Below are 114,181 nucleotides of genomic sequence, written 5' to 3'. Positions count from 1 at the left end.
GCCAGGTATAGCCCCAGACGCCTTCAATACCCTGCGCCGCGCTCACCCAGTTTGCGCCCCCATCAATGCTCAGTTGCACAGAATTCACATCCGCCGGCACCGTGATCTCAAACTGCGGACGGGTGCTGTTAGTTAGATTGTCATCAGGCACGCCATGATCATTGACCAATGTAATATCAGTAATGCTGGTTTGCGTATCTACCGTCACTATCAGCGGCGTGGACTGACGAACGTTTCCTGCGTTATCCGTTACCTCTACCGTCAGTGTATAGCTACCGTCCGCCCAGTCAGCATCTGGCGTAAAGCGCCACTGTCCTCCAACCTGGGTTAGTGTCACTTCCTGGCTATTGCCGCCCTGTGTGATCCGCAAAATGACCGATTGCGCATCGGAGTCAATATTGCCAATGGTAAAGCCCGGTCTTTTGACGCTCGTAATATGATCGCCAATGGCACCTGTATCGTCCCTGCTATCCATAGTGATGGTAGGCGTTGACAGCCGGGTATCAATGGTAAAATCGAGCGTCTGCGTCGTCTTATTTCCCGCCTTATCGGTCGCTTCTACCGTCAGGGTATGTAGCCCGTCGGTCACATCTTTCGGCCAGGTGTAATCCCAGATCCCTGCCGTGCCCTGTGTTGCACGAACCCACGTATTACCGCCGTCGATACTCAGACGTACCTCGTTGACATCCCCTGGCACCGTGACGCGGAAGTGTGGACGAACGTCATTGGTCAGGTTGTCGCCGGGAATACCGTTATCATTAACCAGTTCAATAACATCAATGGTGATTTGGGTATCAACCGTGACCGTCAGCGGCGCTGAGTATTTTACGTTCCCCGCATCATCCTCCACCCTCACCGTCAGCATATAGTCGCCATCTGCCCATGTGCCGGTCGGTGTCACGCTCCAGATGCCGGTCGCGCCTTTGGTGGCCGTCAGCACTTCTTTCGTGCCGCCATACTGCACCTCAACCGTGACATACCGCGCGTCTGCGTCAATATTGCCCAGTATAAACGTCGGCTTATTCGCGTTGGTCAGGTTATCGCCTTTTGTTCCGCTGTCGTCCGTGCTGTCCAGCACGATAGTCGGTTCTGACAGCATGGTATCGATGATGAAGTCCAGTTTCTGCGTCGTCTGGTTTCCCGCCTTGTCGGTCGCCTCCACTGTCAGGGTATGCTTCCCCTCTCCCACATCAGCCAGCCAGGTATAATCCCAGACGCCCGGCGTCGCGCTCTGGGTAGCGTTGAACCACGTCTTGCCGCCGTCAATGCTCAGGCGTACCTCGTTAACATCCGTCGGTACCTTCACCTGGAAGTGCGGACGCACGTTATTAGTCAGATTATCGTCGGGAATACCGCTGTCATTGACCAGTTCAATGTTATTAATGGCGATTTGCGTGTCCACCGTCACCGTCAACGATGCAGAATGGCTGGTGTTCCCCGCTTTATCTTCGACTGACACACTCAGGGTATAATCACCATCCGCCCACGCCCCTGTCGGCGTAAAGCTCCATCCGCCTACGCCTTTCGTGGCGTCAAATGTGGTGGTGACGCCGCCATGCTCCACACTGACCGTAACGCGAACGGCATCATCATCAATATGCTGCAGGGCAAATGTCGGCTGGGAGCTATTCGTCATGTTATCGCCCTGGACACCGGTATCGTCCGCGCTATTCAGTACGATGACCGGCACTGACAGCGTGGTATCAATAGTGAAGTGGAGTGTCTCCGTCACGGTATTACCCGCATTGTCAGTCGCTTTCACATTCAGCGTATAGTCGCCATCCGGCACGGTGCCCGGCCAGGTATAATTCCAGACGCCCGGCGTCGCGCTCTGTGTCGCCTTAACCCAGGTCACGCCACCGTCAATGCTCAGACTAACTTCGTTAACGTCCCCCGGTACCGTCACGCGGAACTGCGGATGGGCGTCGTTAGTCATATTGTCGCCGGGAATACCGTTATCATTAACCAGTTCAATAGCATCAATGGTGATTTGGGTATCAACAGTGACCGTCAGCGACGCTGAGTGTTTTTCGTTCCCCGCCTCATCTTCCACCCTCACTGTCAGCGTATAGTCGCCATCTGCCCATGTACCGGTCGGTGTCACGCTCCAGTTGCCGGTCGCGTCTTTGGTGGCCGTCAGCACCTCTTTCGTGCCGCCATGCTGCACCTCAACCGTGACATACCGCGCGTCTGCGTCAATATTGCCCAGTAAAAACGTCGGCTTATTTACGTTGGTCAGGTTATCGCCTTTTGTTCCGCTGTCGTCCGTGTTGTCCAGCACGATAGTCGGTTCTGACAGCATGGTATCGATGATGAAGTCCAGTTGCTGCGTCGTTTTGTTTCCCGCCTTGTCGGTCGCCTCCACTGTCAGGGTATGCTTACCCTCTCCCACATCAGCCAGCCAGGTATAATCCCAGACGCCCGGCGTCGCGCTCTGGGTAGCGTTGAACCACGTCTTGCCGCCGTCAATGCTCAGGCGCACCACGTTGACATCCGTCGGTACCGTCACCTGGAAGTGCGGGCGCGCTTCATTGGTCAGATTATCGTCGGGAATACCGCTGTCATTGACCAGTTCAATATGGTCAATGGCGATTTGCGTATCGATGGTGACCGTCAACGGCGCTGAGTGGCGAATATTACCCGCCTCATCTTTCACCGTTACCGTCAGCGTATAGTCGCCATCAGTCCACGCGCTGCCGGGTACAAAACGCCACTGCCCGTTAGTCTGCGTCAGCTCCACCTCCTCGCTGTGACCATCGCGCATCACCTGCACGACGACCTGAGTCACGTCAGAATCAATACCGCCGATAATAAAACCCGGCGTTTTAACGTTAGTCTTATTATCGTTGGCGGTGCCGCTATCATCTGCGCTATCCAGCGTGATGGTCGGTGTCGACAATGTGGTATCAATGATAAAATTGAGCGTTTCCGTCGCCGTGTTGCCTGCAACATCGGTTGCTTTCACTGTCAGGGTATACGTATTTTCGACCAGATCTGTCGGCCATATATACTCCCAAACGCCGTCAGACGTCAGCGTTGCGTTAACCCAGTTGATGCCGCCATCAAGACTCAGTTGCACAGAGTTCACGTCCGTCGGTACCGTAATATGAAACTGTGGACGTGCTTCATTGGTCAGGTTATCCCCGACAATACCCGTGTCATTAAGAAGCTCAATGCGATCAATAGACGTTTGCGTATCGATAGTCACCGTCAGCGGCGCAGAATAATTTGTATTACCCGCCTTATCTTCTACCTTTACCGTCAGCGTATAGTCGCCATCGGTCCAGGCTGCGCCCGGCGTAAAGCGCCACACACCGCCGTTCTTAATCAACTCTATCTGTTGGTTCTTACCATCATGCGCCACCGTCACCACCACTTTGGTCACGTCGGCGTCGATATTACCGAGGGTAAAGCCTGGCATCTTAACGTTGGTGATGTTATCGCCAGCGGCGCTATCATCCGCGCTGTCCAGGGTAATCGTCGGTTCTGACAGAATGGTATCGATGGTGAAGTCCAGTTTCTGCGTCGTTTTGTTTCCCGCCTTGTCGGACGCTTCCACCATCAGGGTGTGAGGGCCGTTAGCCACATTCGTCAGCCAGGTGTAATCCCAGACGCCCGACGTCGCGCTCTGCGTGGCGTCAAACCACGTTTTGCCGCCATCAATACTCAGTCTTACACCGTTAACATCCGCCGGTACTGTCACCTGAAAGTGCGGGCGCGCTTCATTGGTCAGATTATCGCCGGGGATACCGCTGTCGTTAACCAGTTCAATACGGTCAATGGCGATATGCGTGTCTACTGTCACCGTCAACGGCGCGGACTGCTTCACATTTCCGGCCCTATCTTCTACCTTCACCGTCAGGATATAGTCGCCGTCCGCCCAGTCGCTGGTCGGCGCAAAGCGCCACTGTCCGCCGGTCTGAACCAGTGGCACCTCCTGTTTAATGCCATTGTGCATTACCTCCACTATCACCCGGCTGACATCGGTATCAATATTGTTGAGGGTAAAGCCCGGCGTTTTAACATTGGTGATATTATCGCCCGCGATGCCGCTGTCATCTGCGCTGTCCAGCGAGAGGGTCGGCACAGACAGAGTGGTATCGATGGTGAAATCAAGTTCCTGCGTCGTCTTGTTTCCCGCCTTGTCGGTCGCCTCTACCGTCAGGGTATAGCCTCCGTCGGCCACATCATCCGGCCAGATATAATCCCAGGCGCCCGGCGTCGCGCTCTGGGTAGCGTTGAACCACGTCTTGCCGCCGTCAATGCTCAGGCGCACCACGTTGACATCCGTCGGTACCGTCACCTGGAAGTGCGGACGCACGTTATTAGTCAGATTATCGTTGGGAATACCGCTGTCATTGACCAGTTCAATGTTATTAATGGCGATTTGCGTGTCCACCGTCACCGTCAACGATGCAGAATGGCTGGTGTTCCCCGCTTTATCTTCGACTGACACACTCAGGGTATAATCACCATCCGCCCACGCCCCTGTCGGCGTAAAGCTCCATCCGCCTGTGCCTTTCGTGGCGTCAAATGTGGTGGTGACGCCGCCATGCTCCACGCTGACCGTAACGCGAACGGCATCATCATCAATATGCTGCAGGGCAAATGTCGGCTGGGTGCTATTCGTCATGTTATCGCCCTGGATGCCGGTGTCGTCCGCGCTATCCAGTACGATGACCGGCACTGACAGCGTGGTATCCACCGCGAAATCGATGGTCTTCGTCACTGTATTGCCTGCTTTATCAGTCGCTTCCACCGTTAGCGTGTATTGACCATCTGCCAGGTCTGTCGGCCAGATATACTCCCAGCTTCCTGCCACGCCCGGAGTTGCCTGAACCCACGAATTACCACCGTCAATGCTCAGACGGACTTCATTGACATCCGTAGGTACCGTCACACGAAAGTGGGGACGGTCGTCGTTGGTCATATTATCGCCTTTCACGCCGCTATCGTTGACCAGTTCCACCCCATCAATAGCGATTTGGGTATCGATAACGACCGTCAGCGGCGCTGAGTAGTTGGTATTTCCTGCCTTATCTTCTACTTTCACCGTTAACGTGTAGCTGCCATCCGCCCACGTATTCCCTGGTATAAATAACCAACTACCATTGAGGTGGGAAAGTTCGATCTCTTCGCTCACGCCATTGTGCATCACCTGTACGACGACCCGATGCGCATCAGCATCAACACCGGAAATAGCAAAACCTGGCTTATTGATATTGGTCAGGTTATCGCCTGTAACCCCCGTATCATCCTTAGAAAGCAGGGAAATCACCGGCGTTGATACTGTGGTATCGATAGTAAAATCGAATACCGCGCTGTTCGCTTTATTACCCGCAATGTCCTCAACCTTGACATAAACCTGATGCAAGCCTTCCGTTAAATCTGAAGTAAAGGTATAGGCCCATGAACCATCAGGTTGTTGCGTGGCAACACCGATCTGCGTATCAGACGCGGCATCCCATACCTGAACACTGATAATGTCCGGATCAATATCTTTTAGGTGCAAGGTAGGTTTAACGATATTCGTTAAATTATCATCTGAAATTCCCGAATCTGAATCCGGGCTCAATGAAACTATCGGTATTGAAATAGCAGTATCGACGCTAATTAAGAAAGGATCCGAATGAGCAATGTTGCCAGCGATATCTTCAACTGAAGCGGTTATTCTATGATCGCCATCAACCAAACCTTGATCGGCTTTCAGGGTATACTCCCATCTGCCATCTTTATTTGTTCTGACCTCAGCGATCAGTGCACCATCAATATAGAGTTTAACCGTTGAATAGGGTGCAGCGGTTCCTGTCAGTGCAGGATTCTTTTCATTAATAATATGGTCTGTATTATCAACCCCCGTATCGTTGACCAACTCTATTGTTGGTTTTTGCGTTTGCGTTACGATTTGGAAATTATACGCTGATGAGGAGGCAGTATTACCGGCAATATCTTCTACCTTTACCGTTACGTCATGCGAGCCATCAGATAACGCTGTGGTAAATTGAAAATTCCATACACCATCATCGCCAGCAATAGCCTCACCACTTAACACACCGTCAACATAGATGGAAACCTTAGCATTAGCTTCAGCCATCCCGGTAAACAACGGCGTATTAATTTTAGTAATCATATCGCCTTTAACGCCAGAGTCAGCGCTATCATGCAACATAACAGTAGGGATCGGCGTAAAGCTATCAATGGTAAGCTGATAATCTACAGATGACGTTCTTCCTAAAGGATCGATGGATTCAACCGTAATCTTATAAACATTGTCAGACAGATTTCGGGAAATATCAAAATTCCAGTTACCGTCTGCATCCGCAGTCGTCACGCCTATCGTTTTACCATCAATAAGGATATTTACGGTAGCAAACCTATCCGCTGTTCCCAGTAATGTCAGAGCATTATGTTTATTGGTAATCCAGTCGCCTTTTGCACCGGAATCATCACTGGCATCGAGTTCCGCTTTTGGAGGTACAACTTCAGTTTGAATAGTAAAAGAATATTTAACAGTAGAGGATTTATTGCCGGCGGCATCCTGAGAAATGATTTCAATATCATAGGCGCCCTGAAGAAATTTATTACTAAACTGATAATTCCAGGTCCCGTTTGAGTCAACCTCAATGCTGTCATATAATTTACCATCTCGCATCAATAAGATGGTAGACTTTGGCTCTGCCGTACCGACTAAAGCCGGTAAATCATTCCCTGATAAAATTATACCATTCGGCAAAACAACATAATCCTCCAAAGAAACCGTCGGAGGTACAGGGGCAATAGTATCAATAACGTAACTAAAGGAAAAATCCTTTTTGTTGCCAGCGACATCTTCAACAGTGAACGTAAGATTGTTAATCCCTTCCACTGAGTCGGAAGTGAAATTGAACGTCCATTCGCCCTTGTCATTCGCTTTAAAAATAACCTCTTCGCCAGTCTCACTATTTATGACACTGATAATAGCATTTGGCTCAGTTTTACCTGTAAAGGTTGGGCGAGTATTGTTAGTAACGTTATCTCCGACAATACCGCTATCATTCGTCGTTTCAATCTCAGCGCTGAAATAGCTGATACGTGTATCAATAGTAAAAGGCAGATTTGCCGTCGCTGAGGTATGCCCGGCAATATCAGTAGCTGTTGCTGTTATATTGTATTCGCCATCCTTGAGCGGCGTAGTAAGCGTATAGCTCCATGTCCCATCTTTAGCAACAATGACCTCACCAAGATGTTTAAGTCCAAGATAAATAGAGACTGTAGAACCGGGTTCCGCCACACCAATAAATGTTGGCAGGGTGCTATTTGTAATGTTGTCATTTTTAATGCCGGAATCACTACTATCATCCAGCTCAATCGTCGGCTTTTCCGGAGGAATGGTGTCGGTTATGATACTATCCGTCGTTTCGTTTTTATTACCTGCTTTATCTACAGCAACGACTTTTATACTATTTTCGCCCTCAGATAATTCATTATCCTTAAATTCATAACTCCAGTTTCCATCTTTATCGACATCAACGCTGGCAACCAGTTTATTATCTACATAAATGTCAACCTTAGCATTCTCTTCCGCCGTACCAACAATTGAAGGCGTCAAGGTCGGCGTTAAGCCCTTATGACCGGACACACTACTTTCAGGCGAAAGCTCAAATGTTGGCTTATCGGTAACGGAATCGATAGTAATGACAAGTTTGGCGCTACCGCTCCCATCAGCAGTCTTGGCCTCTGCCTCCAGATTATATGTTCCATCAGTCAATGTTTCAGGCGCAGTGAAGGTGAAGTTACCCAAACTATCCGCTACAGCCTGACCGACAGCAATACCATTAATTTTAATAATGACCGTGGCATTGGGAGCAGTGCTACCTACAAACTGAGGTTTGGTAAAATTAGTTATACTATCATCTTTGCTACCGCTGTTACTTTCGGCCGCAAGCGCTAATGTGACTTTAAGCGGCTCTTTAACAGACTCAGCATCGAGCTTATTTTCCTCATTTTTACTGCTATTACTTTTGCCAGTACTGGTATTTTTATTAATAGGCTGAGGAAGAACTTTTTCAGCATCGTTCTGTTTAGAAGCCTGCGTTGCTTTAGCCTGTGTATTTTGCTGGGAAGCATCGCTTTGCTGAGCCAAATTGTCTTTTGCTACATTGTCAGCCAAAAAGTTCTGCAGCATTTCTTCAATTTGCTTTGACGAGTTCTGTACTTCAAACGCTTCATTGAGCGCTTTTTCTGCTGCCTCCTTAGCTTTCTCTGCTTCTTCCTTCGCCTTATCAGCTTCTTTCTTTGCGTTTTCAGCATCGTCAAGCTGCTTTTTTAATTCCTCTTCTTCCTTCTTATTTCGTCGTTTGCCATTACCTTTCTTTTCTACCTGAGCAGAATCAACCAATGAGCTGTCAATTCTCTCCAGTTGAATATCTTTTAAATCTACGCTGCCCAGAATTTTAGCGCCGGTAATAGTCTTATCTTTAAATTTAACAGCGAGGTTATTGCCTTTGATACTTGAATAAAGAGCGCCATTGACAATGATCACTGAACCACGCGGCGTGGTAATGTTCATGTCTGGCCCGGAAAGAGAAACTTTTGCGCCTTTGGCATTACCCAAAGAAGATAAATCAATTACAGAATTTTGATCGGCAAAAAACTTTTGTATGCTTTTATTTCCCATAATATTATATTCACTCTCAAGGTGTATCTAATCGTTTAGTATTAACTGGTTCTGAAAAGGCTTTGTCCACGCCTTTCATCAAGGGAGATAACAGGTATTCCATAATGCTGTGTTTTCCGGTAATTACACTGGCGTCAACAGTCATACCTGGTTTTAACCACCGTAAATCATCTTCATTAACATCGAATGCAATAATTACTTTATAATAACGCTGAATTGTTCCTCCGGTATTTTCCTCATAGGAATCAGGGCTAATATTATCGATAGTCGCATTATACGATTTTATCTTTGGTTGGATAATTGACTGCACATCCAGTTTAACGGCTTCATCTACATATATTTGGTCACGGTATTTGGGTAATATTTTCACATCGGCCAGCATAGTCCTTACTTTTGGTTTTATTTCAAAAAGTAAGTCCGCCGCCTGAATCACACCACCATGAGTAGTGGCACTTTTATTGATTTTATAAATTACACCGTCAACCGGTGAATAGATATCCTCCTCATTTATCTGCTTCTCTATTACTTTTAATGTAGAGTTAACAACCTCAAGTTCCTGAAGATTTTTAGATATTATTTTAGATAAAGATAGTCGCAATTCATTATTAAGCGCCTCAATATCATTAACAACCAACTCAATATCATCTTTTTTTAAAGTGATGCTACTTTCAATATCATTAATTTCAGACTTAACTTTTATATACGTCTGTTTCTTGTTAAGAAAATTGGTATATGGGCTAATTCCTTTTTTTACCAGTGGGGAAAGAATATTTATTTCTTCGGCAAGCAATGCGAGTTCTTTTTCTTTCGAACTCAGCTTCTCTTGTAATCCGCTAATCTCAGAATCAAGAGAGGTTTTTTTTAACTCTTTAGCTCTTATCTGACTATGCACTAATTCAATATTCGCTTTTACCTCTTTATTGCTTAAAGAACGGGTGCCATCCAGGGTAATCAACCCACTCTCATTTTCTTTATCAAGAATGAAAGATATTTCGTTAACATCTTTATCCAGATACCCTTTTTGAGTTCTATACCTTTGATATTCTTTTTGCAGATCAAGGTTAACGACCTTTGCAAGGAGTTCTCCTTTTTTTACAGTATCACCCTCGGCTACATAAATATCTTGTATCGTCCCTCCTTTAGAAAGAGATATTAACTGAGCATTATCTTTAGTAGTGATAACGCCCTGACCATGAACCACTGAATTAATTTCTATAAAGTAGGTAAGGATAATAATTAAGATCGTCAAAGAAATAATTATCATCATGAGATGATCGCTTTGTCTTCTATTCATTTCATTACATTTAACTCACTTTCAGTATTTCCTTTTAAATAATCCATTAAATGAAAAATCAATGAGAGTTGCTGTAGCTTTAAAATATACAGGCTATATTTGCTGTCGATCATGCTTACATATGCCTGAAATGCTTCATTACGGCTTGAAATTAAATCAAGCAAACTTTTTTGCCCTAACTGAAACTCCTGCTCATATAATTCAGTAAGCTGTAACGCGTTTGTATGTGAACGTTCCGCCACTGAGTAAGTCTCTTTTGCAGCGGCGTATCTTGAAAGTTGTGAATCAATGTTATAACGCGTTTTAATCAAAAAATCGTCAATTTGCAGCTTAGCCTGCGAGTAACTTGCCACCATTTTTCTTTCCTGGGCTGAATTTCTGAACCCATTAAAAATGTTGAAACTGACATTGATACCCGTTTTAAATTCATCTTCATAATCACTTTTTTTGGCACTACCGCTCGGGTTATTCTGTACATAGCTGGAAACAAGATCTACAGTCGGAAAATAGGATGATTTTGCGGCATTAATATCTTCGGTCGCGGCTTTTCGGGTATTGACAAGCATCTTATAGTCATCGTTGTATTTCATCACCATGTCCATAAGTTTTTCAGGGCTTTCGACAAAGATATATTTTTTGAAGAGGTTGAATTTTTCATCGCTTTGAATCTGAACTGGCGATAAATTCAGACCAGTCATATTCTGCATTTTATACATTTCATCATCCAACATCGACTGATACATAATGCTTCTGGTATTTAATGCATCGATAGATACTTGTACTTTACGCATATCAGATTGCATCGCTACACCGGAAGATACCAGCAACGAAAAAGTTTCCAGCATCTTTTTATAAAACTCTTTCTCCAGATTTACGCCATCAATCATTTCACGATATTTACTGATGTTGTAATAGGTTGTCACAACCTCCTGAGACACTATATTCTTTGTTTTTTCATAGTCAGTTTTACTATTATCTCTTTCATATTCAGATTTCCTGATATTAGCCCCCCTCACTCCAAAATCCGTTATTCGGTATGATAAAGACACCTTATTTTCAACGTTCCTCTCGGTACCTGATGACTCTTTCCTGTTATTATTAAGGCCAGATGTTAGATCCAGGGTAGGATAAAGTGCTGCCCGTGAAAGATCTAAGTCACTGTTTTTCTTTTCAGTCTCATAATATGAAACAGCAACAGAGGGCTGATGCGTTAATGCGGCATTAACTAAATCTCTTAGAGGAATGACCGGAAGCTCGCTGGCGTATGTGCTTTGTGTAATAAAAGCAGTCGTCAGAAAAAACATCTTAATCTTCATTTTTTTCCTCCTTGTTTAACAAACGTTGCTTTACTATTTCCTGATGCATAGATGTTATTTTTTCCATTAATGGCATATAGGTATCACGGTAGCTAACCATTTCAGCACTAATCTCTTTAGTATTGGCAATAATCTTTTTATCAGTAGCCGATAGATCGGATAGCGCTAAATGAACATTATTCATATCCTCATCCATTTCTTTTCTCAGCCCATCGAGAGTATGAGAAATATCGGCACTGCCAGCGGCAATATCGTTTATGGTCTTACCATGTGAAAGAGATTCCTGATAACATTTATCAACTGATGTCATTATTGAATCATTCTTTTTATCTATAATATTTTGTATTGTACTCATTGCCTCCAGTCGTGCATTATTATCCGCAAGCAGGATATTACCTTCAGATAAACGCGAGGTAATTGTTATTACACCGTCAGATAATTTTTTGAGATTTTCGTTACTGCTTACCAGATAACCATCAATCAGCGTAGAAAGTTGCTCTAGTTTTGCTGAGTTATCCAATAGTCGGTTTTGCAAAGTGACAAAGCTATCTGATAGCATCTCTCGTTTCTTTTCTTCATCCTGCGTCCGTAAATTTTCAACTGACAGATAGTTATCAAAAAACGCTTTAAACAACTCTTTAAATTCTACAAGCGTCTCTGATTCAACCCGCAGGCTTCGTTGTTTATTATTGGATCTGTTGCTTATGATTTTTAATTTTTTGATTTCCGTAGAAACAAGGGAATAGGAGCTGCGAACAAAAACACTTTGTGAGGTCAGGAGTATGGCGCAAACAACACCATAGATAGAAGATACAAATGCGGTATTCATCCCTTTCAATGGTTCAGAAAGCGACGCTACCATTGTCACGATCATATTGAGTGTATTACTTGCATTATCACCGCCAACATCTGATGGCGAGCTCAATAAGTTCCCGATTGAACCAATCGTAATAGACAGACCCGCAAACGTCCCCAACAGGCCAACAAGCGTCGACACATTGCTACAGCTCATAATAAATGACAATCGTTGATTACGGGCGGTAGACACATTGTCATCTAATTCCATCAGCAAATTGAAATCACACTGTTTGGGTTCCCCGGCAAACAAAACCTGATTGAGGTTAGAAAGAATGCTATTTTTTCTACTGGCGTCCTGAGCTATTAATATGTCTTTTGCTGAAATATTTTTAAGAATAGTGAATAATGCACACAAAGAACCTGTAATATAAATGGCAATAATGACTCCATTGTAAATTGCAGAAACCATAAAGTTATCAAAAACATACTCTCTTATACCGGGAAAAGATAAAGCGAAAAAAGGGAGTATGGCAAGGAAAAAACAGACAAACAAATAGCGGTAATGATTTATATATTTCACTCTGACACCTTTTTATTAATAGTCGTGATAATAGCTTTACTCGTTGTACTTGATGCTGCGGAGTTAACACTCATGTCAATAACTACATCAGGATATATCTTCTTAATCTCTTTCATTAAAATAATTCCCCGTTCATATCCCAGTCGTAAAGAGTCAGAGAAAGAGATGTCTGCCTGAGGAATAACCATTTCTATCAATAAATTACTATTAGTTTTGTCTTCTAACCAAGCCTCTATTTTATGAGTATCCTCTTCTGAAAAGCTTCTCAGCCTGCCATGATACGTAATAACAAGCTCATTTTTTGTAGACGTTATATCAGTTTTCTGACCATCGGCGATATCGTATACTCCAACCTCTTTACCTGACATTGTAGTAATTCCGTCCGACACATCTTGAGTATTCACTTCCTTATTAACTATTTCATTAGGATTTGAATCGTCATTGGCTCCGCTATTTTGAGCAGTAGATTTAGTCTTATTCTCTATATTTGCTTTATAAACTTTAATTGAGTTGTCATACATAATAATCATATTATTAAGTGCAAACACCAACATAAGAAATATAAAAATACACAATACCGTAGAGAATGTATCAACAAAACTAGGCCACGGATTACTTTCGTCTTCCATGTTGTCTCCTGATATTACATTGTGAATAAAATGTTTTTGTGGATTAGAAAGGATAAAGGATGCTCAACTTATTCAGAAAGTGAACGCTACCGCCCTTGGCTTCCTGCTACCAATACGCTTTATAGATTTCAGTTTTCTTACATCTCGTAATCAGAAAAATAAAAACAACGACGCCATTTTTATGCGCCCACAACAAAGATGAGTGCTTTAATTAAAAACACTCTTCATTTTTTTAATTAGGTAGACATCAATTATTGCACTAACTATATCCTCCCCAATAATAGGTATCGCATAAGCTCTCAGCTCATAAATAAAAAATAGTCATCAGCAAATTAAAACCACCCGCCGATAAATAGATTTGTTAGCTAATCATTGAAACTCTAAATCATTTTAAGGACATATTTCTTTTTAATACGCGTTATAACCATACGTATTTAATAAATTTACCTCCAGAGGATAAAATGAATTTTCACAATTAAAACATAGGGTCATAGGGACTTCAATATAACTTAAATCATTGAAAATATAATAAGTGGGGAGTAAAAAATCAGAATTGTGTAAAAAAAATACACAAATAAAACCATTTTTTATATAAAGCCAGCTATAAGTAACAATTTTATCTTCAGCAATTAAAAATAAAGCAAGATACACATATCATATTTGAGCTCATCACAAGCTAAAGCAAACATTTAATTAACCATTGATAATACCGACCATTCTCTACCGTTATTTTATAATATCTTTTTGTTGTCAAAAAATGGCTATAAATTATATATTTTGCAGATGAGTTTTCTCTTTCATATTTAAGACAATCCGGGTTATTGCAGTACATTTATGAACTTCGGCTGGATAATGATGTGCCGAGCCGAGTCGGCCAGAGGCGATAAGCGACATTTTTCCGTGAGATATGCGCTTCTCTTTTTTGAAAGGGATACAAAGACAATAATACCAGGTAAGAAAATGCCTGGTTTACACCAGGCATTTCAGCAGACGAGAGCTATAGCGAAAATGCAAATAACGCTTTGACTTTTTTACCAAAAATCAGAACGGAATGTCGTCGTCAAAATCCATTGGCGGTTCGTTAGACGGCGCTGGCGCGGATTGCTGTGGACGCGACTGCGCGCCGCCGCTGAACTGGTTGCCGCCCTGCGGCTGCTGAGGTTGTTGTGGCTGACCCCAACCCCCCTGCTGCTGCCCGCCTGCCGGCGCGCCGCCGCCCTGGCGACCACCCAGCATCTGCATCACGCCGCCGATCTGCGGAACGTTAATTTCAGTCGTATAGCGTTCCTGGCCACTCTGATCGGTCCACTTGCGGGTACGCAATTGACCTTCGATATACACCTGAGAACCTTTACGCAGATATTCGCCGGCCACTTCCGCCAGTTTGCCGAACATCACCACCCGGTGCCATTCAGTCTGCTCTTTCATTTCGCCGGTCTGCTTATCGCGCCAGGATTCAGAAGTAGCCAGCGTTAAGTTGGCGACAGCGCCGCCACTCGGCATATAGCGTACTTCCGGGTCCTGGCCCAGATTACCAACGAGAATCACCTTGTTTACGCCTCTGCTGGCCATAATTGAGTCTCCTGAATACGTTTCATAAATAGTGTAAACGCGTGAGTGTACCATTTCCACGTAGCATTTTAATAGCTGCGATGCAGGTTCCAGGTCACTCGCGCGAACCTCATATTGTTGCATACTTTAGCTGAAGATGCATTCCAATACTGTATATTCAAACAGGTTAAATTGTGTCATAATTAGCCGTTTCTGCCGTTTGTCCTTCAAACAAACCAGGCATCCGAGTCTCTACCGGGAAAGGTGAATGGATAAGATCGAAGTTCGGGGCGCCCGCACCCATAATCTCAAAAATATTAACCTCGTCATCCCCCGCGACAAACTGATTGTCGTGACCGGGCTTTCGGGTTCAGGCAAATCCTCACTGGCTTTCGACACTCTGTATGCCGAAGGGCAGCGTCGTTACGTTGAATCGCTCTCCGCTTACGCGCGGCAGTTTTTGTCGCTCATGGAAAAACCGGATGTCGACCATATTGAGGGGCTATCGCCCGCGATCTCAATTGAACAGAAATCGACATCGCACAACCCGCGCTCTACGGTGGGTACTATTACCGAGATCCACGACTACCTGCGCCTGCTGTTTGCCCGCGTGGGCGAGCCGCGTTGTCCGGACCATGACGTGCCGCTGGCGGCGCAAACCGTTAGCCAGATGGTCGATAACGTGCTGTCACAGCCGGAAGGCAAACGTCTGATGCTGCTGGCGCCGATTATTAAAGAGCGTAAAGGCGAACACACCAAAACGCTGGAAAATCTGGCAAGCCAGGGTTACATTCGCGCCCGTATTGACGGCGAAGTCTGCGATCTCTCCGATCCGCCGAAGCTGGAGCTACAAAAGAAACATACCATTGAGGTGGTAATCGATCGCTTCAAAGTCCGTAACGATCTTTCCCAACGCCTGGCGGAGTCGTTCGAAACGGCGCTGGAATTATCCGGCGGCACGGCGGTTGTTGCCGATATGGACGATGAGAAAGCGGAGGAGCTTCTGTTCTCCGCTAATTTTGCCTGTCCGATTTGCGGCTACAGTATGCGCGAGCTGGAACCGCGTCTGTTCTCGTTCAACAACCCGGCAGGCGCCTGCCCGACCTGTGACGGCCTCGGCGTTCAGCAATATTTCGATCCGGACCGCGTGATCCAGAATCCCGACCTGTCGCTGGCAGGCGGCGCGATTCGTGGTTGGGATCGTCGCAATTTTTACTACTTTCAAATGCTCAAGTCGCTGGCGGAACACTATAAGTTCGACGTAGATGCGCCGTGGGCAAGCCTCAGCGCCAACGTACATAAAGTCGTGCTGTACGGTTCCGGCAAAGAGAACATTGAATTTAAATATATGAACGATCGCGGCGATACCTCCGTGCGCCGCCATCCGTTCGAAGGCGTGCTGCATAATATGGAGCGCCGTTATAAAGAGACGGAATCCAGCGCGGTGCGCGAAGAGCTGGCGAAGTTCATCAGTAATCGCCCCTGCGCCAGCTGTGAAGGCACGCGACTGAATCGCGAAGCGCGCCATGTATTTGTGGAAAATACGCCGCTGCCTGCTATTTCCGATATGAGCATTGGCCATGCGATGGATTTTTTCACTAATCTCAAGCTTTCCGGGCAACGAGCGAAAATCGCCGAAAAAGTGCTAAAAGAGATCGGCGATCGCCTCAAGTTTCTGGTGAACGTCGGCCTGAACTATCTCACGCTCTCCCGCTCGGCAGAGACGCTTTCCGGCGGCGAAGCCCAGCGTATTCGTCTGGCGAGCCAGATAGGCGCCGGGTTAGTCGGCGTGATGTATGTGCTGGATGAGCCGTCCATCGGTCTGCACCAGCGCGATAACGAACGGCTGCTGGGTACGCTGATTCATCTGCGCAATCTTGGCAATACCGTGATTGTGGTGGAACACGATGAAGACGCCATTCGCGCCGCCGACCATGTGATCGATATTGGCCCTGGCGCGGGCGTTCACGGCGGCGAGGTGGTGGCGGAAGGCCCGCTGGAAGCCATTATGGCGGTACCGGAATCGCTGACCGGCCAGTACATGAGCGGTAAACGCAAAATTGAAGTGCCGAAACAACGCGTGCCGGCAAATCCAGAAAAAGTGCTCAAACTCACCGGCGCGCGCGGCAACAACCTGAAAGATGTGACCCTTACGCTACCGGTAGGGCTGTTTACCTGTATCACCGGCGTCTCGGGTTCCGGTAAATCGACGCTGATTAACGACACGCTGTTCCCCATCGCCCAGCGTCAGTTAAACGGGGCGACTATCGCCGAACCGGCGCCGTATCGGGATATTCAGGGGCTGGAACATTTCGATAAAGTGATCGATATCGACCAGAGCCCAATCGGGCGCACCCCGCGTTCCAACCCGGCGACCTATACGGGCGTCTTTACCCCGGTTCGCGAGCTTTTTGCTGGCGTGCCGGAGTCTCGCTCGCGCGGCTACACGCCAGGGCGATTCAGCTTCAACGTGCGCGGCGGTCGCTGCGAAGCGTGCCAGGGCGATGGCGTCATTAAAGTCGAAATGCACTTTCTGCCGGATATTTACGTGCCGTGCGACCAGTGCAAAGGCAAGCGCTATAACCGGGAAACGCTGGAGATTAAGTACAAAGGCAAGACCATCCACGAAGTGCTGGATATGACCATTGAAGAAGCGCGTGAGTTCTTTGATGCGGTTCCGGCGCTGGCGCGTAAGCTGCAGACGCTGATGGACGTGGGGCTGACCTATATCCGTCTTGGTCAGTCGGCGACGACGCTTTCCGGCGGCGAGGCCCAGCGCGTGAAGCTGGCGCGCGAACTGTCGAAGCGCGGCACCGGGCAGACGCTGTATATTCTCGACGAGCCGACCACCGGCCTGCACTTTGCCGATATTCAGCAGTTGCTTGACGTTCTGCATCAGTTGCGCGATCAGGGCAACACCATCGTGGTGATCGAACACAACCTGGACGTCATTAAAACGGCGGACTGGATTGTCGACCTCGGCCCGGAAGGCGGCAGCGGCGGCGGCGAAATTCTCGTCTCCGGTACGCCGGAAACCGTGGCGGAGTGCGAGGCGTCGCATACCGCCCGCTTCCTTAAACCTATGCTCAAATAACCTTCACGCCGCTTTCCGATTCGCCGGGAAGCGGCATCATTTTTCCTCATCCCACCTCATTGTATCCGTGTTGAGCATTTGTGATTTGCGTGCCGCCTCGCTCTGACATGTGATAGCGCAAACGGTCTGTTATGGAAAACACCATGAAGTTGCCCTACGCAATCACACTACTGCTGTGCCTGTTTTTAGCCGCCTGTACGCTGCCTGACCGCTTTAGCGCCGTGGCTTTTCAACAACTGACGCTATTACAAACGCGCTCAACCCGCTTCCTGCAGGACGCGGCGCGAATACCGTGGCAAAAAGAGACACTGCTCAAGGATGATCGCGATATCCGCCAGACATTTTTTCAGGCTGAGCGGGTCGCCCGTCAAGGTGGGGATAAACACCGACTCGATAATCTGGCGCTGCTGAAAAATCACTATTTGCGTCTTTATGCGCGGGTTATGCAACGTAAGCAACCACTTACTCACATCCAGGCAGAGAGATACCAACAGCAAAATAATCAGGTCTGGAAATTAGCTATACAGGGTGAGTGTCTGCATTGGGGCGCCCACTGCACTCAAGGAGATGAAAATGGCGTCTATTAACGAAATACATAACCTGATGACCACCGCCCGGGCCGAACACCCTGTAGCGTCCTCGGCGATTGCCGAGTTTATCCAGACGTATAAGCAGGCAAGAGAAGACAGCGACGACGCTATCCGCGAGTCCGCCGCGTTTATCGCCCGCGCGCTTCAGGAACATGCTCGCGGCTGGCTGGACGACGACGATATGATTATTCTGCTGGAAGGACAGCGGGACCTCGCCAGGCTACGCGCCAATAATGCGCAAATCGCCCTCGGCAGCCGTATCCGGTCTACGGTCATCCGCCTCATTGATATCGCCCTGGCGTTGTTGGTCGGCGCGCTATAATCAGGACTGCGGCAACTGCTTGCGTTTATCTTCCGACAGCGCATTTACCGCCTGTTGATAAGAGGCATCGACCAGATAATAGAGTTGTGAATCCGGCAGCGAGCCGTCCAGATAGACCGTGCTCCAGTGCGCTTTATTAAGGTGCCGACTCGGTCGTACATCGCTGTGCTGCTGACGTAACAACTCTGCCAGTTCCGGGCTGGTTTTGAGAGAGGCTGCCGGGCGTCCTTCAACTTCTTTTACCATCGCGAAAAGTACATCTTCCACTTTAATTTGCGTCGCTTTCCAGTCGCTGTGGACGCTCTGCTCTGCGCCAGGTTTTGCCATGCAGTATTGCAGTAATTCCGAAATGGTCATTATCATTCCCCTTGTAGTGTCGCGATGATTTTACGTGGACCGCCGTGAATACGGTGCTCTCCCAACCAGATACCTTGCCATGTTCCTAACTGTAAACGCCCCTGGCGTACAGGCAGCAGCAACGAGACGCCCAATACTGACGACTTAATATGCGAAGGCATGTCATCCGCGCCTTCGTAGTCATGTTCATACGCCGCATTATCGGGAACGGTTTTCAGGAAATGGCGCTCCATATCAGCGCGCACGGTGGGATCGCAGTTTTCGTTTAGCGTCAGCGAGGCCGAGGTATGTAGCAACAACAGATGCAGCAAACCCGTTTCGACAGGCGGTAAGCCAGACAATTTATCGATAATTTCATCTGTTATCAGATGAAACCCGCGCGGCTTCTCGCTCAGTGTAATGGTGCGCTGATACCACATAGGCTGCTCCTTCCTAAAAACAAACGTCTCCTGAATAGTGTGCAGCAAGTCTGGAAAAGGTAAAAGCCAGCGGGGCAAGTTTGTGCAAAAATCATGCAAAAAAGGAGAGCCTGACGCTCTCCTGATTTTTAGTACTCCGAGTTGACAATGACTTCCTCGCCAAACGCTCCTGCCTGCGGCAGCGGTTTGTAGGTGGAGTTAGCCGCGCGCAGGATGCGAATACCGCGGATACCACAATCACGAGCTGCGGTAATATCGTTATCCGAATCGCCGTAGAAGATACGCATGTTCTTCTCCTGCAGCCACTGTACTTTCGTATTTTGTTCCGGTTTATCGCCGGCGAAAATCACCGGATTCATATTCGCCGCCGGAATATGGAAGTTATCCGCCAGCGTTTTCGACACGGTTTCCGTTTTCGTCTGACTACGACCAGTGACAAAGTAAATACTGTCGCCACGACGAACATGCATATCAATGAGCTGTCGGGCCACTTCTTTTGGAATACTGAACTCATCCCAGCCGTTGTTCATTTTTTCCCAAAAGGCCGGATTTTTCAGATAATCGTCGCTGTCCGGGGAGTAGGTTTTCTTTCCGCGCCAGAATCCGGGGCTGGAAAATAACACGGTGTCGTCAATATCAAAGCCGACCGCCATCGGCGGGCGTCCGGTGAGGCTGTTTTCAATCTGGGCGACAGAGACCCAATGGACAGGCGCTTGTTCCGCGAGTTTTGCAACATTAGTGCCCGGATTGAGCGTCGAAGGGGAAGATACTAAAGCATTCGCGGAATGGTTTAGCGTAAACAATAAACAGATGGCACTTAGCGCCAGGGTTATTTTTTTCATGCTTTTCCCTTAAAATTCAAAATATTATAATTATTAAGATGAGTCTTTGCTCAAAAAACTATCTGACCATAACGCCAGTAACGGTCAAAAGGAAGGATTATCTGCGGTTTTGTTACGAAAAAAGAGGATGATCACAACAGCTATTGTCAGGCCGGAGAGCATTGTTATCGCCGTCCGGCCTGAGTATTACATGACAGCGGCAAATGCCTTCGCCACGTGGTGTACATTTGAAGCATTAAGCCCGGCGACACACATGCGGCCACTGGCAATCAGGTAAACGCCAAACTCATCGCGCAACCGATCGACCTGCTCCGCGCTTAACCCGGTATAGCTGAACATACCGCGCTGCTGTAACAAGTAATCAAAGTTGCGGTCAGGCATCTCCGCCTTCAGCTCCTTCACCAGCGTCTGGCGCATCGATATAATGCGGTTACGCATCGCGTCGACTTCCGCCAGCCAGCCCGCTTTTAACGCCTCATCGCCCAGGACCGTAGCGACCACCTGAGCGCCGAAACACGGCGGACTGGAGTAAATTCGGCGCACCGTCGCTTTTAGCTGTCCCAGAACCCGCGCGGCAATTTCAGCATCTTCACACACCACCGACAGGCCGCCGACGCGCTCGCCGTACAGCGAGAAAATCTTCGAAAAAGAATTACTGACTAACGCAGGTAACCCAGCGCTGGCAATGGCGCGAATAGCGTAAGCATCCTCGTCCATGCCTGCGCCAAACCCCTGATAGGCAATATCAAGGAACGGAATCAGATCGCGCGCTTTCACTATTTCAATCACCGCATCCCATTGCGAAGGCGTTAAATCCGCCCCGGTCGGGTTGTGACAACAGGGGTGCAGCAACACGATACTGCGCGCAGGTAACGTATTCAGCGTGGCCAGCAGATCGTTAAAACGGATGCCGTTAGTCGCGTCGTCATACCAGGGGTAAGTACTCACTTCGAATCCTGCCCCGGCAAATATCGCAATATGGTTTTCCCAGGTGGGGTCGCTCACCCATACGCCTGCGTCGGGGAAATAACGCTTAAGGAAATCCGCGCCCACTTTCAGCGCGCCGGAACCGCCTAATGTCTGGATAGTAGCCACGCGCTGTTGCTGAAGAACCGGGTGATCGGCGCCAAAGAGCAAAGGCGCGATAGTATGGCGATAAGTATTGAGTCCTTCCATCGGCAGGTACAGCGAAGCGCCATGCGGCTGCGCGTTAAGCCGGGCTTCGGCTTCGGCCACCGTTTTAAGCTGTGGGATAATCCCGTCTTCGTTGTAATACAGGCCAATGCTCAGATTTACTTTGTCGTGACGGGAGTCGTCTTTAAAACGCTCCATCAGTGAAAGAATCGGATCGCCGGCATAGGCGTCAACTTTTTGAAACACGCGATGGTTCTCCAGGTTTACAGAGGGCAGGAAATAACACAATAAACCGGAAGGACGAGAAGATCGAGAGGATGTTGTGGTGGATGCGCATATTACCGGATGACGGCGTGAACGTCTTATCCGGCCTGCAGCCCATGCGCGATACAAGCCGGATAAGCGCAAGCGCCACCCGGCCCGCCGCGCATTTAATCAATATACTTCATTGCCACCCTTGAGGTCAGGCGCGTGATAAGTTCGTAAGCACTTACTTTTGTCATTTCAGCGATACGTTCAACCGGCAGACCTTCACCCCATAAGACCACCGGATCGCCCGCGTTATCCTGCGCGTTTGGCCCCAAATCTACGCAAATCATATCCATCGCCACCCGCCCGACAATCGGAACTTCACGACCATTGACCAGTACTGGCGTACCGGAAGGCGCCGCTCGTGGGTAGCCATCGCCATAACCCATCGCCACCACGCCCAGGCGCGTGTCGCGCTCACTCACCCATGTCCCGCCGTAGCCCACCGGTTCGCCCGCTTTGTGGTCACGCACCGCGATCAAACTGGAGGTTAAGGACATCACCGGCTGAAAACCAAAATCCGGCCCCCAGGGTTTGTGCTCCAGCGGCGATACGCCATACAAAATGATGCCCGGACGCGCCCAGTCAAAGTGAGACTGCGGCCACAGCAGAATACCGCCAGACGCGGCAATAGAGCGCTGACCGGGTTTACCCTGACAGAAGGCATTAAAAATGTCGAGCTGATGTTCGGTAGCGCCGCATTCCGGCTCATCCGCACGGGCAAAATGGCTGACGATATTCACCGGCTGGCGTACATTTTTACAGTGCGTCAGACGCTGGTAGAACGCCTCCGCCTCTTCGGGGCGCACGCCGAGACGATGCATACCGGTATCCAGCTTCATCCAGACCGTTACCGGCTCCGCCAGCTCCACCGCCTCCAGGGCGGCAAGCTGCTCTTGATTATGTACGGCGGTATGCAGACATTGCGCGGAAATGGTCGGCAGATCGGCGGCGTCGAAAAAACCCTCCAGCAGCAGGATAGGCTGCGTGATCCCGCCCGCTCGCAGACGTAGAGCCTCTTCAAGACGCGCCACGCCAAAAGCGTCAGCATCAGGGAGCGTTCGCGCGGTCTCCAGAAGACCGTGTCCATAAGCGTTCGCTTTCACCACCGCAACCAGCTTACTGGCAGGCGCCAGTTCACGCAGACGTTGCAGGTTGTGTCGCAGAGCGCGGCGGTTAATGACGACTGTTGCCGCTTGCATTTGAATTCCTTGTTAAAAGAATGACGGAGAGTTACTCATCATCGTATTGCGGTCCCGCATAGTTATCGAAGCGCGACCACTGACCATTGAACGTCAGACGAACCGTACCGATAGGACCGTTACGTTGCTTACCAATAATAATTTCAGCAATGCCTTTTAAGTCGCTGTTCTCGTGATAAACCTCATCACGGTAGATAAACATAATTAAGTCGGCATCCTGTTCAATAGAGCCGGATTCACGCAGGTCGGAGTTCACCGGACGTTTATCCGCGCGTTGTTCCAGGGAGCGGTTAAGCTGCGATAGCGCCACGACCGGCACCTGAAGTTCCTTCGCCAGCGCTTTCAACGAGCGAGAAATTTCGGCGATTTCCAGAGTACGGTTATCAGAAAGCGACGGCACGCGCATCAATTGCAGGTAGTCGATCATAATCAGACTTAACCCGCCATGTTCGCGGAAAATACGCCGCGCGCGCGAACGGACTTCTGTCGGCGTAAGACCTGAGGAGTCGTCAATATACATATTGCGTTTCTCCAGCAGAATGCCCATCGTGCCGGAGATTCGCGCCCAGTCTTCATCATCGAGTTGACCGGTACGAATACGTGTCTGATCGACGCGGGACAGCGAGGCCAGCATACGCATCATGATCTGTTCGCCGGGCATCTCCAGGCTGAAGATCAGTACCGGTTTATCCTGCAACATCGCCGCATTTTCGCAGAGGTTCATCGCAAAAGTGGTTTTACCCATGGAGGGACGCGCCGCGACGATAATCAAATCCGAACGCTGTAACCCTGCCGTCTTTTTATTGAGATCCTGATAGCCGGTATCCACGCCTGTAACGCCATCGTGCGGTTGCTGGAACAACTGCTCAATACGCGCCACGGTAGCGTCGAGGATCTGGTCGATGCTTTTCGGACCTTCGTCTTTGTTGGCCCGGTTTTCCGCGATCTGGAAGACGCGCGACTCCGCCAGATCCAGCAGTTCGTCGCTATTGCGCCCCTGTGGATCGTAACCGGCGTCCGCAATTTCATGCGCCACCGCGATCATATCGCGGACCACGGCGCGTTCGCGCACAATGTCCGCATAAGCACTGATATTCGCCGCGCTTGGCGTGTTTTTAGACAGCTCCGCCAGATAGGCGAAACCGCCGACGCTGTCCAGTTGGCCCTGCCGCTCCAGCGATTCCGCGAGCGTAATCAGGTCGATAGGACTGCCGCTTTCCTGCAAGCGCCCCATCTCCGTAAAGATATGGCGATGCGGGCGGGTATAGAAATCTTCCGCCACCACGCGCTCGGCCACATCGTCCCAGCGCTCGTTATCCAGCATTAAACCGCCCAACACCGACTGTTCCGCTTCAATCGAGTGCGGCGGCACTTTTATCCCGGCAACCTGCGGATCGCGGTCGCGGGCATCAGTCTGTGGTTTGTTGAAGGGTTTATTTCCTGCCATAGTGAATGGAGTTACCGAGATAGTGATTGGGTCGAAAGATTACCACATTTCTTTTGGAGGAAGCATGGCAACGCGTATTGAATTTCACAAGCATGGTGGTCCGGAAGTGCTTCAGACCGTGGAGTTTACGCCAACGGAACCGGCGGAACACGAAATCCAGGTTGAGAACAAAGCCATTGGTATCAACTTCATCGACACCTATATCCGTAGCGGACTCTATCCGCCCCCGTCGTTGCCTGCGGGCCTGGGAACCGAAGCTGCGGGTGTGGTCAGTAAAGTCGGCAACGGCGTGGAGCACATTCGCGTGGGCGATCGCGTCGTCTACGCGCAGTCAACGCTCGGCGCTTACAGTTCCGTCCATAACGTCCCCGCAGATAAAGCCGCGATTTTACCTGACGCCATTTCCTTCGAACAGGCGGCAGCCTCTTTTCTCAAGGGGTTGACCGTTTTTTACCTGTTGCGCAAAACCTATGAAGTGAAACCCGACGAACCCTTCCTGTTTCATGCCGCTGCGGGCGGCGTCGGTCTGATCGCCTGCCAATGGGCAAAAGCGCTGGGCGCGAAGCTTATCGGTACCGTCGGTAGCGCGCAAAAAGCGCAGCGGGCGCTGGACGCCGGTGCCTGGCAGGTAATTAATTACCGTGAGGAGAGCATTGTCGAACGGGTAAAAGAGATCACCGGCGGCAAAAAAGTCCGCGTGGTCTATGACTCCGTGGGGAAAGATACCTGGGAAGCCTCACTGGACTGCCTGCAACGACGGGGACTGATGGTCAGTTTCGGCAATGCGTCCGGCCCCGTCACTGGCGTGAATTTAGGTATTCTGAATCAGAAAGGTTCCCTGTATGCCACGCGACCTTCACTACAGGGGTATATTACGACACGTGAAGAACTGACCGAAGCCAGCAATGAATTGTTCTCATTGATCGCCAGCGGCGTGATTAAAGTTGATGTGGCTGAAAATCAACGCTATGCGTTAAAAGATGCCCGTCGCGCGCATGAGGTACTGGAAAGCCGGGCCACACAGGGCTCAAGCCTGCTGATTCCGTAATAGCTCTGCAAAGAAATTGGGCTTCCACCCGGGAAGCCCTTTCTTTTTTGTTCGGCTGTATGTAGGGTACAGCGCGATGAATTCGTTACCTGCGCAATCATGACAGATTTAATAATCGATTCCTATTTGCTTGTGAGGGCAAAGTTCCAGGTTGTGACGAACCGCTCAATACCTTAGTAAAACCGACGGTTATTGCGCTGATACTGTGGGATTTTTGGCGTTTTTACTGCTTTGATCACCCACACCACAGCCACCGCCAGCAGTAGCCACGGTAACAGCTTGATCATCAGGGCGAACATTCCACCCAGGAACATGACGGCAGTCGCTACAACCAGCGCGGCCAGAATGCCCAGCAAGGAGACGCCCGTCACCATTAACATCAGAAAAAAGCCAAGCACAAAAAGTAGTTCCAGCATAGTCGCTCCCCATAAAGATGGCATTGCCCGGCGGCACGGCGCTTACCGGGTTTGGTCAGGTAAGCTATTACAAAAATCATGCCAATATTTATGTTTTTGATATATAAAGAAAACGCCCTGCAAGACTGCACAGAGCGTGGTGAGATTGACTAATTTTTGGCGAACTTTTAACGCTTGTCTGCTACCAGTTTTAGCGCCTGCTCCAGTACAGCAACATCCGCGCCAGCTTTATGGGCGTTTTCGCTCAGATAGCGACGCCACTGCCGCGCGCCGGGGATGCCCTGGAACAACCCCAGCATATGGCGAGTGATATGCCCCAGATACGCTCCCTGGCTCAATTCACGCTCAATATAGGGATACATCGCGCGAACCACCGTAACCGGGTCGGCATCGGTGGTATCGGCGCCGAAAATCTCCCGATCTACCGCGGCCAGTATACCCGGATTCTGATAAGCTTCGCGGCCAACCATGACGCCATCCATATGGCGCAGGTGTTCCTTCGCCTCTTCCAGCGATTTGATGCCGCCGTTAATGGACATGGTCAGGTGCGGAAAATCCCGCTTTAGCTGGTATACGCGCGGGTAATCCAGCGGCGGGATCTCACGATTTTCTTTCGGGCTTAAGCCAGAAAGCCAGGCTTTGCGCGCATGGATAATAAACATCTCGCATTCGCCCCGACCGGAAACCGTATCGATGAAATCACACAGAAACGCATAACTGTCCTGATCGTCAATACCAATGCGGGTTTTTACCGTTACCGGAATCGAGACGACATCACGCATGGCTTTAACACAATCGGCGACCAGTTGCGCATTGCCCATCAAACAGGCGCCAAACATACCATTTTGCACACGATCGGAGGGGCACCCCACGTTGAGGTTAATTTCATCGTAGCCACGCGCTTCCGCCAGCTTTGCACAATGCGCAAGCTGAGCCGGATCGCTTCCACCAAGCTGTAGAGCAACCGGATGCTCTTCTTCGCTGTAAGCCAGATAGTCACCCTTACCGTGAATAATCGCGCCCGTGGTCACCATTTCGGTGTAGAGCAGCGTCTGGCGAGACAGCAAACGCAGGAAATAGCGGCAATGTCTGTCCGTCCAGTCGAGCATAGGAGCAATGCTAAACCGAGAATTCCAGTAAACACCAGTTTTTTCAGGCATCACGCTGGTTTGATTAATTTTTTTTGTTTCATGATTATCGTGCATTTTTGAACATTTCAGGCTATTTTTCTCGCGTTAGGTTCCCGCACAGGTTCCCACGTTTTATGGGAACCCGAAATAACGAGGTCGTGTAATGGCGTACTATAACATAGAGAAACGACTAAAATCCGATGGCACACCACGCTATCGCTGTAATGTGATTATCAAAGAAAAAGGTGTTATCACTTACAGGGAAAGCAAAACATTCCCTAAACATGCTCATGCCAAAACATGGGGCACACAGAAAGTGATGGAATTAGATCTATATGGCATTCCATCATCAAATGCAGTTGACGGACTTACAGTCCGTGACTTACTACACAAATATTTAAATGACCCAAATGCCGGAGGTAAAGCAGGCCGTACTAAAAGATATGTGCTGGAACTGCTTATGGATAGTGACATCTCCGCGATCAAACTATCTGAACTGACAGAAAATGACGTAATTGAACATTGCAGGCTAAGAAACAACGCTGGTGCAGGTCCAGCTACAGTTAGCCACGATGTTAGTTATCTTGGCAGTGTTCTGGATGCTGCCAAACCTGTATATGGAATTAATTACACATCAAACCCAGCAAAAGCCGCTCGTCCATATCTACTTAAACTTGGTTTAATTGGTAAATCAAATCGTCGTAATCGTAGACCGGCATCTGATGAACTGGACATGCTCATTGAAGGTCTTCAACAACGATCTACACATAAATGCTCAAAAATTCCGTTCGTTGATATCCTCAAATTTTCTGTGTGGTCATGTATGCGAATCGGTGAAGTATGCCGATTACGATGGGAGGATCTCGATCAGGAACAAAAATCCATACTCGTAAGAGACAGGAAAGATCCACGTAAAAAGGAAGGCAACCATATGAAAGTAGCCTTGCTTGGGGAAGCCTGGGATATCGTCCAACGACAACCCAAAAAATCAGAATTCATTTTTCCATATAACAGCACTTCTGTTACTGCGGGATTCCAGAGGGTAAGAAGCAAATTAGGTATTAAAGATCTGCGATACCATGATTTGCGTAGAGAAGGGGCAAGTCGCTTATTTGAGGCTGGTTTTAGTATTGAGGAAGTCGCCCAGGTTACAGGGCATCGTTCATTAAACGTGCTATGGCAGGTATATACCGAACTGTATCCGAAATCTTTACATAATCGTTTTGAAGAGCTCCAAAGGAGCAGAAATAAGACCTCTTGACACTGTTTATCCATACAGTTAAAAATAATGCTGTATACAAACACAGTATAGAGGGACTTTTATGCGTATTGAAATCTGCATAGCCAAAGAAAAAATGACTAAAATGCCAACCGGTGCTGTGGATGCGTTAAAGGAAGAATTAACCCGACGCATCAGTAAACGTTATGACGATGTAGAGGTGATCGTAAAAGCCACCAGCAACGATGGCCTTTCTGTTACACGCACCGCAGATAAGGATTCTGCAAAAACTTTTGTTCAGGAGACTCTGAAAGATACCTGGGAATCTGCTGACGAGTGGTTTGTTCACTAATTAACACGTAAAATCGGTAACGGCTGGAAATCATTCAATACTCGCACTATCGAAAGTTCGCCAGCCAGCCGCAGCACGTTCTTGCATACGACGTGGCTGCGGCTTCCAACATTAGACAAATAACTCTTTAAATTGCTTTTAAATTATTTCGTTTGAATGCCAGTAACAGGAAATCGTTTATATAGGGTTGATAGCCCAACGTTATAGATACGTGCAACATAACGCCGTGATTTCCCTGCCGCTATGAGCGCTCCCATCTGTTGCCACTGCTCGTCGCTAAACTTCGGTCTACGCCCACCAATCCGGCCTTTGGATCTGGCAATAGCCAAACCAGCTAAAGTTCGCTCGCTATTCAAATCAGATTCATACTGCGCAGCAGAAAGAATATTACGGAAATTATAGCGACCACTTGCTGTTTTCAGGTCTACGCCATCTGTAATACTCCGAAAATTAACACCTTTTTCGTGCAGATTTTGAAACATCAATAGCGCATGCAGCACATTTCTCCCTATCCGATCTAACTTCCAGACAATCAACTCATCTCCACTTTTCATCACCGTAATTAATTCCTTTAACACAGGGCGATTAGCTGTTCTGCCACTGGCATATTCTTCATAAATTCGCTCACAGCCAGCTGACTCAAGTGCAAGACGTTGCAACTCTGTATCCTGATGATTTGTTGATACACGAACATACCCGTAAATCATGAGTGCTTCTCCTGTTGTAAAAACAGGAGAAGAGGCGAAATATCACCTGATTCAGAAAAATATTTGAAAGGTTGGTTTAGGCGAAACGATAAATCTGGCTGCGGGCGCAGTCCAGAAAACTGGCGATGAGATGAACGGGAAGTTAACCCTGCCACAGACATCTTCCTTCGGCGTGAATACTAATAACACACTGGGCGGTAGTTCCATCGCTATCGGTGATTGAGCTTTGGACGCCTGCCACCAATACGACCTTTTGAACGCACCACTTCCAACCCGGCTCTGGTACGCTCAACGATCAGCTCACACTCCATTTCAATGCCAGAACGGCAAGGCTCCTCCTGAGCGAAAAGGACTTTTTTTGAAAGTTTCTGGAAAATAAAAATAGTACTATTTGTAGCATTAATTGAATCAGCCGATTTTTTCTAATTCATCAATCAGATGGACATAGCATTTGCTATAAAAAATAAAAGTATTCCTGCTATCTATATATAAATGAGTTATGTACATATAAAAGGATCATTACCGTGACAAAAATAACTTTATCTCCCCAAAATTTTAGAATCCAAAAACAGGAAACCACACTACTAAAAGAAAAATCAACCGAGAAAAATTCTTTAGCAAAAAGTATTCTCGCAGTAAAAAATCACTTCATCGAATTAAGGTCAAAATTATCGGAACGTTTTATTTCGCATAAGAACACTGAGTCTTCTGCAACACACTTTCACCGAGGAAGCGCATCTGAGGGCCGGGCAGTGTTGACAAATAAAGTCGTTAAAGATTTTATGCTTCAAACGCTCAATGATATAGATATTAGAGGTAGTGCGAGTAAAGACCCCGCATACGCCAGCCAGACCCGTGAAGCTATACTATCGGCAGTTTACAGCAAGAATAAAGATCAGTGTTGTAATTTGCTCATCAGCAAAGGGATCAACATAGCGCCTTTTCTTCAGGAAATTGGCGAAGCAGCGAAAAATGCAGGTCTGCCCGGAACAACCAAAAATGACGTTTTTACGCCAAGCGGCGCAGGGGCCAATCCTTTTATAACTCCGTTGATTTCATCAGCAAACAGTAAGTATCCACGTATGTTTATCAATCAACATCAGCAGGCATCCTTTAAAATCTATGCGGAGAAGATCATTATGACAGAAGTTGCACCACTGTTTAATGAGTGTGCTATGCCGACTCCACAGCAATTCCAACTGATACTAGAAAACATTGCTAATAAATATATACAAAACACTCCCTGAACACTGAAAAACCAAAAAATATGCGGAGCCTCTTCCTGATTAATATGAACCAATAGTATCCATAATTTTCCCCAGGAACTAACTCCGGAGCTAAACCGTCATTTACCAGTGCTAAAATTATACACTCAACCATCAAAAAAATAGCCATTGCTGCTATATAACATATAGCAGCAGTCTCTACTACATATCTATATTTTTATATCTGAGCTGGTTTCTCCGGCCAGTCTGGGTTAGCTGTATCCACCCGGTTTACCATTACGCTATAAAGTTCCCATGCTTCCAGCCGTTTAATCTCTTCATCTGTGGCAATTTTCAGTTTTACCGCCCGCGCCAGTGGCGCAATAACTGACTCAGCCTCAGCAAGAAGTTCCGCTTTTCTGGCTTCAGCCTGTGCAACCAGCTCTTCAGGTGTATATTCGCGATGCTCAACCAGTACCGGGCCTCCTTTCCTGTGCTCAATATATTTTCCGTCCACCTGGCCCTGCATCAGCTCGCGATAATACTCATCTGTCAGGGGAATTAAATCGTCAGGGGAATTATCGGATTCGGTATCCGGTTGCCAGAAAAAACCTTTTTCTTTAAAGCTGTAATAATATTCGCTCATTGATATTTATCTCCCAAGTGCAAGCCAGGCTACAGGAAAATTATTGACCAGATTGGCCATTCCTGATGACTTGGTGGCGGCAAAAAACTGACTGTTGCTCACCGGGTATCCGAATGCGTTATCCACCTGGGTGCCCTGAGCGTTGGTATTGGTTACAAAAACGGCAAAGCAACCAACAGGGAAAGCGCGCGGGAAATTGTAGGTTCCGTTTGAGTTACCAAGTGTTCCCCACTGCATTATAAATCCGGTGCTGTCGTCCAGAATCCAGCCCCAGTCCTGAATGCTGCCGGTATTTTTACGGGCGAAAGTCTGGTTAACATAATCCCATGTGGCGCGGGTGTTGATGTTGTTGTCACGAACTGCCAGTTCACTATTGATCCAGTCAATCGTTCCACGGGTATTTAGCTGATTAGTAATCCAGATACTCAGCCAGTTATTCCCCCACACTGAACCAAAAATGTCACCATTAGTGGTCATGCGCGCATTATCGAAATGAATATCGGTGAGCATGTGTAATCCGTTGCCATCGATATAACCCACTTTGGCAGCGTTACAGTAAATATCCAGTACGCCATCCGCGCTGCCGATAAATCCACTGTCACTGTCACCGATATTTATACACGGTGTGCTGCCGTCAAAAACGCCGGTTCCGATATTGCCGATACTCACGCGTTTTGTTGGATTGAGGGTTTCTTTTAAACCGATATTTTGTACAAACCGCGGCTTGTCAGGAATGTCTGCACCGTTCTGTGATTTTTGTAACGCATCGGCGGCACGATTTATCGTTTCTTCTAAACCAAGGTTTTCGAGAGCCGTTTTCACCGTGCCGTCCGATTTGATATCGCCAAACGGATTCTTGCGGCTTAACAGCAGCGCACGAAGCGCGGTAAGCAGCTGGTCGTGCCGCCCCTTCTCCAGGCTGGCACCGGATGCCTCCACCACGCTGCAAAGCTCCTCCTGCAACATGTCAAAGTAGTCATCATCCAGATCGGTGGCAGGCGTTCCGGTCTGGGGGTTACCACGGGTAAAACCGTTCTTACCCGCGCCGAACTTATCCTTCTGCGCGGTTTTCGTGTCTATACGATGCATGGATTACTCCGGATATTTAAAAATTACGTAGGTATGCGAAGGGCAGAGTTTGTTAAGCACGCACTCGACAACGGTGTCGCCCCAGATACGCAGTGCGGAATCACAGGGATCGCCACATGTCATCCAGGTGGTGTTGGTGGCGGCTGGCATGTTGACCTGCCAGTAATACCGCCATTCCGGCGCATTCACCGCGTCAGTACAGGCCGATGAGCAGGTGAACGTACTTTTATCGTATCGCGTGATAGTGGCGTCTGGTCTGCCCAGGGCAGCAAGCTGTGCAAGGTAAAAATCCTCATTGATGCCGCCCGCCAGATTAACCTTCGCATCCAGCCGTTGCTGACGCTGGCGAAGGGTCTGTGTCCCTGCGGGAATACATTCATCCGGCAGACCGCACAGACGCTCCCAGCGGTTTATCAGTTCAGTGGTGGTGCGCGGATCCAACTCCCGCATCAGGGCATCCGCACGCTGATGAACACGGGTTAATGACGGTGCCGCACCTGCAATCGCCGGATCGCTGGCTGACCACGCCGGACCGGGCGGCAGCAGTGCCGACAACAGACGGATGTAATCATCGTTTGTCACGTCCATGAAATCGTCCCCAGAACCGCCAGTTCATTTTTTGCAATGGAGATATTGTCTGCCGGTGCAAGCAACTGATGGCTGTATTCCCCGTTCGCACCGGAAATCGCCTCACTGATACGCGATACCTTCAGTTCTCCCTGCGGATAACCATCACGCAGCAGGAACGAACGCAACTCCGCGGTGATGACAGCCCGTATTTCCGGTGTGTCCGGCGTCACACGGATATGAAAATCCACCGTATGTGCCACCGGCCTGAACACATACAAATCAGAGCCTGCCACCGGGGCCAGTGGCTCGATATGTTGTCTTGCCGCCGTTTCCGTTGATTCTTCCGGAATGGGATTAATCAGGTCACTGCTGGCAATCATCACACCGACAGTTCCCGTTCCCATCCAGTGACGGTATGTCCATGCGCGGGTAATGCCGGGCACTTCTTTAGCCCAGACGACATAGTCCCCGTCAGCCCCGCCCTGAGGCGTCCAGTAATACCGCTCAATGACGCGGGCGCGCCACGTTTCCAGCTCTTCAGTATCAAATCCGCCTGTCAGGGTGTCAGCCACACCGGAAGACGGCAGACCATTCACCGGCGTGACCAGGATTAATGCCGTACCGTCGTCAGCGTTACCGACCGCACCTGCACTTGAGCAGGCGATCGGCACGCGCAGGACACCACCAGAGCTGGTTGCATCGGCAGTTGCCGTGTACTGAACCAGGTCATCGCGCTGAATAACACTCCCGGCAGTCACCTTCAGGCCATCGCTGACACCTTCCCAGCGCATATACCCGCTGGCAGCCGTGGCCTCCTTGCGCGGACACCGTTTCATCGCAGCATGTCGCGCCAGCCAGGACTCATCGCACAGGTCAGGCAGCATGTTCATTGCCAGATAATCGATGTAACCGTAAACCGTATGCAGCGCCGCCGCATACACCTTTGCCCGCACGTCTTCATCCATGCGCCGGAGCGTGTCGCTGACGTCCAGCCTGGCGAATAAATCGTTACGGAGCATACTGATATTTTCTGCCAGCGTCGGGCGCTGAAATTCACTGTCCGCCATGCGTTATCGCACTCCACAGATCATCAAAAGAAATCATTACCGGTCCGTCACGACGCCAGAGAGTGATACTGTTACCCAGTTCATTAATCCCGGTGCGGCGGATATCCAGATCAATACGGGACACCACGCCGTCATCAATCATCCATTGCAGGCATTCGCGGATATACCCCCTTACCGTCTGCACCAGCTGATTGGTCAGTTTGCTGCGCTGAAGCAGCCACAGTCGGGAGCCGTAACGGTCATTCTGTACCGCAGGCCAGGTATCCCCCCACCATCCCATCGGGACGTCGGCATTATCATCAGGCTCCGCCCGCCGCCAGGTGAACAGGGAAATCACCACGGCGCGGGTCAGCGGATCCAGCGGTGCGCTGGCGCAGGTGCGTTTACCGTTCACCGTCAGCCACAGTTCCATCATGCCTCCATCGCTTTATCCGGTTTGTCGGTGTTACTGCCCTGACCGTTCTCTCTGTGACGATGGCCGTTATAGGCAAGCCGCATCGCTGACATGGTGGTGCCGCCGGAATCGCACAGGTCTTTCACCTGTCCGGTCACTTCCAGGTCCATTTCAAAACGCGCTTTAGGTGAATTGCGAAACGTGATCGTTTTACCTGCACCGTCCACCACGAGCCCCTCCCGGGTCAGCGTCACGGACTGCCCCTGATCGTCATAGACAGCCACCTCACCCGTCTGCAGCCCTTTCAGGCGGTAGCGCCGGTCCGACACCGTAACAACCACCGCATGAGAACGGTCGCCATCCGGAAACAACACCACCGCTTCCGCACCGCTGTTTGCCCTTGAGGTAAAACCGTAGGGTTCAAGATGTTCAACCCCGGCTTTGGGTTCACCGGCAATCAGGGACACATCCACGGTCTGACATTTCGTGGCGGCACTGATGCTTTTCACCACGGCCCGCCCAATCAGGCCGAGGAGTTGTCGCTGCATGGCTTCAATCGTCCTCATCAGAACGGGTCCTCCTGTACTCTGGCTTTTTTCTTTTTCCGCGCGCCGGGGGCTTCGGGTTCAGGCAGATAAGCATCAGGTGGGCCGACACGGATTTCCGTCAGGGTGCCGTTCTGGTCCTGAGTAAACGTGACTTCCGAAACAAGCAGTTCGGTATTGTCGAAACCACAGACCGGATCAAAGACAATCACCCGCTGGTTGGGCTGCCACAGCGTACCGTTACCCTGTCGCCAGCCCTGCACCACATAGGTGGTTTCATCCGTCCGCGCCGCCCGTTGTCGGGCTTCAAAGTCCGCACGGGCAATACAGCCTGCCCCCGTAGCCTGCCCTGTCTGCCTGATATACATCGGACGGTAACGGGCAATAAATGCGTCCTCTGTGCGGGCCCGCAGCGCGGTGGTGGTGGCCTCACCGAAATCATCGTCGTTTCCGGCACGCTGCCCCGCCACCTGGTAAACAGAAAACCGCTCCCGGATACTCTTCTCCGTATCGCAGGAAAGGATGTTTTCCCCGAGTACCAGCGCAGTATGTGCCCGCGTTGAGCCAATACCGCCAATCACCAGCCTGCCGTGCGGGTCGTCGTAAGCCAGTGCCTGCTGCTGACCGAGTATTTTGTTGATTACCTCAATCACCGTTTCACCGTGATCAGGCTGGACATCAGGAATAACACCCGACGGCGCACCGTTGTTCACCACCTCAATGCCGAAAGGCGCAGCAAGCGCCTGCGCAATCTGTACCAGCGATCGTCCATTAAACTGTGTCGGTTCGGCTGCACAGTCAATCAGGTCAGCGGTCAGACTGCGTCCGGCAATACCGGTGCTGACCGAACGGGCATCGTAACGAACGGGCGTCGCCTCCACCCAGCCGGTGATCACCAGCTCATCACCAATCAGCACCTCCACTTTTGAACCGTTTTTAATGCGCGGCTGAAGCGTGGTGATACCCTCATCTCCCGGCCACTGGCGGGTGATCTCCACACTGAAATCCCGCGCCAGCCGTTCAATACCGGCACCGATGCGCACCGATGTCCAGCCATTCCACTCCCGGCCATTTACCCGTAGCGTGACATTGTCGTTCATTGCACTGGCACCTTCAGAGGGATCACCGGCACAAAGCCGGGATGCGTAATGGCATTACGCCGGATAATGTCCGCGTCACGCGCCGCGTTATCAAACCAGGTCGCCGCCAGCACCAGCGCGGGTAAAACCTCATCCGGTGTGCGCTGAATGATCCGTGCAGACTGTTCAAGGCGCGTGTTGATATCCGCATTCAGATCTGCTTTCACCCGGCGCAGCGCCAGAAACAGCGCATCGCTGGTTGTACGGGACAACTCCTTATCAATTGCCGTATTCAGTGTGTCGCGAATGTCAGTCAGTTCTTCCCACGTCGGCAGGTCAACCGTGTTTTTCACCGCCGGTGCATTGTTCAGTGCCGGATGCGTGACGGAAGGCCAGCCAGTGCTCTGCGCGGGTGTTGTTGCCTGCCCCACTGCGGAATTCTGCATCACCGCGGAAGTTGTTGGCGCAGGCAATCGGGTGACGGCATACGCCGCTTCGCTGATTGCGGTCGTACGAAGGGTGCTGGCAACCACGTTACGCTGCTGCGTCGCCGTGGCGGTGGTTTTACTGTCCGTTTTCCAGACGCCGCGCGGTTGCAGATCGCTGCCGAGGCTGACACCGGAAAGCGTTTTGATCATGGTGACCAGGTCGCTGGCGTTACCATAAAGGCGTTTCCCGGTACGCCACATTTTCTGCACCTGCTCAACGAAATTTTTGCCTGACGATGGCGGCGGCAGAAGTACCGAGATATCCCCCTGCAACAGCCTGGCGGCATCCGATACGGCAGAATCCACCACTTTCATCGCATCAGAAACATACCCCAGCATTATGCTGGCATTACCGATAACGTCGTTCTGCACGAAATCCGCCACACCATCGATACTGAAACCGCTGAAGCTGTCACTGATGCAGTCATCCAGTGCAGAACAGGATGACATCAGCGTCTGCGCCGTCGCCGCACCTGATGTGGGGTAAGAGAGTTCTCCTGCTTCGACAAACTTCAGGTCAAAGCGGACAATACGCCCTTCACTTTTCGATGTGCTGACCCGAACTTCCCCGTCAACACAGACTTTCAGCTCACCATATGTCGGGTGGACAAGCGTGCCGGGACCGGGTTTATTCAGCGCGTCAATCAGGCGATCGCGCTGGTCAAAGCAGTCATCTCCCACCACATAAGCTGTGATGGACGGGCGGAAAGTGACTTTTCCCAGATCTTCGGTATAGGGCTTGTCGCGGTTCGGATATTCGTGTGTTTCCACACGGCGACCGGTTCCCGCACTTTCTTCTTCAACCTTAAACGGTACGCCGCGAAATGACGCATCCTGAAGCCTGTCTTTCCACGTCATATAAACTCCGGATACAAAAAACCCGCCAAATCTGCTTTGTCAGTTATTTACATCGCAGAAGATGTGGCGGGAACCTAATATTTTTAATTACTATCTGAGTTGAACATCAATGGAATAAATATCACCACTCTTTATAAATTTAGAATCTGTCCTTTCATCAAAAGATTCAAATGACTGTACCTTTAAAAACTTTTTCATTTTATTTTCAAAAATACTTTCATTAACACCAGTTAAATACTTGAACGCTCTACCAGCAAGGACCTCATTACTTAAATCCATTGTGTTTTTATTGTCTTTGAAAAACCAAACAATAACCTTTTGTGGGCATGATGGATTATAAACAGATATATAAAACTGCGGCTCATATTTTTCATCAGCGTCATCACTAAGCATTTCTTCAGAAGATAATTCTCTTCTGAATTCATATTGCCGCTTAGTTATTCCTTCGTCCTTTATTATCTCTTGCTTAACTGGTGCAATACCTATAGAAGAGATTAATTCTGACTCATTAAAGCTGAACTTACACTCTTCCGCAGCCAAGTTAAAAGATAAAAGTGCAGATATAAAAAAAACAAAGATACGCATAATCATCCCTTCAATCATTTGTAAGGAATGATTATATTAACTACTTAAAGCTGAAAACCCAAATTATGCCAGACAAAAACACATTAATCATTTTGTACACTACCTGAACCGCGTATAGCCAACATCATGGCTGACATCAAAACCGCTGGATCGCGTTTCCATAACCCGCATACCCGGAGGCGAATTCACAAAAGATACCTTGATCTCACCATCAACTTTTGGCACAGAAGCTTTGTTAATCATGAAGGGATTCGAGCCTGTGGCATCGGAGGCGTTGTTTGACTGAGCCGGATCCACCGCCGGATAAGGTGTGTATCCCCGCGCCGGTATTCCCGTCCCATAAGCATCATAAGCACCCGCGCCCCACTGCGCAGAGTTAATGGCATCGACCGTGTCACCGAAACTGTCGGTAAACCACTCAATAATTGGCTTCAGCTTGTCCCACATATCCTGAAACCACTTAACAACCGGTCCCCAGTTATTGATCACCATCCCCAGCGGCGACCAGGCAAAAACCTTCTTCAGAAGTTCCCAACCTGCCTCAAAATAAGGACCAATGGTTTCCCAGAGCTTCTTGAAATAAGGTCCGACAACATCCCAGTTAGTGATAATTAATCCCGCAGCCAGAGCAATCGCCGTCGCAATCATGCCAATCGGCGTCATCGACATAATCCTGCTGACAATACTGATGGCACTGCCCACGCCCATCAATCCCAGTTTCAGAATCGCAAGACCGGCAGCAAGCCCGACGACGCCGCGAATAACCCGGGGATTTTCATCCGCAAACTTCGTGAATTTCTCCCCCAACTCCCCCAGCCATTGTGTGATATTTTTAGCGTCACCAGAAAATGCGCCGCCAATAGCCGCAAGGCCGTTAGTTGCGGTCCCTGTCATTGCCTCCCACAGGTTGGACAGCGTACCAAGCTGTGCCTGAACACGTTTATTCAGGCTGGCCTGTTTATTCATCTTCTGCTGGATCTGATCGTAGCCATCCTTTCCTTTATCGATTAGTGCATTGACCACCTGAATGGTTTCGGCATCATCACCAAATATTGCCTTAAGTACATCTGTTCGCTTAACGTCGGTCAGTTTTCGCAGCTTTGCCAGTTGCCTGAACATGTTATCAAGACCGCCAAAACTTCCTTTGCCGTCAGTAAAATCGAGCTGTACCCCGAGTTTCTGGCGGGCCATAACTTTATTAACGTCCCTGATTTTCTTAACGCTTAATCCGGACTGGATAACTTTTCGCAGGGCATTACCTGCCGACTCCCCGTTCATCCCCATCTGATCCATCATGACGCTGATGGGGGCAAGGCTCTGTGCAGCCTGAAGACCATCCTTGTTCACCATCTTCAGAACAGAACTGGTTTTAGTGAAGAAGGACAACATGTTGGTATCGTCAACGCCCAGATAAAACGCCTTCTGGATAGTGTCGAACAGCCCCATCATGTCTTCTGACGCCGTTCCGGTAGCATCCTGCATCTTTGCAGCAAACTCAGCAGCCGCTTCCGGTGTTTTTTTCAGTTGTACCGCAAGATAAGCTGTCGCTTTACCCACACCACCCAGAATGTTTTCTGCCGGGATCCCCTGACGCACCAGCATCTGCATCATGTTCTGGAAATCAGCCGTTGTACCAGGTAGCTGGTTACCCAGGCCAATAGCCAGTTTATTGATGTCCTGAAAGCTCTTTCCAACCTCGCCGTTCGCATCCATCATGGCGACTTTCAGCCCGGTGGCGGCGTTTTCCTGATCGGCATAAGATTTCAGGGAAAGCGTCAGACCCGCTGCCAATCCGCCCCCAAGCGCCAGCCCACCCTGTGACGCTTCTTCCGCCTGGCGTTTAAATCCCCGGATTTTCTTTTGCATTTTCGACAGCGCGGGAGAAAGCCTGTCGACACCGGTGATCAACGCCTTAAGCTCAAATTCAGCCATGTGTGCGTTTCTCCTGCTCTATCCTGTTTGCCTGACTGACCAGCAAGGGAATTTCACTGATCGGCATACTCAGCAATTCGAAGGGATTAATGCGCCAGTAGCTGGCGCAGTCAAAGAAGCGATCAGTGAGGTATTCAGCCGTCAGGCCTGGAGGAAAAAACCAGCCACAAGCCACGCCGCTGCATTCAGGTCTGCCGGAGACATCTGGTCGACAGAGCTTTGCGGCACTTTCGCCAGCCGCACAATGTATTTCGACACCACATGCGCCAGAAGTCTGACGGACTCATCCTGATTCATCTGGTAGGGATACCCCAGCTCGCGGACATCCTTCCCGGTGGGTTCATCAAACTCCAGTACGGAGAGTGTCTCACCATGAGCGATAATCGGTTTCTTTAACTCAAGCTCTTTCATTACTGGTAATCCCCTTCTTCACCGTGGAACTCAAGATCAACCGTGCCTTCTTCGGCATTATGGTTCGCTTCTCCGTGCAGCCAGGCGGACGACAATACATAGACCTGACCGTTCGCCAGCTCGGCAGTGATGGTCATCTCATCAGACGAGGTGATTTTGCTCACCGGAAAATTCTTCGGCACCTTGAAGGTCCCTTTGACATAAGGCGCACGGTGAGTTTCCTTGCGGTCCACTGAACCGTCCAGGCCGATGATGTCATCATTGACCGTCCTGTTCATGGGCACCTCAATGCCGCCGGTCAGCGATAGCTGCTGACCGTCAATTTTGAAATAACAGGTTCCCCCGATACGGGCCATTATGCAGACTCCTCTGAATACTGAAGACGGAACTGGTTAACCACGGCAAAAACACGCAACTGGTTAACATAGTCAGGCGGGAACAGCGTGTTCAGGCGGTTCGGATCGCTGGCATCACGCTCCACAACCAGGTACTGCTTAAACAGTTCGTAGTTTTCCACGATCCCCGCACGCTCAAGCTGACGGTAGGTTGCCAGCAGTTCCCCTTTGATTACCGCCGGGGTGACAATCGCCTGACCGGGACCAAAGCGGGTACCGTCGCTGGCAAGCTTGTGACGCCCGTACTTACTGGTAATGACGGATTTCAGTTTGCGCAGTACATACGCACTGGTATGCAGCGTCTCGCTGTCGAGGTAGCTGTTATCCGCAACCCCGTAAGCATTTTTCCTGTACGTGGTGACATCACGCTGAATGCGCAGCACCCCGCTTTCGACATACGCCGTTGCCACGCCATGAGACAGCAGGGTCTGCTGCTCGGTCATCGTGAACCGTTTCCCCTTCGGCGCAGGCAGCATACCCACCAGCTCACCGGTCTGCGTGGGACGTGCCGGATCGTTGCGGATAAACACCGCTGCGCGGGCGGTACGGCTTGCCGCCAGCTCGTCGGCAGGCGTCTGGGTGTCTTTTTCGTACCCCGCCAGGGTAATGTGCTGCTGGTTAAACTGGTCACCTGCGGTCACCAGTTCTGACAGCGTGCCGGTCTTTGCCGTATACACATGACCATACAGCTGACGCGCATAGCTCCAGCGACCGCTGGTATCGTTCATCTCGGTCACCAGCGTGTTAACGGAGGCCGTGTCGTTGAACGGCAGGCCAATATAATCAAACGGCTCATCCGCCATTGCAGCCACCGCGCCGGTGAGAACCGGAGCACCCGTTCCGGCGGTACCCGTCGCCACGGCAATCTGTACGCCCGCTGGCAGCACTTCGCCCCCACCAAAGCCGTAGTAATTGAGGCTGACAGGAATTTCATTCCCGCAAAGCCCCTTATGACGCGCGGTCAGTGTGACCACGCCTGCCGAAGATGAAGCCGTAAACGGCAGGGTCGGAACGGCATTGATGGCATCCTGGATACTGCTGGCAATCATCGTGACGTTATCGCCGTTAGTCACCGGTGCCTGCACGCGGGTACGTCCCACATACACATTCACCGTGCCGGTTTCGGTTGCCGCCCCGGTCACCGTCAGCGTAACCGTTGCCGCCGCGCCTGTGGATTCAGGAACGGCAATCACATACAGCTCGCCAAACGGGTCAGTCTGGCGATAAGCCTCGACCATACGCGCCAGCTGACTTCCCGCACCACAAATCTGGCGTGCATAGTCTGCCGACGGCATCAGTACCAGACTGTTGGCAACAATCTCTGCACCGTTATTGGCATGACCAATCAGCAGCGATGCTCCGCTGTCCTGTGCAGTATTCGCCGCCTGGTTATCCATTTCCGCATAAAACAACGGAACCAGCGTATTCGACGGAATGGTGTTAAAGCTTATCGTCATCGGTATTCACCTTTTTATTCACGCGCCGGATATCACCAGCTGCTTCACGGCGCAGCCAGTAGTTGTTCTCGTCAACATTTCGCCCTTCGGCGGGCAAAAGGTCGCCGCGGGCAGGATCAGGAACTGACCGCCCTTTAACAGGTTTGACAAACATGAGGATCCTCAGGAAGGAAGAGTTATTTCGGTGTGATGTTCGATATCGCCGTCAGGCCCGTTACCGGGCTCGAGATAATCAACATCAATCGCCAGCGTTTGCAGTTCATCCAGACTGTTCAGATCATCCTGCTGGCGGGTATCGTCTTCAGTCAGCTCGCTGATGACCGAAAAATCGAACTGATAAATCAGCTCATGACGATTCAGATCCAGCAGCGTGCCGCCGTCATAGGTAATCGGGTTACCGCACGCCTCCGGGTTCCAGCCCAGCAGAGCCTTAAAGAGCATCTGCCGGACATCGTCCACCACATCATACGAGGCAAACTGACCGCGCTCATCACGCCCGTTACTCAGTATGACAACCACGGAGAAACCCTCTTTCAGCTCCTGCCAGTAGTCGGTCTGGCTTTTGTTTTCTCCCGGAGAATCATCACCCGGTACCACATATGCCGCCGGGAGCTTCAGCTTTCCGACCTCCGGCAGATTTTTGAACTGGGCCGCGCCTGCAACCCGGTTTTCAAAATACGGACAGCGGGCACGCAGTGCAGCAATAACAGGCGTCAGTTTCATCTGTGTCGTCGCTCCGGCTTCAGTGATTTACGCAATTCCCGCGCCAGAAAATAGCGTGTCCAGCTGCGGTTCTTTTCAAGCGTTTCCACCATGAAGTTATTACGTGGAGCAAGTCGCCAGCCGCTGCCACCGGATGCACCACGATGATGGCTGCGACGACGCTTTTCCCCTCGCCTCACGCCATAGAACAAAAAAGCCGGATAAAAATCACCGGTGATACGGCGGTTTCCCTCTCCATTACGCTGGTTAGGGGCTATACGTGCCATAAAACCAGGGCGATGTTTACTGGCTCTGGGTACCATGTAACCAATCGAACGAGCCAGGCGTCCGGTCTGATAACCGGGGTTTTCACCCGGTGCCGACCGCGCACGGCGCATCACCAGCCGACGGGCATCACGCATATGACGCTGACCAATCGTGACAAACGCCCGCCGGACACGGGCGCGGTTAAAGCGCATCTCCGCGGGCTGCTGAAAATCAACGTGCAAAAAGGAAGTCGTCATTGTTGCCTCCGTGACTCTGCCTACATTCGCCCAGCTCCGTACACTCCAGCAGCAGAAAGCGCCGCGCCCCGTTCAGATCGCGCTGACGTTTCACCCGGTACACACTGTCACCGCAGACCACCTCATAATCAGCGGTGATCCCCCGGCGGTAACGAATGGTGATGTAATGGGTGATGGCGTCCCCGGTCTGCGCGGTTTCCTGCCAGGTGGTGGCACTGGTCTGGATAACCTTCGCCCATGTCCGGAACGTAACCGGGTATTGAGGCTCCACGCCAAAGTTATCCGCGGGCATATCCACCCGCAGGCGGATCAGGACGCGTTTATTCAGTTCACCGGGGTCCGGCAGAATGTAGGTTGCGCTGGTCTGCGCCTGACGAATTTTCATTGCGGAAAGTACCTGTACGGGCCGACAAGCCAGCCAAAACTCTGCGGCATGTCGAGTTTCTCCACTTCCGTAACCGACGAGCGGTTTTCGTAAAAATGGCTGATAAGCATCAGCATCCCCAGACGAATATCATCCGGCAGGTGCAGCCCGTCCGGATCGCTGTCCGGAATGGTTTCATCCGGTGCATAGAGCTTCCGGTTCAGATACGTTTCCGTCCGCTTTTGTGCCGCACATGCCAGCAGTTGCAGATGGCGGTCATCAGTATCGAAATCCTCATCCAGCCGGAGTTGGGCTTTAATCTCTTCCATTGTCAGAAGCATACTCAGCCCTCTTTACTGGTCGTGGCTTTTTCTCTTTTGCCGCTTTACTGCTTTTTGCACTGATTCCGCGCTCTGCTAACCCGGCCTGAAGTGCAATCTCCTGCACCCGGGCAGGAAGCGCCCCGTCGTCATACTCACCGGCCTGAATGACCTCAACACGCATACCGTCCGGTGACCATTTCAGATCTTGTTTCAGGATCATGATTCTTCACCCGTCAGAACAGGGGGCGCGGTTCCGCGCCCCTGAGTGATTACGCCGCTGCAATCTTCAGCAGTTTGATGGCCTGCGAATCGACCAGCATCCCGCCGGTGCGCTTGGTGGTATAAAAACCGACAAACGGTTTATTGGTGTACGGGTCACGCAGAATGCGGGTGCCGATACGGTCAACGATGGTGTAACCCCGTTTGAAGTTACCAAATGCAATGGCTTTCGCATCAGCGGCGATATCCGGCATCTGTTCGTTTTCAGCGATACCGTAACCCGCCAGAGAGGACGGCTGCCCCAGTTCCAGCCCCGGACGCCACAGATAGTTACCCTCGGTGTCTTTCAGCAGACGGATGGCAAACAGGCTGTTGTTGTTCATCATGAACTTCGCGCCAGTGCGGTGTGCCTTACGCAGCGTGTAAATCAGTTTGATAATGGCGTCTGCGGTCACCGCGGTCGCTTCGCCGGATACAATATGCTGAAGTTTGCCGAACGCCCGGACCTTGTCGGTTTCATCAGTGGATTCATACGCCAGGAACCCTTTCGGCTTCTTGGTGCCATCGCCTGAGGTAAAGGCAATTTCTTCCTGTTCGGCAAATTCGGTTGCCAGCTCGCTGTTGATCCAGGCCTCCACGTTGAAGAAGGCATCGTCCAGCATTTTCTGGGTAGCCTGCGGGTTGCCGTAGATTTCCCCCATGAGAGGTTCAATCAGCTCCAGTCTGGAGGTGGCAGTCTGGGATCGCGTATCCGTTTCCCCCACCCATCCGGAAGCCGTACCGCCCAGATTCACCAGTTTTTTGTAGTCGGAACCGCCAACGGTGATCACCGTGGCTTCCTGACGCATCACCACTTCATCTTTCAGCAGGTTAAGAATGTTGCGATCCAGTTCTTCCGGCACGGCGTAGCCACCGTCTTCATCGGTACCCACCTGCAATGCCTTACGCTCCAGATCGCGCAGACCGTCTTCACGGCCTTTACGTAGAAAGCCCACAAACGCCTCTTTATGCTCGGTGGCCAGTTTATTTTGCGCTCCACCTGCCGGACGTTTCAGCTCAAGCAGCTCTTTTTCAAGGTCGCTTTTGAGATTTTCCAGCTCGCTGAGTTTCCCGTTCAGGGTTTCCACCTGCCCGGCAAGCTTGCCTTTTTCCTGCTCAATCGCATCCACGCGCTTGTCGTTCTTTGCTTTGAAGTCGTCAAACTTCTGCTGCAGCTCCTGCGCGACCTGTTCGACATCTTTAATATCAACCGCCATCGTATTTCTCCTGATTAGAAGTTCAGATTTTTCAGTGCATTCAGTGCATTCAGTGCAGAGCCCACATCCTCAGCGTCGCGCAGGGACAGTGCGCCATAGCCCCCGGCCATGAATGCTTTGGCCTGGGTACGGGAGAGTCCGACATCACGCAGGACTCTTTCGATTTTTTTCTGTTCGGGGATTTCCCCGCGGGCCAGTGCGTTCTTGACGTCGCTGATCCGCGCCTCGTCGTTAGACGGGAACGTCACCAGGCTGACTTCCCAGAGGTCGATTTCTTTCAGCAGAAAGGCTTCTTTGCTCCGGTCGTATTCCCAGTCTTTCAGGACGTACCCAATAGAAAGGCCGGTTAACGAACCGGCCTTCATGTGTGCATGTGCGCGTTTTGCGAGGGGATCATCATCAATAAGCAACCGTCCCCTGACGTAAAGCCCGACATCGTCTTCCTTCATTTCGGTGTAAACACCGATGGGTTCATCCATGCGGTGCTGCCAGAGCAGCGCAGGTAACGCTTTTCTGTCACTCCACGCCCGCAGGGAAGCAGCAAATGCCCCGGACATCACCACATCATCGTGGCTGTCCTTTACACCAAAGACGGAGCCATACCCTTCAAACTCACCGGAGTCACTGACAGATTTCAGACTCAGCGGTACATCAAGACGTTGTTTCGTCTGCATTGGCGTTATCCTTCTGCTTACCGGCTTTACTGCCATCGGAGGGTTTCGTGGTCATGTTCATCGGTGTGAGATAGACATCACCACCGGGACGCGGATTCATATCTTCCAGGTCGCGGCAGTCATTGGGAGAGTAAATTCCCCAGTTGATCCCGGTGGCGTAGGCTTCAAAACGGGACTTCATATCCCCGCGCAGTAACGCCCCGGCGTTAAATTTGGCGTAATAAACGCCCTGCTTACTTTTTCGTACCAGTCCGGTGTTGATCCGCTGTTCGATGCGGGTCAGATACGGCACCAGTGAATAGTTGATAAATCCCAGCCCCAGCTCTTCGATATTATTGAAGGTGGCGCGATCGGTGTTCTGCACCATGTGCAACGGCACCCGGAACAGACGACAGATTTCTTCAAGCTGAAACTTGCGGGTTTCCAGGAACTGGCTGTCCTCGGCGTTCAGCGCCATCGACTTCCAGTCCAGCCCCATCTCAAGGATCATCGGGCGGTGAGCATTGCCAAGCCCGGTGTGACGCTCCTCAAAATCTTTCTTCAGGCGCTCATAAGCCTGATCCGACAGCGTCTGCTCTGTACGCAAAACACCCGATGTCACCGCGCCATTGCTGAACAGTCTGGCCCCGTGCTCTTCGGTCGCTGCCGCCAGCGATATTGCCTCGCGGGCATAGGCGATGGGATTCAGCCCCACCAGTCCGTCCAGCGTCAGCGTACGCACATGCCAGATATCCTCCTGGCTCAGTACATCCGTGGAGCCATCCGGGAATGTGACCTGATAGACCGGTTCCCAGCTACTGTTAAGCTTCGGTACCACACTGCCGGGATCGACGGGCAGCAGTTCAGCCACTTCGCCAAATGCTTTCACTTTGTAGGCGTAAAAGTTTCCCCTCAGGCACAGACAGGTGACCACCAGCTCCCAGAACTCCTGCGGCGTCATATAGCCATTGGGATGCGTGGAGATCAGTTTATGCAGACGTTCGCCGGTGGCTCTCTGCTTCAGGCTGCCGTTCAGGTGATACAGATTGCAGGGCAACATCCCGACCGACTCTGCCAGCACTCTGACGCAGGAAAAAACCGCCGTCAGTCGCATGGCCCGCTGACTGCTGATCTGCTTTCCGGTATAGGTGTCATACGACAGCCCGATGGCATCCGCCAGCTCTGCTGGCGTGGTCACCGGTGCGTCACTTTTTCGTTGAAATAATCCCGAAAAGAACACTATTTACCTCCGCCGACAGACGACTGTGTACGGTCGAGATATCGCGCCACCAGCCACGACCAGAACAGGCACAGCGCCCCGGCAACAACAAAACCCGCCGGGGGATAAATCAGCCAGGCACCATACGCCAGCAAAAGCGCACCCAGCACGCCCACCAGAGGCGCGAGAATCAGCATGATCATAATTACCTCAGTTAAAGCGAGCGGATCCCATAGGACTCAATGTGGTCAGACAGCGTGTCTTCTTTCTCGTACAGCATGGCTCTGCCAACCGCCATAATCAGCGCAACTGCACCATCGATTTTGTTTTCCGCCTGCTCTTTGACGGGCTTCACTAAATCATCGTTACCTGGCATGTTTTTGCCGACCACATTGCCGATACACCAGGTCATGATGGGATTGCCGTCATGATGAAAGCGTCCCGATTCAATCGCTGCCTCCAGCTCTTTCATCGGGTCGGACATATTGGCGAAGTTCTGGACGATAGTAACGGGATTCAGGTCTTCATCAGCAAGGTCATGTGACAGCCCGGTCGCTCCAAAAGGGTCGATGGGTGACTCACTGACCGGGCTGATTTTGTTCGCCGCTTTGGCCTCTTCGAGGATGTAGCGATAATCCACCTCTGCACCATCGGTAACGGTCAGAACGCCCATTTCCACCCATTTCTGAAAGCGTTCGGCTGTCCGGCGATCTTCATTTTTCTCGACGCTGTACACCGTGTCATACGGTACCCAGAAACGCGGGGCCACACTGTAGTAATGCGTTTTACCGTCAATCTCGCGGGTATAAAGTCGCGCCATGCTGTTCATATCCAGCTTACGCGCCAGGTCAAAGGCCAGAATGCACGGCTGCCCCTCGAACTGCTCAAGAGTCAGTGATTTATCCTCGCAGCTCTGCCAGCTCACCAGGTTGAAATACGCCGAACGCGCCGACACCCAGATATTGAGGTGTTTTGTTTTAAAGACGTTTGCCAGACGGGCATTATTTTTCGCACGCTGCTGCTGACTTAACAAAAATTCGCGATAAACCGACACGCCAATATTTGGATTGGCTTTTTCCAGCACCTGCGGGTCGGTCCAGTCGTCACCTTCATCAACGGTATAGATGATCCCGAACAGTTCATCGTTAGGCACCGAGCCGTTGAGCATCTCGATGACTTCCCGCCGTTTGTCGTAGCACGGCCCCTCAATGTTGTACCCGGCGGTGGTGATGGCCCACATCAGTGGCTGACGTCGCGCCCCCATCCCGGTAAGCATTGTGGTATAAAGCGCATCGGTGGCATGCTCGTGATATTCATCCACCACGGCACAGTGGGGTGATGAACCATCACCTGGGTTGCCGATCAGCGGTTCAAACCGCGCGCCATCCTCCGGACGGTTCATGTTTGAGGCGTTAACCTCAATCCCGAACGCTTCTGTCAGCATGGGTGTGCGTTTACACATCAGTCGCGCCGGGCGAAAGACTTCCCACGCCTGTTTCTCTGTCGTGGCACCGGAATACACTTCCGCGCCAAACTCGTTATCACAGGCAAAACAATACAGGGCAACACCGGCAGAGATTGCTGATTTGCCGTTCTTACGGGGGATTTCGGTGTACACCTCCCGGAAGCGGCGCAACCGGGTGCCTTTATTGACCCAGCCAAACGCACAGCAGATCACAAATAGCTGCCACGGCTCCAGCGTGATGGGCATCCGTTTGAATGCCCACTCCCCCTTGGTGTGCGGCAACAGCTGAATAAATTTCGCGGCCCGTTCAGCCAGGTCCTTGTCGAAGCGGTAACGAAACGACTTACTTTTTTCCGCCATCAGGTCATCAAGATGGCGCTGGCAGGCCTGAATCACAAACTGGCAGGCAACAATCTTTCCGCGCACGACATCCCGGGCATACTGATTGGCTGCATTTACGTTGGGGTAAGATTTCCGGCTCATGATTCGATGATTTTCAGATTGTCAGAAACGGGTTAGTGGCTTTCTTCTTCCCCGCCAGGCCAATCAGACGCTGGCGGCTGCTGGGGTCGAGTCCGAGCATTGCCCCCGTGCTGCTCATCTCGGACTCCTGTTCTTTTTTGGCGGTCAGCTCCGGATTTTTGACCATGCCGCCCATTGCACCGGTGATGGTGTTGCCCTGTCTGGCAATATTTTTCACGGCACGTCGCCAGAATTCATAGGCCACACACCACCGCTCAAGTACCGCCAGGTCAGTCACGCACAGCAGGCCCTGACCGCAGAGTTCTTTGGTTGTCAGTTGCCACATGATCGTGGCGAGAGGGAGATCTTCTTCAGCGAACCACTCCGGTGGCTCAACACCTTTGATGGGCGTAAAAACAGGTTCATCTTTATTCAGGGCTCGCTTGCCGGGGTTTCCGGCCAGCGCCTTGCGCGCCGTTGGCTTGGGGCGACGCCCGGAACGCCCCGCCGTTCCAGCCATATGCGGCACTCCTGGTTAAATTTCATTTTTCGCGGGTATAAAAAAACGATGGGGCGGGCAGTCCGGAAGACGTCAGGTCACAGGGATTTGACCCGCCCCTCCCCTCAGACAGTTGAGAATTATTATCACTTTAACCGTTCACGGGCCGTCTTCGCCTTATGGCAGGGCCAGCACAGACTCTGCAGATTACTGTCGGCATCAGTGCCGCCATGCGCTTTAGGAACGATGTGGTCAACGGTTTTCGCCTCACGCACCACACCAGCATGCAGACATGACTGACATAAACCTTTGTCACGCTTCAGGACGCGCTCGCGGATACCGTCCCACTTCGAACCATAACCGCGCTGATGACGGGACTGGCCCGGCTTGTATTGCTTCCAGCCTTCGCTTTTGTGGCTTTCGCAATAGCCTGACGGGTCTGTGGTTGTAGAGCGGCAGCCGCGAACACGGCAGGCTTTTGGGATTCGTGGGGGCATATGCACTCCAATGAAGAAGCCACCGACATAGCCTCCTCCATTCATAGTGAAACTATTTTCATCTACCCAGTAATGAATTCTTTGAAGAGTCGAGATCAATACAACTCACTAATGGGAGAGGTTTGTCCAACACGTTGGACAAGCCTCCCGTTTGATTTACTTGACACTATAGAAGGACAGAATGCCTTCCTCACTCGAATAACATCAATTAAGGAGGTTCAACATGTTTCATTCCACAAGTCATCAGTCTGTAATTATGGTAGCATCAGTTTGTGCCACATACCTTTTCCGCTTCACTTTGAGTCTGATTCATTTCTACCTGACCGGCTCGCCTCTATCTTTCTAATCCCCGCTTTGTCAATATTGCATTGACCCAACGCTGACAACAGACTCACATTCAACTCCAGACTGGCACCATACGTCAGCGGATTGGGTATAAACGGTACAGAAGTATCAGAAGTCAGGCTGGCTGGCAGTGGTGCCACCGGAGCGCTCACGTAAACCGTTCGCGAATTTCCGCAACCGGTCAGCAGCGGCAGCAGGCACAGGACGTGAAGCACAATCATCATCCGCAACAGCCACTTTGATATCTTCCTGGGTTCTCTGTGACTCCAGTGTGATCTGCTGTTTTGCATGCTGGTTAGCCTCCAGAACTGTATTGACGATTTGCAGTGATTGCAGGACGTTATTGGTAATGACAGTTGCCGATTTGGCATTTTGTACAGCCTCATCAGCACGTTTCTTTTCGTGCTGATATTTGCTGTAGTAGTGGTTGGCAGACCAGATGAAAGAACCGATGACAGTAAAGAAGAATGCAGCGATAACCAACTTATAGCTCAACTTCATTTACCACCCCACCAGCCTCTTTAAACCGGGCAATCAGATCACCGATTTTATGTTCATACTGACCGTAACCAGCACCCGGCAATGAAGCCCAGATATTGCTGCAACGGTCGATTGCCTGACGGATATCACCGCGATCAATCATCGGCAAAGCGCCACGCTCTTTAATCTGTTGCAATGCCACAGCGTCCTGACTTTTGGGAGAGAAGTCTTTCAGGCCAAGCTGATTACGGTAGGCATCCCACCAACGGGAAAGAAGCTGGTAACGTCCGGCGGCTGTTGATTTGAGTTTGGGGTTTAGCGTGACAAGTTTGCGAGGGTGATCGGAGTAATCAGTAAACAGTTCACCACCGACAATAACATCATAACCGTGGTTACGTGTCGGTTGTCGCCCGTTATCCGTTCCTTCTGACCATGCAACCATATCCAGGAAAGCTTTACGCTGGGAATTTAGTACCTGCATAAATTACTCCTTCGAGCTACCAAACTTGTTACCGATTACTCTCATTGCAGCCCCACGAATAGCATCGACACCGATCAGCCCCACTCCACCACCAATGGCAACAGAAAGTGATTTAGGCCATCCGACATACTCAAGAGCGGATGCAAAGGTCAGCGTCAGAGCACCACAGAGTAAAATCTCGAGCGTTTTTCGCTTCCAGCCACCACCGCCACCAAAATAGGCAATACGTAAACCAGCCATAACGATCGACATAATTACTGCGCCCAGCGGTGTGTCTCCACGCCACCAGCTCTGTAACAATTCAAGTAAGTCAGACCAGGAATGAGGATCGTTATGCATTTTTATAATTCCCACCTCCGGTTATCGGAAGTGCAACGAGTGAAGGGAAAGAAGCTGGTTATAGCGCTGAGTCGCAAAAGTTGCGTAGTGCACAAAAAAGGCCGCCTACAGGCAGCCTCTTTTTATAATTCATTGAGTTAACAACATTTAAATGCTGGTGGTATAGAAGGTTTTTCACCAGAACGACAAGCCGGACACCATGACTGAACGATATGCCTTCCGTCTCCCATATCCCTATAACCAAAGTCTATTGTTTTATAAAAAACGTGCACTCCGGCATCAGCAGAACATTTTGGGCAAGATTTATATTCAACGCCATCTTGTTCAACTTCTCGTGAATAACTTAATGACTGCTCACAAACAGAACAACGCTCCACCATATATGCTCTCCTGTTTTTGATAGAGATTTATGGGTAGCAATTCCATTCAAAAGAAACATTGAAGGGTGTCACTTTTTCAAAATGAGCGTAGCTGGCTGCCAGTTTTTTGTACAACACACTTTAAGGAAGGAGAGCCTTAAAAACACAATTGACATCAATAAAAAACCGCTCGGTGGCGGTTTCTTGAAGATTATCAACGGTAGACACACAAAACCCATCGTTAGGAGAATCCTAACCAGATTTTTTGAAAAATGCAAGAATCATGTCGCTATCTTCGGCGAAAATCATTTATCTCGTCACTTTTCTTAATTGCGCCTCAGCATATGCTTCTTCCTGCCAGCACTTTGTCACCAGTTTATCAATGACATCTGCATATCCTTTGTACCACTCATAATCCGTCAGGTCTGGTACCAGCTTCTGGACATGATGCCGCGCCAGTGTGGTTGGTAAACGGCTAAACCGGTTTCCATTGCAACGCCCACAAATCTTATAAACAGGCGTGCCATGAAGCCGGGTTCTTTTTTCATCCAGGACAATACCTTTACCCTTACACCCTCTGCACGCTGTGCTGACTTCTCCCTTACCATGGCAATGCTGACATAGTTCCTTCACCCACTCTTCCTTGACAACAGATTCCCCGCTTCTGGAGTGTTTCACCACTTCGCGCAATACATTATGAAATCCAGTACCAGCACAATGCTCACAGCGAGCCTTACTTGCCGCAGACCTGGAATAATCAGCAAAGGCAAAATTCACAAGGTAAGGGATGATCTGTAACCGGGTTTCTTCACTCAATTTATTCAATGTCGGGTTATCCAGTGCCATCGCGTAATTGAGCAGACCTTCAATCGCAAACTGAGGATCCTGAACACCAACTTTTGCCAGGAATAAGGCAAAACCCAGTGGTGCTTTCGACTGCACCATCCCCTGCGCAGCCATCACATCTGTAATTGTTAAACCACCCGAGCCTGTCGCCGGTGCGTCATCACTCAATTTTGGAGATTTTGGGGAGTAATATTTTGGTAAGGCTTCAAGGTTCATGCTCGTTCTCCACTTACGCCAGTACGCCTATTGCCAGCGCACGATCGATAAAACGAAATATCAGCTCCAGCTGGGAGCCATACTTCTCTTCAAATGCCACGGTATCCGCATGCAGCTCGTCGTGATGCTTTCTGCACAAAGGCAACACAAAGAGGTCATGCGCTTTTGTACCCATTCCACCCTGACCGTGACCTATCAGGTGGTGGGGATCATCAGCAGGCTTTCCACAACATGCACACGGCTGCGTCTTAACCCAGCGCGTGTACTTTTCATTAACCCAGCGGCGACGTTTTGGACGTAACATAAAAGACTCCGGCGACTCCGGATCCACTTTCAGCGCCAGCACCTTTTTCGCTTTATCCTGGATGATGCTGGTGGCAGGAACCGAATGTACAAGGTCACTTTCCCGGGTGGCCGCCTGCACAACAGGCTTCGGTAATCTCAGTGCCTTACGGGCTGCGCTTTCCGGTAAGGCATCCGCCAGATCATTACGAACCAGCCACCAGCACAGTTCCGGCATTGTCACAACGTGACTGTCATCAAAACCGAGATCCCGACGCACAACAGACAACACCCAGCGGGCACAGTTATCCGTTGCCATTGATTCCAGCCGTTCCGTGAACTGATCGCGCAGCTGGTTATCGCAGTGCCAGCACAGACGGATTGCGCCCGGAGCGTGTCGCATTGTGGTCATGTTCTCGCTGTGCCAGTCGGAATGAGGCCACTGGCAGCCTTTTTCACGAAGTAACCAGCTTTCAAGACATTCCACGCCACCAGCACGACGGATCACCGCCTCATTGCGGAACACAGCCCGAACGGCAGGATCATCCGCCAGTGGTTGTGATGCCGCCGGAACGGCACCACTGGCAAAAGATGAATAACGTTCCGGCTCAGGCTCCAGCAGGACACGCCCCTGCATAAACAGGGGCATCAGCTCTGAACCGGGTCTGAACAATACGATCCCCATACGCGGGGCAATCTCAGGGGTCAGTAGCGCTCTCACGGTCACCTCAATGAACGGTATCGAGCAGCTTTAACAGCTCAGGGAATCGGGATTCGAAGAAATGCGGCTGCGTCTCACGCGGATTTGCCGGACTGGTGATGTTCTTGCCGAACATGCAGCCTTTCGCCGTCAGCGACCAGAATTTTTTGATGTTATTAATCGCGGTACGGCTGTATCGTTCGCGCTGTTCGACGATCCCCAGTTTCACCATCTGGTGATATGCCTGATTAGCCGTAAGGCGGATACCATACTGTTTCAGCAGTGCACTCAGTGATAGTGTCGGGCGACTTGAGCCATCGTGTGCATCAGCAGGGGCATCAATGGCATAGCGCGGTGCCAGATTCGGTAAGCCAACAGCCTCCTGGAGTTTCTGACAGGCACCAAGCACAGATGAGTTAGACAGATTTAACTCCCGACGCATAAAGTCCAGCAGAATCACGCCAGCCTGCATCTTGTCAGCAGCCTGCCCGGATAATTTTTCCGGTGCGCTGGTTACCATATCGAAAGTACGGATCACCTTCAGATGAAATGACGGGCTGATCCACATTGCATAGGCATACACCAGTTCTTTGCAGACATACGTCCCCTGGTTATTTCCGCCACGAATAACGTTAACTGGCTCTATATTGACCGAGTTGCAAATCTGCAACTCGCTTATTAAACGTTCAGTTTGCTCATTGCGGAGCCAGAATGCAGGCTTATGCTTATCCAGAGAACCAGCAGCCCTGTGCAGATCGTTCAGGCTGTAACGCCCAAAAGCATCACGACGAACTTCAATACCATCAATGACCATCAGATTATTCATACTTCGTTTCTCCTCTCAATCAGGCGGCTGCACCCGCCGTTTTCTCGTACTTACTGATAGTGATCTCGACCTTCCCTTCCGGGATAACCGGTCCCCACTCCACCAGCATTCTTTTCACCTGACTGTCGTCTTCCCACACACCCGCGTGGGTCAGGGCGTCAAACAGCGCCTTGTTATAGTTGTCCAGATCGCGGATCCGGTTATCCGGAGGAAACAACACGATCTCCACTGAAGCAGGTGCCGACGTTGGTTTTGGCAGACGACGTAACTGCTCAACTATTGCTGCACACGCCGTGCTCTGGAATTTGCGCCCCGCCGCGCTTATCAGGCTCTTACCTGCAAACGCTCCTTTGTTGGGGTGTCGCCAGTACGTGTTCACGCTGGGCGGAAAAGGCAGGATCAGCTTCATACTTTCAGGCCCCTCTCATGTAACCAGTGGGCTGCACGCAACCTGGCGTTTTCCTCACCGGCAAGCAGTGCGCGGATAATCCCGGCCGCCTCGCTGTCGTCGTCCTTCACCGCGGTATGAAGCGTTATCCCCCGGGCCACGCCACGCTTTATCGTGATGACGCCTTTTTTCTCCAGTGCGCGAAGATGCTCCACCGCTGCATTCACCGAACGGTATCCCAGCATGGTTGCCACCTCCTGATTGGTTGGCGGGAAGCCACGTTCTTTCTGATAAGAAATCAGCATATCCAGCACCTGCTGCTGGCATTGAGTTAACGTCGTCATGCCGCCATCTCCCTGACCAGTTTTTCTGCCTGCTGGCGAACCTGCGCCAGAAAGGCCTCACCACATGCCTCAAGTTCGTCGCGCCCGATGTAGCTGATTGCCGGTCCCTTCCAGGTCTTGTCGAAAACAGCAATAGCACCAGCGAAGAAAGCTCCTGTCGGCACCTGCTTCTCATCCTTCGGGATAAACCAGGCAGGCAGTTCAAAACCAATACGCCCGCGAATAAAAGCAATATGGTCCGCATCTTCCGGCCACCACACTTCGCTGGTGGCAGCTTTGATCAGGAAAACATAGCGCCCGCCCTTATCACGCATGGCACTGGCATGTTTCATGATGTAACGCATGCCGGTGATGTATTGCCCCTCATGCTGACTGGCGCGGCTGTATGGGGGATTACCAAAGGCAGCACCTTTAAGCTCCGCAAGACGTTCTGACCAGTCATGCGCCAGCGCGTTGTCTTCCGCCGTGTAATACGCGGCACATTTGGCGTTATCACCGTCAGTGAACAGATCCAGAACAAACGGACCAAACAAGGTGTTAATTCCCCAGAAAATGTTGTCCGGCGTGCGCCACTGATCGCCCACTTCCTTCAGTTCATGGGCTGGTTTGTTCCGCAGTTCTACCAGCGCCTGGCAATATTTATTACTCATTAAGCCCCCACGTAAAAAGCATCCGCAATGTCTCCGGAAGTACAGCCCGGATGGGCTTCAATGAATTTCTGAACGTCATTTAACAGACTCATGATCACCCCCTGAATCCTGCCGGGATCTGGCTGTAGTCCACGTTGTCGTAACTGGCTTTGAAGTACGGGTCTTCGCGTTTTTCTGTGTACGTGCTGACGGACGGCGATAAGCGCAGGGAAAGCTCATCCCATTTTTCCCGCAGCTTCGACGGGCTGAGCACGTTACGGCACCAGAACGGATCGCGGCTGACGCGGCTGTACATCTCGCAGATTTGTTTGTGAGTACGACCATCCTGCACACACATCAGGCGAATTTCGTTTGCCCAGGCTGTCCAGTTCGGTTCTTTGGGACGAACCACCTCGCCGTCACATTCGGCGGCCTGCTCGTACAGGGCGATGATTTTTTTCCAGAGCCACTGTGCGCAGGTCAAATCATCCTGCGTTCCCCACTGGCGCTTTTTAGGGCTGAATACAACCGCATCAGGATGGCGAGTTAAAAACTCCTGTTCAGCCGTCTGCGTGTCCGGTTGCGAAGCGTCCGGACGAGAAGTTTTTTTATCTGACGGATCATGTTTTGATTTTACTGACGGATCCCCGCCAGATTCTGACGGGTGAAAACCCGCTTTTTTGCCAGATTTCGACGCATCAAATTTTGACGGGTCAGATTTTGATGCGTCAGATTTTGACGGGTCAGAATCTGACAGTTGAGAAAATGCCGCTGCCTGAAGCTTCGCAACGTTAAGCTGATAAACATTCGACGCATTGCGGTTACCCTGGCGACGCGCCTTACGCGTTAACCAGCCTTCTGCTTCCAGCCGTGCGATAGCCGTTCTGACGGTACTCATTCCCGCGCCAATCTGGCGGGCAATGGTTTCAATTGATGGCCAGCACACACCTTCGTCATTACTGAAATCAGCCAGGCGGGCCATAATTGCCACGCTGGATAATTTCATGCCTGATGCAGCGCAACCATCCCATACATAGCCGGTTAATTTAGTGCTCATGACCGACCTCTATTTCCCTGAATTTACGACGAAACTGTTCGAGCGGGCTGAAGCACTCATGCTCATAGCCTTCGCGGAGGTAGATAACTCGTTGTGTTTCCGGCTCCCAACGAATGACTCTGACGGGCACTCCGTAGTGATCTTTGAACCAGCGGTTAACTTGTCGCAAAGGACTGTCTCCTTCTGCCGGTTGAAATCACCCACAGCCCACTCAGCAAAGCTGTGGGTTACAATTTCCCTGTCACCTGGTACATTAACTGCATAGCAATACTCCACCTTCGCTTTTCCACCCGGTACAGGAAGCGCAATCAGTTGCGAGCGACGGTAGTGTGTTGTTAAACTGTTCATGCGTTAGTTTCTCCACAGTCACGACACGCCACGGCGCCCGGAGCTGCACACTCGCGGGCGTCATTACTTTCTGAAATGCAAAAGATTTTGTAGACCAGTGCTGCATGCTCCTGCAGCTTCGAAATTGAGAGATACAGCTCGTCGTTAATTGCTGTCTTCTCATGCGGTTCCACCACACCGTCTTCGATTGCCGAACGAATCTGTCTGGAATAACTGCCAATCTGTTCAATGACTTCCAGCAGGCGCTGGTTAATATCGGCGTTGTCCACATCCTCGACGTCAGGAAGAGACACAAAGACGCCATTTGCAGACTGCGCCACAGCGTCAGCAATGAAGTGAGTTCCACCAGCACGTTGCAAAATCATTGCCCATCCCAGCGGGAAAATCTGATCGCCATCGGCACGAAGGCGGTTAAATAATGCGTTTTCTGTTACATCCAGCCAGTCAGCTGCTTCAGCGTAACCACCCGGCAACGCTGCGATAGTTTTTCTGACAGCTTTCACGTACCACTCAGGCTGTTTTTCTACTTTCCAGTGATGCTTACCCACGGTTAGCCTCATCGTTCTGTGGTTTCTGTTAATCGATTTATCCATTAGATTTTTCATAAAGCTCAGGTTTAAATGGCAACCGTCCGCAAGTTCTATATGCAGCTTCTGCTGCACGTCCTTTTGGAATTAACTGGCCCGGACGGTTTCGCCACTGATAAACGGCTTCAGTTGTTATGCCGAAAAAAGCAGCAACTTTCTCAATACTGCCGAAGTAGCTTTCGATATCGTCAGTTGTCATACGCCCTCCAAACTAAGTTTTATTAGATGCTAATTACAAATCTATCTTTGGTCAATAAAAACTAAGATTACTTAGCAATTCAAGAAATGGTGCTCCTATGGAAACGGTTGGTCAGCGTATAAAAGCTCTGAGAAGAGTTACCGGAACGTCCCAGAAAGAATTGGGTAAATTTTGTGGAGTAAGCGACGTTGCTGTGGGGTACTGGGAGAAAGACATCAATACCCCTGGTGGGGAGGCACTTTCGAAATTAGCGAAGTTCTTCAATACGTCAATAGATTACATTCTTTATGGTGCTGAGTTTGAAGGCAAACTCGTCACAAACATGCGCAGAGTTCCTGTAATATCGTGGGTTCAGGCTGGGCAGTTTACTGAGTGCAGGGCAGCAGAAGTGTTTAGTGAAGTGGACAAGTGGGTAGATACATCATTAAAGATTGGTGATAACTCATTTGCATTAGAGGTTAAAGGTGACTCCATGACTAACCCTAATGGCCTCCCAACAATACCAGAAGGCGCAACAGTGATTGTAGATCCAGATGCAGAACCTCGTCATGGAAAAATAGTCATCGCTCGACTTGATGGAACAAACGAAGCTACAGTAAAAAAATTAGTCATCGATGGCCCTCAAAAGTTTTTAGTGCCATTAAATCCTCGGTATCCCAACATCCCTATCAATGGTAATTGCCTTATCATTGGTGTAGTCAAAGGAGTTCAATACGAACTCTAAGACCTCTCTTCTCTAACTAAGGCACCGAACTAAGAAAAGTTTGGTGTTTTCTCTTGCCATAATAACTAAGTTAAGTTAGATTTTATATCAAAGATAACGAACAGGCAGGACGCCCACGAAGTAGCCGCCGGTGGCGTATGAATGACCGGATGATTCGTTAAATACTATGTGTAAGAGAGCGCAAATGAACCGTTATTTCACATGCTCGTTTTGTGGCGCAAACGAGCTGCAGGCAAAAAAAATCATCGCCAAAGGCGGAAAAGATGAAGTTGCTATCTGCTCTGAGTGCGTAGTCTTGTGTGTCGGGGCATTAATCAATATCAGCACAACTATTCAGTTCACACCAAATGAGAATGCGCCTTTAGATGCGCGGAAATCTGGAGGTTAAAGAACAAAATGAAAGTCCAGATTTTAAACAATAGTGGTGAAGTCGTTTGGTCATACGACATAGCCGCTCCTGTAGATCAGAGCGGCGATAGCTGGACCAATGGGAAACATCAGATTATGGCTGGAGTTGTATTCTCTTTACGCCGTGCTTTGGAACAGGCTGAAGTATTTCCATCAGACCCTGAATGGAAATGGCCTTTTTCTATTTGTCCAAATTCGGAGAGTACATTTCAGAAAATTGGTCAGAAAGTCGCACTCGAAGAGCATCAGCCAACTGTTTCCTGATTTTTTCAGGTAGCTCGTCGGCATCGCAGAAACAACAACGCTCGATCATGTTGAAAGCCGATTCGTAGAACTGTTTCTGCTGAGTGTCGCTGAGACAGGAAAAGAGCGACGTTACGATGATTTTATTAATTGCATTATCAAGTTCTTTTTCATCAAAAGTCATTTGATTTTCCTTTTATGTATACGGACTTAAAAGGATACCACCGAGCCTGAAGTGGTGAAAAGACAGGCACATAACAGCTAAGTATTTTCAACCAGAGAGAATCCTTAGCGTTGTGGTGAATGCGGCTCAGCGCACGCGGGTTAAGGTTGAGGCTGACAGTCGACCTTCTGTGGATACCCACCCGCCTGGTGTGCAACCTTCGCCAGGCACCGGGAGGCACCCGGCACCACAACTTTATGCTGTGTGTAGTCCTGGCGGTACCAGCTTGTACCATTGCTTCCGGCTGGTACCGTCCTTTTTACAAAACAGAGAAGAGCATCACCGGACGACGGGCTCATAACCCAATCCATCCGGGCGGCAGCCACCGCAGGTGTTCTTCTCTGTTTTGTGGAGAAACCAACCGACCTTGCAGGGTCGATATGATGAGGAGCAGCAAAATGGCTAGCGAACGCAGTACTGATGTGCAGGCATTTATCGGGGAGCTGGACGGCGGCGTATTTGAAACCAAAATCGGCGCAGTTCTCAGTGAAGTCGCTTCAGGTGTGATGAACACGAAAACCAAAGGTAAGGTCTCACTCAACCTGGAAATCGAACCATTTGATGAGAACCGTGTGAAAATCAAACACAAACTCTCATATGTTCGCCCGACTAACCGCGGGAAAATTTCCGAAGAAGACACCACCGAAACGCCGATGTATGTCAATCGCGGTGGTCGCCTGACTATTCTGCAGGAAGACCAGGGACAATTACTGACTCTTGCCGGTGAACCTGACGGAAAACTCCGCGCAGCAGGTCATTAATATCGTTCTTAATTAACCGATTATTTATCTCATCACTGAATATCTTTATATAGTGAGGACTTATTATGTCTCAGAACTTAGACGCAACCGCAATTAATCAAATCCATGCCCTTATTTCTGCTCAGGGTGTTAATGAAATTATCAGTAAGATTGGTGCCGATGCTGTGGCATTGCCTGAGAATTTCCGCATTCATGATCTGGAAAAATTTAATTTAAATCGCTTCCGTTTCCGTGGTGCGCTTTCCACTGCCAGCATCGATGACTTTACCCGTTATTCTAAAGATCTTGCAGATGAAGGCACCCGCTGCTTTATCGATGCTGATAATATGCGTGCCGTCAGTGTGCTTAACCTGGGTACTATTGATGAACCAGGTCACGCAGATAACACCGCCACTCTCAAACTGAAAAAGACAGCACCGTTCTCTGCTCTGTTGTCTGTTAACGGTGAGCGTAACTCCCAGAAGTCACTGGCAGAATGGATTGAAGACTGGGCCGACTACCTTGTGGGCTTTGATGCTAATGGTGACGCCATTCAGGCAACAAAAGCGGCTGCGGCAGTCCGTAAAATCACAATTGAAGCGAACCAGACTGCTGATTTTGAAGACAATGACTTCAGCGGCAAACGCTCCCTGATGGAGTCTGTCGAAGCGAGGACCAAAGACATTATGCCAGTGGCATTTGAATTTAAATGCGTTCCGTTTGAAGGCCTGAAAGAACGACCATTTAAATTACGACTCAGCATTATCACTGGTGATCGCCCTGTACTGGTTCTGCGCATTATTCAGCTGGAAGCAGTGCAGGAAGAAATGGCTAACGAATTTCGTGATCTGCTTGTTGAAAAATTCAAAGACAGCAAAGTAGAAACCTTTATTGGTACTTTCACCGCCTGATTTCATTACTGCAAATGCCCCTGCGGGGGCGTTTACGGAAGCGATAATTTTAACTATTGCCGCCCCTATAAAGAACCATTAAACGATAACGTGATGTAGCTATTGATAGTAAATGAAGCACTTGCAAAATAATTGCATTGCGTATATATACGCACATGTGTTGTATTACAGCGATAATGGTAAAGCAAATGATTAACTCTGAAGCAATTGAGCAACTAATGTGGTTATGGTCCTTATTTGACATTAAATTCTTATCTATTTTTGCCGCAGGCTTCACTATATATTTTGGCGTACAAAAAATATCAAAAAAGGTGACAGTGTCGTATTCAGCAAATGTAAGTAAAATATATGACATGCATATATCAACCATAATCCTGACTAATAAAAGAGATAATGCAATTGCTATATCTTCAATCAATATGGAGATTGAAGGGAAAGGGATACTACGAGTTATTAAATTTGACTCCCCTCTTCTTCTAAAGAACTATGATTCTTTAAAAGTTGAACTACCAAAATTTAGCAGCCTTTATAATAATGATGGCGTAGTTAAGTTAGATATTTCTGATAAGTTTCATTTTTATATAATCACGACATCTGGAGATGAAATCAAATGTATTTCTGAAAATAAACATGTGGCACCAAATATGAAAAACAAAATAATTCCAGACATAATAAAATTTAATGGCATTGTCTTAACAAACAGAATGTCTTATATTTTTTTCTATGCAAATGACAACGGAGAGAAATACTGCATAATAGATGCTTCATTGTCCATAAATGGCGACAACCCATTTCATTTTCATGTTCTTAAAGAAGATGAATTAAGAGATTTTTCTAGCATCCTTATTGGTTACGGATATCACCAACGGTTTAAAAGTTATGCATTATTTAAAATAGACAACCATCTTGCTCCTTCTTTGGTTTTAAATAAATCAATGATAGAAAATAATATTATTGAAATGAATAAGTAACTCGCCGGGTGCAGCCGGTTATGATGGAGAAATGATATGAATACCTTGTTTTTACTGATGGCTGAATTCAATACCCTAAACATTGAACTCTCAGCAGTTAGTCAAAAATACTTTGGTATGAGTCCAGCCACAGCAGAAGCAAAAGCAAACGCTTGTAAGTTGCCTGTACCTACATATCGCATCGGTACATCACAAAAAGCAAAACGCTGCATCAACATTCAGGATCTTGCGGAATATATTGACAAAAGACGGGAAGAAGGGCGAGCTGAGTGGGAAAAAGTCAGAACGGAAAAACAAAAATATAACTAAACTAAAACTATGGATAACCCGTATATGTACGGGTTATTTTTCTTTATCACTATCTTTTCTTGATTTGAACAATCCACTAACAACGAAACCAACCAAACCAACAATACTAATTGTACTTGTACCTAGTAATGCAACGATCGCTTCAACTGGAGGCTTTCCTTCATGTGCAATAAGAAACGATGTAAACATTGCGACAACGAATAAGCACCAACACGACATAAACCAAACCGTGAATGAGGCCATTTTTGTCCGAAGCTCATTGTCTATTTCTTTACCAGTTGCGTCAGCTATCTTATCCCGTACTTGTGATTTGAGCATATCAAGCTGAGCTTGAAGACTGTCCATTCTGTTCTGCTGCATAAACTCATGCAATGCACCAGTATTAGAACCAAACTCTTCTGCCTCCAGAATAGCTTTATTTTCTGAAGAAGAATCATCGTCGCTCTCATGATTAGACGGCTCAAATGCAGATTTAAAAACCTGTTCTTGACTGTCAGTAGAGTTTAAGGATGCTTCAGAGCGACCATTTTCAACACCTGCGGCCGCTCCGATAAGTTTATAGATATCTGAATTGTGAGACATGTCATCCCTGAATATTACTTTTCAGAGGCCCTGACATTGCTGTCGGTTATTCAATAAATCATGATAATAAGCCTTGATCGCATCATTTGAGATGATTGACGAGCCAATACCATTATAAGCTTGTGACCAAGGCGTACCTGGCATATGAGTTAGAGTTGATAACTCAATTCCATTTTTCGAGCCGTAAAACTTATAAACAGCCCCGATAATGCTCTCTGCTTGCGGATCCATAGTAACGATGCCACCAAAAGGAGCTACTGCTACATTCGTAACAGGTTTATTCCCATAGTCTTTGAAAGCATCGTACATTCCAGGAATAACTGGACCGTACTTCCACGCGGAGACACATTCATTGAGCAAAGGCTTACCTGTTAATGCTAAATAGTAACCATGGGCAATATAAGTAAGCTTCTGCAGTTGCATGTGGGTCAGAGGATTATGATGTTGGTTTCCCAACGTTATGAATTTATTGGCTATTTGTACCGGACTGTACATAACCACCCTCCTCATTACACTGAATGTGCAAACAGTATCATCACTGTTATCTCAACCTAACACGAACAAAAAAGTTTTGGAAGATTGCAAGAGCAATTCACTGTGTTTATAACCAGCAAATGACTGTACATATACACAGGTTACAAATTGGTGGCGAATTATACCTGCAGAAGTTGCGATGTCAACAAAGCGACCATCACAGTGTTTTGCATCTGACACTGTTATGACAAAAAATCTTTTGATAGGTTCCCAATAGGCTCCCACAAAACACATAACCAATTGTTTTTCAAAAACGATACATCCCATCGAGCATAGGCGCGATGGAGAAGCGATAAGCAGGAAAAGCGGAGGACTGGGTTTCAGGCTGCATGGCGAATAAATAAGCATCCGGTTAAAAAAGGGGCGTCACTATAGCATAACGCTAAACCGGAGGCGTAGCGCCTCCGGTGAAAACGCCTCAGAATGTCATCGTAAGCTGCGCGCCAGCCCCCCAGGTTTCATCTTCGCCGTACAGTCCCATTAAGTCGAGATGCACACGGTTAAAGGGCGCAAAGCCAAGACCGCCGGTAACCACATTGCTATCGTTATTTTTCACATCCGCACGATACCCTGCGCGCACCGCCAGCCATGACAACGGTCGAACTTCAGCGCCGACGCCAACGTACTGTGAATTGTCTTCGCTCTTAAAGCCTTTCGTTTCCGTCAGATCACCATCGGCGCTTACGGTCAGCAAATCGTTATGCCATGCGACGCCCGCGGTAACCAGAGGGCGGATTTGGTATGTATCTTTGTAGTTGGTGGTTTCTCCCGTCATACCATTAGTGATGTAAATATCTTTCGTATCGATATCGCGAGATACCAGATTTTGCCCGCTCAGCCCCAACGTCCAGTTTTCACCGATATCGGCAGCAAGCCCCGCATCAATGTTAAAACCCGTATCGTCATTGCGATAACGGCTGCTATTCCAGTCGCTACTGTCGTAGTTATAAATTGAGGTGGTGTAGTTATAGAGCCAGGTTTTTTGCAGTTTTGGCGTAACGCCAATGGAAACAGGCACCTCGCCCACCACAAACTGCTTCGCCAGCGCAATACCGTAGTCAGATACAATCGCTACCCGCCCCGACGCGGTAGAGTTTAAATGCTTTGTAATTTCGTCAGACCCCAGCAAAGCAGCGCGTCCTGCTTCACGAAGCGCGACACGTTCATCATGCTGGATATCGCGCAAATACTGAATATCGTTCTGATCAATGGACGAACTCACGCGCCCATGCGCATAACCTTTGGCGATAAACGCCACGGAAAGCGTTTGCCCTGGAATACTTACCGCCAACCCGGCGCCGGCATTGGCGCGGGCGGTTTTTCCGTTGAGATATTCCAGCTCATCGGCCAGGTCGCGCGCGGCGCCCTGAAATTGATTCAGCACGCCTCGCGGATTGAGCAGAATTTGCCCCAGCGTAAGGTTATCGACGACCTCATCGTAGTAATCCACTTTATCGCTGATATCGTCAATTTCATCCTGGAGATTGTCTTTATCCGTAATCTGGACGCCGACCGCAGGAAGGACAACAGTGATATTGTCTTCCGGTTTGGCTTTTGCCAGTAACGCCGGATTTAATAGTACTCCGCTGCCATAATTCGCGGACGCGACGCCCGTCCCGCCCATTGCGTCATTACGCGCTTCCGTCCAGGTATTGGCGGCGCTCGCCTGCTTTGCCATAAAAAGCGAGACCGCGATAGCAATCAGTGAAAGTTTGACGTTTTTGTTCACAGTTAGCCCATCTTATTATCAGGTGAAGTAATCCCTCCGCCACGCCTTACCGGACAGAGGCGAACTATTGCTGTGAAATAGTGATGTTAAATCCTGTTGTTATAATATCGACCCTCATTATGTATAGATGAGAATACTGGCGCGGAAAAGCTTAGCAGGCGATATATTGTCGCGGGGTAATTTCAGAGTTTTAAGCAGCTCGTGGTAAAGTAGCGGATTAGACTTTCATGCCATTCGAGGTGCTACATGGAAAAGACCACAACGCAAGAGTTACTGGCGCAAGCTGAAAAACTCTGCGCGCAGCGCAACGTGCGCCTGACGCCTCAGCGCCTCGAAGTGCTGCGCCTGATGAGTCTGCAACAGGGTGCCATCAGCGCATACGATTTGCTCGATTTGCTGCGCGAAACGGAACCACAGGCCAAACCGCCCACCATTTACCGCGCGCTGGATTTTTTGCTCGAACAGGGTTTTGTCCATAAAGTGGAATCCACCAATAGTTATGTGGTTTGCCACCTGTTCGACCAGCCGACGCACAGCTCGGCCATGTTTATCTGCGATCGTTGCGGCGTGGTGAAGGAAGAGTGTGCCGAGGGCGTGGAAGACATCATGCATACGCTGGCGGCTAAAATGGGCTTTGCGCTACGACATAACGTTATTGAGGCGCACGGTCTGTGCCCTGCGTGCGTAGAAGTAGAAGCGTGTCGCCATCCGGGAAACTGTGGTCACGATCACTCGGTGCTGGTGAAGAAAAAACCACGTTAGCCTGAACGGAAAAACGGGCGGCAGTAGAGAGGGGCACGCCCGCATTCACAGGCAAACAGGGGGAAGCACATCCATGTACTCCTGGTAGGGGAAAACATATTACCAGCGATAGTTGTTACGGGTTTCCCAGTCAACAACCTCTTTTTCCGCCTGATCTTTCTGGTAACCGTAACGCTCCTGGATTTTACCTACCAGTTGGTCGCGTTTACCTTCTATAACGGTCATATCGTCATCGGTCAGTTTGCCCCATTGTTCTTTCATTTTACCTTTAAACTGTTTCCAGTTACCGCCGGCTTCGTCTTTATTCATCATCTTGTCCTCATCATTCGGTTAGGAATAGCAGGTGTTATTCGCCCAAATGCACTGCAATTTCTGCTGGACGTGATAATAATTGTAGGCAGGAATTCGGCCTTCGGTTTTATATTCAGAATTTTTAACCGTCACGATCTGGCAAACCATGTACCCTCGCGCCAGTGACGACGCCAGATAAGGCTCAACGACAGACCGCGAAGCGCCAGGAACACGGTTAATGCCAGCCATAAACCATGATTTCCTAATACCGGCAGGGCGAAGAGCGTCAGCGCGAATCCTCCCGCGGCGACTGCCATGCTATTGCGCATTTCGGCAGCGCGCGTCGCGCCAATAAACATACCGTCGAGCAGATAGCACCATACGCCCACCAGCGGTAATACCACCTGCCAGATAAGATACCGATCCGCCAGTAGCTGTATTTGCGGCAATGAGGTCAGTAACGCGACAATATGTTCGCCTGCCAGGGCATAGACTGTGGAAAACAACAAGGCCACAATTCCTGACTGACGACACGCCGCTCGCCAGACGTCCAGTAGCTTGCTACCGTCACGCGCGCCGTAAGCCTGACCGGAGTGCGCCTCCACCGCATAAGCAAAACCGTCCAGCGCATAGGCCGTAAAGGTGAGTAAGGTCATCAGGACTGCATTTACCGCGATAATATCGCTGCCCAGCCGCGCGCCTGACACCGTGATTGCGCCAAAACAAAGCTGAAGGAGCAATGAGCGCAGCATGATATCGCGATTGAGCGCCAAAAGGCGGCGCACGTTGCCGCGCCAGGCCTGTTTTAGCATATCCAGCGACACACCGCGGAGATGGAGAACTTTACGTACCATCATGAGGCCGATCAGTAACGTGACATATTCTGCGATGACCGTCGCCAGGGCAGCACCCTGCACGTTCATATGAAGCCCCATCACCAGCCACAGGTCGAGCGCGATATTGAGGATATTGCCCACGACCAACAAGATAACCGGCGCCCGCGCATACTGAACGCCTAACAGCCACCCGAGCAGCACCAGATTCGCCAGTGACGCGGGAGCGCTTAGCCAACGAATTTCAAGGAAGCGTCTCGCCTGCACCAGGACAGCGTCGTTCCCGCCGACAATATGTAAAGCCAGCTCGATAAGCGGCGTGCGAAATAGCACAATCATCACGCCAGCGCCCAGCGCCAGCAATAACGGTTGAATGAGCGCCCGGGCTAACGCCTGCGGATTTTTGGCGCCAAATGCCTGCGCCGTTAGGCCGGTGGTGCTCATACGTAGAAATAGCAGCAGCATGAAAAGAAAGCTGGTGGCAGTCGCGCCCACCGCCACGCCGCCCAGGAAAACCGGGCTGTCCAGATGACCAATCACCGCCGTATCGACCAGCCCCAGTAAGGGGACGGTGATGTTAGAAAAAATCATCGGCAGCGCGAGACGCCAGAGAGCTTTATCAGAGGAGGTAAAAAGCGGCATGGAGAAAAGCCTGACAAGGAGTTAAACGAAACGAGCGCATTGCCGGATGGCGACGTAACGCCTTATCCGGCCTACAAATTAATCATCTCAGGAACTGCATTCCCGTAGGCCTGATAAGCGCAGCGCCATCAGGCTGCACGATTGCCGGATGACGGCTTACAAGGAGATTAAAACGAGATTACAACCATTCCCCGTTGCGAATGACGCCTACCGCCAGCCCTTCAATCGTAAAGCTTTGTTCGCGCAGATCCACCACTATCGGTGTAAACTCGCTGTTTTCCGGCAGCAGCTCCACTTTATTGCCCTGCTTTTTCAGGCGTTTTACTGTCACTTCATCGTCAATGCGAGCGACAACCACCTGGCCATTACGGACGTCCTGCGTTTTATGTACCGCCAGCAAATCCCCATCCATAATACCGATGTCTTTCATCGACATACCGCTCACGCGCAGCAGGAAATCGGCGCTGGGTTTGAACAGTGAAGGATCGACCTGGTAATGGCCTTCAATATGCTGCTGCGCCAGAAGCGGTTCACCCGCCGCGACACGCCCGACAAGCGGTAATCCGTCCTCTTCTTCCTGTAACAGACGGATACCTCGCGATGCGCCGGAAACGATTTCAAGCACCCCTTTGCGCGCCAGCGCCTTAAGGTGTTCTTCCGCCGCGTTTGGGGAACGGAACCCCAAACGCTGCGCGATTTCCGCACGCGTCGGTGGCATACCTGTCTGGCTGATGTGATCCCGGATGAGATCAAACACCTCTTGTTGCCTGGCCGTTAACGCTTTCATTCCGCCCCCTGGGTGTATATACAATCATGCTGTGAGTATATACAGTTAAAGGTGATTTTGGAACCACAAACGGCGCAAAAAACAAGAGATTTATAAAATTTGGAACCTTTATCGAAAATGTGACCATAACAGGATGCCCCAGGTCATCAGGGCAACGAAAATAGACAGTAGCACCGCAGCCGATCCCATATCTTTCGCACGGCCGGAAAGCTCATGGTATTCAGAACCGATGCGGTCCACGACCGCTTCAATAGCGCTGTTGAGGATTTCAACAATCATGATAAGTAAAACAGAACCTATCAATAACACACGGGTAATCGCATCCACATCCAGCCAGCAGGCGATGATGACGCCCAGCAGTACCGCGAGGCTTTCCTGGCGAAACGCCGCTTCGTGAGTCCATGCGGCGCGAAATCCTTTCCAGGAATATCCTGCCGCTTTGATAATTCTGGTGAATCCAGTGGTATTATTGGCCATCAAAAGAACCTTTTTACATTATTAACGTCAATGACATTATACGGTTGCCCTGCACGATTCGGACTGCCGTAACGCAGCGCGAAGTATGACGGGATACAACAGAAATTCGCTAAACTTTCTGATATCCTTGCACCGCATTTGCATTATTAACCAGAGGCTTTACATCGTTTATGTCCGGCTGGCCACGAATTTACTACAAATTACTGAATTTACCATTAAGCATACTGGTAAAAAGCAAGTCTATTCCGGCGGAACCCGCCCAGGAATTGGGGCTCGATACTTCTCGCCCCATTATGTATGTCTTGCCATACAACTCAAAAGCGGACTTACTGACGCTGCGGGCGCAATGTCTGGCGCACGATCTCCCGGATCCGCTGGAGCCGCTGGAGATCGACGGCGCGCTGCTGCCACGCTATGTATTTATTCACGGCGGACCGCGTGTCTTTACCTATTACACGCCAAAAGAAGAGTCGGTGAAACTTTTTCACGATTATCTCGATCTGCATCGGAGTAATCAGGCTTTGGACGTGCAGATGGTGCCCGTTTCCGTGATGTTTGGCCGCGCGCCGGGTCGTGAAAAGGGAGAAGATAACCCGCCTTTACGTATGCTGAACGGCGTACAGAAATTCTTTGCCATCTCCTGGCTGGGTCGCGATAGCTTTGTCCGATTCTCGCCGTCCGTCTCATTGCGTCGCATGGCTGATGAACACGGCACCGATAAAATCATCGCGCAGAAGCTGGCTCGCGTGGCGCGTATGCACTTTGCTCGCCAGCGCCTGGCGGCGGTTGGCCCACGCCTGCCCGCCCGTCAGGATCTGTTTAACAAACTGCTGGCCTCGAAAGCGATCGCCCGCGCGGTAGAAGACGAAGCGCGCAGTAAGAAAATCTCTCATGAAAAAGCGCAGCAAAACGCCATTGCGCTGATGGAAGAGATCGCGGCGAACTTCTCTTACGAGATGATTCGTTTGACCGACAGGATTTTGGGGTTTACCTGGAACCGTCTTTACCAGGGAATTAACGTGCATAACGCCGAGCGCGTACGCCAACTGGCGCACGACGGGCATGAAATCGTCTATGTACCCTGTCACCGCAGCCATATGGACTACTTGCTCCTTTCTTATGTGCTGTACCATCAGGGACTGGTTCCGCCGCATATTGCCGCCGGTATTAACCTTAATTTCTGGCCCGCTGGCCCGATTTTCCGTCGTCTGGGCGCGTTCTTTATTCGTCGCACCTTTAAGGGGAATAAACTCTATTCCACCGTCTTTCGCGAATACCTGGGCGAACTGTTCAGCCGCGGTTACTCGGTTGAGTATTTTGTCGAAGGAGGACGTTCGCGTACCGGACGTTTGTTAGACCCGAAAACCGGCACCCTGTCGATGACTATCCAGGCGATGCTGCGCGGTGGTACCCGTCCAATTACGTTAGTGCCTATTTACATCGGCTATGAGCACGTCATGGAAGTGGGCACCTATGCGAAAGAGCTGCGCGGCGCGACAAAAGAGAAAGAGAGCCTGCCGCAGATGCTGAAAGGCTTGAGCAAGCTGCGCAATCTGGGTCAGGGCTACGTTAACTTTGGCGAACCGATGCCGCTCATGACGTACCTGAACCAGCATGTGCCGGAGTGGCGCGAATCTATAGACCCTATAGAGGCCATACGCCCAGCCTGGCTGACGCCGACGGTAAATAGTATCGCCGCCGATCTGATGGTGCGTATTAACAACGCTGGCGCGGCAAACGCGATGAACCTGTGTTGTACCGCGCTGTTAGCGTCGCGTCAGCGCTCGCTCACCCGCGAGCAGCTCACCGAGCAGCTTGATTGCTATCTCGATCTGATGCGCAATGTCCCTTATTCCACAGACTCAACCGTTCCTGCCGCCAGCGCTGGCGAGCTCATCGCTCACGCGCTGCAGATGAATAAGTTTGAGGTCGAGAAAGACACCATTGGCGATATCATCATTCTGCCGCGCGAGCAGGCGGTGTTGATGACCTATTATCGTAATAATATCGCGCATATGTTGATTATGCCTTCGCTGATGGCGGCGATTATCACCCAACATCGTCGCATTTCGCGTGATGCGTTGCAGCAGCATGTTGAAGCGCTCTATCCGATGTTAAAAGCGGAGCTGTTCCTGCGCTGGGAGCGCGAGGAGTTAGCCTCAGTCATTGACGCGCTGGCCAGTGAAATGCAGCGTCAGGGGCTAATTACCCTGCAGGATGATGAACTGCATATCAACCCGACGCATTCCCGTACGCTGCAACTGCTGGCGGCAGGCGCGCGTGAAACGCTACAGCGTTATGCCATTACGTTCTGGCTGTTGAGCGCCAATCCGTCCATCAACCGCAGTACGCTGGAGAAAGAAAGCCGTACCGTGGCGCAACGTCTGTCTGTCCTGCACGGTATTAACGCGCCGGAGTTTTTCGACAAAGCGGTGTTCAGTTCACTCGTGTTGACGCTACGGGATGAGGGTTATATCAGTGATACGGGCGATGCCGAACCGGCAGAAACGATGAAGATATATCAGATGCTTGCCGATCTAATTACCTCTGATGTCCGTCTGACGATTGAAAGCGCGACGCAGGGCGAGTAAGCCAGTGCCTGAAATGCCCGATGGCGTAAGCTTATCGGGCAACTGATATGACGTATTGAATATTTTGGCTTTGTAGGCCGGGTCCGCCCGGCATGACATCAGAAGTGCCAGTAACTCATCGCCAGCCCTAAAAATAGCACCAGGCCAACGTAGTTATTGTTCATAAAGGCTTTAAAGCAGGCTTCACGCTCACGGTTCGCAATCAGTTTTTGCTGGTAGACAAACAGCGCGCCCGCCACCAGCACAGCCCAGTAATATCCCCATCCCAGACCATTCAACCAGCCGATCAGCGCCATTAACGCCATGACGCCAAGCTGCAGAATCCCGATAATCAATGTGTCATAACGACCAAACAGGATCGCAGTCGATTTAATGCCTATCTTGATATCATCATCTCTGTCGACCATCGCATATTGCGTATCGTAAGCCACCGCCCAGAGAATATTGGCGAGGAACATCAGCCAGCAGCTCAACGGCAGGGATTCGCTCACCGCGGCGAACGCCATGGGGATTGACCAGCCGAAAGCGGCCCCCAGCACGACCTGCGGCAGGTGGGTGTAGCGTTTCATAAAGGGATAAACCCAGGCCAACGCCAGCGCCGCCACGGAAAGCAGAATCGTCATGGCGTTCAGCGTCAGCACCAACAGAAACGCCAGCAGCACCAGCACCACAAACAGGTTGCGCGCCTCTTTCTCTGTCACGGCGCCGCTGGGTAAAGGCCGGTTGACCGTACGTTTTACATGTCCGTCAAATTTACGATCGGCATAATCATTTACCACGCAGCCCGCCGCGCGCATTAACCACACGCCAGCGACAAAAACCGCCAAAATCCACAGCTGAGGCATACCCGGCGTCGCCACCCATAGTGCCCAAAGCGTCGGCCAGAGCAGCAGCAACGCGCCAATAGGCTTATCTGTACGCATCAAACGGTGAAACGCCAGCAGCTTACTCTGCGTCAGACTCCACTCCATCTTTATCTTCCTCTCAGTACAGCGGCGATGCAGGTAAAAAAAGCTCGGTAAGCAACAGCGGTTTTCCGCTCAACCGCAGTCGAGAGCGGCGCCCCCACAGCGTTGCATCGCGTCCAATTTCAATAAAATCGCGGGTCAGTGTCGATGATGTAAATAGATAACGTCCAAGCGGGGTTTTACCCAGATGTTGTAAGACCTGTTCAGGTCCGCACAGCGTGGATTCCGGTACCACGGTACGTCCGGCAAGCCAGGGCTCGCCGTCAGCGCAAAGCAGTATCTCACGTAACCAGTAGCGGGATTCTGATGGCAGTAAACCTGATGCTTCCTCGACCTCACTTTGGCCGACAAACGCTTCCCGAATCAGCGTCACGCTTACCCGCTTTCCCTGCTGCTCAAAACGTTTAGTCATAGAATCTTCCAGCAACAGCCAGTCCAGCAAATGGGGTTCAAGCGCAGGAATCGCATCAAAATAGCGCAGCGCACGCAGTCGCGTTAACGCAGGGTGTGACATGCCTTACTCTCCGATTCATAACCTAAAGTCATTGTATCTCAGAAAAGACATTACGGGGGGCGCAATCACAATTAAGTGATCTGTTGCGCAACAAAAAAATAACAATTCGCATGAAATGACAAAAAAAGGTGCGCCAGGAGACGCACCAGTTGCTGCAAAATCAGCACTGTGGGGAAACAATTACCCCTTGCCTTTTACACTGCTGATAAAGGTGGAACGGGCAGATGTCGATCCCAGACGTTCGGCCTCATCAAGCAGTTTCAGCGCTTTATCGACGTCGCCTTTCGCTACGGCATCCTTAATCGCTTTATTAAAGTAGCTTTCCGTATCGTTCAACATCGGTTCGCTTTTCTTCGGCGCGACTGGCGCTGGCGCAGCGACCGGCGCGGCGGTATTGCCTACCGTTACCGGCCCGGTACCGGACGAGCCAAACAACGGCCCGACCAATACGCTGGAGCTACTGTTGGTTTTCACCTTCAGTTTCACCACGCCGTCAGTGGTATGGCGAGCAACTGGATCGGGAATATCCGGGATAGAGTTGCCGACGCCTTTGGCATAGGCTTTTGCCGGATCGAGCAGCGTAGTGGTTTGCTGAAGATCTTTTTCGGTCGTAAACACCAGAACATAGAGTTTCTGCTGCCCCAACGCAGGCGTCAGGCGCATCACGCCTTCCAGCCGGTCTGCGCTCATGACGCCCGGCTGCTGATAAGTAAAGTAACTGCTGGGGAAGAACGCCGAAGGCGTCATATTTTGGTCAAGAATCAACACGTTTGGCGCAAAAACGCTGGCTTGCTTATTGACCTCGCTGGTCAGAGTTAATGTCAGCTCGCCGATATTCGCCGGAACGCTATAAGCGGCGACCGGGCCGGTAATGCCGGCGACGTCAAGGCGCTGGCCGCCAGTCGCCAGTTGGGTAGACTGCGTTTTTGACTGATCTACAGGCGTCCAGGTTAATTGCTGTAGCGCAGCAGCAGGAATAGCGGGCGCGGCGCTGGTATTTTGCGGTACATAGTTCACTTCCGCCAGGCTGATACCCGGCACGCTGGCGAACAGCCCTGCGGTTAAACAGAGGGCGACGAGACTTTTCTTCATTTTCATTATTCTCACCTCAATAAGGCGGGTTCAGCGGTAGCCAGGCAATAGCGCGCCAACCCAAACATATCGCCGAATGGCGGCTGGCGCCTTATTCGGCTTACAAGCATCATCAGACCTGATGTTTCAGAGGGGCTTGCGCCCCTCGTTACGTCAGATGACCATCGTATTACCACCAGATTTCCATCTGGGCGCCGAAGGTCCACTCATCGCTATCGCCACGGCTGTTGGTGGAAATGCCGGAGTTAGTCGCTGCGGCATAACGGGAAATGTTATCGCCGTCTTTGATATAGCCCCATTTCTCATCCCATTTCGCGTAGGTGGCGAAAATACGGATAGCCGGACGCGACCAGATGCTGTCGCCCGCCTGCCACTGTTGCGCCAGGGTGATTTTATATTGATTGTTACGATCGCCGGTCTGCTGAGATTTCACGTTGTCGTAGCCGACTTCCAGCAGGGTACTCATGATTGGCGTCCACTTGTACATTGGACGTACGCCCACGGTCCACCACTCAGTACCCAGGTTATTATCCCAATCGATATTCTGGTACATACCGACGTACATCAAATCCCATTTATCACCAAGCGAGATGGCGCCATGGTCCAAAATACGCCACATATCGCCATTATTATTGATGACCTTATTGGCATAATTAATTTTGGTTCCATCAGGCAATTCTTCAGTGAAAGATGAAGAACCGTCGGAACCGCGCGCCTGGCCTTTACCCTGCGTGGTCATGGCATCGGTGGCATATTGCACGACAAACTTGTTATAGCCTTTCAACATGCTTTGCGTGTGTTCGGCGGTGAACATCCAGCCGTCTTTCGATGCCCCATCAGCCAGCTTATAACCATCGGTCGTATTGGCGCGGCCGTAATCAACGCCCAGCTCCAGTACGCCGTCCGGGTTCGTTTGCAGACCAGCCAGACGTACGTCAAAGACGTCGTTAGCGGTATCTTTCACTTCATCATAAATATTCTGGCTGCTGAAGGTGTAAGAGCCGCCCGCTTCAGTAGACCGGGTCGCCGCCAGTGAAAGCTTACCGAAGCCCAGATCGATATTTTCGATACCTGCGCCAGGACCTGAAATATCCCAGTAGTAGAAGTCGATCATGTGTACGTCATGACGCTGATAGAAGCGCTTACCGGCCCAGATGGTAGAGCCCGGCAGCCATTCAATCAGGTTTTTACCCTGCACGTTCGCTTCGCGGAAGGCGGGATCGGTCGATTCCCAGTCGTTCTGCTGGTTAACCGAATAGGCGACGTTGGTGTCGAAATAGAAGCTCTTATCGCCCTCTTTCCACACTTCCTGGCCCAGTTTCAGTTCCGCATAGGTTTCACATTCGTTACCGAGACGGTATTTACTTTGTGCACCGGTCACCTGGAAACACTGTTGTTCGCCGCCGCTTCCCGTCCAGCCAATACCGGAACGGGCGTAACCGTGGAAATCGACAGCCATTGCCTGAGCGGACATTACGCCCGCTGCGACAGCAACCGCCAGTGGGAGTTTGCGCAGAGTAATCATCATTCTATCTCCTGAGATCATTGCTTTTCTTTAAACGCTGCCACCTTCTAAAACTGCGAATGGTTTTGCGTTTCGTTTTTTTATGGAGGCCTTAAACACCCGGCTCTTGATGCAGACGACGACATGCGCTGCCATCCTCGCGGAACAGATGACAGCGCTCTGGCGGCAGGCCGATAGCGAATGTGGCGCCCTCTTCTACCAACACCACGTCATTCTGGCGATAAACCAGGTTTTGACGGATGGCGGGGATCTGGATATGAATTTGTGTTTCGTGCCCTAACTGCTCGACCACCTGGACTTCGCCTTCCAGGGTGACATCGGCGATATCGCTCGGCAGCAGGTGTTCCGGCCGAATGCCTAAAGACATATTGGCGCCGACCTGCACGCCGCGACTTTCGACCGGCAGCCAGATTTGCTGGCGATTCGGCAGTTCGACCTGGACTTGTTCAATCGCGGTGGCGGTCACTTTCACCGGCAGGAAGTTCATCTTCGGCGAGCCGATGAAGCCCGCGACAAAGCGGTCCGCCGGATAGTGGTACAGCTCCAGCGGCTTACCGACCTGAGCGACGCGACCGGCGTCCAGCACCACGATTTTGTCGGCCAGCGTCATCGCCTCGACCTGATCGTGGGTGACGTAAATCATCGTGCGGCCCAGACGTTTATGCAGGCGAGAAATTTCAATACGCATCTGCACGCGCAGCGCGGCGTCCAGGTTAGAGAGCGGTTCATCCAGCAAAAACACACGCGGCTCCGCCACCAGCGTGCGGCCAATCGCTACGCGCTGACGCTGCCCGCCGGAAAGCGCTTTTGGCTTACGTTCCAGCAGATGCGCCAGTTGCAGCACTTCCGCCACCTGGTTGACGCGTTGATTCATTACCTCTTTTTTGGCGCCCGCCAGCTTGAGGCCGAAAGACATGTTTTCTGCAACGGAGAGATGGGGATAGAGCGCATAAGACTGGAATACCATGCCCACGCCGCGCTCGGCAGGCGGAATATCATTCATACGGGTTTCCCCGATAAACAGGTCGCCACTGGTGATGGTTTCAAGCCCGGCGATCATACGCAGCAAGGTCGATTTACCACAGCCTGACGGTCCGACAAACACCACGAACTCCCCGTCATGGATATCGAGGTTAATATCTTTCGATACCACCACGTCACCCCAGGCTTTCGTTACATTTCGTAGCTGTACGCTCGCCATGCCCTTCTCCCTTCGTTACAACCTGTCATTGACAGCAACATTCATGATGGCCTGACTATGCGCGATCCCTGACTGGGGTAAATCCTCCACCCCCGGCTTTTTTATGGGGGAGGAGGCGGGAGGATGAGGACACAGCGCCTGAGACCACGGGCGCGAACAGAAAAGGAATTTCGTGATGCCACCCGCAAAAATCGGCGTGTTTTTGTGTGCGCCAGCACGCATTACTCACATTTATGCAACACAGATCACATAAAGTCGGGGTGGGGCGTAGGGGTAGGGAGGATGGAAAGAGGTTGTCGTATAAAGAAACTAGAGACCGTTAAACCACCTCTGTGTACATCACCAAAAAGGATGGGAGATATGAAGATTAAAACTGGCGTAGGCATCCTCGCATTATCCGCACTTACGACGATGATGATTTCCGCCCCGGCTCTCGCCAAAATTGAAGAAGGTAAACTGGTTATCTGGATCAACGGCGACAAGGGTTATAACGGTCTGGCCGAGGTCGGTAAAAAATTTGAGCAAGACACCGGCATTAAAGTGACCGTTGAGCACCCGGATAAGCTGGAAGAGAAATTCCCGCAGGTGGCAGCCACCGGCGACGGTCCTGACATTATCTTCTGGGCGCACGACCGTTTTGGCGGCTACGCGCAGTCTGGTCTGCTGGCGGAGGTCACTCCGGATAAAGCGTTTCAGGACAAACTCTATCCGTTCACCTGGGATGCGGTACGTTATAACGGCAAGCTGATCGCCTACCCCATCGCCGTTGAAGCCCTCTCCCTGATTTATAACAAAGACCTCGTCCCGAACCCGCCGAAAACCTGGGAAGAGATCCCGGCGCTGGATAAAGAGCTAAAAGCGAAAGGGAAGTCGGCGATAATGTTCAACCTGCAAGAGCCGTATTTCACCTGGCCTTTGATCGCCGCTGACGGCGGTTACGCGTTCAAATTTGAAAACGGCAAGTATGACGTGAAAGACGTTGGCGTCGACAACGCCGGCGCGAAAGCGGGCCTGACTTTCCTGATCGATATGATCAAGAACAAAAATATGAGCGCCGATACCGATTACTCCATCGCCGAAGCAGCCTTCAATAAAGGCGAAACGGCAATGACCATCAACGGTCCGTGGGCATGGTCGAACATCGACAAGAGCAAAGTCAACTACGGTGTCACCCTGCTGCCGACCTTCAAAGGTAAACTCTCGAAACCGTTCGTCGGCGTGCTGAGCGCGGGAATTAACGCTGCCAGCCCGAATAAAGAGCTGGCGAAAGAGTTCCTCGAAAACTACCTGCTGACCGATCAGGGTCTGGAAGCGGTGAACAAAGATAAACCGCTGGGCGCCGTGGCGCTGAAATCTTTCCAGGAGCAGTTAGCGAAAGACCCCCGTATCGCCGCCACCATGGATAACGCCCAGAAAGGCGAGATCATGCCGAATATTCCGCAGATGTCCGCCTTCTGGTATGCGGTACGTACGGCTGTGATTAACGCCGCCAGCGGCCGTCAAACCGTGGATGCCGCGCTGAAAGATGCACAAAGCCGTATCACTAAGTAATGCCGCGAGCCTGTGCCGGATGGCGGCATAAATGCCTTATCCGGCCTACAACACACCGTAGGCCTGATAAGCGCAACGCCATCAGGCACATCTCCGGCCAGGAAGTTTCAACGCTGTAGAGGAAAATCCCCATGGATGTCATTAAAAAGAAACACTGGTGGCAAAGTGACCAGCTTAAATGGTCAGTAATTGGTCTGCTGGGCCTGCTGGTGGGTTACCTTGTAGTTTTAATGTACGTACAAGGGGAGTATCTGTTCGCCATCATGACGCTGATTTTAAGCTCTGCTGGCCTGTATATTTTCGCAAATCGTAAAACCTATGCCTGGCGCTACGTTTACCCTGGCCTCGCCGGCATGGGGCTATTTGTGCTATTCCCGCTGGTGTGCACCATCGCTATCGCCTTTACTAACTACAGCAGCACCAACCAGCTCACCTTTGAACGCGCCCAGCAAGTGCTGATGGACCGTTCTTATCAGGCAGGAAAAACCTATAACTTCGGTCTTTACCCGAGCGGCGACGAGTGGCAACTGGCCCTCACCGACGGAGAAACGGGCAAACATTACCTGTCTGACGCATTTTCCTTCGGCGGCGAACAAAAATTACAGCTGAAAGAGACCGATGCCCTGCCGGGCGGCGAACGCGCCAATCTGCGAATAATCACCCAGAACCGTCTGGCGCTGAACCAGATAACCGCCGTCCTGCCGGATGAAAGCAAAGTGATTATGAGCTCGCTGCGTCAGTTTTCCGGTACCCGTCCGCTGTACACACTGGCTGATGACGGCCTGCTGACCAATAACCAGAGCGGCGTAAAATACCGGCCAAACAACGATAGCGGTTATTATCAGTCGATCAACGCCGACGGAAGCTGGGGTGATGAAAAACTCAGTCCTGGTTATACCGTTACTATCGGCGCGAAAAACTTTACGCGCGTCTTTACCGACGAAGGGATCCAGAAGCCCTTTTTCGCTATCTTCGTCTGGACCGTGGTCTTTTCGGTCCTCACTGTGGTGTTAACCGTGGCGGTTGGGATGGTATTGGCCTGCCTCGTACAGTGGGAAGCGCTGAAAGGTAAAGCTATCTACCGCGTCCTGCTGATTCTGCCCTACGCCGTACCGTCGTTTATTTCAATTTTGATTTTCAAAGGGTTATTCAACCAAAGCTTTGGTGAAATCAATATGATGCTGAGCGCGCTGTTCGGCATTAAACCTGCCTGGTTCAGCGACCCCAACACCGCGCGGGCAATGGTGATTATCGTGAATACCTGGCTGGGCTATCCCTACATGATGATCCTGTGCATGGGACTGCTGAAAGCGATTCCGGATGACCTGTACGAAGCCTCCGCAATGGACGGCGCCGGTCCATTTCAGAATTTCTTTAAGATCACCTTACCGCTGCTGATTAAGCCGCTAACGCCGCTGATGATCGCCAGCTTCGCCTTTAACTTTAATAACTTTGTCCTGATTCAGTTATTGACCAACGGCGGGCCAGACCGTCTCGGCACCACCACGCCTGCCGGTTATACCGATCTACTCGTCAGCTACACCTACCGTATCGCCTTTGAAGGCGGCGGCGGTCAGGACTTCGGTCTGGCGGCGGCCATTGCCACGCTGATCTTCCTGCTGGTAGGCGCGCTGGCAATAGTGAACCTGAAAGCCACGCGTATGAAGTTTGATTAAGGGAGATAATAACAATGGCTATGGTCCAACCCAAATCTCAGAAACTGCGTCTCTTCATCACGCACCTGGGGCTGCTGATTTTCATCGCGGCGATTATGTTCCCGCTGCTGATGGTCATCGCTATCTCGCTACGTGAAGGGAACTTCGCCACCGGAAGCCTGATCCCGGACAAAATCTCCTGGGAACACTGGCGGCTGGCGCTGGGTTTCAGCGTGGAACATGCGGATGGTCGGGTAACGCCGCCTCCCTTCCCGGTCCTGCTGTGGCTGTGGAACTCGGTGAAAATCGCCGGTATTACCGCCATCGGCATCGTGGCGCTCTCCACCACCTGCGCCTACGCTTTCGCACGAATGCGTTTTCCAGGTAAAGCAACACTGCTCAAAGGGATGCTGATTTTCCAGATGTTTCCGGCGGTTTTGTCTCTGGTAGCGCTGTATGCGTTATTTGATCGCCTGGGACAATACATTCCATTTATCGGTCTGAATACGCATGGCGGCGTGATCTTCGCCTATCTTGGCGGCATCGCGCTGCATGTCTGGACGATTAAAGGCTACTTCGAAACTATCGACAGTTCGCTGGAAGAGGCCGCCGCGCTGGATGGCGCAACCCCGTGGCAGGCGTTTCGCCTGGTGCTGCTGCCGCTTTCCGTACCGATTCTGGCGGTGGTGTTTATTCTGTCGTTCATCGCAGCGATTACCGAAGTTCCGGTCGCCTCGTTGTTACTGCGCGATGTGGACAGCTATACGCTGGCCGTGGGTATGCAGCAATATCTCAACCCGCAAAACTATTTGTGGGGCGACTTTGCCGCCGCCGCCGTCCTTTCAGCTATTCCTATCACCCTGGTGTTCCTGTTGGCGCAACGTTGGCTGGTCAACGGCCTGACGGCTGGGGGTGTGAAAGGTTAAGTTTTATCGAAGTACCTGCCCGGCAACGGGCAATGCCACTGCCCTCAAGTTATGTTATCCCCACTTATGGTCGTATTTTGGCGCTCTTCGGAGCGCTTTTTTTATGCGTTATAGACAGCAGCTGATTTATTGCCACGCCATACGTCCGTTACGGTGTGGCGACGCCTATTCTCGCCGTAGTCGGTTCGAATTACATAACCACAACGTGATAACCAACAGGAGGATCGCCGCCGAATAGAGTAATACATCCATTGGCGTTTTATGATCGACAATGATCAGGCGCACAATCGCCGTGATCCCAATGTACACGAAATAGCGCAGCGGAAAGTGAAAGCCAGACTTAAAGTACTTCACAATCAGCGCAATAAATTCGAAATAAAGAAAGTAGATCACCAGCCCTTCCACCAGTTCATATTTGCTGGCTTGCTCAGGCACGAATAATGCATCCGCCAGATGAACCGTCTCTTTACCGAGAAAAACGACCAGGATCAGGCCGAGGGTAAGCAGCCCCAAATTTAGTACGTTTTGTAAAATCGTGGCGATAAACTCAAGACGTGAGCGCGATAATGGCATCATAACAGCCCCCTCTTTCTCTGCGGCGAGGTTTCTGTATAACGCACAAATGTGACGGGCATCTATATTTTTTATTTATGTTTATATTTTGTTCAATAAGATAATTTGCCGGATAGCGCCGTGAACGCCTTATCCGGCCTGAGTATTAACGGAAATTTACGCTCCTGTCACTGGTCATATCATACAGGCCAAACTTACGGCCAAGCTGTTGACCACCGTCACGCGTCAGCGGCGTCCAGCCAATTGCCGCACGACTTCGGGTTGGGCCGGACGAGAAGATATCCAGCGGCACGGAAACATATACGCCTTTGGTAAAATCCCCTTCCCCATATTCATCCGGCGACGCATCGGTAATCGTCGCGTAACCGCCGACAACGACGCCGCTATCGAAGCGTTTGGCGATCTCCAGCGTACCGCCTTTATCGCCCGCCAGATACTGACCAACGCTGGCTTTCACCAGCACATCCTGGGCGAACGACGGCGTCCAGTATGCGGTCAAATGTCCGGTCTTCACGCTGTAATCGGTAAACTTCATCATATCCTGCGCGCTACGCCAGTCACGCTGTTTCACGTAGTTGGCATCCAGGCCAAACGCCCAATTGCTGTCTACCGGGCGATACAGGACTTCCGCCCCGGCACCGCCAAACATGGTCTCCAGATAACCGCCATAGACCTGCCCATAGAAACCATTGCCAAAATACTGGAAGTAGTTGGCCTGTAGGTTATTCACATAAACATCGTTCTGCACATACTCACGGACATGCGTACGCACCCGCGGCAGATGCGAGTCCTTCGGCGGATTGGTGTAGTTAAATTTGTCGTAGTTGTTGGCGATATTGGCAAACACGCTGCCCGTGGTGAGCAGATGATCCGTGACCCACAGATCCGCAGTTCCCATTACGCCCAGCTGATACATATAGAAGTTTTCCGGGCCGCCTACCGACTGATTCAGCACGGGATCAAGATGAAAATCAACGCGCGACTTGTCGATATACCAACCCTGTTCAGTACTCTCTGGCACGATCGGCTCCACGCGTTTTTGCGCCAGCGGAGTTTCATGTCCCAGCGGTTCGCCTTCCAGATGGCGTTTCAGGCTGGCGACATCGGTTTCAGTGGTGACCTGCGGCAGATTAAGGCGGTTTTCCGTCACGCGGATCGTGCGGATCCCCTCCGGCAGATCGTTCATGACGATCCGGTTAGCGCGCACGATCCCTTCACGGGAGTCGCGGTACTTCACCTGTTCGCCGGTAACGTACAGCGTATCGCCTTTGACCTGGATTTTCGGGTCCGCCAGACCGGCATTATATTTCAATAACGTTAATTGATTAGCCACTACCGAATGTTGCAGGATGGCATCCTGCGGCTGTGGTCGGTATTGCGGGCGTGAATTGTCATGATACGCGGGACGTAAATCGTTGAAATTGGTGCGCAGCGTAACGCCAAACATAAAGGTGTTGCCGCGCTCGTAGCTGAGGTTAACGTCGGCCCAATCGGTGACGCGGTAAATGGCGCCGACGTTAAACTTGCTCTTCTGTTCCAGTTTACCCGCAAAATCCTGCTGATAGTTATTGCCTTCATACTCCAGCTTCAGGCGTAGCGGTTGCCACGGGGTCTGGTATTCCACGCCGCCAAACAGCGAAGCCGGGCCGTGAAACATATCGCTACCGTCGACGGAACCTGCCTCTTTATAACTGTTATCACGCGAACAGAATTTATCACTATACGAACAGAAAGGATTAGACACATTGCCGCTGGTGCCAAGATAGCCCCAGCCGAGACCTAATGAAAAATCAAATGGCCCCCAGGCCTTACTCGCTACAATATATTCCGCATCAAACAGCCCCGTCCCGCCGATATCGCGCGCGCCAACCGCCACCTGCGGCATCCAGTAACTCTCTTCCCACAACCGCAGTTTCACATCAAACGCTTTATCTTTGTAAGTCTGGTCACCGGAGAATGATTCCACGCTGCTGTACTTTTTCGTACGGACATCGGTATAGCGCAACGTGGTTTCCAGCCACGGGAAAAGCTGAACCGAAGCCGAGTAGTAGCGGTACTGATCGTTATCGCGATAGTTCAGACTCATCTCCCCTTCACGCGCCATACGCGCTGTCGGCGTTTGCAGCAGGCCCACGCCGCCAAAGTCAGATTGTGAAGGTCCAACAGGGGCTGGATATGTTTCGGCATGGCAGGCCGCGCTAATACCCAGCGCCAGCACGCTGAGCAGATGTGTTTTTTTCATTATTCCGGTATCCGCTGCGTCAGGGTATGAAGAATGTCGGCATTTATCGCCTCCGGCGTGCCGCGCCAAAGGGAATCGGCAAAACCGACAAAAATAATGCTGCCGGGCATCGGCTCGATATGACGCTTATTCCAGTAAGCCACCGGCGCTTTTTGGCTGCGTCCATCAGGGTAAACCACCCAGGCATAGCTACGATCCGCGCCGCTGAGTAAGCGCTGATCCTCAAGATAACTGGCGACGTCCCGCCCAGGGACGAACGGCTGGCTGCCCGGCTGGCTAATCAAGCCAAAGAGCGTCACCTGCGTGGGTTGCGGCCCGACCCAGAGCGTGTAGTGACCTTGCAGCGGCGGGTTACCACGTTCGCTCACCCGCACCACGTCAGGATCAAGATTCACGAATTGTCTGCCCGTCACCTTCACCGCCTGAATCTGTCGGCGCAGTGTGTTTATCGCCGCCGCCGCATCGCCGTCTTCCTCAGCGCCGAGCGCCGCCAGTCGCCCGAGAAGTTCCTGCTGCTGCTGACGCGCCGTCACGGTCGCCTGTTCTTCGCCTATCACCGCCGCAGGCCACCAGCTCGTTGCCAGGCGCGGCTGTCCGACTAAATCGAGCAGACGCTCAGCGTCTGTCAGCGTTTTAGGCTCGCTATTACCCTGGGTAAAAACGGTAACAGTGCCGCTGGCAAAGGCGGATGACGCGACAAAGGCCAGCGCCAGCGCGCTTATCGTCCTTTTCATCATGATTTTGCCGCCTTAATCAGCGTGGTTTTCACCGGAAAGTAATTCGCGCCCAGATACTGTTCCGTCTGGCGAATTTGGCCTTCGCTATCAACCCAGTAGCGATTACGCCAGCGCGTTTGATCGGTCGTCACTTCTTCATCCAGCACCCGCACGGCGGTCTCTTCACTGCCGACGCTAACGCTATCGGTCCCTCGCCATGTAAAAACGGAACGGGCGGTGGCGTAACGCACCTGGCGATGTTCGGTCCAGCCCAGGGTGCGAGTCCAGGTCGCGCCATCGATAATCTGTCCTGGTTTCGCCAGCGGGTCGGTCGCCAGATTATTCACATCGATCAGGTTGTCGCCGCCGAGCAGAGTTTTGACCAGACGGCCATGCTGCGTCACGATCGTCGCGCCATCCTGCGTCACCCATTTCTGCTGCCCGTTTTCCGAGAAAGCGAGCACCACAAACAGTTGAGGACCGCCGTTAAGCTGCATGTACTGGCTGGCATACGGCATGTTTTGAATATCGTTATCCGTTAGCTGTACGCCTGGCGTACCGAACAAACTGTCCCACAGTGAATCGCCCAGGCCTTTAGTGGTGGCCGAACACGCCTGTAATAGCAGGCAAATCAGGATAAGTGCGAGTCGCTTCACGACGCTTCTCCAGAGGGGCAAAATAACCACACCGGAGTGTGGTTATGGTTAAACGTACCGATACTACTGGGTACTGGTGGTCGTGGTGGTCGTGGTCCCGGTATTGGAACCATCGCCGCCGCCGGTTGCCGCTAACGCGACGCCCACCGCCGAACTTACGGTGCTAACGCTGGTGGCGGAGGAGCTTCCCGCCGATACCGACGTCGCTGCCGACCCTGCCGCTTCACCCACCTGAACGGGGGCTGCCGAGACAGATGTCGCCGCAAGCGCGGTTATGGCAAAAATGCCATACAGTACTTTTTTCATCATAATTTCCCTTCATTGAATGAATGGAGATTTACCCAAAAGAATTTCGGGCGCTACCGAGTATACACAACCAAAGCAGGCGGATTATGTCCGGGAGAAATAACATCGAAGTTTTAGGATAATTAAACTTTAAAGAAGTAACGCCTACATTATTTAATTAACAAACAAATAAAATCAATAAGTTAAAATTAAACTAAAAGACATCAGCATCCGTATAATCTGAAAATAACGCAGAGTGATTTTCTGGTTATTGCTTATTTTAGGATTAAGCTCAATATAAAACTGTGGGGATAAAGACGGACAAGCGGAATTATCTTATAAAAAAAGCCGATGTGAATATCGGCCTTTTTATTATCTTATTCTCTTTTTGCCGGATGGCGGCGAAACGCCTTACCCGGCCTACAGACGCTATGCATTACGTAGACCGGATAAGCGCAGTGCCATCAGGCGCGCCAGGCTTTATAACGGTTAATCAGACCGTTAGTAGAGCTATCATGGGACGAAATAGCTTTATCATCGCCCAACTCCGGCAGAATACGGTTAGCCAACTGTTTACCCAACTCAACGCCCCACTGGTCGAAAGTAAAGATGTTCAGGATGACGCCCTGCGTAAAGATTTTATGCTCATACAACGCAATCAGTGCGCCCAGGCTGAACGGCGTAATTTCGCGCAGCAGGATAGAGTTGGTCGGGCGGTTGCCTTCAAACACTTTGAATGGCACAACGTGTTCAAGCTGCGCCGGATCTTTACCCTGATCGCGATATTCCTGCTCAACCACCTCGCGGGATTTACCAAACGCCAGCGCTTCGGTCTGCGCGAAGAAGTTAGACAGCAGCTTCTGATGATGATCGGATAGCGGGTTATGGGTGATAGCCGGGGCGATAAAATCACACGGCACCATTTTAGTACCCTGGTGAATCAATTGATAAAACGCGTGCTGACCGTTGGTGCCTGGTTCGCCCCAGATAATTGGGCCTGTCTGGTAATCCACGGCGTTGCCGTTACGGTCAACGTATTTACCGTTGGATTCCATGTTACCCTGCTGGAAGTAGGCGGCGAAACGGTGCATATACTGGTCATACGGCAGAATGGCTTCGGTTTCCGCGCCGAAGAAATTGTTGTACCAGATGCCAATCAACGCCAGCAGAATGGGTAGGTTTTTCTCCGCCGGAGTGGTGGAGAAATGCTTGTCCATCGCGTGCGCGCCGGAAAGCAGCTCGACAAAGTTGTCGAAACCGACGGACAGAATAATGGACAGCCCGATGGCAGACCACAGCGAGTAACGACCACCGACCCAGTCCCAGAACTCGAACATATTGGCCGTGTCGATACCAAATTCGCCGACCGCTTTGGCGTTGGTGGAGAGCGCAGCAAAGTGTTTCGCCACGTGTTTTTCATCGCCTGCAGTTTTCAGGAACCAGTCGCGCGCGCTGTGGGCGTTGGTCATGGTTTCCTGGGTGGTGAAAGTTTTCGACGCGACCAGGAACAGCGTGGTTTCAGGGTTCACTTTCTTCAGCACTTCAGCGATGTGGGTACCATCGACGTTAGAGACGAAGTGCATAGTCAGATGATTTTTATACGGACGCAGCGCTTCGGTCACCATGAACGGGCCGAGGTCGGAACCGCCGATACCGATGTTCACCACGTCGGTGATGGCCTTACCGGTGTAGCCTTTCCACTGACCGGAGATAATTGCTTGCGAGAAAGTTTTCATCTTCTCAAGTACGGCGTTCACTTCCGGCATCACATCTTTGCCGTCCACAATGATCGGCGTATTGCTACGGTTACGCAGCGCCACGTGCAGCACGGCGCGGTCTTCGGTGCGGTTGATCTTCTCGCCGGAGAACATGGATTTAATCGCGCCGGCCAGATCGGTCTCTTTCGCCAGATCCTGTAATTTTGCCAGCGTCTCTTCGGTGATGCGGTTTTTGGAGAAATCCACCAGCATCAGATCGTCAAACGTCGCGGAAAATTTAGCGAAACGGTCGCTATCGTTCGCGAAAAGCTCAGCGATCGTAACGTCTTTCATTTCATCGTAGTGTTTCTGGAGCGCCTGCCAGGCAGAAGTCTGCGTTGGATTGATGTTTTTCATTAGCAATACTCTTCTGATTTGAGAATTGTGACTGGGATCGATTGTAACGCCAGTCACAGAAAAGTGTGATTGTTTTAGTGCCGTTGCCCCAGGCACTGTCGAATGAGGATAAAAAGTATATACCCTAAATAATTCGAGGTGCAGAAAGGCGGCAAATGGGTATCGGGGTTATAAGCGCTGTTACTGAGCCTAAACTCAGCATAAAAAATCCGCATAATCCCAACGTTGACAGTCCAGGCCACAACTTTTATTTATAAATACGTTACTTGCATTTGCGCCTGCACCGGTTTCTGTTCTGCCCTTGTGCCATGGTCGCGTTTTTCATTTCCTGACACGAGGTTGATATGACAGAGATCGTTGTTTCCAAATTTGGCGGTACCAGCGTCGCTGATTTTGACGCCATGAACCGTAGCGCGGATATCGTACTTTCCGACGCCAATGTTCGTTTAGTCGTGCTTTCCGCGTCTGCCGGCATCACTAATCTGCTGGTGGCGCTGGCCGAAGGGATGGAGCCCGGCGAACGTTTCGCTACGCTCGACGCCATCCGTAAAATCCAGTTCGATATCCTTGATCGTCTGCGTCATCCGAATGCCATTCGCGAAGAGATTGAACGCCTGCTGGAAAACATCACTATTCTGGCGGAGGCGGCATCGCTGGCGACATCGGCAGCCCTGACCGATGAACTGGTCAGCCACGGCGAGCTGATGTCTACCCTGCTATTTGTTGAGATCCTGCGTGAACGCGACGTACAGGCCCACTGGTTCGACGTGCGCAAAGTGATGCGTACCAGCGATCGCTTTGGTCGTGCGGAACCGGACGTCGCAGCGCTTGCGGAACTGGCCGCGCAGCAGTTGCTCCCGCGCCTGAGCGAAACGTTGGTCATTACTCAGGGCTTTATCGGCAGTGAAAGCAAAGGCCGCACCACGACGTTAGGCCGCGGCGGCAGCGACTATACGGCAGCGTTGCTGGCTGAAGCGCTCCATGCCGCGCGAGTTGATATCTGGACAGATGTGCCCGGTATTTACACCACCGACCCGCGCGTAGTGCCCGTCGCGCAGCGAATTGATGAGATCGACTTTGAAGAAGCGGCGGAGATGGCAACCTTCGGCGCAAAAGTACTGCATCCAGCCACCTTGCTCCCGGCCGTACGCAGCGATATCCCGGTCTTCGTTGGCTCCAGTAAAGATCCGCAAGCGGGCGGTACGCTGGTGTGCAATAAAACCCAAAACCCGCCGCTGTTCCGCGCGCTGGCGCTGCGCCGCAATCAAACGCTATTGACGCTGCACAGCCTGAATATGCTGCACTCACGAGGTTTCCTGGCAGAGGTGTTCGGCATTCTGGCACGGCATAATATTTCGGTAGATCTGATTACCACTTCGGAGGTGAGCGTCGCGCTGACGCTGGATACTACCGGCTCCACCTCCACGGGCGATACGTTACTGACCCAATCCTTATTGATGGAGCTTTCCGCGCTGTGTCGGGTAGAAGTCGAAGAAGGACTGGCGCTGGTCGCGCTGATTGGCAACAACCTGTCAAAAGCCTGCGGTGTTGGTAAAGAAGTGTTTGGCGTCCTGGAACCGTTCAACATTCGCATGATTTGTTACGGCGCCTCCAGCCACAATCTGTGCTTCCTCGTGCCGGGAGACGATGCCGAGAAAGTGGTGCAAAAGCTACATCAGAACTTATTTGAATAATCGCCCTGACACGACAGCGGGTGAGCGCTATCAGGCAATACGCTGCCGGATGGCGACGCAAGCGCCTTATCCGGCCTGTCGCAGCTCCCGGCGTATAGCGCTTGTCGCTATACGCCATACCCGATATCGCTTACAGCATACGCCGCTGGTGCTGTTTTTCCGTGTGGACCCGCTTAACGATTTTATAGATCCACTGCAGTGTTAAATTGTACTTTTTGGCCAGCTCCGCATAATTACGCCCATCGCACTCGCTGTAAATCTGATAATCCCGTTCCGAGGCCCGGCCAGAGATACCTTTGGGGAAATAAATGCTTTGCCCGCCCCAGTTGCGCATCATTCTGTCAGCAATTGCCTGACCGGCATTTTCGGCTGACGCGCTATCAATATTCATGCTTTCAATAAGCACCTGCGACGCATGAAACGCCAGATCGTTAATAATCTCCGGAAGCCGAACCATTTCTTTTGATTTCTGAATCATATTTTATCTCCATATCCAGCACCATGCTCCCCGTGACGGCACCAAAAAGGGAAGCGTAAAAAACGGTGCAATAACTACTTATCAATACATTCAAAATATATATAAATATTTACTATCAACGGCATTTAATTATAAATTAAAAGAATGTTCAGTTTGCATAGCAAATGAAGTATTATAAAAAACCATCTTATAGTATTTTTACCAATTGATACGTGAACCTCCTACGATAATAACATTTATTTAACAAGTTAGCTTTCTTCATTGGAGGAAGAAAAAATCAAACTCTTACATTGCTTATTATTTTCCATATCTAAAAAAGGAAGTGGATTACGGGAATACTGGCGGCATGAGATTATTCGCAGGAATGAATTTTCATTATGTCGATTACTTATGCAGGCCAATAACAATCGCCGACGTAATTTTTTATTTTGGTGGCGTCTGGCAAATGAGATGTATATCTATGGTTCAAAAAAACAGAAAAAAACTGGATTATGGATTAATCGCAAACTAAATTCCAAATTTGGAATTGATATAGAGCTGGGAGCAGTAATCGGCTATGGTTTGGATATTCCGCATCACATGGGGATCGTCATCACGAAAAAGGCTCGTATCGGTTGTAATTTATCGCTTAAGCAAAATACAACAGTAGGGAACAAGCAAGGTTTAAAAGAAGATGATTTCATTATTATTGGCAATAATGTAGATATAGGAGCCAACACCTGCATTATAGGCTCTATTACTATCGGTGATAATGTTACTATTGGAGCAATGTCATTTGTAAATAAGAGCATTCCAGCAAATAGCATATATATTACAAAAAAAACATCAGAAGTAATCCCAGTAATAAATCACAAAAAATGGGATTAATCTAAATCTTAAGATTGCAATATTTTATAGACTTTTCTCGTCAGGTTAATAGACTAAAAATAAAACATTTCTTTTGTGAATGATTGTTAAGTTCATTCTCTGACCTGATGTCTACATCACTATTCTGATAGAGCGTTTAGTAAGGCCCGGTAGCGTAAACGCTATCGGGCATCGTTCTCGTAACATCACTGCAGTCTGTCCAACTCCGGGATACCTGCCTCCCGGTTGCCTGAGAAGATGGATAAAAATACTGCGGACCTCGCGCTTTAAACACTGAAGTGTTTAATCCAATTCAGCAACATAAAAACCACCAGAAACAAAAAGGGGAAATAAGATCACTCCCATCCCAACTCTTATTTTATATCTCCCCATGGAAATATAAAAGACAAAACAATCATTAAAACATTTATCAACTTACATTACATATATTAATAACATTATAAACAAATTAATTACATTCACATCTTGAATGTAATTAAACTTCAATAACCATATGAACACTAATTTTGTTGCAATATAAAGCACATTAAATATAGTGGAACATGGCTAAAAACACCTAATATTCACCGGGGAATATAATGATTATTGTTTCTGTGCTCAGACAAAGCAAAGACTTCACCACAAAACATGCTCAATGGTTACATAAGCAGCTCAAAGGTTATGATTCTGTTTGTTTAACAGATGCGCTAAAGATAAAAGGGGTAAATACAGCGCCTCTTTTGTATGATTGGCCAGGATGGTGGGCAAAACTAGAACTTTTCAATCCACTGCATCCTGTTCTTGGTAATGAGGATATTCTCTATATTGATATAGATAGCGTTGTTGTGGGAGATATTACTCCTCTGACAACTATGAAAAAAATAACATTACTTAATGACTTTTCTCAGCATGGTGCTTCAGTTGCGCCAGCAACAGGTATTATGTTTATTCCTGCACCCGCAAAAAAAAATGTGTGGGATGAATTTATGAAAAATCCTGAAAAGGAAATCAATGCCATAAGAACCCCGCCCTATCATGGCGATCAAGGATTTATCGGCAGAATATGTCAAGATGCTGAAAGATGGCAAAACATCTTACCCGGAAAAATTATTAGTTACAAAGCTAATATAGCAACACCAAAAATGATTGGTTTTAACCCTGAACTATACGATGGGACAGGTAATGGAAAATTACCTGACGGAGTAAGCATAGTCTGTTTTCATGGTTCCCCTCGCCCCTGGAACACAGCATTGCCTTGGGTGCCTTATTTTAGTTTAAAAAACACAATCCAAAGCAAAGTGAAACAATATAAGTTATCACTGCGTTAAAGCTTCCTTCTCTTCAATGCCGGCGCTTTTCTTTGCGCCACCAGAACCTCTATATGTTTCTAATACGGTAGCGTAAGCGCCATCGGGCGATGCGTTGCCGGATGGCGACGCAGGCGCGTCACCCGGCGGTTCCCGCGCCAGGCGCTGCCGGCGGAATACTGCTCAGGAATCCGCAACACCCTACTCGTCCCATCAACATGGGCAGCTTTCCCCTATTTATGCACTCCTCATTTTGAACCTCGTCACAAAACCACACGAAACAACATAAAGCAAAAACACAAATTAATCATTATATTTTAGTGAGTTACATTTGAAAATTGAGATCATTTGGTATAAAACCACCTTTTCATTGTTGCTTTATTTTGTTTTAGTTGGAATTATGATTGCACTACAACACAGATAACCCCCTTACCCTATTTGAGGCCGCTATGAAAAAAATTGCGATTATTGGAAGCAGTGGAGGCAACCTCTACAACCTGGGTGGCGCCGAGCCAGAGAAGTTACTCCAGGAAATTTATCAGCAGTGTGAGGCTGCGGGCGTGAATGTGGCCGCCGTACAGTTTATCGCGGCAGAAGCCTCGATGGACGTCGCCAAACCGGATACCCCGGCATCGGTTTATGCATTAACCACAGAAAACCAACAAAAACCACAGCGCATATTTCAGGGCAAACTTTCGGAGGTAAACACCTCGGTAGTAGAAAGCGATCGCCAAATCGCTGAGATGATCCGCCGCGGTGAGATCGATGGGATCGTGGTAATGAGCGCTGATCCGGTAAAGGCGAACCAGGCCGTTTTTGCCGCCGCCGTTGAGATGAAAACACCGATTGTCGGCACCGGGGGAACCTCCATGGCGCTGGTGGCGGCAAAGGGGGCGAATGTGGTCGCGACCTCCGGAACAACTGGCACCACCAGCCGTACCCGCGCCGTCTCCTTCGTGGCGTCGCTGTGTAAACATTGGGGTATCAAGTACAAACCACAGTTGGGTAGCGCTTCGCCCTCGCAGAGCGGTTCCGGAAAAAGCCTGCTCAAACGTTTTAACATTCGTAGCATCATGATCCCTGCGCTACCAGGCTTTATCGCCATGGCGATTGTACTCGCCCTGAGCCACATACCAGGACTGGAAAAACTTAACGATATCTTTGAAATCTTATTAAAAGGTCTGCCAGTGTTAGTCGCGGTACTGGCGGCAAAACAGATTTCCGAACTGGATGAAGTTTCAATTGTGGCCGGGGTCGTCGCTGGCGTGCTTTCCGTAGAGGGCGGACTGATCGGCGGCATTATCGGCGGTGTAATGGCGGGGATTTTCGTCCGTTGGCTGTTCGAGCTGTGCCTGAACTGGCGCTTCCCAATGACTACCGTCAACATCGTCGCCGGTGGGATATCGGGCCTTGCCGCTGGGTTAATCATGCACTATCTGCTGAGTCCGCTGGCGCTATCTGCGGGTAATTACATCAAACTAGCTATCGAAAGCACGCTGGCATTCAGCCCAATTCTTGCCGGGCTGCTGGCTGGTCTGGTTATCTGGCCTGCCATTCTCGGCGGCGTCTATCACGCGGTGATCCTGCCGTTGGTGCTGCTGGAGATGGAAAAATCCGGCGTCAGCTTCCTCGGCGCGGTCGATATGGTCGGTCTGGTGATGGTGGCCGCAGGTATTAACCTTGCCAATGTGATCGCCCCGCGTGAAAAAAGCGAAGCTGCCGTTGCTACGCCGGGCCTGCTCATTAACCTGGGTTTTGGCACCTTTGTTGAATCCGCCTATCCCTTCATGTTCGCCAACAAAATTGTTTTTGGCTCCGCCATTTTTTGGGCCGGAATGGGCGGCATGATGCTGGGCTTTTTTAACGTCAAAGGCGTGGCCTATGTTCCGGCTTTCGCCTCACCGTTCTTATCCAGCAATGCGCTCCAGATGGCCATCGTAATGATTGCCACAATGGCTATGACCTGCCTTACCACCATTATTGCTAACCGTTTCAAACCTGTCGTACAGAGCGAATCAACAACGACAGCCGTTAATTAATGCACCAACACCAGAGGTACACCATGTTTAAAGGCGATATGAATAAAAAACGCGCCAAAGCGTTACAGAAAGTGAAAGAAGCCATCACGCTTCACGGTGGGCAAACCATCCTCAGCACAGGAATAACCGGCGACGATGCGCGCCTGGCGAAAGCCGTGTGTGAGGCTGGCGTTAAGCTTCTGGAGCCGAACCACCCCGCGTTGGCGCTGGCGCGTGGACACAAAGGCGTGAGCAACATGCACGCGGCGGAGCAGATTCGTCACGAAATCACCAATAGCCAGATGGCTGAGGCCGTACACGGTGTGCGTAATGTGGTCCCGGACGATATTTTTATCACCGTTGGTATCGCCGGCGGTTTTACCGAAACCTTACCGGTGCCGCTCAGCGAAACGGAAATTCTGGAGATTGCCCGCGCTGGAGCCGACGGTTTACATACGCATAAATCCGACTGGGACGATCTGCAGGACATCGTTAATCTCGCCCATCAATATGGTCTGACCGTCGATGCCTATATTGGCCATCCTGACGATCTGCATACTTTCGGTATTCCTGCACGCACGCCGGAAGAGGTCGCCAGCGTGGCGAAGCGGATGCAGGATATCGGCGTGGATATGATTGGTCTGATGACCGGCATGAGCTATGAAGGCGTAGCGGCAGGCGATATCCCGCAGATGATTAAAGATCGCCTGCGGGCGTTGGTCGGCGCGGTGGATGTTCCGACGCTGGCGGAAGGCGGGATTAACCTCGCCAACGCGAAAGCGTTTAAAGATACCGGAGTCAATATTTTGGTGGTCGGTACGGCTATCGACAACATGGTGTGCAACGCCGCCAAAGAAGCCGTTACGCCGTTTATTGTTCATTGATATCAGGGAACGAGAGATGTTGTTAATCACCGATCTGGATGGAACATTACTCACCTCGCAGAAAACAATCAGCCCGCGCACGCGTCAGGCGCTGATTGCGTTCCGCCAGGACGGTGGTCTACTGGCGGCATGTTCCGCCAGACCGGTCTCCTCAATGGTACGCCTGCTACGCCAACAACAGGTTGATAGGTTGTTTAGCTGGTGCGCCGGTTTTAACTGCGGACACCTTCTGGAGATGGCGGGGCAGCGCATTATTCATGCTGCTCCGTTGTCCGCCACAGATCTGTGGAATATTGACCAGCATATTTCTCTTTCCCGCTATCACCACCATTTTTTTAGCGCTGAAGCAATTCACCATCGTGACGATAGACTGATTGCGCCCTGGACAACATATGAATCCCGCTTATTTGAGTTACCGCTTATAACTGCAACTACAGAAAATATCTTTAATCGTCGCGATATATATAAAATTACCCTTGTTGCCGCATCTTCGGAGATAGATACACTGTGTACAGAAGTGAATAATCACCTGCCTTATGGATATTATGCGGTCGTCACGGGAGAAAATTATATTGATATTCAAAGAACCGATGTAAATAAAGGGTGCATAATAGAACAATTAATTCATTATTTAAATATATCTTCTGACAAGGTGGTCGCGATTGGCGATCAGCAGAATGATGTCAGCATGTTTGCCGCCGCCGGAATCAGCATCGCAATGGGCAACGCGCCGGATGCAGTAAAGCGGCAGGCCGACTATGTGACTGCCACGAATGATGAGGAGGGTATCGTCCATGCGTTGGAGTGGTTGCGTTGCCTTACGCATCCAGTTACCATGCGCCAAAGGTTGACGGCGGCGAAAGATAATGAATCCAATTAAAAGACGAAAACATATTCTTGATGAATTAAACAAATTCGGTGAAGTCACCGTTATTAAATTATCGGAAATGCTCAACGTCACCTCGGAAACCATTCGTCGCGATCTCTCCTTACTGGAATCAGAAGGCAAAATCACTAAGATTCATGGGGGCGCAGTCAAAAAGCAAGTTGTCCAGGAGGATGCGTTTAGCGCAAGAATAGAGGCGCATCGCGAAGAGAAAATAGCGATTGGCAAACTTGCCGCCGAAATGGTCAGTGAACGGGATACATTGTTTATTGACTCCTGTACAACTAACCTTATTCTGGCCGAGCAATTACCGCCTCTCGCTTTTTCCGTGATTACCAATTCAGCCCTGATTGCCGATAAAATTAAAGAGCATAACCTGCAGGCCCGCGTGTATGTATTAGGCGGCGAATATGATTACCATTTTCGCGCCAACCTCGGCGTCTCGGTGTGTCAGCAGATTAACGCAATTCACGCGGATATCTGTTTTATTGGCGCTGGCGGCATTTCTCCCCAGCATGGCGTGTTGGTGAAGAGCTTTGAAGAAGCCTACGTTGCCAAAGCCATGATTGCGATGAGCAAAAAATCAGTGATTCTCGCCGACCATACCAAATTTGGTCAGGACGGTGTGATGTGCATCGCAAGCGTAAAAGAAATCGATAACATCATCACGGATAAAGGATTTACGTCAACGGGTTATACGCCACAGGATTTCGCCGGAAAGCTGCGGATTGCTGACTGAGCGCTATCCGCCCGTTGCGTATTGCCGTAGACTAAATGCATCGGCTAACTGAGGGCACCCGTATGGCACTCCCCCGCATTACCCAAAAAGAGATGACCGAGCGCGAACAGCGCGAACTGAAAACGTTGCTGGACCGCGCCCGTATTGCACACGGTCGTCCGCTGACCAATTCTGAGACCAACAGCGTAAAAAAGGAGTACATCGATAAGCTGATGGCGCTGCGTGAGGCTGAAGCGAAAAAAGCCCGCCAGTTGAAGAAGAAGCAGGCGTATAAACCCGATACGGAAGCGTCATTCTCCTGGTCGGCGAATACGCCGACGCGCGGCAGACGTTAACGTCCTTTCTTCTTTCGTCCCGGCGAGGTAAAGCGCTTACCGCTTGATGCCGGGCGCGCTTTCTCATTGCTTTTTTCGATCGCAACGACCGGTCGCTTAATACCCGTGGTCTTCGGCTTCGCTTTGGCCTTTGGTTTGGCTTCGGAAGAGGAACGCTCAATCAACTTAAACAGATCGATCAGCTCATCGTCCGTCAGATCGCGCCACTCGCCCAGCGGAATCCCGCTCAGACTGACGTTCATAATGCGCGTACGCTCCAGTTTCGTCACTTCATAACCAAAGTATTCACACATACGACGGATCTGACGGTTTAATCCCTGCACCAGGGTAATGCGAAAGACAAACGGCGCCTCTTTTTTCACCTTACATTTTTTGGTGACGGTACCCAGAATCGGCACGCCAGCGCCCATACCGCGTATAAACTCGTCGGTAATCGGTTTATCCACCGTCACCAGATACTCTTTTTCGTGATCGTTACCGGCACGCAGAATCTTATTGACCAGATCGCCGTGGTTAGTCAGAAATATCAGCCCCTGCGAGTCTTTATCCAGACGACCAATCGGGAAGATACGTTTGCTGTGGTTCACAAAATCGACAATATTGTCGCGTTCGCCGTCTTCAGTGGTACTGACAATGCCAACCGGTTTATTCAGCGCAATCAGCACTAAATCATCCGCTTCTCGCGGCTCAATCAACCGACCATTTACTTTAACAACATCCCCGGCGACCACCTGATCGCCAATGGCGGCGCGTTTGCCGTTGATAAAGACATTGCCCTGTTCGATAAAACGGTCCGCCTCGCGACGCGAACAGATGCCGCTTTCACTGATATATTTATTAAGCCGGGTAGATGTGTCGGTCAGCATATTTACTCTCTGAGAAATTTTTCTACATAAACGTTGGGAATGTGACTTACCACATCAAATCGTCAGGAACTTTAAAATCGGCATACGGATCATCTTCGTCCTGCTCTTCCTGACTCAGCGCACTGTTTACGACAATACTGTCCGCATCTCGTTGTGCGATTTTATCGGCGACGCTCGCGGGAATAATCGCATATTCACATTCACCGCTGTTATTGATAACCAGACGCGCAATCGCGAGACGCCCATTAATCAGTTGCGTCTGAGTGAGCTTATCCACGTCTATTTTTTTGATGACGTTATTATCGGTGAAGTTAAAACCAATATCGCCTTTAGATACATTGATTCTATTCATTTCAATAAGTTGCTTAACCTGAGCTTTAAACTCTTTCGCTAAAACCGCTTGTTTTTGCTGTTCACTGAGTTGTTTATCACGCTCAAGTTGCGCCTTTTTATTTTCTTCCACCGCCTCTCTGGCCTCACGAGCCTGAACGCGTGATTTTTTAGCCGTGCGCTGGACTTTGGCCATTTTTTTGCTGGTCACTAATCCCGCTTGTAGCAGTTGCTCTTGTAAGGTCAGTTTTGCCATTTTCGTCTCTAAACGTGTTAAATAATTTTGCGGATTATACCTGTAATTTTTCAGGCGATACCAGATAGCAGATCTGGCCTGGCGTCACTTTTAGCGACCGCGCGTTGCCTGTAACACGCGTAACATCATGAGCCATATCAGTAAGACATTAAATGGATAATGGTAGCATTATTACGTTTTGACATTTCCTGATGAGGTGGAGAAGTAATGGAACTGCTTTTATTAAGTAACTCGACGCTGCCGGGTAAAGCCTGGCTGGAACACGCTCTGCCGCTGATAGCGAATCAATTGAACGGTCGACGTTCAGCCGTGTTTATTCCGTTTGCCGGCGTCACGCAAACATGGGACGAGTACACGGATAAAACCGCAGAGGTACTTGCGCCATTAGGGATAAACGTCACAGGGATTCATCGTGTCGCCGATCCGCTTGCGGCGATTGAGAAAGCGGAAATCATTATTGTCGGCGGCGGAAATACCTTCCAGCTACTGAAAGAATCGCGTGAACGCGGGCTGCTGGCGCCGATGGCGGACAGGGTAAAACGCGGCGCGCTGTATATCGGCTGGAGCGCGGGCGCCAACCTTGCCTGCCCGACTATCCGCACGACCAACGATATGCCGATCGTCGATCCAAACGGTTTCGACGCGCTGGATCTGTTCCCGCTGCAAATTAATCCTCACTTCACTAACGCCTTGCCGGAAGGTCATAAGGGCGAGACCCGCGAGCAGCGTATTCGCGAACTGCTGGTGGTCGCGCCGGAACTGACAGTGATTGGTTTGCCGGAAGGTAACTGGATTCAGGTGAGCAACGGCCAGGCGGTTCTCGGCGGCCCGAATACCACCTGGGTGTTTAAAGCGGGCGAAGAGGCCGTGGCGCTGGAAGCGGGTCATCGCTTTTAATCCCAGGCCACATTGAATGCCGAATGGCGGGCCTACGCGCATGTTCTCCGTAGGCCGGAAGACGTTTACGCCGCCACCCGGCATTTCACTTAATACTCGCCCCGTTCCTCGTCCTGATCCGGTTGTTCCAGTACGCTATAGGCGACCGAACAGAACAGTGAGTTAAGACGCTTCATATCGCCCAGCAGCCCTAAATGAAGCGAGCTGGTTTCAATGCTTTGCACGTTCTGCTGGTGCAGGCGGTCGACATGCGCATGTGAGTATCGGCGATTAAGTATACGGAAGCGATGTTTACTGCGGCGCAACCGACGGGCGCTGGTGACATCGCCGGAGAAAAAGACCGACATCGCCAGTTGCAGATTACTGAGCAGTTGATCGTAAAGCGCATCCAGCTCTTTCAATCCTTCTTCTGAAAATGCCCGACGCGCCGCCAGCGACTTGTCGGCAATCTCACTGCCCATTCGCTCGATAATATCCGACGCCTGTTCGAGGTTCAGGGCCATCTCAATAATCTCCGCCCACCGGCGGGACTCCTCCGCCGCCAGCTCGTCTTTTGGCATTCGCGCCAGATAAAGCTTAATCGCGGTGTAGAGCACGTTAACGTCATCCGCCAGCTTGCGCAGCGCTTTCTCTTCACGCGGCTCGCCGTGCATGACCTTTTTTAGCCCTTCCATCATCTGTTCCATCGCATCGCCAATGCGCAGCACCTCACGGGCAGCATTAGCCAGCGCCAGCGTTGGCGTATCCAGCGCGCTGACATCCAGATGTTTCGGCTTCAGATGGGTATCCAGTTCAGGCTCATCACGAATAATCCGTTTACAAAAACGCGCCATCAGCTCGGCAAATGGCACCATCGCCAGGCAGCGCACCAGGTTATAGAAAACGTGGAAATAGATCACCAGCTCTGATTTCGGTAGCGATAGCTCATCCATCAGATTCGCCAGCGGATGGACAAACGGCAGGATGACCAGGCTGCCGATCAATTTGAACAATAGGCTGCCGAGCGCTACGCGACGCGCGGCAGCATTGGCGGCGCTGTTGTTGAGCATCGCCAACAGGCCCGATCCCAGATTGGCGCCGATGACCAGGCACAACGCCACCGGGAACGATATAATCCCCGCCGCCGTCAGGGTCGCCGTCAGCAACACCGCCGCCAGGCTGGAATAACTGATAATAGCGAACATCGCGCCAATCAGCGCATCCAGCATAATGTCGCCCGTCAGCGACGCGAAAATGACCTGCACGCCATTAGCCTGAGTGATCGGCGTCACTGCCTGCACAATCAGCTCCAGCGCCAGTAGAATCAGGCCAAGCCCGATACCGACGCGACCCAGCTGCCCGGCGCGGGACTGCTTACGTCCCAAAAAGAAAATCACGCCAATAAAAATCAGCAGCGGCGACAGCCACGACAAGTCAAAGGTGAGAATACGCGCCATTAGCGCAGTACCCACATCGGCGCCCAGCACGATCACCAGCGCGGGCGTCAGAGCGACAAGATCCTGGGCGACAAACGACGTTACCAATAAAGTGGTGGCGTTACTGCTTTGTACCAGCGCGGTAACACCGATACCCGCACAAAAGGCGAGCGGTTTCTTTTCCACGCTGCGGCTGAGGACAGTGCGTAGACGCGCGCCAAACACGCGCATTACGCCAGTACGAACGATATGTGTTCCCCATACCAACAGCGCAACGGCAGAAAGTAGATGGAGCAAAGTTAACACGGCGTCAGGTTCTCCTTATCGTTATACGTTTTCCTGAAGCTCACTTGCGATAAATTGCCTGATGGCGCACAGCGTTAAGGCCTGCTGGCGTTGCACGCCACCGGGCTTACCATACGTAATACGGTATGCTGGATAAGGCGTTTACGCCGCCATCCGGCAAATTCAGCGTAGAGCCTTCCTTCAGTATAAGGGTTTAATTGTAAGAAAGAGACAAGGCACCCAATGAGTGCCTTGTATGTTGTAAGGAAAAGTGACGATTTTATGAATCAGTCCGCATCGTAACCCAGGTTCGGCGCCAGCCACCGCTCAACATCCTCAATGCTCATTCCTTTACGGAAAGCATAATCTGTCACCTGATCGCGTTGGATCTGCGCTACCGCGAAGTATTTGCTCTCAGGATGGCTGAAGTACCAGCCGGAGACCGACGCGCCAGGCCACATGGCGAAAGATTCGGTGAGCTTCATCCCGGTGTGTTTTTCGACATCCAGTAGCTGCCAGATAGTGCCTTTTTCGGTATGTTCCGGGCAGGCAGGATAACCCGGCGCCGGGCGAATCCCCTGGTAGTTTTCGCGGATTAATTCGTCGTTACTCAGGCTCTCGTTCGGCGCATATCCCCAGTAAACCTTACGTACACGCTCATGCAGATATTCCGCGAACGCTTCCGCCAGACGGTCGGCAATCGCTTTCACCATGATCTTGTTATAGTCGTCGTGTTGCGCTTCGAAGGCGTCCGCCAGCGCATCCTCCTCCAGACCGCCGGTGACTGCAAACGCACCGATGTAATCCGCTTTGCCGCTCAGTTTCGGCGCGACAAAATCCGCCAGACAGTAGTTGGCAAAACCGACTTTCTCGGTCTGCTGGCGCAGGTGGTGGCTGACCGTCAGAACATGAGTACGGGTTTCGTCGCGATAGATTTCGATGCCATCGCCGATGCGGTTCGCCGGGAACAGGCCCACCACGCCACGCGGATTCAACAGTTTCTCGGCGCTCAGTTTATCCAGCATATCATTGGCGTCTTTAAACAAACGCTGCGCCTCTTCACCCACCACTTCATCTTCAAGGATACGCGGATACTTCCCGGCCAGCGACCAGGTCATAAAGAACGGCGTCCAGTCGATGTAGTTGCGCAGAGTTTCGATGCTGGCTTCCACCTCCTGCACGCCCAGACGGTGGGCTACCGGCGGGGTGTAGCGTTCCCAATCGAATGCCAGATCGTTATCGCGCGCCGCTTCCAGCGTGACCGGCGGCGTGCGCGGTTTTTTGCGGGCGTGCTGAATACGCACGGTTTCGTACTCTTTGCGGGTACGGGCGACAAAGTCATCACGCTGGGTGTCGGAGAGTAGCGCCGCCACCACGCCCACGGTACGCGAAGCATTCTGCACGTAGACCGTCGGACCGCTGTAGTTCTGCTCGATTTTCACCGCCGTATGCGCTTTCGAAGTGGTTGCGCCGCCGATCAGTAGCGGGATAGTAAAGCCCTGACGCTCCATCTCTTTCGCCACGTTGACCATTTCGTCCAGCGACGGGGTGATAAGCCCGGAAAGACCAATCAGATCGGCATTCACTTCACGCGCCGTTCTGAGGATTTTCTCCGCTGGCACCATCACGCCGAGATCGACGATTTCGTAGTTGTTGCATTGCAGCACCACGCCGACAATGTTCTTGCCAATGTCGTGCACATCGCCCTTCACGGTGGCGATGACCATCTTGCCGTTGCTGGAGCCTTTTTCTTTGCTGGCTTCAATAAACGGCTCCAGGTAAGCCACCGCTTGTTTCATCACGCGAGCGGATTTCACCACCTGCGGCAGGAACATTTTCCCTTCGCCGAACAGGTCGCCGACCACGTTCATGCCGTCCATCAGCGGGCCTTCAATCACCTCAATCGGGCGGGAGGCCTGCTGGCGGGCTTCTTCGGTATCCTGTTCGATAAATTCGGTAATGCCTTTCACCAGCGAGTATTCGAGACGCTTTTTCACGTCCCAGCTACGCCATTCCGCCTGCTGGGCGTTGGCAGCTTCGTCGGTTTTGCTGCCGCGGTATTTCTCGGCCAGTTCCAGCAAACGCTCGGTGCCGTCATCGCGACGGTTAAGAATGACATCTTCAACCGCATCGCGCAGTTCGGCAGGCAGGTCGTCATAAATCGCCAGTTGCCCGGCGTTGACGATGCCCATGTCCATGCCATTGCGGATGGCGTAGTAGAGGAATACCGCGTGGATAGCCTCACGTACCGGGTCGTTGCCGCGGAACGAGAAGGACACGTTAGACACGCCGCCGGAGATCAGCGCATGCGGCAGCTCGCGTTTGATGTCCTCACAGGCGCCGATAAAGTCCTGCGCGTAGTTGTTGTGCTCTTCAATACCGGTGGCGACGGCAAAGATATTCGGGTCGAAAATGATGTCTTCCGGCGGGAAGCCCACCTCTTCGGTGAGAATTTTGTAGGCTCGGCGGCAAATTTCGATTTTACGCTCGCGGGTATCGGCCTGCCCCTGCTCATCAAAAGCCATCACCACCACTGCGGCGCCATAGCGACGTAGCAACTTCGCATGATGGATAAAGGCTTCCACGCCCTCTTTCATCGAAATAGAGTTGACGATGCCTTTACCCTGAATGCACTTCAGCCCTTTTTCGATAACCTCCCATTTGGAGGAGTCAATCATGATTGGTACACGGGCAATGTCCGGCTCACCGGCAATCAGGCTGAGGAAACGCACCATCGCCGCTTCGGCGTCGAGCATCCCCTCATCCATATTGATATCAATAATCTGCGCGCCGCTTTCTACCTGCTGACGGGCGACATCCAGCGCTTCGCTGTATTTCTCTTCTTTGATCAGCCGTTTAAATTTGGCCGAGCCGGTGACGTTAGTACGTTCGCCGACGTTCACAAACAGGCTATCGTCACCAATGTTCAGCGGCTCCAGGCCGGAAAGGCGGCAGGCCACCGGGATATCCGGCAGCTGGCGCGGCGACAAACCGGCAACGGCGCGGCTCATGGCGGCGATATGCTCCGGCGTAGTGCCACAGCAGCCGCCAACGATATTCAGGAAGCCCGCTTCCGCCCATTCGCGAATCTGTTTCGCCATGGTGTCGGCGTCGAGGTCATACTCGCCGAAAGCGTTCGGCAGGCCGGCGTTCGGGTGCGCGGTGACGTAGCATTCGGCAATCCGCGACAGTTCCTGAACGTACTGGCGCAGTTCATCTGGCCCCAGCGCGCAGTTAAGGCCAAAAGTGAGCGCCTCGGCGTGGCGCAGCGAGTTATAAAAGGCTTCGGTCGTCTGGCCGGAAAGCGTACGGCCAGAGGCGTCGGTGATGGTGCCGGAAATCATGATCGGCAGATCAACGCCCAGCGCTTCAAACTCTTCTTTCACCGCAAACACCGCCGCTTTCGCATTCAGGGTGTCAAAGACGGTTTCAATCAGGATCAGGTCCGCCCCGCCTTCCACCAGCGCTTTGGTGGATTCACGGTAGGCCGCCACCAGCTGATCGAAGGTGATATTACGAAATGCCGGGTCGTTGACGTCCGGCGAAATGGAGGCCGTGCGGTTAGTTGGACCAAGCACGCCCGCAACAAAACGTGGTTTTTCTGGTGTTCGCGCCGTCCATTCATCGGCGCAGGCGCGCGCCAGTTTGGCCGCCGCATAGTTGATTTCCGCCGACAGGGATTCCATCCGGTAATCCGCCATCGCAATGGTTGTCGAGTTAAAGGTGTTGGTTTCGATGATATCCGCGCCAGCCTCAAAGTAGGCGTTGTGGATAGCGGCGATCACCTCCGGCTTGCTGAGTACCAGCAGGTCATTGTTGCCTTTCAGGTCGCAGGGCCAGTCGGCAAAGCGCTCCCCGCGGAAATCTTCTTCATGTAGACGATAGCTCTGGATCATGGTGCCCATACCGCCGTCCAGCACCAGAATACGTTCATTTAACTGCGCACGCAGTTGTTCAACTTTGCTGCTCACACTCGCTCCCGACAACGCTCCACGTAACGAGCCATACTGGCACAAAGCGTGCTGGCGGAAAAGAGAACAACGGGCAACATGAGACATGTTCAGCTTGCCACCCACTTCTGTCGCTTTGCCGGATGGCGGCGCAAGCGCCTTATCCAGCCTACAAATTACTTTGGCAGCTCCCAAAGCGTAAGCCTGATAAGCGAAGCGCCATCGGGCATCCTGTGATGTCACTCATCCGATCAGTTCAGGAACTCTTGCATTATAATTGAATAAAACGAAAATGATTTCCACGATACAGAAAAAGGAGTCTGCCATGGTTGCCCCTGTTCCCGCGAAACGCGGGAGAAAACCTGCCGCTACCACTGCACCCGTAACCGGGCAGGTTCAGTCTTTAACTCGCGGTCTGAAGCTACTGGAGTGGATTGCCGAGTCCAACGGCAGCGTCGCGCTGACCGAACTGGCGCAACAGGCGGGTTTGCCTAATTCCACGACTCACCGTCTACTCACCACCATGCAGCAACAGGGTTTTGTCCGCCAGGTTGGTGAGCTGGGCCACTGGGCCGTAGGCGCACACGCGTTTATCGTCGGTAGCAGCTTCTTACAGAGCCGTAATCTGCTGGCGATTGTCCATCCGATTTTGCGCAAGCTGATGGAGGACTCCGGCGAAACGGTAAACCTTGCCGTACTCGACCAGAGCGACCATCAGGCCATTATTATCGATCAGGTGCAGTGTACGCAGCTGATGCGTATGTCCGCGCCGATCGGCGGCAAGCTGCCCATGCACGCCTCTGGCGCGGGCAAGGCGTTTTTATCACAGCTCAGTGAGGAACAGGTTACCAGTCTGCTGCACCGCAAGGGGTTGCACGCTTATACCCATGCGACGCTGGTGTCGCCGCTGCATCTGAAAGATGACCTCGCCCAAACACGCAAGCGCGGCTATTCCTTTGACGACGAAGAACATGCGCTCGGTCTGCGCTGCGTGGCCTCGTGTATTTATGACGAACACCGCGAACCGTTTGCGGCCCTCTCTATTTCCGGCCCCTGCTCACGCATTACCGACGATCGCGTCACCGAACTTGGCGCCATGGTGATTAAAGCGGCGAAAGAGGTGACGCTGGCCTATGGTGGAACTCGCTGAAATGAGCAGCCTGAAATTATACTGGCAGGAGAAGTACCCACAGGCCTTCTGTTGGTCTTTCGGTGATTCGCCGGCGCTGGCCGACGAGCTGGCGGCGCTAGTGGTCGCCGGTAAAAAGCGTGGCACCTGTAGCTCGCTGGTTAGCTATCAGAAAGAGCAGCCCCCTGTCACGCCCGGGTCATATCACATTGTGCTCAACGGCACAGGCGACGCCGTGTGCGTCATACGCACGCTGGCGCTCAGGCTGATCCGTTTTAACGAGATGAGCGCCGATCTCGCCGCACTGGAAGGCGAAGGCGATCTTAGCCTGGCGTACTGGCAAGCGGCACACCGGGCCTTTTTTGAGCGCGAGGGTAATTGGTCGCCGGAGATGGAACTGGTTTACGAAGAGTTCGCCGTACTTGAGATCGCGCCGTAACGCACGCTAAAGCGCTGGCGACGTCGATAGGCATACACATCTTCTACATGCCCTTCTTTAATACGCGTCTGTAGCGCGCGCCAGTAATCGGCGCGAAACAGGTCGGCATGCATCTCTTCAAACAATGGCCCGATACGCGGATCGGCACACAGCCAGTGGCGAAACTCCTCCGGGAAAACATCACCCGGCGAGACGCTATACCAGGGTTCGCTGGCCAGTTCGTCTTCCGGATAACGCGCTGGCGGAATATCGCGGAAATTCACTTCCGTCATGTAGCAAATTTCATCGTAGTCATAGAACACCACGCGACCATGACGGGTAACGCCAAAGTTTTTAAACAACATATCGCCGGGGAAAATATTAGCGGCGGCAAGCTGGCGAATCGCATTACCATATTCTTCTATCGCATCGCGCAACTGCTGGCCTTCTACCTGTTCCAGCCAGATATTGAGTGGCACCATGCGACGTTCAATATAGAGATGGCGAATGACGATATGTTCCCCAAGATCGGTAATCTTCTCTGGCGCTTCTTGTCGTAACAGCGCCATCAGCGCCGGATCGATTTGCCGTTTATCCAGTACGAAATTCTCAAACTCCTGGGTATCCGCCATACGACCGACGCGATCATGCTCTTTTACCAGTTGATAACAGGCACGCACATGGGCGGCAGACATCTCTTTCTGCGGGGCGAATTTGTCTTTAATGATTTTAAATACCCGGTCGAAACCTGGCAGGGTAAACACCAGCATCACCATGCCGCGGATACCAGGCGCCTCAATGAATTTCTCATCGCTTTCAGCCAGATAACATAAATATTCGCGGTAGCTTTCGGTTTTCGCATGTTTCTGGCAGCCAATCGCCATATACAGTTCGGCAGTGGTTTTACCCGGCAGGATTTCACGCAACCACTCAACCAGCGCGGCAGGCAGCGGCGCATACACCATAAAATAAGAGCGGGCAAAACCAAACACAATGCTCGCTTCTGCCGTGGTGGTCAGGCAGGTATCGACAAACAGTTCCCCCTCATCAGTACGATGAATCGGCAATAAAAACGGCAGCGTACCGTCAGGTGTGGTTAATTTACCTACCAGCCAGGCCGCTTTATTACGGTAAAACAACTCATTCGCCACCTGGACATGGCAGCGAGGTAGCGCGTCCTCGCCCAGTGTTTCAGTCAGGTGCGCGATAATATAGCGGATATCCCGGCTTTTATTCTGCCAGGGCAGACGCAGCGGTAAGTCACTGAGTATGCGCATCAACAGCGGCTCCCAACCGTGATCGGGAAAGAAGTCTTTGGCCAGCGGGCGCGGGATAGTACGGAAGCGACGCTCCGGTTGCGAACTGAAAATAAACAACCGCTCGGGTGTTAACGAGCGGTGGTCAAATAACCGGCAATAAACGGAGTTGAAAAAGCTCTCCGCAATCTCGAAGCGCGGGTAATCCGGCAACAGCCGGGTGTAATGCTCTTTAACGCGTAAAAGGAAATCCGCGTCGGTACTTTTGCCATCGGTAATACAGCGCAGTTGCTCCACCACCAGACCCACATGATGATCATAGAGGTGGATACGGCTTTTCATCGCCTGCTGGACGGCGTGCCAGTCGGCCTGTTCAAAACGCTGCTGCGCGCCGGAAGTCACTTCCAGAAATCGACCATACTGCGCGTCAAAGCCTTGCAGGATGGTTTGAGCAATCAGTAATTCCAGGCCACGCGGCATTTTTTCCCCTCATCCGGCACCACGTCCTGCCGGATGGCGCGTTCGCTTATCCGGCCTACGCTATCTGTAGGCCCGGTAAGCGCAGCGCCACCGGGCATCAATCAAAACTGCGATTCTTCGGTGGAACCCGTTAACGCGGTAACGGATGACGCGCCACCCTGAATAATGGTGGTGACTTTGTCGAAGTAACCAGTGCCCACTTCCTGCTGGTGGGAAACAAAGGTGTAGCCGTCTTTCGCCGCGGCGAACTCGGGTTGTTGAACCTTCTCAACATAGTGTTTCATGCCCTCGCCCTGAGCGTATGCATGCGCCAGGTCAAACATGTTGAACCACATGCTGTGAATACCCGCCAGGGTAATAAACTGGTATTTGTAACCCATGTCCGACAACTGCTGCTGGAAGCTGGCAATGGTCTTGTCGTCCAGATTCTTCTGCCAGTTGAAGGATGGCGAACAGTTATAGGCCAGCAGTTTGCCCGGATACTTCGCGTGGATAGCATCGGCAAAACGACGCGCCAGTTCGAGATCCGGCGTAGAGGTTTCGCACCATACCAGATCGGCATACGGGGCATACGCCAGACCGCGGCTGATCGCCTGCTCAATGCCCGCATGGGTGCGGTAAAAACCTTCGCTGGTGCGTTCGCCGGTAATAAAACCGCTGTCATAGGGATCGCAGTCGGAGGTGATCAGATCTGCCGCATCCGCATCGGTACGCGCAATCACCAGCGTCGGGACGCCCATCACATCAGCGGCCAGACGCGCAGCAACCAGTTTCTGAATCGCCTCCTGCGTGGGGACCAGCACCTTGCCGCCCATATGGCCGCATTTCTTCACCGACGCCAGCTGATCTTCGAAGTGAACGGCCGCTGCACCGGCTTCAATCATCGATTTCATCAGTTCGAAGGCATTCAGAACGCCGCCAAAACCGGCTTCCGCATCAGCAACGATCGGCAGGAAGTAATCCACATAGCGCGGATCGTTGGGTTCAATACCGGATGCCCACTGGATCTGATCTGCACGACGGAAAGTGTTGTTGATCCGATCCACTACCGCCGGAACAGAGTTTGCCGGGTACAACGATTGATCCGGATACATACTTGATGCCAGGTTCGCGTCCGCCGCCACCTGCCAGCCTGAAAGATAAATCGCCTCAATACCAGCTTTCGCCTGCTGCAACGCCTGACCGCCGGTCAGCGCGCCAAGGCTGTTGATATAGCCTTTTTTCGCTTCACCGTGCAACAGCCGCCACATTTTCGCGGCGCCGAGCTGCGCCAGCGTGCATTCCGGGTTAACCGAGCCGCGTAATTTCACCACCTCCTCCGCGCTGTACGGGCGGGTGATGCCTTCCCAGCGCGGTTGTGTCCACTCTTTCTGTAATTCTTCGATTTGTTGAGTACGGGTTTTCATGTGCAGATGCTCCATATTGTTATGTGGTGAATTAAGCCAGTAAGCGATAGCCCGGCAGGGTGAGGAAGTCGATTAAGTCATCTGAGGTGGTGATTTGCTCCATCAGACGTGCGGCATCGTCGAAGCGCCCGCTGCTGTAGCGGTGCTCGCCCAGTTCGTCCTGGATTACCCGCATCTCTTCCGCCAACATTTCGCGGAAAAGCGCTTTCGTTACGGGTTTTCCATTGCTCAGTGTTTTCTCATGGTGAATCCACTGCCAGATAGAGGTTCGTGAGATTTCCGCCGTCGCGGCATCCTCCATCAGACCGTAAATCGGTACACAGCCATTGCCGGAGATCCACGCTTCAATGTACTGCACTGCCACGCGAATATTGGCGCGCATTCCCGCTTCTGTGCGTTCGCCTTCACATGGCTCCAGTAACTGTTCAGCGGTAATCGGCGCATCTTCATCACGGGTAATGAACAGCTGATTTTTGTGCTCGCCCAGTACCTCGTTAAAGACGGCCATTGCGGTATCCGCCAACCCGGGATGCGCAATCCACGTGCCGTCGTGGCCGTTGTTCGCTTCCAGCGCTTTATCCGCTTTCACTTTGGCAAGGACCTGATTGTTGCGTTCAACGTCTTTGCTCGGGATAAACGCCGCCATACCGCCCATCGCGAACGCGCCGCGCTTGTGACAGGTTTTGATCAGCAGGCGCGAGTAGGCGCTCAGAAACGGTTTGTCCATCGTTACCACCTGTCTGTCCGGCAAGACGCGATCCGGGTGATTTTTCAACGTTTTGATATAGCTGAAAATATAATCCCAGCGACCACAGTTGAGACCGACGATATGATCACGCAGCGCATGAAGAATCTCATCCATCTGGAAAACAGCCGGCAGCGTTTCAATCAACAGGGTCGCTTTGATCGTACCGCGCGGCAGATTAAAGCGGTCTTCGGCGTAGCTGAAAACTTCACTCCACCAGGCTGCCTCCTGCCAGGCTTGCGTTTTCGGCAGGTAAAAATACGGGCCGCTACCTTTAGCGAGCAGCGCTCTATAGTTGTGGAAAAAGTACAGAGCAAAATCAAACAGGCTGCCGGGAATGGCTTCCCCCCGCCAGGTAACATGTTTTTCTGGCAGATGTAGACCACGTACACGACAAATCAATACGGCCGGATCGGGCTTGAGCTGATAGATTTTTCCGGCTTCGTTGGTATAGCTAATGGTGCCGTTCACCGCATCACGCAGGTTGATTTGACCATCAATAACTTTATTCCAGTCCGGCGCCAGCGAGTCTTCAAAATCCGCCATAAACACTTTCACATTTGCGTTCAGGGCATTAATCACCATTTTACGTTCAACCGGCCCGGTAATTTCTACTCGGCGATCCTGTAAATCCGCCGGAATACCACGAATCTGCCAATTACTTTCTCTAATGGAAGTGGTTTCCGAAATAAAATCAGGCAACTTACCGTTATCAATATCCTGCTGTTGCTGGATACGTGCAGCCAGGAGTTTATTGCGTTTTGGCGTAAAACGGGTGACTAACTCCGTCAAAAACTCGACTGCCTCAGCGGTCAGGACTTGCTTTTCCAGCTCGCCTTGCGGCCTGGTAAAGGTTAATTCATCAGTTGTGGTTGCCTGTGGATTCATCATGCAGCTCCTCGTTGTTGATCCAGATACATCCCCAATGCGAACGAAGGATCACTGTGCGCTTTTCGTTCAACACAACTAAGACTACTCAATTAAATTTCAAAATCAAAAACAATTTCCATTTTTAATTTAATTATGCATTAACCTATTGATAACAATATAAATTAAATTTAATTACATGATGAGGTGCGTTTCGGAAATAAAAAAGGCACCCGAAGGTGCCTGATTCAACATGCTGAAACGCTTTAGGATCGTCAGAAGCAGAAGATTAATCCAGGGTTGGATTCATGTGACGCAGATCATATGGCGTAATCTGGTAGACATAATAGTTGAGCCAGTTAGTAAACAGTAAATTACCGTGGCTGCGCCAGGTTGCGCGCGGTATGTTTTGCGGATCGTTTTTTGGGAAATAGTTGTACGGAACCTCCGGATTTAACCCGGCCTCAACGTCACGAAAATATTCACCCGCTAACGTATGAGCGTCATATTCAGGATGACCGGTGACAAACGCAATACGTTTATCTTTGCTGGCAAACAGGTACGCATCCCCTTCTTCTGTTTCGGCCAGAATTTCAAGATCCGTATAATCCCGTATTAGCGCCGCCGGGAAATCGGCATAGCGTGAGTGTGGCGCCAGAAACGAATCATCAAAACCACGCGTTAACAGAGCATGTGGATGAAGGATGTGATGTTCATAGACGCCGGAAAGTTTATCTGTACGGGTCTGCTTAGGGATACCATACAGAATATTGAGTGCGGCCTGAACGGCCCAACAGACAAATAGCGTCGAAGTAACGTGATCTTTCGCCCATTCCAGCACCTGCCTAATCTGCGGCCAGTAAGCCACGTCATTAAACTCCACCAGACCCAGCGGCGCTCCGGTCACGATAAGCCCATCAAAGTTCTGATCGCAGATATCGTCGAAGTTACAGTAAAAGTTGTTCAGATGCTCGGCTGGCGTGTTCCTCGACTCGCGGGCATCTATCCGCAGTAGTTGAATATCGACCTGCAATGGCGAGTTCGATAGCAAACGCAGAAACTGATTTTCCGTTTCAATCTTCTTCGGCATCAGGTTAAGGATAAGTACCTTTAGCGGGCGAATTTCCTGACCTGATGCGCGAGAAGTCGTCATGACGAAGACATTCTCCTCACGTAAAAAATTGACGGCGGGTAGCTCGTCCAGCACGCGAATCGGCATAACCTGATAACCTCACGACATACGTTTAAACGTTTAGACATCCAGATAGCTGAAGATACTCAGAAATCAGGCGAATGTCGAGTCTGCAAGTTCAAGGTGAGAAAGTTTCACGACAGCATTTGCATTAGAATAGAAGTAAGCAAAAAAGGAGTGAAGATGATGATTAACATTCGCCGTTCAAGGCATGAGGAAGGGGAAAAACTGATTGCGATCTGGCGTCGCTCAGTCGATGCCACGCACGATTTTCTGTCAAACGCTTATCGGGCCGAACTGGAAGAGCTGGTGAGCGATTTTCTGCCAGAAGCGCCACTATGGGTTGCCGTGACCGATCAGGATGAGCCGGTAGGATTTATGCTGCTTACCGGTGAACATATGGATGCGCTGTTTGTCGATCCGGACGTGCGTGGTCAGGGTATCGGTAAAAGATTAGTTGAACATGCGTTAACACTGGCGCCGGGGTTGACAACCAATGTTAACGAGCAAAATACACAAGCTGTTGGATTTTATAAGAAAATGGGATTTAAGGTGACAGGACGTTCGGAGGTTGACGATCTTGGGAAACCGTATCCATTGTTGAATTTAATTTATCCGTGAGTAGTGGTGCTGCCTGATAAGTGCATACAGGCCGGATAAGGCGAAACTGCCATCCGGCGGTGCCGGTTGCCTGATGGCGCTGCGCTTATCAGGCCTACATTTTTACAGTTACCACACACGCAAAGAAGCCCGTCCAGACGGACGGGCTTCTTCACTTGTCTGATGCCTGGCAGTTTATGGCGGGCGTCCTGCCCGCCACCCTACGGGCCGTTGCTGCGCAACGAGTGCTCACCGACAGACCACAGATAAAACAAAAGGCCCTGTCTTCCGACAGGGCCCTTCGTTTTATTTGATGCCTGGCAGTTCCCTACTCTCGCATGGGGAGACCCCACACTACCATCGGCGCTACGGCGTTTCACTTCTG

115 protein-coding genes and 8 pseudogenes (1 of these 123 cut by a window edge) are annotated in these 114,181 nt (G+C 50.9%); 34 read left to right on the top strand and 89 right to left on the bottom strand.

Annotation, left to right across the window (positions count from 1 at the left end; all coding sequences use genetic code 11):
* The 6 genes from siiE to ssb1 all read right to left on the bottom strand — a co-directional run.
* Window positions 1-8,656 carry the 5' portion of a non-fimbrial adhesin SiiE gene (gene siiE, locus ACLJNW_RS14315; protein ID WP_058663571.1) on the bottom strand. The gene continues 8,024 nt to the left of window position 1, outside the view, so 8,656 of the gene's 16,680 nt are visible here — the first part of the coding sequence; it begins with the start codon at window positions 8,654-8,656; its stop codon lies beyond the left edge, outside the window.
* Window positions 8,657-8,672: 16 nt separating this feature from the next.
* Window positions 8,673-9,950, bottom strand: a complete 1,278-nt coding sequence (gene siiD, locus ACLJNW_RS14310; RefSeq protein ID WP_001081936.1) for an SPI-4 type I secretion system protein SiiD — start codon at window positions 9,948-9,950, stop codon at window positions 8,673-8,675.
* A complete protein-coding gene (gene siiC / locus ACLJNW_RS14305) occupies window positions 9,947-11,266 on the bottom strand; it encodes an SPI-4 type I secretion system protein SiiC (protein WP_001541306.1) in 1,320 nt (439 codons plus the stop codon). The genes siiD and siiC overlap by 4 nt, the downstream gene beginning before the upstream one ends.
* Window positions 11,256-12,644, bottom strand: a complete 1,389-nt coding sequence (locus tag ACLJNW_RS14300; RefSeq protein ID WP_000875181.1) for a MotA/TolQ/ExbB proton channel family protein — start codon at window positions 12,642-12,644, stop codon at window positions 11,256-11,258. Before ACLJNW_RS14300 ends, siiC begins: the two co-directional genes overlap by 11 nt.
* The gene (gene siiA / locus ACLJNW_RS14295; protein ID WP_000389231.1) at window positions 12,641-13,273 is read right to left on the bottom strand and encodes an SPI-4 type I secretion system auxiliary protein SiiA; all 633 of its coding nucleotides are present in this window, start codon (window positions 13,271-13,273) and stop codon (window positions 12,641-12,643) included. Before siiA ends, ACLJNW_RS14300 begins: the two co-directional genes overlap by 4 nt.
* A 1,041-nt stretch (window positions 13,274-14,314) precedes the next feature.
* A complete protein-coding gene (gene ssb1, locus ACLJNW_RS14290) occupies window positions 14,315-14,845 on the bottom strand; it encodes a single-stranded DNA-binding protein SSB1 (RefSeq protein ID WP_000168322.1) in 531 nt (176 codons plus the stop codon).
* A 247-nt stretch (window positions 14,846-15,092) separates the two neighbouring features.
* Between ssb1 and uvrA the strand changes: the two genes are divergently transcribed.
* The 3 genes from uvrA (at window position 15,093) to ACLJNW_RS14275 (ending at window position 18,830) form a co-directional block, all read left to right on the top strand.
* Window positions 15,093-17,918 (top strand): excinuclease ABC subunit UvrA, encoded by a 2,826-nt coding sequence (uvrA, locus tag ACLJNW_RS14285; protein ID WP_000357725.1) that lies wholly within the window; start codon window positions 15,093-15,095, stop codon window positions 17,916-17,918.
* A 131-nt stretch (window positions 17,919-18,049) separates the two neighbouring features.
* Window positions 18,050-18,505 (top strand): hypothetical protein, encoded by a 456-nt coding sequence (locus ACLJNW_RS14280; RefSeq protein ID WP_000432197.1) that lies wholly within the window; start codon window positions 18,050-18,052, stop codon window positions 18,503-18,505.
* Entirely contained in the window at window positions 18,492-18,830 is a 339-nt protein-coding gene (locus ACLJNW_RS14275; RefSeq protein WP_000146587.1) for a hypothetical protein, read from the top strand. Before ACLJNW_RS14280 ends, ACLJNW_RS14275 begins: the two co-directional genes overlap by 14 nt.
* On the opposite strand, the gene ACLJNW_RS14270 is transcribed toward ACLJNW_RS14275, so the two are convergent.
* From ACLJNW_RS14270 to dnaB, 6 genes are all read right to left on the bottom strand, one after another.
* Window positions 18,831-19,187 (bottom strand): MmcQ/YjbR family DNA-binding protein, encoded by a 357-nt coding sequence (locus tag ACLJNW_RS14270; RefSeq protein ID WP_000155666.1) that lies wholly within the window; start codon window positions 19,185-19,187, stop codon window positions 18,831-18,833.
* Window positions 19,188-19,189: 2 nt separating this feature from the next.
* A complete protein-coding gene (locus tag ACLJNW_RS14265; protein ID WP_000270392.1) occupies window positions 19,190-19,606 on the bottom strand; it encodes a secondary thiamine-phosphate synthase enzyme YjbQ in 417 nt (138 codons plus the stop codon).
* Between the two features lie 128 nt (window positions 19,607-19,734).
* Complete coding sequence (aphA, locus tag ACLJNW_RS14260; protein ID WP_000724431.1) at window positions 19,735-20,448, bottom strand: acid phosphatase AphA; 714 nt, start codon at window positions 20,446-20,448, stop codon at window positions 19,735-19,737.
* A 186-nt stretch (window positions 20,449-20,634) separates the two neighbouring features.
* Entirely contained in the window at window positions 20,635-21,828 is a 1,194-nt protein-coding gene (gene tyrB / locus ACLJNW_RS14255; protein ID WP_023204800.1) for an aromatic amino acid transaminase, read from the bottom strand.
* Window positions 21,829-22,013: 185 nt separating this feature from the next.
* Window positions 22,014-23,093, bottom strand: coding sequence for an alanine racemase (alr, locus tag ACLJNW_RS14250; protein WP_001147297.1), 1,080 nt, complete (start codon window positions 23,091-23,093; stop codon window positions 22,014-22,016).
* Window positions 23,094-23,124: 31 nt separating this feature from the next.
* Entirely contained in the window at window positions 23,125-24,540 is a 1,416-nt protein-coding gene (gene dnaB / locus ACLJNW_RS14245; RefSeq protein WP_000918353.1) for a replicative DNA helicase, read from the bottom strand.
* Between the two features lie 64 nt (window positions 24,541-24,604).
* Here dnaB and ACLJNW_RS14240 point away from each other — a divergent pair, with 64 nt between their 5' ends.
* Window positions 24,605-25,588 carry a quinone oxidoreductase gene (locus ACLJNW_RS14240; RefSeq protein ID WP_000235555.1) on the top strand — a complete coding sequence of 328 codons (984 nt, stop codon included), beginning with the start codon at window positions 24,605-24,607 and terminating at the stop codon, window positions 25,586-25,588.
* 173 nt (window positions 25,589-25,761) lie between these two features.
* On the opposite strand, the gene pspG is transcribed toward ACLJNW_RS14240, so the two are convergent.
* On the bottom strand, window positions 25,762-26,004 hold the full coding sequence (pspG, locus tag ACLJNW_RS14235) for an envelope stress response protein PspG (protein WP_000891414.1): 243 nt from the start codon (window positions 26,002-26,004) through the stop codon (window positions 25,762-25,764).
* 167 nt (window positions 26,005-26,171) lie between these two features.
* Window positions 26,172-27,209, bottom strand: coding sequence for a tRNA dihydrouridine(20/20a) synthase DusA (gene dusA, locus ACLJNW_RS14230; protein ID WP_052934728.1), 1,038 nt, complete (start codon window positions 27,207-27,209; stop codon window positions 26,172-26,174).
* An 88-nt stretch (window positions 27,210-27,297) separates the two neighbouring features.
* Here dusA and ACLJNW_RS14225 point away from each other — a divergent pair, with 88 nt between their 5' ends.
* Complete coding sequence (locus tag ACLJNW_RS14225) at window positions 27,298-28,395, top strand: tyrosine-type recombinase/integrase (RefSeq protein ID WP_000332264.1); 1,098 nt, start codon at window positions 27,298-27,300, stop codon at window positions 28,393-28,395.
* A 61-nt stretch (window positions 28,396-28,456) separates the two neighbouring features.
* Entirely contained in the window at window positions 28,457-28,705 is a 249-nt protein-coding gene (locus ACLJNW_RS14220; protein ID WP_001217553.1) for a DinI-like family protein, read from the top strand.
* Between the two features lie 143 nt (window positions 28,706-28,848).
* Here ACLJNW_RS14220 and ACLJNW_RS14215 read toward each other — a convergent pair whose 3' ends face one another.
* Window positions 28,849-29,412 (bottom strand): recombinase family protein, encoded by a 564-nt coding sequence (locus ACLJNW_RS14215; RefSeq protein WP_000639149.1) that lies wholly within the window; start codon window positions 29,410-29,412, stop codon window positions 28,849-28,851.
* 88 nt (window positions 29,413-29,500) lie between these two features.
* Between ACLJNW_RS14215 and ACLJNW_RS14210 the strand changes: the two are divergent.
* A pseudogene (locus ACLJNW_RS14210) lies at window positions 29,501-29,632 on the top strand (phage tail protein); the annotation flags it as partial.
* Window position 29,633: 1 nt separating this feature from the next.
* Here the strand turns inward: ACLJNW_RS14210 and ACLJNW_RS14205 are convergent.
* A pseudogene (locus tag ACLJNW_RS14205) lies at window positions 29,634-29,726 on the bottom strand (DNA-invertase); the annotation flags it as partial.
* Window positions 29,727-29,936: 210 nt separating this feature from the next.
* On the opposite strand from ACLJNW_RS14205, the gene sopE reads away from it, so the two are divergent.
* Window positions 29,937-30,659 carry an SPI-1 type III secretion system guanine nucleotide exchange factor SopE gene (sopE, locus tag ACLJNW_RS14200; RefSeq protein WP_000161707.1) on the top strand — a complete coding sequence of 241 codons (723 nt, stop codon included), beginning with the start codon at window positions 29,937-29,939 and terminating at the stop codon, window positions 30,657-30,659.
* A 196-nt stretch (window positions 30,660-30,855) separates the two neighbouring features.
* Here sopE and ACLJNW_RS14195 read toward each other — a convergent pair whose 3' ends face one another.
* From ACLJNW_RS14195 to ACLJNW_RS13985, 43 genes and pseudogenes are all read right to left on the bottom strand, one after another.
* Complete coding sequence (locus ACLJNW_RS14195; protein ID WP_000006335.1) at window positions 30,856-31,263, bottom strand: tail fiber assembly protein; 408 nt, start codon at window positions 31,261-31,263, stop codon at window positions 30,856-30,858.
* 6 nt (window positions 31,264-31,269) lie between these two features.
* Window positions 31,270-31,500, bottom strand: coding sequence for a hypothetical protein (locus tag ACLJNW_RS14190; RefSeq protein ID WP_227004537.1), 231 nt, complete (start codon window positions 31,498-31,500; stop codon window positions 31,270-31,272).
* 462 nt (window positions 31,501-31,962) lie between these two features.
* A pseudogene (locus ACLJNW_RS14185) lies at window positions 31,963-32,352 on the bottom strand (hypothetical protein); the annotation flags it as partial.
* A 3-nt stretch (window positions 32,353-32,355) separates the two neighbouring features.
* The gene (locus ACLJNW_RS14180) at window positions 32,356-32,940 is read right to left on the bottom strand and encodes a YmfQ family protein (protein WP_000383548.1); all 585 of its coding nucleotides are present in this window, start codon (window positions 32,938-32,940) and stop codon (window positions 32,356-32,358) included.
* Window positions 32,931-33,989, bottom strand: coding sequence for a baseplate J/gp47 family protein (locus ACLJNW_RS14175; protein WP_022630974.1), 1,059 nt, complete (start codon window positions 33,987-33,989; stop codon window positions 32,931-32,933). Before ACLJNW_RS14175 ends, ACLJNW_RS14180 begins: the two co-directional genes overlap by 10 nt.
* Window positions 33,976-34,401 carry a phage GP46 family protein gene (locus ACLJNW_RS14170; RefSeq protein ID WP_000424732.1) on the bottom strand — a complete coding sequence of 142 codons (426 nt, stop codon included), beginning with the start codon at window positions 34,399-34,401 and terminating at the stop codon, window positions 33,976-33,978. Before ACLJNW_RS14170 ends, ACLJNW_RS14175 begins: the two co-directional genes overlap by 14 nt.
* Entirely contained in the window at window positions 34,401-34,949 is a 549-nt protein-coding gene (locus ACLJNW_RS14165; RefSeq protein WP_022630975.1) for a phage baseplate assembly protein V, read from the bottom strand. Before ACLJNW_RS14165 ends, ACLJNW_RS14170 begins: the two co-directional genes overlap by 1 nt.
* A complete protein-coding gene (locus tag ACLJNW_RS14160) occupies window positions 34,949-36,028 on the bottom strand; it encodes a phage baseplate assembly protein (RefSeq protein ID WP_000999499.1) in 1,080 nt (359 codons plus the stop codon). Before ACLJNW_RS14160 ends, ACLJNW_RS14165 begins: the two co-directional genes overlap by 1 nt.
* Window positions 36,025-37,353: a DNA circularization protein gene (locus ACLJNW_RS14155; protein WP_000219913.1), complete on the bottom strand. Its 1,329-nt coding sequence runs from the start codon at window positions 37,351-37,353 to the stop codon at window positions 36,025-36,027. The genes ACLJNW_RS14160 and ACLJNW_RS14155 overlap by 4 nt, the downstream gene beginning before the upstream one ends.
* A gap of 90 nt (window positions 37,354-37,443) precedes the next feature.
* Window positions 37,444-37,938: a hypothetical protein gene (locus ACLJNW_RS14150; RefSeq protein WP_001219112.1), complete on the bottom strand. Its 495-nt coding sequence runs from the start codon at window positions 37,936-37,938 to the stop codon at window positions 37,444-37,446.
* A 99-nt stretch (window positions 37,939-38,037) separates the two neighbouring features.
* Window positions 38,038-39,870 carry a phage tail tape measure protein gene (locus ACLJNW_RS14145; RefSeq protein ID WP_022630976.1) on the bottom strand — a complete coding sequence of 611 codons (1,833 nt, stop codon included), beginning with the start codon at window positions 39,868-39,870 and terminating at the stop codon, window positions 38,038-38,040.
* A gap of 141 nt (window positions 39,871-40,011) precedes the next feature.
* Window positions 40,012-40,281: a phage tail assembly protein gene (locus tag ACLJNW_RS14140; RefSeq protein WP_000661047.1), complete on the bottom strand. Its 270-nt coding sequence runs from the start codon at window positions 40,279-40,281 to the stop codon at window positions 40,012-40,014.
* Window positions 40,281-40,637, bottom strand: coding sequence for a phage tail tube protein (locus ACLJNW_RS14135; protein ID WP_000090998.1), 357 nt, complete (start codon window positions 40,635-40,637; stop codon window positions 40,281-40,283). Before ACLJNW_RS14135 ends, ACLJNW_RS14140 begins: the two co-directional genes overlap by 1 nt.
* Entirely contained in the window at window positions 40,637-42,133 is a 1,497-nt protein-coding gene (locus tag ACLJNW_RS14130) for a phage tail sheath subtilisin-like domain-containing protein (RefSeq protein ID WP_022630977.1), read from the bottom strand. Before ACLJNW_RS14130 ends, ACLJNW_RS14135 begins: the two co-directional genes overlap by 1 nt.
* Window positions 42,117-42,287: a DUF2635 domain-containing protein gene (locus ACLJNW_RS14125; protein ID WP_000497751.1), complete on the bottom strand. Its 171-nt coding sequence runs from the start codon at window positions 42,285-42,287 to the stop codon at window positions 42,117-42,119. Before ACLJNW_RS14125 ends, ACLJNW_RS14130 begins: the two co-directional genes overlap by 17 nt.
* An 8-nt stretch (window positions 42,288-42,295) precedes the next feature.
* Window positions 42,296-42,856 (bottom strand): hypothetical protein, encoded by a 561-nt coding sequence (locus ACLJNW_RS14120; RefSeq protein ID WP_000779279.1) that lies wholly within the window; start codon window positions 42,854-42,856, stop codon window positions 42,296-42,298.
* The gene (locus ACLJNW_RS14115) at window positions 42,853-43,359 is read right to left on the bottom strand and encodes a hypothetical protein (RefSeq protein ID WP_022630978.1); all 507 of its coding nucleotides are present in this window, start codon (window positions 43,357-43,359) and stop codon (window positions 42,853-42,855) included. Before ACLJNW_RS14115 ends, ACLJNW_RS14120 begins: the two co-directional genes overlap by 4 nt.
* A complete protein-coding gene (locus ACLJNW_RS14110; RefSeq protein WP_000702388.1) occupies window positions 43,334-43,744 on the bottom strand; it encodes a phage head closure protein in 411 nt (136 codons plus the stop codon). The genes ACLJNW_RS14115 and ACLJNW_RS14110 overlap by 26 nt, the downstream gene beginning before the upstream one ends.
* Window positions 43,741-44,064: a head-tail connector protein gene (locus ACLJNW_RS14105; RefSeq protein ID WP_000927719.1), complete on the bottom strand. Its 324-nt coding sequence runs from the start codon at window positions 44,062-44,064 to the stop codon at window positions 43,741-43,743. The genes ACLJNW_RS14110 and ACLJNW_RS14105 overlap by 4 nt, the downstream gene beginning before the upstream one ends.
* Window positions 44,065-44,066: 2 nt before the next feature.
* Window positions 44,067-44,266 (bottom strand): annotated as a pseudogene (locus ACLJNW_RS14100) (hypothetical protein).
* 49 nt (window positions 44,267-44,315) lie between these two features.
* Window positions 44,316-45,521, bottom strand: coding sequence for a phage major capsid protein (locus ACLJNW_RS14095; protein ID WP_000257507.1), 1,206 nt, complete (start codon window positions 45,519-45,521; stop codon window positions 44,316-44,318).
* 14 nt (window positions 45,522-45,535) lie between these two features.
* Window positions 45,536-46,195, bottom strand: coding sequence for an HK97 family phage prohead protease (locus ACLJNW_RS14090; RefSeq protein ID WP_022630979.1), 660 nt, complete (start codon window positions 46,193-46,195; stop codon window positions 45,536-45,538).
* A complete protein-coding gene (locus ACLJNW_RS14085; protein ID WP_001514795.1) occupies window positions 46,173-47,414 on the bottom strand; it encodes a phage portal protein in 1,242 nt (413 codons plus the stop codon). The genes ACLJNW_RS14090 and ACLJNW_RS14085 overlap by 23 nt, the downstream gene beginning before the upstream one ends.
* The gene (gene ymfR / locus ACLJNW_RS14080) at window positions 47,414-47,596 is read right to left on the bottom strand and encodes a protein YmfR (protein WP_000605606.1); all 183 of its coding nucleotides are present in this window, start codon (window positions 47,594-47,596) and stop codon (window positions 47,414-47,416) included. Before ymfR ends, ACLJNW_RS14085 begins: the two co-directional genes overlap by 1 nt.
* Window positions 47,597-47,607: 11 nt before the next feature.
* Window positions 47,608-49,341, bottom strand: a complete 1,734-nt coding sequence (locus ACLJNW_RS14075; protein WP_000088161.1) for a terminase large subunit — start codon at window positions 49,339-49,341, stop codon at window positions 47,608-47,610.
* Between the two features lie 13 nt (window positions 49,342-49,354).
* On the bottom strand, window positions 49,355-49,840 hold the full coding sequence (locus ACLJNW_RS14070) for a phage terminase small subunit P27 family (RefSeq protein WP_000929174.1): 486 nt from the start codon (window positions 49,838-49,840) through the stop codon (window positions 49,355-49,357).
* 125 nt (window positions 49,841-49,965) lie between these two features.
* Window positions 49,966-50,316, bottom strand: a complete 351-nt coding sequence (locus tag ACLJNW_RS14065; protein ID WP_023200328.1) for an HNH endonuclease — start codon at window positions 50,314-50,316, stop codon at window positions 49,966-49,968.
* Window positions 50,317-50,609: 293 nt separating this feature from the next.
* Window positions 50,610-50,885: a peptidase gene (locus ACLJNW_RS14060; protein WP_118998233.1), complete on the bottom strand. Its 276-nt coding sequence runs from the start codon at window positions 50,883-50,885 to the stop codon at window positions 50,610-50,612.
* Window positions 50,770-51,162: a DUF2570 domain-containing protein gene (locus ACLJNW_RS14055; RefSeq protein ID WP_023259402.1), complete on the bottom strand. Its 393-nt coding sequence runs from the start codon at window positions 51,160-51,162 to the stop codon at window positions 50,770-50,772. The genes ACLJNW_RS14060 and ACLJNW_RS14055 overlap by 116 nt, the downstream gene beginning before the upstream one ends.
* Entirely contained in the window at window positions 51,146-51,622 is a 477-nt protein-coding gene (locus tag ACLJNW_RS14050; protein ID WP_023200327.1) for a glycoside hydrolase family 104 protein, read from the bottom strand. The genes ACLJNW_RS14055 and ACLJNW_RS14050 overlap by 17 nt, the downstream gene beginning before the upstream one ends.
* Before the next feature lie 3 nt (window positions 51,623-51,625).
* Window positions 51,626-51,961 (bottom strand): phage holin, lambda family, encoded by a 336-nt coding sequence (locus ACLJNW_RS14045; RefSeq protein ID WP_023200326.1) that lies wholly within the window; start codon window positions 51,959-51,961, stop codon window positions 51,626-51,628.
* Window positions 51,962-52,098: 137 nt separating this feature from the next.
* The gene (locus ACLJNW_RS14040) at window positions 52,099-52,341 is read right to left on the bottom strand and encodes a hypothetical protein (RefSeq protein ID WP_001306866.1); all 243 of its coding nucleotides are present in this window, start codon (window positions 52,339-52,341) and stop codon (window positions 52,099-52,101) included.
* A 288-nt stretch (window positions 52,342-52,629) separates the two neighbouring features.
* Complete coding sequence (locus tag ACLJNW_RS14035; protein WP_023200325.1) at window positions 52,630-53,382, bottom strand: antitermination protein; 753 nt, start codon at window positions 53,380-53,382, stop codon at window positions 52,630-52,632.
* Window positions 53,383-53,395: 13 nt separating this feature from the next.
* A complete protein-coding gene (locus ACLJNW_RS14030; RefSeq protein WP_012513026.1) occupies window positions 53,396-54,385 on the bottom strand; it encodes a DUF968 domain-containing protein in 990 nt (329 codons plus the stop codon).
* Between the two features lie 7 nt (window positions 54,386-54,392).
* The gene (locus ACLJNW_RS14025; protein ID WP_001061375.1) at window positions 54,393-55,190 is read right to left on the bottom strand and encodes a KilA-N domain-containing protein; all 798 of its coding nucleotides are present in this window, start codon (window positions 55,188-55,190) and stop codon (window positions 54,393-54,395) included.
* Window positions 55,191-55,209: 19 nt separating this feature from the next.
* On the bottom strand, window positions 55,210-55,599 hold the full coding sequence (locus ACLJNW_RS14020) for a RusA family crossover junction endodeoxyribonuclease (protein ID WP_000767130.1): 390 nt from the start codon (window positions 55,597-55,599) through the stop codon (window positions 55,210-55,212).
* Window positions 55,596-55,922, bottom strand: coding sequence for a LexA family transcriptional regulator (locus tag ACLJNW_RS14015; RefSeq protein ID WP_000210148.1), 327 nt, complete (start codon window positions 55,920-55,922; stop codon window positions 55,596-55,598). The genes ACLJNW_RS14020 and ACLJNW_RS14015 overlap by 4 nt, the downstream gene beginning before the upstream one ends.
* Window positions 55,919-56,572 carry a phage N-6-adenine-methyltransferase gene (locus ACLJNW_RS14010; protein WP_000066917.1) on the bottom strand — a complete coding sequence of 218 codons (654 nt, stop codon included), beginning with the start codon at window positions 56,570-56,572 and terminating at the stop codon, window positions 55,919-55,921. Before ACLJNW_RS14010 ends, ACLJNW_RS14015 begins: the two co-directional genes overlap by 4 nt.
* A gap of 14 nt (window positions 56,573-56,586) precedes the next feature.
* Window positions 56,587-56,670, bottom strand: a pseudogene (locus ACLJNW_RS14005) (hypothetical protein); the annotation flags it as partial.
* Window positions 56,667-57,608 (bottom strand): helix-turn-helix domain-containing protein, encoded by a 942-nt coding sequence (locus tag ACLJNW_RS14000; protein WP_000104967.1) that lies wholly within the window; start codon window positions 57,606-57,608, stop codon window positions 56,667-56,669. The pseudogene ACLJNW_RS14005 and the gene ACLJNW_RS14000, both read right to left, overlap by 4 nt.
* A complete protein-coding gene (locus tag ACLJNW_RS13995) occupies window positions 57,598-57,777 on the bottom strand; it encodes a DUF4222 domain-containing protein (RefSeq protein WP_001250269.1) in 180 nt (59 codons plus the stop codon). The genes ACLJNW_RS14000 and ACLJNW_RS13995 overlap by 11 nt, the downstream gene beginning before the upstream one ends.
* A 175-nt stretch (window positions 57,778-57,952) precedes the next feature.
* On the bottom strand, window positions 57,953-58,504 hold the full coding sequence (ymfL, locus tag ACLJNW_RS13990) for a protein YmfL (protein WP_001434539.1): 552 nt from the start codon (window positions 58,502-58,504) through the stop codon (window positions 57,953-57,955).
* Between the two features lie 37 nt (window positions 58,505-58,541).
* Entirely contained in the window at window positions 58,542-58,742 is a 201-nt protein-coding gene (locus ACLJNW_RS13985; protein ID WP_000205494.1) for a Cro/CI family transcriptional regulator, read from the bottom strand.
* 97 nt (window positions 58,743-58,839) lie between these two features.
* On the opposite strand from ACLJNW_RS13985, the gene ACLJNW_RS13980 reads away from it, so the two are divergent.
* The 8 genes and pseudogenes from ACLJNW_RS13980 to ACLJNW_RS13945 all read left to right on the top strand — a co-directional run bounded on the left by ACLJNW_RS13980 (window position 58,840) and on the right by ACLJNW_RS13945 (window position 63,271).
* The gene (locus ACLJNW_RS13980) at window positions 58,840-59,466 is read left to right on the top strand and encodes a LexA family protein (protein WP_000450735.1); all 627 of its coding nucleotides are present in this window, start codon (window positions 58,840-58,842) and stop codon (window positions 59,464-59,466) included.
* 184 nt (window positions 59,467-59,650) lie between these two features.
* Window positions 59,651-59,854 carry a ClpX C4-type zinc finger protein gene (locus tag ACLJNW_RS13975; RefSeq protein WP_001083098.1) on the top strand — a complete coding sequence of 68 codons (204 nt, stop codon included), beginning with the start codon at window positions 59,651-59,653 and terminating at the stop codon, window positions 59,852-59,854.
* Between the two features lie 8 nt (window positions 59,855-59,862).
* Window positions 59,863-60,138 carry a hypothetical protein gene (locus tag ACLJNW_RS13970; protein WP_001514782.1) on the top strand — a complete coding sequence of 92 codons (276 nt, stop codon included), beginning with the start codon at window positions 59,863-59,865 and terminating at the stop codon, window positions 60,136-60,138.
* A 275-nt stretch (window positions 60,139-60,413) separates the two neighbouring features.
* Window positions 60,414-60,724 (top strand): annotated as a pseudogene (locus ACLJNW_RS13965) (hypothetical protein).
* Window positions 60,725-60,738: 14 nt separating this feature from the next.
* Entirely contained in the window at window positions 60,739-61,101 is a 363-nt protein-coding gene (gene yfdP, locus ACLJNW_RS13960) for a protein YfdP (protein ID WP_000135680.1), read from the top strand.
* A 65-nt stretch (window positions 61,102-61,166) separates the two neighbouring features.
* Complete coding sequence (locus ACLJNW_RS13955) at window positions 61,167-61,991, top strand: YfdQ family protein (protein ID WP_022630957.1); 825 nt, start codon at window positions 61,167-61,169, stop codon at window positions 61,989-61,991.
* 188 nt (window positions 61,992-62,179) lie between these two features.
* Complete coding sequence (locus tag ACLJNW_RS13950; protein ID WP_022630956.1) at window positions 62,180-62,962, top strand: hypothetical protein; 783 nt, start codon at window positions 62,180-62,182, stop codon at window positions 62,960-62,962.
* Between the two features lie 36 nt (window positions 62,963-62,998).
* Complete coding sequence (locus ACLJNW_RS13945) at window positions 62,999-63,271, top strand: pyocin activator PrtN family protein (RefSeq protein WP_022630955.1); 273 nt, start codon at window positions 62,999-63,001, stop codon at window positions 63,269-63,271.
* Between the two features lie 33 nt (window positions 63,272-63,304).
* On the opposite strand, the gene ACLJNW_RS13940 is transcribed toward ACLJNW_RS13945, so the two are convergent.
* The 4 genes and pseudogenes from ACLJNW_RS13940 to ACLJNW_RS13925 all read right to left on the bottom strand — a co-directional run bounded on the left by ACLJNW_RS13940 (window position 63,305) and on the right by ACLJNW_RS13925 (window position 66,116).
* Window positions 63,305-63,853, bottom strand: a complete 549-nt coding sequence (locus ACLJNW_RS13940) for a hypothetical protein (RefSeq protein ID WP_021563277.1) — start codon at window positions 63,851-63,853, stop codon at window positions 63,305-63,307.
* Window positions 63,854-63,874: 21 nt separating this feature from the next.
* Entirely contained in the window at window positions 63,875-64,348 is a 474-nt protein-coding gene (locus ACLJNW_RS13935) for a Panacea domain-containing protein (protein WP_000287252.1), read from the bottom strand.
* 304 nt (window positions 64,349-64,652) lie between these two features.
* Window positions 64,653-64,718, bottom strand: a pseudogene (locus ACLJNW_RS13930) (hypothetical protein); the annotation flags it as partial.
* Window positions 64,719-64,805: 87 nt separating this feature from the next.
* Complete coding sequence (locus ACLJNW_RS13925) at window positions 64,806-66,116, bottom strand: conjugal transfer protein TraF (protein ID WP_001039337.1); 1,311 nt, start codon at window positions 66,114-66,116, stop codon at window positions 64,806-64,808.
* A 246-nt stretch (window positions 66,117-66,362) separates the two neighbouring features.
* On the opposite strand from ACLJNW_RS13925, the gene zur reads away from it, so the two are divergent.
* Complete coding sequence (zur, locus tag ACLJNW_RS13920) at window positions 66,363-66,878, top strand: zinc uptake transcriptional repressor Zur (protein ID WP_000416272.1); 516 nt, start codon at window positions 66,363-66,365, stop codon at window positions 66,876-66,878.
* Window positions 66,879-66,977: 99 nt separating this feature from the next.
* Here the strand turns inward: zur and ACLJNW_RS13915 are convergent, their stop codons facing one another.
* The 5 genes from ACLJNW_RS13915 to ACLJNW_RS13895 form a co-directional block, all read right to left on the bottom strand.
* Window positions 66,978-67,187 (bottom strand): CsbD family protein, encoded by a 210-nt coding sequence (locus ACLJNW_RS13915; protein ID WP_001030592.1) that lies wholly within the window; start codon window positions 67,185-67,187, stop codon window positions 66,978-66,980.
* 21 nt (window positions 67,188-67,208) lie between these two features.
* A complete protein-coding gene (locus ACLJNW_RS13910; RefSeq protein ID WP_001575282.1) occupies window positions 67,209-67,322 on the bottom strand; it encodes a hypothetical protein in 114 nt (37 codons plus the stop codon).
* Entirely contained in the window at window positions 67,319-68,644 is a 1,326-nt protein-coding gene (dinF, locus tag ACLJNW_RS13905; protein ID WP_001128116.1) for an MATE family efflux transporter DinF, read from the bottom strand. The genes ACLJNW_RS13910 and dinF overlap by 4 nt, the downstream gene beginning before the upstream one ends.
* A gap of 178 nt (window positions 68,645-68,822) precedes the next feature.
* Window positions 68,823-69,431 carry a transcriptional repressor LexA gene (gene lexA, locus ACLJNW_RS13900; RefSeq protein WP_000646079.1) on the bottom strand — a complete coding sequence of 203 codons (609 nt, stop codon included), beginning with the start codon at window positions 69,429-69,431 and terminating at the stop codon, window positions 68,823-68,825.
* Window positions 69,432-69,539: 108 nt separating this feature from the next.
* A complete protein-coding gene (locus ACLJNW_RS13895) occupies window positions 69,540-69,908 on the bottom strand; it encodes a diacylglycerol kinase (RefSeq protein WP_000002902.1) in 369 nt (122 codons plus the stop codon).
* Between the two features lie 170 nt (window positions 69,909-70,078).
* On the opposite strand from ACLJNW_RS13895, the gene plsB reads away from it, so the two are divergent.
* Entirely contained in the window at window positions 70,079-72,499 is a 2,421-nt protein-coding gene (gene plsB / locus ACLJNW_RS13890; protein ID WP_023204799.1) for a glycerol-3-phosphate 1-O-acyltransferase PlsB, read from the top strand.
* A gap of 98 nt (window positions 72,500-72,597) precedes the next feature.
* On the opposite strand, the gene ubiA is transcribed toward plsB, so the two are convergent.
* The 5 genes from ubiA to malK form a co-directional block, all read right to left on the bottom strand.
* Window positions 72,598-73,470: a 4-hydroxybenzoate octaprenyltransferase gene (gene ubiA / locus ACLJNW_RS13885; RefSeq protein ID WP_000455249.1), complete on the bottom strand. Its 873-nt coding sequence runs from the start codon at window positions 73,468-73,470 to the stop codon at window positions 72,598-72,600.
* A gap of 13 nt (window positions 73,471-73,483) precedes the next feature.
* A complete protein-coding gene (gene ubiC, locus ACLJNW_RS13880) occupies window positions 73,484-73,981 on the bottom strand; it encodes a chorismate lyase (RefSeq protein WP_000019230.1) in 498 nt (165 codons plus the stop codon).
* A 180-nt stretch (window positions 73,982-74,161) separates the two neighbouring features.
* The gene (gene malM, locus ACLJNW_RS13875; protein WP_000782497.1) at window positions 74,162-75,079 is read right to left on the bottom strand and encodes a maltose operon protein MalM; all 918 of its coding nucleotides are present in this window, start codon (window positions 75,077-75,079) and stop codon (window positions 74,162-74,164) included.
* Window positions 75,080-75,242: 163 nt separating this feature from the next.
* Complete coding sequence (locus ACLJNW_RS13870; protein ID WP_000973678.1) at window positions 75,243-76,601, bottom strand: maltoporin; 1,359 nt, start codon at window positions 76,599-76,601, stop codon at window positions 75,243-75,245.
* An 88-nt stretch (window positions 76,602-76,689) separates the two neighbouring features.
* Complete coding sequence (gene malK, locus ACLJNW_RS13865; protein ID WP_000179176.1) at window positions 76,690-77,799, bottom strand: maltose/maltodextrin ABC transporter ATP-binding protein MalK; 1,110 nt, start codon at window positions 77,797-77,799, stop codon at window positions 76,690-76,692.
* Between the two features lie 360 nt (window positions 77,800-78,159).
* Between malK and malE the strand changes: the two genes are divergently transcribed.
* The 3 genes from malE (at window position 78,160) to malG (ending at window position 81,931) form a co-directional block, all read left to right on the top strand.
* Window positions 78,160-79,350 carry a maltose/maltodextrin ABC transporter substrate-binding protein MalE gene (malE, locus tag ACLJNW_RS13860; protein WP_024154484.1) on the top strand — a complete coding sequence of 397 codons (1,191 nt, stop codon included), beginning with the start codon at window positions 78,160-78,162 and terminating at the stop codon, window positions 79,348-79,350.
* 131 nt (window positions 79,351-79,481) lie between these two features.
* A complete protein-coding gene (gene malF / locus ACLJNW_RS13855) occupies window positions 79,482-81,026 on the top strand; it encodes a maltose ABC transporter permease MalF (protein ID WP_000382570.1) in 1,545 nt (514 codons plus the stop codon).
* A 14-nt stretch (window positions 81,027-81,040) separates the two neighbouring features.
* Entirely contained in the window at window positions 81,041-81,931 is an 891-nt protein-coding gene (gene malG / locus ACLJNW_RS13850) for a maltose ABC transporter permease MalG (RefSeq protein ID WP_001252081.1), read from the top strand.
* A 165-nt stretch (window positions 81,932-82,096) separates the two neighbouring features.
* On the opposite strand, the gene psiE is transcribed toward malG, so the two are convergent.
* The 6 genes from psiE to pgi form a co-directional block, all read right to left on the bottom strand.
* On the bottom strand, window positions 82,097-82,507 hold the full coding sequence (gene psiE / locus ACLJNW_RS13845; RefSeq protein ID WP_000982750.1) for a phosphate-starvation-inducible protein PsiE: 411 nt from the start codon (window positions 82,505-82,507) through the stop codon (window positions 82,097-82,099).
* Between the two features lie 142 nt (window positions 82,508-82,649).
* A complete protein-coding gene (locus ACLJNW_RS13840) occupies window positions 82,650-84,746 on the bottom strand; it encodes a YjbH domain-containing protein (protein WP_000750804.1) in 2,097 nt (698 codons plus the stop codon).
* The gene (locus tag ACLJNW_RS13835) at window positions 84,746-85,483 is read right to left on the bottom strand and encodes a capsule biosynthesis GfcC family protein (protein ID WP_000977968.1); all 738 of its coding nucleotides are present in this window, start codon (window positions 85,481-85,483) and stop codon (window positions 84,746-84,748) included. Before ACLJNW_RS13835 ends, ACLJNW_RS13840 begins: the two co-directional genes overlap by 1 nt.
* A complete protein-coding gene (locus tag ACLJNW_RS13830; protein WP_000824812.1) occupies window positions 85,480-86,118 on the bottom strand; it encodes a YjbF family lipoprotein in 639 nt (212 codons plus the stop codon). Before ACLJNW_RS13830 ends, ACLJNW_RS13835 begins: the two co-directional genes overlap by 4 nt.
* A gap of 63 nt (window positions 86,119-86,181) precedes the next feature.
* Entirely contained in the window at window positions 86,182-86,424 is a 243-nt protein-coding gene (yjbE, locus tag ACLJNW_RS13825) for an exopolysaccharide production protein YjbE (protein WP_001541297.1), read from the bottom strand.
* A 443-nt stretch (window positions 86,425-86,867) separates the two neighbouring features.
* Window positions 86,868-88,517 carry a glucose-6-phosphate isomerase gene (gene pgi, locus ACLJNW_RS13820; protein ID WP_000790037.1) on the bottom strand — a complete coding sequence of 550 codons (1,650 nt, stop codon included), beginning with the start codon at window positions 88,515-88,517 and terminating at the stop codon, window positions 86,868-86,870.
* A gap of 344 nt (window positions 88,518-88,861) precedes the next feature.
* Here pgi and lysC point away from each other — a divergent pair, with 344 nt between their 5' ends.
* Window positions 88,862-90,211, top strand: coding sequence for a lysine-sensitive aspartokinase 3 (gene lysC, locus ACLJNW_RS13815; RefSeq protein WP_023204798.1), 1,350 nt, complete (start codon window positions 88,862-88,864; stop codon window positions 90,209-90,211).
* Between the two features lie 130 nt (window positions 90,212-90,341).
* On the opposite strand, the gene ACLJNW_RS13810 is transcribed toward lysC, so the two are convergent.
* On the bottom strand, window positions 90,342-90,689 hold the full coding sequence (locus tag ACLJNW_RS13810) for a Mor transcription activator family protein (protein ID WP_000615248.1): 348 nt from the start codon (window positions 90,687-90,689) through the stop codon (window positions 90,342-90,344).
* Between the two features lie 322 nt (window positions 90,690-91,011).
* On the opposite strand from ACLJNW_RS13810, the pseudogene ACLJNW_RS13805 reads away from it, so the two are divergent.
* From ACLJNW_RS13805 to ACLJNW_RS13770, 8 genes and pseudogenes are all read left to right on the top strand, one after another.
* A pseudogene (locus ACLJNW_RS13805) lies at window positions 91,012-91,238 on the top strand (hypothetical protein); the annotation flags it as partial.
* Window positions 91,239-91,268: 30 nt separating this feature from the next.
* Window positions 91,269-91,556 (top strand): DapH/DapD/GlmU-related protein, encoded by a 288-nt coding sequence (locus tag ACLJNW_RS13800; protein WP_001675416.1) that lies wholly within the window; start codon window positions 91,269-91,271, stop codon window positions 91,554-91,556.
* A gap of 578 nt (window positions 91,557-92,134) precedes the next feature.
* Window positions 92,135-92,863, top strand: coding sequence for a hypothetical protein (locus tag ACLJNW_RS13795; RefSeq protein WP_000587742.1), 729 nt, complete (start codon window positions 92,135-92,137; stop codon window positions 92,861-92,863).
* Between the two features lie 428 nt (window positions 92,864-93,291).
* Window positions 93,292-94,881 carry a PTS sugar transporter gene (locus ACLJNW_RS13790; protein WP_000716849.1) on the top strand — a complete coding sequence of 530 codons (1,590 nt, stop codon included), beginning with the start codon at window positions 93,292-93,294 and terminating at the stop codon, window positions 94,879-94,881.
* 23 nt (window positions 94,882-94,904) lie between these two features.
* Window positions 94,905-95,744, top strand: coding sequence for a hypothetical protein (locus tag ACLJNW_RS13785; RefSeq protein WP_000472332.1), 840 nt, complete (start codon window positions 94,905-94,907; stop codon window positions 95,742-95,744).
* A 16-nt stretch (window positions 95,745-95,760) separates the two neighbouring features.
* Window positions 95,761-96,624 carry a Cof-type HAD-IIB family hydrolase gene (locus ACLJNW_RS13780; protein ID WP_023204795.1) on the top strand — a complete coding sequence of 288 codons (864 nt, stop codon included), beginning with the start codon at window positions 95,761-95,763 and terminating at the stop codon, window positions 96,622-96,624.
* A complete protein-coding gene (locus ACLJNW_RS13775; protein WP_001068171.1) occupies window positions 96,611-97,369 on the top strand; it encodes a DeoR/GlpR family DNA-binding transcription regulator in 759 nt (252 codons plus the stop codon). Before ACLJNW_RS13780 ends, ACLJNW_RS13775 begins: the two co-directional genes overlap by 14 nt.
* Window positions 97,370-97,431: 62 nt before the next feature.
* Entirely contained in the window at window positions 97,432-97,704 is a 273-nt protein-coding gene (locus ACLJNW_RS13770) for a DUF3811 domain-containing protein (protein ID WP_001207628.1), read from the top strand.
* Here the strand turns inward: ACLJNW_RS13770 and rluF are convergent.
* The 3 genes from rluF to ACLJNW_RS13755 are packed head-to-tail and all read right to left on the bottom strand — an operon-like array spanning window position 97,701 to window position 99,292.
* On the bottom strand, window positions 97,701-98,570 hold the full coding sequence (rluF, locus tag ACLJNW_RS13765) for a 23S rRNA pseudouridine(2604) synthase RluF (protein ID WP_000954618.1): 870 nt from the start codon (window positions 98,568-98,570) through the stop codon (window positions 97,701-97,703). The genes ACLJNW_RS13770 and rluF overlap by 4 nt on opposite strands.
* A gap of 46 nt (window positions 98,571-98,616) precedes the next feature.
* Entirely contained in the window at window positions 98,617-99,156 is a 540-nt protein-coding gene (locus tag ACLJNW_RS13760) for a DUF2058 domain-containing protein (RefSeq protein ID WP_001096724.1), read from the bottom strand.
* Window positions 99,157-99,190: 34 nt separating this feature from the next.
* Window positions 99,191-99,292 (bottom strand): hypothetical protein, encoded by a 102-nt coding sequence (locus ACLJNW_RS13755; protein WP_031608259.1) that lies wholly within the window; start codon window positions 99,290-99,292, stop codon window positions 99,191-99,193.
* A 71-nt stretch (window positions 99,293-99,363) separates the two neighbouring features.
* Here ACLJNW_RS13755 and pepE point away from each other — a divergent pair, with 71 nt between their 5' ends.
* Window positions 99,364-100,053, top strand: a complete 690-nt coding sequence (gene pepE / locus ACLJNW_RS13750; protein WP_000421776.1) for a dipeptidase PepE — start codon at window positions 99,364-99,366, stop codon at window positions 100,051-100,053.
* An 89-nt stretch (window positions 100,054-100,142) separates the two neighbouring features.
* Here pepE and ACLJNW_RS13745 read toward each other — a convergent pair whose 3' ends face one another.
* Both ACLJNW_RS13745 and metH read right to left on the bottom strand, forming a co-directional pair.
* Window positions 100,143-101,774 carry a Na/Pi cotransporter family protein gene (locus ACLJNW_RS13745; RefSeq protein ID WP_000956811.1) on the bottom strand — a complete coding sequence of 544 codons (1,632 nt, stop codon included), beginning with the start codon at window positions 101,772-101,774 and terminating at the stop codon, window positions 100,143-100,145.
* A 266-nt stretch (window positions 101,775-102,040) separates the two neighbouring features.
* Complete coding sequence (metH, locus tag ACLJNW_RS13740) at window positions 102,041-105,724, bottom strand: methionine synthase (RefSeq protein ID WP_023204794.1); 3,684 nt, start codon at window positions 105,722-105,724, stop codon at window positions 102,041-102,043.
* A 304-nt stretch (window positions 105,725-106,028) separates the two neighbouring features.
* Between metH and iclR the strand changes: the two genes are divergently transcribed.
* Both iclR and ACLJNW_RS13730 read left to right on the top strand, forming a co-directional pair.
* Entirely contained in the window at window positions 106,029-106,853 is an 825-nt protein-coding gene (gene iclR / locus ACLJNW_RS13735) for a glyoxylate bypass operon transcriptional repressor IclR (RefSeq protein WP_000226434.1), read from the top strand.
* 10 nt (window positions 106,854-106,863) lie between these two features.
* Window positions 106,864-107,271, top strand: coding sequence for an ASCH domain-containing protein (locus tag ACLJNW_RS13730; RefSeq protein WP_010989091.1), 408 nt, complete (start codon window positions 106,864-106,866; stop codon window positions 107,269-107,271).
* Here ACLJNW_RS13730 and aceK read toward each other — a convergent pair.
* The 4 genes from aceK to metA form a co-directional block, all read right to left on the bottom strand.
* Window positions 107,235-108,986, bottom strand: coding sequence for a bifunctional isocitrate dehydrogenase kinase/phosphatase (gene aceK, locus ACLJNW_RS13725; protein ID WP_001137266.1), 1,752 nt, complete (start codon window positions 108,984-108,986; stop codon window positions 107,235-107,237). The genes ACLJNW_RS13730 and aceK overlap by 37 nt on opposite strands.
* A gap of 101 nt (window positions 108,987-109,087) precedes the next feature.
* Entirely contained in the window at window positions 109,088-110,392 is a 1,305-nt protein-coding gene (aceA, locus tag ACLJNW_RS13720; RefSeq protein ID WP_000857882.1) for an isocitrate lyase, read from the bottom strand.
* Window positions 110,393-110,423: 31 nt separating this feature from the next.
* Entirely contained in the window at window positions 110,424-112,025 is a 1,602-nt protein-coding gene (aceB, locus tag ACLJNW_RS13715; protein WP_023204793.1) for a malate synthase A, read from the bottom strand.
* Window positions 112,026-112,293: 268 nt separating this feature from the next.
* Window positions 112,294-113,223 (bottom strand): homoserine O-succinyltransferase MetA, encoded by a 930-nt coding sequence (gene metA / locus ACLJNW_RS13710; protein ID WP_001122767.1) that lies wholly within the window; start codon window positions 113,221-113,223, stop codon window positions 112,294-112,296.
* Window positions 113,224-113,379: 156 nt separating this feature from the next.
* On the opposite strand from metA, the gene ACLJNW_RS13705 reads away from it, so the two are divergent.
* Window positions 113,380-113,817 (top strand): acetyltransferase, encoded by a 438-nt coding sequence (locus ACLJNW_RS13705; protein ID WP_000973248.1) that lies wholly within the window; start codon window positions 113,380-113,382, stop codon window positions 113,815-113,817.
* The last annotated feature ends 364 nt before the right edge of the window (window positions 113,818-114,181 follow it).

Origin of the sequence: Salmonella sp. SAL4457 (assembly GCF_046548235.1) — a bacterium.
GTDB classification, from domain to species: Bacteria; Pseudomonadota; Gammaproteobacteria; order Enterobacterales; family Enterobacteriaceae; genus Salmonella; species Salmonella enterica.
This window is presented reverse-complemented; position numbering and strand designations above follow the sequence as displayed.

Bases quoted from the DNA above. Each gene is read 5' to 3' on its own strand.
- pspG (WP_000891414.1), bottom strand. From the start codon at position 26,004: ATGCTGGAACTACTTTTTGTGCTTGGCTTTTTTCTGATGTTAATGGTG.
- siiA (WP_000389231.1), bottom strand. From the start codon at position 13,273: ATGGAAGACGAAAGTAATCCGTGGCCTAGTTTTGTTGATACATTCTCT.
- psiE (WP_000982750.1), bottom strand. From the start codon at position 82,507: ATGATGCCATTATCGCGCTCACGTCTTGAGTTTATCGCCACGATTTTA.
- uvrA (WP_000357725.1), top strand. From the start codon at position 15,093: ATGGATAAGATCGAAGTTCGGGGCGCCCGCACCCATAATCTCAAAAAT.
- ACLJNW_RS14110 (WP_000702388.1), bottom strand. From the start codon at position 43,744: ATGAAAATTCGTCAGGCGCAGACCAGCGCAACCTACATTCTGCCGGAC.
- ACLJNW_RS13915 (WP_001030592.1), bottom strand. From the start codon at position 67,187: ATGAATAAAGACGAAGCCGGCGGTAACTGGAAACAGTTTAAAGGTAAA.
- malE (WP_024154484.1), top strand. From the start codon at position 78,160: ATGAAGATTAAAACTGGCGTAGGCATCCTCGCATTATCCGCACTTACG.
- ACLJNW_RS14090 (WP_022630979.1), bottom strand. From the start codon at position 46,195: ATGCAGACGAAACAACGTCTTGATGTACCGCTGAGTCTGAAATCTGTC.
- ACLJNW_RS14220 (WP_001217553.1), top strand. From the start codon at position 28,457: ATGCGTATTGAAATCTGCATAGCCAAAGAAAAAATGACTAAAATGCCA.
- ACLJNW_RS13755 (WP_031608259.1), bottom strand. From the start codon at position 99,292: ATGGCTCATGATGTTACGCGTGTTACAGGCAACGCGCGGTCGCTAAAA.
- ACLJNW_RS13760 (WP_001096724.1), bottom strand. From the start codon at position 99,156: ATGGCAAAACTGACCTTACAAGAGCAACTGCTACAAGCGGGATTAGTG.
- iclR (WP_000226434.1), top strand. From the start codon at position 106,029: ATGGTTGCCCCTGTTCCCGCGAAACGCGGGAGAAAACCTGCCGCTACC.
- zur (WP_000416272.1), top strand. From the start codon at position 66,363: ATGGAAAAGACCACAACGCAAGAGTTACTGGCGCAAGCTGAAAAACTC.
- ACLJNW_RS14070 (WP_000929174.1), bottom strand. From the start codon at position 49,840: ATGGCTGGAACGGCGGGGCGTTCCGGGCGTCGCCCCAAGCCAACGGCG.
- ACLJNW_RS14060 (WP_118998233.1), bottom strand. From the start codon at position 50,885: ATGATGATTGTGCTTCACGTCCTGTGCCTGCTGCCGCTGCTGACCGGT.
- ACLJNW_RS14175 (WP_022630974.1), bottom strand. From the start codon at position 33,989: ATGGCGGACAGTGAATTTCAGCGCCCGACGCTGGCAGAAAATATCAGT.
- plsB (WP_023204799.1), top strand. From the start codon at position 70,079: ATGTCCGGCTGGCCACGAATTTACTACAAATTACTGAATTTACCATTA.
- malM (WP_000782497.1), bottom strand. From the start codon at position 75,079: ATGAAAATGAAGAAAAGTCTCGTCGCCCTCTGTTTAACCGCAGGGCTG.
- ACLJNW_RS14015 (WP_000210148.1), bottom strand. From the start codon at position 55,922: ATGACGACGTTAACTCAATGCCAGCAGCAGGTGCTGGATATGCTGATT.
- malK (WP_000179176.1), bottom strand. From the start codon at position 77,799: ATGGCGAGCGTACAGCTACGAAATGTAACGAAAGCCTGGGGTGACGTG.
- ACLJNW_RS13810 (WP_000615248.1), bottom strand. From the start codon at position 90,689: ATGATTCAGAAATCAAAAGAAATGGTTCGGCTTCCGGAGATTATTAAC.
- ACLJNW_RS14135 (WP_000090998.1), bottom strand. From the start codon at position 40,637: ATGGCCCGTATCGGGGGAACCTGTTATTTCAAAATTGACGGTCAGCAG.
- ACLJNW_RS14270 (WP_000155666.1), bottom strand. From the start codon at position 19,187: ATGACCATTTCGGAATTACTGCAATACTGCATGGCAAAACCTGGCGCA.
- malG (WP_001252081.1), top strand. From the start codon at position 81,041: ATGGCTATGGTCCAACCCAAATCTCAGAAACTGCGTCTCTTCATCACG.
- ACLJNW_RS14160 (WP_000999499.1), bottom strand. From the start codon at position 36,028: ATGAACGACAATGTCACGCTACGGGTAAATGGCCGGGAGTGGAATGGC.
- ACLJNW_RS13970 (WP_001514782.1), top strand. From the start codon at position 59,863: ATGAAAGTCCAGATTTTAAACAATAGTGGTGAAGTCGTTTGGTCATAC.
- ACLJNW_RS13840 (WP_000750804.1), bottom strand. From the start codon at position 84,746: ATGAAAAAAACACATCTGCTCAGCGTGCTGGCGCTGGGTATTAGCGCG.
- aceA (WP_000857882.1), bottom strand. From the start codon at position 110,392: ATGAAAACCCGTACTCAACAAATCGAAGAATTACAGAAAGAGTGGACA.
- ACLJNW_RS13980 (WP_000450735.1), top strand. From the start codon at position 58,840: ATGGAAACGGTTGGTCAGCGTATAAAAGCTCTGAGAAGAGTTACCGGA.
- ACLJNW_RS13770 (WP_001207628.1), top strand. From the start codon at position 97,432: ATGGCACTCCCCCGCATTACCCAAAAAGAGATGACCGAGCGCGAACAG.
- dinF (WP_001128116.1), bottom strand. From the start codon at position 68,644: ATGCCGCTTTTTACCTCCTCTGATAAAGCTCTCTGGCGTCTCGCGCTG.
- ACLJNW_RS13785 (WP_000472332.1), top strand. From the start codon at position 94,905: ATGTTTAAAGGCGATATGAATAAAAAACGCGCCAAAGCGTTACAGAAA.
- ACLJNW_RS14130 (WP_022630977.1), bottom strand. From the start codon at position 42,133: ATGACGATAAGCTTTAACACCATTCCGTCGAATACGCTGGTTCCGTTG.
- ACLJNW_RS14010 (WP_000066917.1), bottom strand. From the start codon at position 56,572: ATGAGTAATAAATATTGCCAGGCGCTGGTAGAACTGCGGAACAAACCA.
- ACLJNW_RS14105 (WP_000927719.1), bottom strand. From the start codon at position 44,064: ATGCTTCTGACAATGGAAGAGATTAAAGCCCAACTCCGGCTGGATGAG.
- ACLJNW_RS13955 (WP_022630957.1), top strand. From the start codon at position 61,167: ATGTCTCAGAACTTAGACGCAACCGCAATTAATCAAATCCATGCCCTT.
- ACLJNW_RS14240 (WP_000235555.1), top strand. From the start codon at position 24,605: ATGGCAACGCGTATTGAATTTCACAAGCATGGTGGTCCGGAAGTGCTT.
- metA (WP_001122767.1), bottom strand. From the start codon at position 113,223: ATGCCGATTCGCGTGCTGGACGAGCTACCCGCCGTCAATTTTTTACGT.
- ubiC (WP_000019230.1), bottom strand. From the start codon at position 73,981: ATGTCACACCCTGCGTTAACGCGACTGCGTGCGCTGCGCTATTTTGAT.
- alr (WP_001147297.1), bottom strand. From the start codon at position 23,093: ATGCAAGCGGCAACAGTCGTCATTAACCGCCGCGCTCTGCGACACAAC.
- ACLJNW_RS14025 (WP_001061375.1), bottom strand. From the start codon at position 55,190: ATGAATAATCTGATGGTCATTGATGGTATTGAAGTTCGTCGTGATGCT.
- ACLJNW_RS13780 (WP_023204795.1), top strand. From the start codon at position 95,761: ATGTTGTTAATCACCGATCTGGATGGAACATTACTCACCTCGCAGAAA.
- lysC (WP_023204798.1), top strand. From the start codon at position 88,862: ATGACAGAGATCGTTGTTTCCAAATTTGGCGGTACCAGCGTCGCTGAT.
- ACLJNW_RS14275 (WP_000146587.1), top strand. From the start codon at position 18,492: ATGGCGTCTATTAACGAAATACATAACCTGATGACCACCGCCCGGGCC.
- ACLJNW_RS14000 (WP_000104967.1), bottom strand. From the start codon at position 57,608: ATGAGCACTAAATTAACCGGCTATGTATGGGATGGTTGCGCTGCATCA.
- ACLJNW_RS14065 (WP_023200328.1), bottom strand. From the start codon at position 50,316: ATGCCCCCACGAATCCCAAAAGCCTGCCGTGTTCGCGGCTGCCGCTCT.
- ACLJNW_RS14125 (WP_000497751.1), bottom strand. From the start codon at position 42,287: ATGTTTGTCAAACCTGTTAAAGGGCGGTCAGTTCCTGATCCTGCCCGC.
- pepE (WP_000421776.1), top strand. From the start codon at position 99,364: ATGGAACTGCTTTTATTAAGTAACTCGACGCTGCCGGGTAAAGCCTGG.
- ACLJNW_RS13940 (WP_021563277.1), bottom strand. From the start codon at position 63,853: ATGTCTCACAATTCAGATATCTATAAACTTATCGGAGCGGCCGCAGGT.
- ACLJNW_RS14215 (WP_000639149.1), bottom strand. From the start codon at position 29,412: ATGATTTACGGGTATGTTCGTGTATCAACAAATCATCAGGATACAGAG.
- ACLJNW_RS13945 (WP_022630955.1), top strand. From the start codon at position 62,999: ATGAATACCTTGTTTTTACTGATGGCTGAATTCAATACCCTAAACATT.
- ssb1 (WP_000168322.1), bottom strand. From the start codon at position 14,845: ATGGCCAGCAGAGGCGTAAACAAGGTGATTCTCGTTGGTAATCTGGGC.
- yfdP (WP_000135680.1), top strand. From the start codon at position 60,739: ATGGCTAGCGAACGCAGTACTGATGTGCAGGCATTTATCGGGGAGCTG.
- ACLJNW_RS14190 (WP_227004537.1), bottom strand. From the start codon at position 31,500: ATGCAGTGGGGAACACTTGGTAACTCAAACGGAACCTACAATTTCCCG.
- ACLJNW_RS14040 (WP_001306866.1), bottom strand. From the start codon at position 52,341: ATGGTGGAGCGTTGTTCTGTTTGTGAGCAGTCATTAAGTTATTCACGA.
- ACLJNW_RS14180 (WP_000383548.1), bottom strand. From the start codon at position 32,940: ATGGACGTGACAAACGATGATTACATCCGTCTGTTGTCGGCACTGCTG.
- ACLJNW_RS14095 (WP_000257507.1), bottom strand. From the start codon at position 45,521: ATGGCGGTTGATATTAAAGATGTCGAACAGGTCGCGCAGGAGCTGCAG.
- ACLJNW_RS13705 (WP_000973248.1), top strand. From the start codon at position 113,380: ATGATGATTAACATTCGCCGTTCAAGGCATGAGGAAGGGGAAAAACTG.
- ymfR (WP_000605606.1), bottom strand. From the start codon at position 47,596: ATGATCATGCTGATTCTCGCGCCTCTGGTGGGCGTGCTGGGTGCGCTT.
- aceK (WP_001137266.1), bottom strand. From the start codon at position 108,986: ATGCCGCGTGGCCTGGAATTACTGATTGCTCAAACCATCCTGCAAGGC.
- ACLJNW_RS14195 (WP_000006335.1), bottom strand. From the start codon at position 31,263: ATGAGCGAATATTATTACAGCTTTAAAGAAAAAGGTTTTTTCTGGCAA.
- pgi (WP_000790037.1), bottom strand. From the start codon at position 88,517: ATGAAAAACATCAATCCAACGCAGACTTCTGCCTGGCAGGCGCTCCAG.
- ACLJNW_RS14155 (WP_000219913.1), bottom strand. From the start codon at position 37,353: ATGACGTGGAAAGACAGGCTTCAGGATGCGTCATTTCGCGGCGTACCG.
- ACLJNW_RS14145 (WP_022630976.1), bottom strand. From the start codon at position 39,870: ATGGCTGAATTTGAGCTTAAGGCGTTGATCACCGGTGTCGACAGGCTT.
- ACLJNW_RS13795 (WP_000587742.1), top strand. From the start codon at position 92,135: ATGATTATTGTTTCTGTGCTCAGACAAAGCAAAGACTTCACCACAAAA.
- dusA (WP_052934728.1), bottom strand. From the start codon at position 27,209: ATGCACGATAATCATGAAACAAAAAAAATTAATCAAACCAGCGTGATG.
- ubiA (WP_000455249.1), bottom strand. From the start codon at position 73,470: ATGGAGTGGAGTCTGACGCAGAGTAAGCTGCTGGCGTTTCACCGTTTG.
- yjbE (WP_001541297.1), bottom strand. From the start codon at position 86,424: ATGAAAAAAGTACTGTATGGCATTTTTGCCATAACCGCGCTTGCGGCG.
- ACLJNW_RS13800 (WP_001675416.1), top strand. From the start codon at position 91,269: ATGGGGATCGTCATCACGAAAAAGGCTCGTATCGGTTGTAATTTATCG.
- ACLJNW_RS14075 (WP_000088161.1), bottom strand. From the start codon at position 49,341: ATGAGCCGGAAATCTTACCCCAACGTAAATGCAGCCAATCAGTATGCC.
- ACLJNW_RS13985 (WP_000205494.1), bottom strand. From the start codon at position 58,742: ATGACAACTGACGATATCGAAAGCTACTTCGGCAGTATTGAGAAAGTT.
- ACLJNW_RS13895 (WP_000002902.1), bottom strand. From the start codon at position 69,908: ATGGCCAATAATACCACTGGATTCACCAGAATTATCAAAGCGGCAGGA.
- siiD (WP_001081936.1), bottom strand. From the start codon at position 9,950: ATGAATAGAAGACAAAGCGATCATCTCATGATGATAATTATTTCTTTG.
- ACLJNW_RS14170 (WP_000424732.1), bottom strand. From the start codon at position 34,401: ATGGAACTGTGGCTGACGGTGAACGGTAAACGCACCTGCGCCAGCGCA.
- ACLJNW_RS14165 (WP_022630975.1), bottom strand. From the start codon at position 34,949: ATGAGGACGATTGAAGCCATGCAGCGACAACTCCTCGGCCTGATTGGG.
- ACLJNW_RS14280 (WP_000432197.1), top strand. From the start codon at position 18,050: ATGGAAAACACCATGAAGTTGCCCTACGCAATCACACTACTGCTGTGC.
- dnaB (WP_000918353.1), bottom strand. From the start codon at position 24,540: ATGGCAGGAAATAAACCCTTCAACAAACCACAGACTGATGCCCGCGAC.
- malF (WP_000382570.1), top strand. From the start codon at position 79,482: ATGGATGTCATTAAAAAGAAACACTGGTGGCAAAGTGACCAGCTTAAA.
- ACLJNW_RS14150 (WP_001219112.1), bottom strand. From the start codon at position 37,938: ATGCGTATCTTTGTTTTTTTTATATCTGCACTTTTATCTTTTAACTTG.
- siiC (WP_001541306.1), bottom strand. From the start codon at position 11,266: ATGAAGATTAAGATGTTTTTTCTGACGACTGCTTTTATTACACAAAGC.
- ACLJNW_RS14020 (WP_000767130.1), bottom strand. From the start codon at position 55,599: ATGAAGCTGATCCTGCCTTTTCCGCCCAGCGTGAACACGTACTGGCGA.
- ACLJNW_RS14225 (WP_000332264.1), top strand. From the start codon at position 27,298: ATGGCGTACTATAACATAGAGAAACGACTAAAATCCGATGGCACACCA.
- ACLJNW_RS14035 (WP_023200325.1), bottom strand. From the start codon at position 53,382: ATGAACCTTGAAGCCTTACCAAAATATTACTCCCCAAAATCTCCAAAA.
- aphA (WP_000724431.1), bottom strand. From the start codon at position 20,448: ATGAAAAAAATAACCCTGGCGCTAAGTGCCATCTGTTTATTGTTTACG.
- aceB (WP_023204793.1), bottom strand. From the start codon at position 112,025: ATGAATCCACAGGCAACCACAACTGATGAATTAACCTTTACCAGGCCG.
- ACLJNW_RS14055 (WP_023259402.1), bottom strand. From the start codon at position 51,162: ATGAAGTTGAGCTATAAGTTGGTTATCGCTGCATTCTTCTTTACTGTC.
- rluF (WP_000954618.1), bottom strand. From the start codon at position 98,570: ATGCTGACCGACACATCTACCCGGCTTAATAAATATATCAGTGAAAGC.
- ACLJNW_RS13870 (WP_000973678.1), bottom strand. From the start codon at position 76,601: ATGATGATTACTCTGCGCAAACTCCCACTGGCGGTTGCTGTCGCAGCG.
- ACLJNW_RS14050 (WP_023200327.1), bottom strand. From the start codon at position 51,622: ATGCAGGTACTAAATTCCCAGCGTAAAGCTTTCCTGGATATGGTTGCA.
- ACLJNW_RS13790 (WP_000716849.1), top strand. From the start codon at position 93,292: ATGAAAAAAATTGCGATTATTGGAAGCAGTGGAGGCAACCTCTACAAC.
- ACLJNW_RS13950 (WP_022630956.1), top strand. From the start codon at position 62,180: ATGATTAACTCTGAAGCAATTGAGCAACTAATGTGGTTATGGTCCTTA.
- ACLJNW_RS14115 (WP_022630978.1), bottom strand. From the start codon at position 43,359: ATGACGACTTCCTTTTTGCACGTTGATTTTCAGCAGCCCGCGGAGATG.
- ACLJNW_RS14120 (WP_000779279.1), bottom strand. From the start codon at position 42,856: ATGAAACTGACGCCTGTTATTGCTGCACTGCGTGCCCGCTGTCCGTAT.
- ACLJNW_RS13775 (WP_001068171.1), top strand. From the start codon at position 96,611: ATGAATCCAATTAAAAGACGAAAACATATTCTTGATGAATTAAACAAA.
- ACLJNW_RS14265 (WP_000270392.1), bottom strand. From the start codon at position 19,606: ATGTGGTATCAGCGCACCATTACACTGAGCGAGAAGCCGCGCGGGTTT.
- ACLJNW_RS14140 (WP_000661047.1), bottom strand. From the start codon at position 40,281: ATGAAAGAGCTTGAGTTAAAGAAACCGATTATCGCTCATGGTGAGACA.
- lexA (WP_000646079.1), bottom strand. From the start codon at position 69,431: ATGAAAGCGTTAACGGCCAGGCAACAAGAGGTGTTTGATCTCATCCGG.
- ACLJNW_RS13835 (WP_000977968.1), bottom strand. From the start codon at position 85,483: ATGATGAAAAGGACGATAAGCGCGCTGGCGCTGGCCTTTGTCGCGTCA.
- ACLJNW_RS13935 (WP_000287252.1), bottom strand. From the start codon at position 64,348: ATGTACAGTCCGGTACAAATAGCCAATAAATTCATAACGTTGGGAAAC.
- ACLJNW_RS13975 (WP_001083098.1), top strand. From the start codon at position 59,651: ATGAACCGTTATTTCACATGCTCGTTTTGTGGCGCAAACGAGCTGCAG.
- ACLJNW_RS14045 (WP_023200326.1), bottom strand. From the start codon at position 51,961: ATGCATAACGATCCTCATTCCTGGTCTGACTTACTTGAATTGTTACAG.